This window comes from Gluconobacter cerinus, assembly GCF_025961355.1.
GTDB lineage: Bacteria > Pseudomonadota > Alphaproteobacteria > Acetobacterales > Acetobacteraceae > Gluconobacter > Gluconobacter cerinus.
Window position 1 is genome coordinate 2,475,625 of sequence record NZ_JAOQNM010000001.1, and the last position, 114,592, is coordinate 2,590,216.

Below are 114,592 nucleotides of genomic sequence, written 5' to 3' on the forward strand. Positions count from 1 at the left end.
CCTGTCTCTCGATTACCGTCTGGCACCGGAGCATCGCTTCCCGGCAGGTTTAAGAGACGCGCAGGCAGCCCTTAAGTGGCTTAAACTTGCGGCGCCGGATCTGCCGATTGCTGTGGCAGGGGATAGTGCTGGTGGAAATCTGTCCGCTGTTTTGGCGCAATGGAGTCGCTCACAGCCTGATCTGCGACTGGCTGCCCAGCTTCTTTATTACCCAGCCCTGAGCGGCCCGGTCATTCCTTTATCCCGGCATGATTACGCTGAGGGTTACATGCTGACGACAGACCTTCTGTATTGGTACTGTTCTCAGACGCTCTCATCGCCCGATCAACTGTTCGATCCGGAATTTTCGCCTGTTTTTGCGGATCATCTCAGTGATCTTCCTCAAGCGATGATCGTCACGGCCGGCTTTGACCCTTTGCGTGGAGAAGGTGAACTTTACACGCGATTGCTCAGGGAGGCCGGAGGAACCGTTAAATACCGGGTGTTTCCACGCATGATTCATGGCTTTCTGAACGGGTATGCCCTGTTCAGGGATGGGCGGACGGCATTGCGGGAAGGGGGCGTATTTTTACGCGAGGCTTTCAGGAAGGCCGGATCACGACCTTCCTGAGCGGGAAGCTTTAGAGCCGCAGTTCGTGGAACGTACCAGGCGTTCCTGCATCGGTTTGAATCGTGCGCTCACTGCGATCAACCTTCAGGCTGAACAGTTTGTCGGCCGACGGTTTATCTCCGGGGCAGCCATTACCGTGGCGTCCCAAGACATCAATGTCCGGATTATTCTCGGCAGCATTGCCATTCACAACGAACACGAGACAACGCTTGGGCATGTCCGTCAGTCCGTCGTTGGTCACGACAAGCCGCAGATGTTCCACAAGGGCTGTATTATCGAACCAGCTCAGCTTGTTGAACGTGAACTTGTCGTAGGAAAAATCCAAAAGTCCGGAACGAACGACCACGAACATCAGCAGAAACGCCGGCACCACAATCAGGAGCCGGCGCATCAGGTGCTGTTTGAGTGTACGGGGCGGACGCCGTGTGCCCCGTGTAAAACGGGGCTTCGCGTTCGCGGGGTCAGTCAAAAGCAATTACTCCATGTCTTCGTGCCACTTGTCGCCCTTGTCGGCGAGCAGCGCTGCAGATTTCTCCGGACCGTAAGACCCGGCGCTATAAGTCTGCATCGGCACCTTGTTCTCGCTCCAGGCCTTGAGCACAGGTTCGGCCCAGCGCCATGCCGCTTCAACTTCGTCACGGCGAATGAACAGAACCGGATTCCCACGCACCGCGTCAAGCAGAAGGCGCTCATACGAGTCCGGGAAAGGCAGGCCGCCTTCCATGCGGATTGTCGTGTCGAGATCCGCCGTACGCAGGGTATAGGCGTCCAGAGCCGGGTTCTTGACGTTCAGCTGTAGCTCGACACCCTCATTCGGCTGAATGCGAATAACCAGCCGGTTTCCCGGTGGCGTCGCACCAAACAAAGCTGTCGGCGCAGCACGGAAGCGAATAACGATCTCGCTAACCTTGCGGGCAGAGCGCTTGGCCGTCCGGATATAGAAAGGAACGCCTTTCCAGCGTGGCGTATCAACCCAGGCACGCACTGCGGCGTATGTTTCCGTGTTGCTCGGCTGTCCGAGCTCTTCCAGATAGCCCGGAACGCTCTGGCCACCGACAACGCCAGCAGTGTACTGCGCGCGGACGGTCTCAGAAGCGACAGTCTCATCCGTAATCGGACGGAGTGCGTTCAGCACGGCCAGCTTGGCATTACGGACGGTATCGGCTTCCAGGGAATCAGGCGCTTCCATCGCGACCAGACACAACACCTGCAGGAGATGATTCTGGATCATGTCCCGCATGGCGCCTGATGTGTCGTAGTAGGATGCGCGACCTTCAACCCCGACGGTTTCAGCAGCCGTGATCTGAACGCTCTCGATCTGCTCGGCAGACCAGACGGCGTTCATGATCGGATTGGCAAAGCGAAGAGCCAAAACGTTCTGGACCGTCTCTTTCCCGAGATAATGGTCAATACGATAGACCTGATTCTCGGGGAAATACTGGCCCACGCCGTCATTGATGGCTGTCGCAGTCGCCATATCCGTGCCGATCGGCTTTTCCAGCACGACGCGCGAATGCGGCGATACGAGATTGTGGCTGTGAAGATTTTCGCAAATTCTTCCGTACAGCTGAGGTGCCGTCGCGAAATAATAGACGCGGATCCGGTCAGCCGGGGCTTCGGAGAGAATGGAGGACAGGGCGCTCCATTCACTGTCGGCCTTCGTGCCATCAAGTGTGACGTAGTGTAAAAGCCCGAGAAAACGGTCTACGAGGACCGGAGATCGGACATCATCGGGGATGAAGCGTTCCAGCGCCTCTTTGGCGCGGGCAACATAGCCGTCCCGGTCGATATCCGTACGGGCGGTACCAATGATGCGGGCATCGTCTGGTATCTGTCCCATGCGGAGACGGTTATAAAGCGCAGGCAGAAGCTTGCGCATTGTGAGATCGCCGGTGGCGCCAAAGATAACATAGTCGAATGGTTCGACTTGCTGGACGTGTTCCATGGGTGCTCTCTGACCTCTCGAACCCGGATTGTCGGGGGAAAAGGGTTTAGGGTTCAGGCCTTTGCAGGCAGGGTCTAGTTCCGCTCTGGGGGGCTTTATGTCAAGGGAACGGGCATGCACGACATCGGGAGGAGGCATCACGGAAACGCGTGCGTTCCCTAAATGTGCACATAATTCCGTTGACCTCCCAAGCCTTGGCGCGATAAGCCGCGCGGCTGGTGTCGCATCTCTGCGATGCCCCGGACTTATGCCTGAAAAAGGAAAATGAACATGGACGCAGAAAGCAAAATCGAAGGCGCCGCAACGGGTGGCATTGCTGCTGACCGCCTGCGCTCCATCATTGAGCGGGTCGAGCGTCTGGAGGAAGAACGCAAGGCTTTGGCGGGTGACATCAAGGATATTTTCTCTGAAGCGAAGTCTGCCGGTTTTGACGTGAAGGTGATCAAGCAGATCATCAAGCTGCGCAAGCAGGAGCCTGCGGAAGTGGAGGAGCAGGAAACGCTTCTTGATATCTATCGCCGCGCTCTTGGCATGTAATCCGGCGTCTCCGGATCGAACCCGCATTGTCTGGCTCTCTTAATATCCGGACCGGAGCATGATGCCCGATATTTCATGGTTGCCCGCATGGGCATTGATGTCTCTGCTGATCATTGCCGGCCTGTTCGCGCTGGCTCTGGTCTGCATGCCGTTTGCCGTTTTCGGTGTTAAGCCACGGTTGCAGGAACTCGAGTTCCAGATTGGAGAACTGCGTGCAGAGCTTCAATCCCTGTCCCTGCGTCTGACGGCCCCGCCGTCAGACCGGATGGTTGCCGCCGGGCGCCCTGCTGATGAGGAAAGCCGGACTGCCGGTGTTCGTGCGCCTGTTCAGAAAACGCCCTCAGTTGAGCGCGTACCTTCGGAGCCAGCAGATTATTTTGAGCCCGCCGCTGTCGTGCGTGCTGAGGGACCGTCCTATGAGGACGGTCCGTTGGTGGCTGACCCTGATGCTCTGCGCAGAGTAGCCAAGAAGCCTGAGGCCTCTAAAAAAAGCTGGTCCCGAGCTCCTTGGGAGGGTGAGCAGACGCGACAGAGCGCTGCGCGGGAGCGGGAAGAGCTTGCCCCTCGGTCTGTATCTGCTCGAAGTGACGATGACGGGGCTTTTAGAGCCCGTGCGGAGCCGAAGCTCCGGTGGCCTCCAAGGGGCTAGACACAACTTTGTGCTGGAGTGGCTTTAGTGCTGATCCAGCACAAGGTCATCGCGATGAATCAGAACATCGCGACCACGATAGCCTAGAAGGTGCTCCATCTCCTCAGAGCGATGGCCGATAAGCTTCGTGCACTCTTTAGCTGTGTAGGACGCCAGGCCGCGACCCAGCACATCTCCCTGCTCATCTTTGATCAGCACCAGATCTCCGCGCTCAAAGTAGCCGTCAATCGCGGTAACGCCGGCAGGGAGGAGTGACGCGCCCACAATCAGGGCATTTCGCGCTCCAGCGTCAACTACAAGAGTTCCCTTGGGATGCAGGCTGCTTCCGATCCAACGTTTGCGAGCGGAGCCCGTATCTGTCTGGGGAAGGAACCAGGTGCACAAACCACCGTCCAGGAGCTTCTGAATGGGATTCTGTGCCTGTCCTGCTGCAATGACCATGGAGGCGCCTGCACGGTTGGCAATGCGGGCTGCCATAAGTTTCGTGCGCATTCCACCAGACGAATAGCCAGGTGGAGGCTCGCCCCCCATCGCCATGATGTCGTCCGTCACTTGCTCAATGACCGGAATATGACGCGCCGCTGGATCCGTGCGCGGGTCTGCCGTGTAAAGACCGTCAATGTCGGAAAGAAGGACAAGACAGTCCGCTTCAATCATCTGTGCCACACGGGCACCTAGGCGATCATTGTCACCAAAGCGGATTTCCGAGGTGGCAATGGCATCATTTTCATTGATGACGGGAATGCAGCCCAGGTCCAGCAGTGTCTGGAGTGTGGCGCGAGCATTCAGATGGCGCTCACGGCTTTCTGTATCGTCGGGCGTGAGAAGTAACTGCCCGGCGACAAGTCCATGCTGGGCGAGGGCATCACTCCAGCCCTGAGCAAGACCAATCTGCCCGACAGTAGCAAGCGCCTGCTTCTCGTCGAGGCGCAGGCGGCGGTTCATCAGACCCAGTTGATGTCTTGCAAGTGAAATTGCCCCTGAGGATACAACAACAACTTCTGTGCCCGCTTTCTTTAGGCTGGCGATGTCCTCACAGACACTGCGCAGCCAATCGGCCCGCAGCGCTGCCTGTGCGCCATCAACAAGAAGAGCGCTTCCAACCTTGATAACAATCCGGCGCGCCTGCGCCAGTTGAGGGGCAGGGGCCTTGGCGGTCATGCCAGCTTGCTTTCCTTTGCTGCATTGACACGATCCTGAAGGAGCCGGAGCAACTCGGGCAGGCCTTCGCCTGTCACGCCGGAGAGTGTCAGCACTTCTGCGCCAGATGCTTTTGCAAGAGCCCGTTTTTTGGCTGACTTCTGTTCGGCGGTCAGAGAATCGCACTTGTTGAGCACAATGATCTCAGGCTTGGCGGCCAGAACCGGATCATACGCTTCAAGTTCATTCCGGATCAGACGCCAGTGCTTTACGATCTGCGATTCTGTTCCATCAATCAGATGAAGCAGCGTCGCACAGCGCTCGACATGGCCCAAGAAGCGATCGCCGAGGCCTGCGCCTTCGCTTGCGCCTTCGATTAGTCCCGGAATATCCGCAATTACGAACTCTTCAGTCGTATTCAGGCGTACGACGCCAAGCTGCGGATGCAGAGTGGTAAACGGGTAGTCTGCAATCTTCGGTCGTGCGCGGGATGCAACGGAAAGAAGCGTAGATTTGCCTGCATTAGGGAGGCCAACCAGGCCAACATCCGCAATGAGTTTCAGGCGAAGCCAGACCCAGCGCTCTTCACCCGGCCAACCCTTGTCGGCACGGCGTGGCGCACGATTGGTGCTTGTCTTGTAATGGGCATTGCCTCTGCCACCATCACCGCCGCGGCACAGGAGGATCTCCTTGCCGTCTTCGTCCAGATCCGCAAGGAGTGTCTCGCGGTCTTCATCGAAGATCTGCGTGCCGACGGGCACATTGATGATAACGTTTTCCGCAGCTGCGCCAGTTCTATCGGAACCTGCGCCGTTGCCGCCTTTACGGGCCTTGAAATGCTGTGTGTATCGGAAGTCGATCAGCGTATTGAGGGCAGGGACGGCGCGGAAAAGAACATCGCCACCACGCCCGCCGTTACCACCGTCAGGGCCACCGAATTCGACGTACTTTTCCCGACGGAAGGCGATCACGCCGTCACCGCCATCGCCGGAACGTACATAGATCTTGGCCTGGTCGAGAAATTTCATCGTATTATCCGCAACATATGAAAAAGGCCGGCCCTTGGGAGGACCGGCCCTTCCGCTCGCGCTTGGGGCGCGGTGACTTACTCGGCGGCTTCCGGCAGCGCCACGGAAACGTGGACGCGGCCTTCGGCGCGACGCTGGAACTTCACATGTCCGTCCACAAGGGCGAACAGTGTGTGATCGCGACCAATGCCGACATTGCTGCCAGCCTTCATCTTGGTTCCACGCTGGCGGACAATGATGTTGCCTGCCAGAACGCTCTCGCCGCCGAACTTCTTGACGCCGAGACGGCGACCGGCGCTATCGCGCCCGTTACGACTGGAACCGCCTGCCTTTTTTTGTGCCATGGCTGTGTATCCTTCCTAGTGCGGCTTCAGGCCGCGTTGATCGCGTCGATGCGCAGCACGGTAACGTGCTGGCGGTGGCCATTCTTACGACGGCTGTTCTGACGGCGACGCTTCTTGAAGATGATGACCTTGGCCAGACGATCCTGTGCGACCACGGTGGCCGTCACGGTTGCGCCAGCAACCAGCGGCGCGCCAACGGTCACGCTGCCTTCGCTGCCGACCATCAGGACGTCGGAGAAGGTCACGGTGCTACCGGCTTCAGCCTCAAGCTTTTCAACCTTCAGGATGCTCTCAGGAGCAACACGGTACTGTTTTCCGCCTGTGCGGATGACTGCAAACATTCTGGAAACTCTCGCTGTTCCGATCTCTTGGCCGCTTTTGCCGGGGTATTCCCGGTCTGGCGCAGCCCAGTCGCTTCTTATCGTTGGTTCCTGACCGGCCACATGGGACGGCTAGAACAGGCGGGTCGATACAAGGAGACAGCTGTCCAGTCAATCAAAAACAGCAAATCGTGAGTAGGTCATCCTATCTTTAATTAGGGAAAGAGTGGCGGCTCCCTCTTGCATTATGCTGAAAAGCCAGTCATAAGCCGCGCCATCGATCAGGTCTGCTTCTGTGGACCGTACGGAGAGGTGCCAGAGTGGTCGATTGGGGCGGTCTCGAAAACCGTTGTGCCTTCGCGGGTACCGTGGGTTCGAATCCCACCCTCTCCGCCATGATTTCTAAGATATGTATATCTGACCTTAACCCTTACGAAGACTATCCTCTGTCTTGGAGCGTGGGTTGTGTCGCGGTATTGGGAATAAATCAGAGTAGATTGTAATCGCTCTGCAATCTTCGAAATTCCCAAGCTATGTGAGAAGCGTACTTCTCTTGTCGCCTAACGGGACTCTTGCACTTTCAGATGGCTGCGCTCGCCTCTAAATGGGCGGCTGGCATCTAAGAAGTCTGCGTTCGTTTGCATCGTATAAGCAATAACGACGAGGTAAGTGATTGCCCGCGTCATTTCCAGTCGCGTGACCAGATCTGTCTCATGCTCATCCAGAGCACGAAGTCGTCTTACGGCAGCATTGGCGACACGAGCGGCTTTATCATGGCGTCGGGTAGACTGTTCAACGTAATGGAGCACCAGTTGAATCGGGCGTCTTGCGCTGTCGGGAAGGTATTCGCGGTCCAAGAGGGTTCGTAGGCGAATAATGTTCAGGCCCAACGTAAGTGTGGCGAGCGTACCCAGAATACAGGCTTCGATGAGCGGAGCAGGGGTGGGGCCAGCATGGCGGATCAGACGTGCGAAACGATCTGTGTTGCGGCCGATCCAAATACTGATTTGTGGTGTCTGTGCGGGATCTGCGAGGCCGCGCAACTCAGCCAGCATAATTCTGCGGAGACGCAGCCGTTCATCAGAGCTGTTGAACGGCAACACTGTCCTGAAAACCAGAACGCTGATGCCGACAGCCATAACCACGGCCATATTGCCGTTATAAAATGCCACCTCGTTCATGACGTGATGGTTCTCCAACCCGAGCATGGCAGGAAGGAGAAGGCCGTAAGCTGCCGCGCCGCCAGCAGTGGAGGGGTTGCCTTTCGCCAGACCGCCAAGGAACATGGCCGGCCCCAGGAAAAGCGTCAGGGTTTCAAACGTTGTGACTTTGGGCATGAGGACAAAGACAAGTATCCAGGCCACAATGTAAGCGACCAGTGCTCCTTTCAGGAACTCCGTAGTCCCAAGGACTGGGTTTTCTTTGGTGGCAAACAGGCCACAGACCAGCGTTGTAATGGCGATAAAGCCCAGTCCGCTTGGCCACGCTGTGATCTCATAAATCAGGGCCGTAACAAGAACGGCGCATGCTCCGCGGAGGCCATTATGAATAGCTTCGCGTGTGTCACGGTGGGTCTGGCGTTGAAAATGAAAGTGATCGCCTGGAATGGAGTGTGTGCTGGCCTCGTATTCCTTGATGGCAAGTTCCAGATCCCCGAGTAATTCCCCAAGTGACATGAAGAGAACGCGTTCATCGAGGTGTGTCTCGGTGTCCTGCTCATTCAGGCGTAGATCGAACGGGTCTGTTCCCGGAATGGGTTCATTGCTGTTCTCCAGATCGGTAATCCTGTGAGGGGCAGCATACAGGCGGCAAACATCACGGAGATGCTGGAGTTCTGCCAAAAGATCCGGAACGGACTCAGTATTGGCAATACGCTTCGGGAAATCCTTAAGAAACGAGAGGATCTCATCAGCGGCCTGCGTGAAGGCAGGGTGGTCATGGTTCAGAAGTTGCAGGCGCATTGCCATACCGAACCCGCGAGAGAGCAGGGCTGATACGGAGGCCAGAGCGGCACGGGCATGGTCACCTTCGTGTCCATGTGGGCCCATTTCGACTTCTGCAAATTCAATCTGATCGTTAATGCTGAGGATGGTGCCAAATTGTCTGCGTGCGGCATTCAGGGCGCCGCGTTCCTCACCAAGAATACTCGTAAGCGTCTTCGTAACGAGAACCAGAGCAGATTCCAGCTTCTGGCGCAGTTGGATCCGGGCCTGCCGTTCCTGAGTGGTGGCAAAGATCAGACCCATGAAGGCTTCACACAGAACGCCAAGGGTAATGTAAGTGGTTCTGGAAACGGCAACGGTAAAGATATTGTCTGGATCGGAAGCCGCATCCATGCAGATGATCGAGCAGGTATATCCTGCAAGAACAAGAGCATAGGAGCGGAAGTTACTCACGAATGTTGCGAGCCCACTGCACACGCCAATCCAGACGGCGATCATGGGGAAGAAGAGCCAGGGTGCCTGAGGCGCAGCAGCCATCAACGCAATAGATGCGACCGCCCCGGTAATTGTTCCAATGATACGCCATTTGGCTTTGGACTGGCTTTCACCACGGGTTGCCTGTGCAACAGCCCAGACAGTCATTGCGGCCCATGCAGGACTGTCCAGCTCCATCCAGAAGGCAATTCCGATGGCGAGACAGGCTGCAAATGTATTTCGCAGAGCAAAAGTCAGGGTCGCTGCGGATGGCGCATAGATCCATGACAGGGGCAGCTTGACCCTGGGCCGCAGAGCGGCTGACGCACCTGCACCTGATGGGGAACTGTTCGGAGTCGGACGTCCTGTTGACGTAGTACTGCCACTCATTGTGCGGCTTTCTTACTCCTGAAGCCGTCAATTAGGCGAGAGCGGAAATGGCCATTCTCAGATCTGCAACAAATTTTGTGTATTCGCGTGTCCTGCTGTCCTCATCCGGAATTCTGAGCAGGTAAGAAGGATGGACGGTCACAATGCCAGTACTGCCATCGTCCAAAGTCATGTAACGGGAACGCTCCCGTGAAATAGTGATGGGTCGTCCAAGAACGGAACTTGCTCCAGTTACGCCGAGCAGAACTATAACCTTTGCCTGAAGGATACGCCGTTCAGCTGTGATCCACGGGGCGCAGGATTTTACGTCTGTCGCATCGGGTTTCTGGTGAATGCGTCTTGCACCGCGGCGGACAAATTTGAAATGTTTGACCGCGTTACTGATCCAGGCCTGTTCCCGATTGCCCCCGGCTTCCTGAAGTGCGCGCTCGAAGAGTTGTCCGGCTGGGCCAACAAACGGTCGTCCCTGAAGATCTTCCCGATCTCCTGGTTGCTCGCCGACAAAAAGGATCTGGGCCTGCGTCGTGCCTTCTCCGGAAACGGTGCGTGACGCGTGGTGACAAAGATCACAGAGTGAGCAATCGACGGCGAGGGACCGAAGGTTTGACAAAGAGGACGTCTTTTCAATCTCTTCCAGATCAGGTGTGACATGCACTGTGGCCGGGTTGGCCCAAAAGGCATTGTCGTGCCCGGCGGTCGCCGTTTTCTGTGCAAGATCAATCAGATCTGCCTCTGGTTGTCCTGCGTCACTAATGGGTGGTCCAACACGACACTTGTGGCCGTCCCAGCAAAGTGTCGTCTCGTCTGAAAGGAGAACCCAAGGAGAAACCCGAAGTCTAATAAGAGGGGATCTCTGACTGTCTATGAGTTGTAATTTTTGGCGTGTTCGAATGATCTGCCAGTCTGTTATCCGGTTCTCTGGGAACGCGCTCCTCAATTCAAGGATTTGCGCTCGAACGATGCTAGCAATCTGCTCAAATCGGGTGATGTCTGTCTCAAGTGGGCTTCCATGCTCCTGGATATGTTCCAGTGCGCGATAGAGAACATCAAATCTCTCCGGAATATCGGATGCAAACACGGACGAGATCAGGGCCGCAAATTTTCGGGGCAGACGCAACGGGGAGGGAGTGTCAGGTAAATCCCGATCTGTTTTCGCTGCGTAAAAAGCGGCAGGTGCTCTAATACTCCAAGTGATGGAAGACGCCGGGATTCGCTTGCTCAGGAAATTACGCGATTGTGTTCGCCATCCTAAAAAATCACTTGGTGAACAGAGTGTAGCGTCAACGGTTTGCATAAGGCTTCCCGGAAAGAAAATTAGCGAATTCCGAAACACGCTCTGAAGTGATTACTTCTTTTTTAAGGAACGTGTGGTCAATTTGGTATTAAAGTTGAGTGGCTATCTCGGTGGTATTGGGTATATATTCTGCAAACAGGCTCGGCAGAATGATTTCACGCTGTTGAGCATAGTAAAAATGCTATTTTGAATGGAAGGTAAGATATTATGTCGGAGAATACATCCCACCCGGATCTGTTGGAGCTTACAGCGCAGATCGTTGCTGCACAGGTTTCCAAGGGTAATGTGGATGCGGCGTCTCTCCCGGCATTGATCCGCCAGGTTTATGAAGCTCTTGCAAATGCTGGTGCTCCACAGGAAGAGCCGCAGCCAGAGCGTCCGCAGCCTGCTGTGCCGATCAAGCGTTCAGTATTCCCGGATTACATCGTCTGCCTTGAAGACGGTAAAAAGCTGAAGATGCTCAAGCGTCACCTTCAGAGCGCTTATAATATGTCCCCAGAGCAGTATCGTGAGCGTTGGGGTCTTCCGTCCGATTATCCGCTGGTTGCTCCGAACTATGCGCAGCGTCGCTCGGCTCTGGCTCGCGAAATCGGTCTGGGCCGCAAGATCAGCGCAACAGGCGAAAGCAAGAAAGAAACTGGCCGGACGCGTCAGTCCAAAAAGCAGGACTAATTCCCGGCTTTCTGGAATTGTCTTTCTAAAAAAGCACTATCTGTCATGTGGTCGGAGAATACTGTTTCATGAGTTTAGAGGCAGAGACGCTTCTCCGATCAATGGCTGACAGCAAGCGCCTCCTTCTCTGGAGAGGCGCTGCGGTTCTGTTTTTTCTTGCAGCGCTTATTATTGCTGTTGGTAAAAGCCACTCAACTGTTTCCAGTTTAGATGCGCGTCCGCACATTGCGCGTCTGGTTATTCACGGCGTGATCGGAAATGACGTTTCCCAGATCACGACGGCTCTTCGCAAAGCACAGAAGTCCTCTTCAGTAACCGGACTCCTGCTGGTTGTTGATAGCCCTGGCGGCGGTGTCACGGGTGGGGAGCGGCTGCACGATTCGATCGAAAAATTTGCCCAGGTAAAGCCTGTTGTTGTCACGATGGGGGATATGGGCGCGTCTGCCGCCTACATGCTCTCAGTTCCAGCACAGCATATCGTGGCATTGCCTTCCACATTGACAGGCTCGATCGGTGTAATCCTGCAGCGGCCCGATCTTTCTCCGCTGCTAGGGCGTGTCGGCATTGATGTTGCTGCTATTACGTCTGGCGCCATGAAAGATCAGACTGATCCCACAAGTCATCTGACGCCAGAAGGGCGCACGATGCTTCAGGGATTGGTCAATGATCTCTTCGATCAGTTCGTCGCCATGGTCGTTAAAGGGCGGCACATGCCTGAAGACAAGGTGCGAAGCCTTGCGGATGGTCGGGCCTATACGGGTCGTCAGGCTTTGAGCCTGGGACTGATCGACGAACTGGGAGACGAAGACACTGCTCGGCAATGGCTTAGGCAGCGCCTGAAAATTGGAGACGCACAGTACCCGGTGATGCCGTTGCTCTCTGTAACCAAGCGACACTGGTATGATTTTCCTCGCAAACGGGCCATGCTCGAAGGTGTGTTTGGATCAGGCTTTACGGAGATGCTGGAAGGGCGATTAACCCTCAGCAGCCTTGACGGGGCCGTTGCGATTCTGCAACCCTGACAAGCCAGTTTCATGGGCGGAGGCAGATAGGCTGCAGTCATGACCAAATCGGAACTTATTGCAGAGCTTTCCACGATTTATCCTCACCTTCTGACGCGGGATATCGAACGGATCGTTCACACCATTTTTGACGAAATCAGTGCAGCTTTGACGCGAGGCGATCGTGTTGAACTTCGCGGGTTCGGCGCATTCATTCCCAGGCGCCGAGATGCGCGGACAGGTAGGAATCCACGCACTGGAGACACTGTTTCTGTCGAAGAAAAAAGCGTTCCCTTCTTTAAAGTGGGGAAAGAGTTGCGTGAGCGTGTGAATCAAAGCGCGACCAAGTCAGCCACGGCAGAATGACAGGAGTTTCTGCTCCCTGTGTTCTGGATGCCGCTTTTTGAAGCAGAAAAGCGGAGCTGATGCTTTCAGGCACGCGTTGAGAAGCGTCGTGCGCTATTGTGGGGCAATGTGGAAAGCCCCTTCATTATCTGTCTGGATAATCCTGATTTTTATAGGGGCTCTGTGCTGTGCCGGGGCGTCCTCGGCAAAAGCTGCTTCAGGGTCTCCTCTGAAAAAAGCAGCTTCAGTAAAAATGCTACAGAATCAGAAAGTTCGGGCCACTGTCACGCCCTGCTATCATTCCCAGTTGGGGCTAATTGTTCTCAAGAGCAATGTAGAGAGCACTCATTCCAGGCATGGAAATGGCTTTGCGCCTGTCGGGGAAGCCGTCTTCCGGTCCAGTGCAGCTCAACATGTTTGCATCACGGGGCATGGCCGCCGCGGGTGAGCGCGACGGCATTCTATTGCTTTTATTCCTGGCCTTTGAGGCTGCTGATTTCCGAAAGCAGAAAATCTCGGAATACGGCGATTCTTTTGGAAGTTCGCAGTTCTTCCGGATACACGAAGTAAGCCTCAACCAACGGAACGGCCTGATTGGGAAGAACTCTGACTAGGTTGGGGTAGGACGCAGCCGTGTAGAGCGGCAAAGAACCAATACCTGTGCCTGAAGCAATCGCAGTCGCAACGGCAGCAATATTGTTGATGGCCAGCCTGCTTCCCCGATGGGCCAGACCTTCATGGCGAAGGAGATCCAGAAGCCAGTTTACATTCGGCAATGGCAGGTGGCGTCCTGCAAAGCCGATGATCTGATGTTCCGCTAATTCCTGCAGATTTGTCGGCGTGCCGTACCGATCCAGATAGTCTGGGCTGGCATAAATTGGCATCGGGAAATTGGCCAGATGGCGCTGTACAAGGTCTGGCTGTGTCGGCGGATGCAGGCGAATAGCCACGTCTGCTTCACGCATTCCCAGATCGAGGTCTGCATCTTCAAGAAGAAGCGTGACCTCAATATCCGGGTGCAGTTCCAGAAAGCGATGCAGCCTTGGAGAAAGCCAACAAAGGCCAAAACCGGTGGTTGTCGTGATTTTTATTTTGCCCGCCGCTCGTTCCTTGCTTTCGCTCAGGAATGCCTGTGTCAGGGCCAGCTTGGAGAAGACTTCACGCACGGTGCGATTCAGAACCTCACCCTGTTCAGTCAGGATGAGGCCTCGTGCATGCCGATGAAACAGCGGAACACGCAGAACCTCCTCCAGAGCTGAAATCTGCCGCGAAACGGCAGACTGGCTCAGGTTAAGTCTGTCACCTGCATGGGTGAAGGACCCGGCTTCGGCGACTGCGTGGAAAATACGCAGTTTGTCCCAATCCATGTGGTGGTCTCCCCGATCGCTGGCGCGTCGGTCCTCGTCCTTCTTGCCCATGTCACCTGGCGTTGTTTAAAGCGGTGTGTCGTTGAAGGGACGAAACTGTCTGAACCTGCGACGAGGGTCAAGTTTTTGTCATAGCAGGTATGCCAGAAATGTAGCGTTCGGCTTCCAGAGCGGCCATGCATCCTGTGCCCGCAGCCGTCACAGCCTGCCGATAAATGCGATCCTGAATGTCGCCTGCGGCAAAAACACCCTCTACCGAAGTGCGCGTTCCACCGGCTTCCGTGATGATATATCCATCTTCGTCACAAGCCACTTCATGGCGGAACGGCCCCGTATTCGGGCTATGGCCAATGGCGACGAACACGCCATCAACGGGCAGAGTTTCGCTTTCTCCCGTCTGAGTGTTCTTCAGACGAACGCCACACACAACTTCCGGCGTTCCCGCACCAAGAACTTCTTCGACAGCACGATTCCAGTGAACTTCGATTTTCGGATTCGCAAAAAGACGCTCCTGCAGAATGCGTTCAGCCCGGAAACCGTCCCGTCGATGAATCACGTGAACCTTGTCAGCGTGGTGAGTTAGATAGAGCGCCTCTTCCACGGCCGTGTTGCCGCCACCCACGACTGCAACCGTTTTACCGCGATAGAAAAAGCCATCGCAGGTTGCGCACGCCGAAACGCCGCCAGCCTGAAGGCGTTTTTCCGACTCGAGGCCAAGCCATTTGGCCTGGGCGCCCGTTGCGATCACGACTGTACGTGCAAGAAACTCGTCCCCTGAGTCGCCTTTCAGATGAAAGTATCCATCTGCAGCCGGACCGTTCTTCAGGTCTGCCTCGGTAATCAGGTCATAGATCAGGCGTGTGCCGACATGTTCAGCCTGTTCGCGCATCTGCTCCATCAGCCACGGGCCCTGAATGGGAGCCGCGAAGCCAGGGTAGTTTTCAACGTCAGTCGTGATGGTCAACTGGCCACCTGGCTGAAGACCAGTCACGAGAATCGGTTTCAGACTGGCGCGTGCGGCATAGATGGCGGCAGTGTAGCCAGCGGGGCCTGCGCCCACGACCAGAAGGTCCGTATGATGGATTTCAGGCATGATCGATCCTCGTCCGTGTTTTGACCCCTCATATAGAGCTTTCAGACGCATGTGCCATCTTTGCGGACGCTGCCACCTGCCATATACGTCAGATTCAAATGAACGCTTCTTTCTCTTCCATCCCCGTTGAACTGGATGCCATTGACCGGCAGATCATCGCCGAGCTTCAGGCAGACGGTCGTATGACCAATGTGGAGCTGGCCAAACGCGCCGGTATTTCCGCTCCCCCCTGTCTGAGGCGTGTCAGGCGTCTGGAAGAACTTGGCATCATCAAAGGGTATCATGCAGAAGTTGACGCAGCCCTGCTTGGCTGGTCGCTCAATTTTTATGCCCTCATCGGTCTCGATAGCCAGAAGGGAAGTGTTCTGGAGGCATTTGAGGCGCAGGTCGGTGCCTGGCCCGAAACACGCGAATGTCACATGATCCGTGGCGGAGGAGATTTCCTCGTTCGTCTTGTCGCTCGTGATGCTGCCCACCAGAACATTCTGACCCGCCGTCTGACAGACAGTGTCCACGTCGTGCGGGTGCAGACACTCCAGACCATTCATACCAGTCGTGATCTGGCTGGAGTTCCTATCTGATGGCAGAAGCATCCCCAACGGTTAGCGCTGGGATGCTTTTGCCTGCCCGGATCAGCATTATTGTTCCTTGCTATAATGAGGCAGAGAATGTTGTTCCACTTGTCGCGGCTCTGGACGCAGCTCTTGAAGGAGAACGTTGGGAAGTCATTTTTGTTGATGACAACTCCCCGGACGGAACTGCCGAGCGCGTTTCAAAAGTTGCGAACAATGATCCTCGTGTAAGGATCATCAAAAGGGTAGGACGTCGGGGTCTCTCATCCGCTGTTATTGAAGGTTTTTTGTCGTCCAGCGCACCGTATGTTGCGGTCATGGATGGGGACCTGCAGCACGACGAGACTGTTCTGCCCAAAATGCTGGCAGATCTTGATGCCGGCTCCGATATTGTTGTCGCCAGCCGCCATGTCGAAGGCGGAGACAACGCCGGGCTGGCAGGTTATTGGCGGCATCTCCTGTCAGACACCGGAATTCGCGCTGCTCAATCGGTTTTGCCGCACCGCCTGACTGATCCGATGAGCGGGTTCTTTGCCATGCGGCGAGAGCTTTTTCAGACTGTTCTTCCAAAACTTTCCGGAACTGGTTTCAAGATCCTGCTGGATTTGGCGATGTCTGCGCCAAAGTCCGTGAAGATCACGGAAGTACCCTTTGTTTTCCGTCCGCGCCTTGCGGGAGAAAGCAAGCTGGATGTCGTTGTTCTTCTCCAGTTCGCAATGATGATTCTGGATAAAGTCACGCATGGCTGGCTACCCTCCCGTTTTCTGGCGTTTGCGCTGGTCGGGCTTGTTGGCGTGGTCGTGAATGTTGCCGTGATGCAGATTGCCCGACTGGGAGGAATGGATTTCTCTCAGTCTCAACTGGTTGGAACGGCCGTTGCGATCCTGACGAATTTTCTGCTCAACAACCGTCTCACTTATCATGACCGCCGCCTGAAGGGCGCGAAGATGTGGGTGGGATTGATCATTTTCTTCGCAGTCTGTTCTCTCGGGGCGGCGGCTAATATCGGGGTGGCCCGTATGGTGCTGCACGATGTTGGCCATGGGCACTGGGACCGTGCGTCTGCCGCAGGGGCCGTGATCGGTGTCGTCTGGAATTACGCTGTGTCTTCCACTCTCATCTGGCGCTGACGTGACTGATAATTTCAAGAAGCAGGCCAGCCTGTTCTGGGCGCTTCTTGTTGCCCTGACTGTGACGCGCCTCGGATTGGCAGCATGTCTGCCGCTCACGCCTGACGAGGCTTACTATTGGGTGTGGTCCCACCATCTTCAGGGTGGCTATTTCGACCACCCTTTCATGGTAGCCCTCTGGATCAGAATTGGGACATGGCTGGCTGGTGACACGTCTCTGGGGGTGCGTCTGCTCGGGCCGCTTTCCGTTCTTCCTGGAAGCTGGGCCCTGTACCATGCGGCCAAGCTGTTGCTCCCGTCGCGCCCTTGGCCGTTATCGGGCTTTCAGGCCGTTCTTCTCCTGAATGCAACGTTGATGCTCGGACTTGGATCAGCGACCATGACACCGGATACACCGCTGGTATTTTTCGTTTCGGTGTCTCTTTTTGCACTCGGGAAGGCCGTTTCGTCGTCGGGGGGCAGAACAACCGGCTGGTGGCTGTTAACAGGTGTTTTGCTCGGTCTCGCTTTTGATTCAAAATATACTGCTGTTCTCATCGGTTTAGCCCTTGGGGGGGCAGTTCTCACGACCTCGAGGCTCAGGAAGCAAGCTGGTCCATGGCTGGCAATTCCGCTTTTGATCATCACGACGACCCCAGTTCTTCTCTGGAATGCATCCCATCATTGGGTCAGCCTGCTGAAACAGGGCGGACGAGCAGGCGACTGGCATCTGGCTCGTGCATCCCAGTTTCTGCTGGAGCTTCTCGGAGGTCAGATTGGTCTGGCGACACCCCTTGTTTTCGGGCTCTTTGCTCTGGGTGGCTGGGCGTGCATCAAACGGAACAGGCTTTTGGCATGGCTAAGCCTTCTGCCTCTCGCTGTGTTTGTCACGCATGCTCTGGGCGATCGGGTTCAGGCAAACTGGCCGGCCGTTGTTTATCCCATCCTAGCTCTGGCTGCGATAGAAGCAGGCCGGAGTGTTCGGTGGCCGGTCATCAGTGGAATAGCCTTGACCGTACTGGTTTATGGACAAGCCGTTTTCTCTCCGTTGCCGTTTCCCGCCGCTAAAGATCCGATCCAGCGACAGACGGCTGGATGGCCCGATTTCAGTCAAAAACTTGTCGCTCGTGCTCAGGAGACGGGAGCATCTGCTTTCATAGCTGAAGAGTATGGTCTCGCATCTCAACTCGCTTTGACACAGAACAGTCTTCCAGTTCTGGGATCAGATCCAAGGTGGAGCCTGTTTTCTTTTCCGCCTGCTGAGGTGCCGCTCGGTTTAAAAATTGAAGAGCTTCACCGCATTCCCGCAGTGCTGGATCAGGACACGCTGTGTCGCCAGAGCCATGGCCATAATGTGCGGTGTTACCGCGTTGACGTTGTGAAAATGCCGTCTGGTGTGCAGTTGCCAGGGCGGACTTAAAGCTCTCCTTAACCTTTGGTGGCCATACTGACCTCTCTCAGGAGGCAGCATGTCGAAAGCAAATGGCAAGGACGAGCGCAGGATCATCATCAAGCGTTTTGAAGTTGTAGAAGGTGGCCATCACGGCGGAAGCTGGAAGATTGCCTATGCGGACTTCGTGACGGCCATGATGGCGTTCTTTCTGGTCATGTGGCTCATCAATGCCACGACAGAAGAGCAACGTAAGGGCATCGCTAATTTCTTTAATCCGATAGCAGTTCAGCAGGACGCACCACCCAAACTGAGCGTCATGCCCGATCTCTCTCCCATCGCGTCCTCTGATCGCCCTATGGCGGTCAAGCCCGGTCAGGCCGCGGGGCCAAATCCAGATGACGGTCCATCAGGACAGAATCATCTTCTCCAAAAAGATGCGGAAAAGCACAGCGCACAGATTGTAGTTCTGCGCGATGGGCAGATCGAGCCAGGAGAGCCCGTATCCGGCCAAGGGACATTTCCCCACAAGCAGGCCTTCCAGAATGCTGCCGATCAGATCAGTAGAGCCCTGAATGCTCCGTCACAACTGGCAGACGTCCGAGATCAGGTTTCCATCCAGGTCGGTGATGACGGGTTGCATGTGGAGATTGCGGATTCTGAACATCAGCCAATGTTCGCGCTGGGCTCTGCCACGCCAATGCCGCGCGCTCTTCAACTCCTGAGGCTGGTTGCTCCCTATCTTGAAAAGCTTCCGGGACACCTCTCCATCGCCGGATACACGGATGCGGCGCCTTACAAAGCTGGTTTGCCATCCAACTGGAGCCTGTCCAGCAGCCGCGCGGTTGCGGCGAGGGACGTTCTTGTTCAGGCGGGCTTTCCAGACCGACGTCTGCAAACCGTCAGTGGCTATGCCGATAGAAACCTTTTTGATCATGCCAATCCGCTGAGTCCACGGAACAGACGCGTCGTTCTGATTCTGTCTCCCGATCAACCATAATCAAGTCGCCACTCAGGAAATATTGAATGTTTATTCTTATCGGCCTTGGTGTCGTTCTGGCCTGCGTGTTTGGCTCCTTCGTGGCATCAGGGGGCGCCATAGGCCCATTGCTTGCGTCCATGCCCTTTGAACTCCTAACAATCCTGGGGGCAGCAATCGGCACATTTGTTATGGCCAACTCAATTTCCGCTGTGAAACATCTTCCGGCCGGTTTGAAGAAAGCCATGAAAGGCTCGCAGTACGGTCGACAGGATTATCTTGAACTTCTGGGGCTGCTGTTCCACGTGACCAAGCTGGCGGCCAGCAAGGGGATGATGGCTATTGAGAGCCATATTGAAGATCCCCAAGGCAGTACGATCTTTGGGGCGTTTCCGAAGATTCGGGATAACGGGCAGGTCTGTTCCTTCATCTGCGATTACCTGCGGATGGCAGGCATGAATGCGACAGATCCGTTCCAGATGGACGACGTGATGGGACGGGAGCTTAAAAAGAATCTGCGGGAGGAGATGCATCTTCCTCATGCACTGCAATCCGTTTCCGATGCTCTTCCAGCTCTCGGAATTGTTGCTGCCGTTCTCGGTGTGATCAAGACTATGGCATCCATCAGCAAGCCTCCTATCGTGTTGGGCGAGATGATTGCTGGTGCGCTTGTCGGAACGTTCCTCGGTATTCTGCTGGCATATGGCATTGTTGCCCCGATTGCTGGTCGTCTCGGGGGCGTTGTGGAAGAAGAGGCGTCTTACCTTGATTTGGTTCGTTCCGTCATTGTCGCGCATCTGCAAGGGAATGCGCCTCAGGTCAGTGTAGAAATCGGCCGCAAAAGCATTCCCTGTGACCTCATGCCGACCTTTCAGGAGGTGGAAGAGGCTGTCAGTGCCGTTGCCGTGGGGTGAGGTTGTTTTCCCACGGGTGATCTTTACGATGCCGTCATCACTATGAATGACGGCCGAAAGGATCAGGCATGCGTCCCTCCGCACTGCGGGCTCTCTGTCTCTTACTTCCTCTTTTTCCTTTTGCGTCGGTACAGGCTGCTACGGCCACTCCCTCAAGGGCTCAGCTTGAGCAGGTCGATGGTGGACCACCTCTTCACTGGGTGAAGGCTGAAAATAAAAAAACGCAGAATGTTCTGGCTTCTGACCCCAGATACAAGCCGCTTTATGATCGGATCCTCTCGGCTCAGCAGTCACCGGATCGTCTCGCTGTTCCCACACAAATGGCGGGAGAGATCTGGAATTTCTGGCAGGACAAAGTCCATGCCCGCGGGGTCTGGAGAAGCACGTCCGAGGCTGATTTCAAAAGTGGACATCCGCTATGGAAGACGCGCTTTGACTTGGATGAGCTTTCTCGGTCGGAACATGCCAACTGGGTGATGGAAGGTCTGAACTGCCTGGAACCAGCAAACCGGATCTGCCTTCTGGGCCTGTCCAATGCGGGCGAAGACGCGCATGAGTTACGAGAATACGACACGACCACCAATCAGTTTGTGCAGAACGGTTTCCGGCTACCAAACGGGAAGCAGGCGGTCGCATGGCTCGATAAGGATACAGTCCTGGTCTCTCGGGACTGGGGCACGACGGATGCCGGTCTGACAACATCAGGGTATCCATATGTTGTCCGTGCTCTGAAGCGCGGGCAGAGCCTGTCTCAGGCTCAGGAAGTGTTCCGTGGAACCGGGCAGGACATGGAAGTTGTTCCCACTGTCCTGCGGGACGGGCAGGGGCATCAGGTCGTTCTGATCGATCGGCATAAGGATTTTTTCCATAGCGAAGTTGAGCGACTGGATCCCGTAACGCTCAAAACAGTCCAGCTGCCCATGCCGGAAAAATATGACGGTCTGAGCTATCAGGATGGCCAACTGGTCTTCCATCTGCTCCAGGACTGGTCCACGGCGAAGGGGACAATCCCTGCAGACAGCGTTGTCGCGGTAGATCCAGATCATCCTCAGGCCCCCGAAATCATTGTCACCCCGACCAAACGGCAGACCATCGGGGATGGAATGGATGGCGCTATTGCGGCGACGAAGGATGGTCTGATCGTTGTTATGTATGACAATGTTCAGCCGGTACTAATGCTCTATCGCCGGGGTTCGAACGGACATTGGTCTGGACGGAGCATTGAGCTGCCCAGGAACATGGCCGCTAGTATTGTCTCCTCTGATCCCCACAGCTCAGAAGCATACCTCCAACTCGAAGGCTTTATTCAGCCGCCGCAGATCTGGAGCGTCAACACAGCCACGCAGAACACCCAGCTTCTCTATAGCCAGCCCGAGCTGTTTGATTCGTCCAAGCTCACGGTTGAGCAGCTTTTTGCGTCCAGTAAAGACGGAACGCAGGTTCCATACTTTGTTGTGCATGCGAAAGACTGGACGAAGAATGGTGCGAACCCCACGCTCATGACCGCCTATGGTGGCTTTGGCCTCTCGTACCTGCCTGTCTATCATCCAGACCTTGGGATCACGTGGTTCGAGCGTGGTGGGGTCTACGTGATGGCAAACATCAGGGGTGGCGGAGAGTTCGGCCCAGCCTGGCATGAAGCTGCGCGTCATGCAGGACGCCAGTCTGCCTATGATGACTTTGCATCCGTGGCCCGGGACCTGTTTTCGAGAAACATTACATCGGCCAAGCGTCTGGGTATTCGTGGACGATCCAATGGCGGCTTGCTGATGGGGGTAGAATTCACGCAGCATCCGGAACTGTGGAACGCGACCATCATTGGTGTGCCGCTGCTCGATATGCTGAATTACGAGCACATGGCGGCAGGCGCGTCATGGGCGGCTGAATACGGAAGTGTGTCTACACCCGAAGGAAAAGCATTCTGGGATAAGACGTCGCCGCTTCAGGCTTTGACGCCTGATGTGCACTATCCAACACCATTCATTTTCACTTCGACCCGAGATGACCGTGTTGGTCCTGTGCATGCTCGCCTGTTCGCAGCGCGCCTTCAGGAACTCCATGTACCCTTCTTCTATTACGAAGATATGGAGGGAGGTCATGCCGGCACCGTCAATGCTGCCGAGGTGGCACATGAACGGGCCCTGGAAGCAGTCTATCTAAGCCGCAGGCTGATGGACCCACGCTAAGGGGAGGCTTGCCTCCTTGCCGTAACAGGTAAGGGGGCAAGTTCTGAAATCTTTGTGTGACGCCAAAAAAAAGCCGCGCCCCTAAGGGCTGCGGCTTTTCTCGTCCGTTCAGAAACGGGAAGGACTTTAGAAGCCTTCACGCTCCAGACGCTTGCGCTCCATCTTGCGGGCACGACGAACAGCTTCTGCTGCTTCGCGGGCGCGACGCTCAGAGGGCTTCTCGAAGTGGCGACGCAGCTTCATCTCACGAAACACGCCTTCGCGCTGCATCTTCTTCTTGAGCGCCTTTAGCGCCTGGTCAACATTGTTGTCACGAACGAGTACCTGCACGGTGCCGTCAACTCCTTCTGGGCCCGCCTTTAGCGTCACCCGTGATATGGCAATCCAATTGGGATGGAGCCCTTAACACACTCTTTTGGAGATGTGCAATTCATTCGATGGCGCTTGTGCTGATTTTTATCCATGCGCAATCTGCGGGCGATTTGTGCGTTAACGTTCTGCAACTGATAGAGGAAGCTCATGGCCCTGCTCAAGATTGCCCGTATGGGTCACCCTGTCCTGCACCAGATTGCAGAACCTGTTTCTGATCCAACATCCCCGGAAATCCGCCATTTGATTAAGGATATGCTGGACACGATGGTCGATGCAAATGGCGCCGGGCTGGCTGCGCCCCAGGTTCATCACCCCTTGCGACTTTTCGTCTATCGCGTGCCGGCAAATCGGGTTTCCGATCCTGAACAGGCTCTGTTGCCACGTGTTCTGATCAATCCGAAAATTACACCTCTTGGTGAAGAGATGATGGTTTGTGGCGAAGGATGCCTCTCGATTCCAGGTTTGCGAGGCGATGTCCTTCGCCATGCCAAGGTCCATTATCGGGGCGTCGATGAAAATGGAGAAGAGGTTGAAGGCGAGGCGGTCGGGTTCCACGCCAATGTCCTTCAACATGAGAACGATCATCTGGATGGCATTCTCTACCCGCAACGCATCGAAGATTTTAGCCGCTTCGGGTACGTTGAGGAAATAGTTCGGTGACAATGCGCCTTCCGGACGGACCACCTTCTGCGACCGCACATCTCTATCTTCGTGAAGAGCAGATTCGTCAGTCCTACGAAGCACTCATGCTCGCGTGGCGCAGTCTTAACTCAGAATGCGAGACACTTCTGCGGGAAAACGGCCTGGGTTCTGCGCACCATAGAATTCTTTTTCTGGTCGCAGCCCATCCCGGGATCACTCCCAGCGCTCTGCTTGCCAGCCTCGGGATCACAAAGCAGTCCCTGGGTCGGGCTTTGGGAGACCTGCGTGAGCGAAATTTTCTTGTGCAGGAAGAAGACCGACATGATCGGCGTAAGCGCCCGCTAAAGCTCACACCTGAAGGGGAGGCGATCGAGCGACAGCTTTTTCAGCTGATCCGTGATGTCATGACACGGGCCTACAGGGAGGCAGGAGTAACTGCGGTTGAGGGGTTCAAGCGCGTTCTTTCACCTCTCCAGATCACTCCGGGAGGAGGTTTTCGATGAGTGACGAGCATATTCTTGTTGTCGATGATGATTCCCGCCTGCTCAGGCTCTTGCAGCGGTACCTCGCTGAAAACGGCTATCGTGTCACTACGGCGCAAGATGCCCGTCAGGCTCGCGAAGTGCTGCAATTGATCCAGCCGGATGCCATTGTGCTGGATGTCACAATGCCAGGAGAAGACGGGGTTTCGTTAACGCGGGCACTCAGAGCGGAGGGGCTGTCGTTACCGATTCTTCTGCTTACGGCTCGGGGCGAGCCGGCGGATCGGATCGACGGACTGGAATCCGGGGCGGATGATTATCTGGGCAAGCCTTTCGAGCCTAGAGAACTGCTGCTTCGCCTTCGTGCACATCTAAGAAGAATTGTGCCCGCCGTTTCTGCAGTCTCCGAAATGCCCTCTCTTTTACGGCTGGGCGTGCTGGAGTTCGATGTGCCACGTGGCCTCCTGACCGGCCCGGACGGACCGGTCCATCTGACAGGAGGCGAGGCTGCCCTGCTGGGGGTGCTGACCAGTCGCCCAGGGATTGTTATGTCGCGCGAAGACATTGCCAAAGCGCTCGACATGGATGAAATCGGAGAACGTGCTGTGGATGTGCAGGTGACGCGTCTCAGGCGGCGCATTGAGGTCGATCCCAAGGAGCCACGTTTCCTCCATACGGTTCGTGGGAAGGGTTATGTTCTCAAACCCGGGATCTGAAGACCACTGGGGGCGGCTGGATCGTCCGCTAAGGCGGGTTCTTCCGCGCTCCCTTTTGGGGCGGTCCATGCTGATCGTCCTGACGCCGCTGCTCGTCACGCAGGCAATCGTCCTGATTTTATTTTACGGGACTTACCTGAATGTCGTCTCCCGGCGCCTGTCTGATGGCATCACAGGCGAGGTCTCGCTCGTCATGTCGATGCTGGAGCGGACGCCTGAGCAGGATCGACGCGAGGCTCTTCTGCGAGATGCCTCTGCACGAACCCAGCTAGAATTCGTTTTTCATCCGAATGCGACTTTAGGGCGCGAAGGGACGAATCATGTTCTCGGTCCCATCGACGATGATTTTGAGCGTGCTCTGCATCAGGGGCTGGGACGTCCCTTTTTTGTGGACTGGTCTGCCGTTCCGGAAACCGTCAGAGTCTCTATCGCTCTGCCTGATGGTGTGCTGGATGTCCTGACGCCTCATAAAAGGCTTAGCATTGGCCCGATCTGGATGTTCGTTGCCTGGGCGTTCAGCAGTTCTGCGCTTCTTTTTGTCATTGCCGCACTGTTCATGCGCAATCAGGTGCGCGCCATTCGCAGGCTCGCTCAGGCAGCTGAGCTTTTTGGATTAGGCCGCGACGAAGGGGCTATCCGCCCACAGGGTGCGCGTGAGGTGCGTCAGGCAGCCATCGCATTCAACCGCATGCAGGATCGCGTTAATCGGTTTGTCGCGCAAAGGACGGCGGTTCTGGCGGGGGTTTCCCATGATCTGCGCACCCCCTTAACGCGGCTGCGCCTCAGTATGGCCATGCTCCCGACAAAAGGACGCATTCAGGCTGAAGATCTTCAGCCCGATATTCAGGACATGGTGACGGATATCGAAGATATGGAGCGGCTGATTGGCAGCTATCTGTCTTTTGCGCGTGGAGAAGGATCGGAACGCCCTGTCCTGACAGATCTGCGATCCCTTATTGATGAGGTTGCTGTGGCTGCCAGACGTGCTGGCGGTCAAGTTCTAGGGGTCGAGGGACGGGAAGGTGTTGAAATACCAGTCCGGCCGGATGCGCTGAAGCGTGCGCTCACCAATTTGGCGGATAATGCCAGACGGCATGGGGGTGCCATGCGAATCTCTCTCTGGGAAGGAGAGAGGAGGATCGAGATTACAGTGGAAGATAATGGTCCCGGTATTCCCCCTGATCAGCGGGAGACAATTTTGCAGTCAACACGATCAGGGAGTAACGGCGGAAGCGGTCTGGGGCTGACGATTGTCCGCGATATCATTCATGCCCATGGGGGCACCATCAGGCTGCTTGAAAGCCCACTTGGCGGGCTGGGCGTTCTGCTCAGCCTGCCAAAATAAGTGGAAGATCAGGGCAGGGTATTACCTGCGCCACCATTGCCGGTGCCCTGATTGCCCAGCGGGCCCTGGCTGCCACCAAATGTGCTGCTCATGTTGCTCATTGGGTTGTAGCGGCCAACGTTACCCAACAGTTCCTGAATGACCGACGTCTTGGTGCCCGGCGTTGGGGTTGTAGCACCCACCATGCCGACGCGGATGGAATCCTTGCGGTTCAGGGTATCCATCTTCCGCAGTACGCCGGAGTTGTCGAAGTTCAGAACCACAACCTGCTGCTTGTCCACCGTTGGGAAGCCCAGCGGCGTTGGAGACGTGATCATGGACACATAGATCCATGTGTTGTCGTCAAAGGTTGCGTGTGCGGTTGGAGAGCCGAGGCTGTCGAGCACGTCAGACCGTGTGCTGGTGCCTGGTACCAGCTGGGCATAGTCGGTCTTCTCGATGAGCGAACCGCGCGGCTCGGGAATCGGGCTGAATACCGAGCATCCTCCCAGAAGGAGCGGAGCACAGGCCAAACCGGTGAAACCGAGGCGTTGCACAAGACGTGTTCTGCTTTTGGTCGTCAGAAAAGATGCGTTATTCATGGAACCGGAAACTATCCTGTGCAAGAGAACCGCTCAACCCTGCGGGTGCCTTAAACGATACCTGCCTGTCAACGATTTCCCCTATGTAACCGGGGATGGAGTGCTCAAATGTCTCATTCTCCCGAATTTTCACGTCGTATCCCCCTGAGTCGGGTAGGGGCAGGAACAGAAGAAACCGTGACGGCAACCCCGCAGGAGCGTGAAGCCCTGGCGCGGCGGTTTGGCATTCCGGCCGTGCATCATCTTGAGTGTCGCTTCGTTCTGACACCTGAAAGCAAGACCGAAATTCTTGCTCAGGGCCGTCTGAGCGCAAAGGTGACACAGGAATGCGTCATTACGGCAGAAAAATTTGACGATGTGCTCGCCGAAACCTTTGTTCTGCGCTTCATTCCGGAATCCCAGATGCCGGAAGATGAATTCGACATCGATTCCATTAATCTGGATGCCCCTGACGACGTTCCGCATGATGGCAGGGCGCTGGACATTGGCGAAGCCGCTGCCGAACAACTGGCCCTGATGCTGGACCCATATCCTCGTCTTCCGGGCGCCGGTCTGGAAAATGCTGTTGACGTGGCCCCTGCGGAAGGGGAAGAAGGTGACGATCAGTCCGAGGACCTGCCTGAGTCAGAGCGTCGCCCAAACCCATTTGCAGCGCTCGTGGGTCTGAAGAACGGGGATAAAAAAGAATAAAATCCCTCGCTTTAGCTTGCGGGTTTGCGTTTGCTCTGCTAGAGCCGCCCGCCTGAACTCGGCGTAAATACGAGACGACGAACAACGGGGCACCGGATGCCGCTGGGAGCGGAGCAAGGGTGCCGACACAGAAGCAGAAAGAGGCATAAAAGCCATGGCCGTCCCTAAAAGAAAGACCTCGCCGTCCCGTGCTGGCATGCGTCGCAGCCACCATGCCCTGCAGGCTGAAGCGCATGCGGAATGCGCGAACTGCGGCGAACTGAAGCGCCCGCACCACGTTTGCAGCCATTGCGGTCATTACGATGGTCGTGAAGTTGTTGCAGCAGGCAAGAGCCTGAAGACGGCCGTCCGCGCCTGATCTCTTCTGCGGATGCTCTGATGGAGTATCCGCATCTGCGATGCTGTCCGGGAAACTGTCTTAATGTCTAAAGCGCCTGTCACGCCTGTTCGTGACGCCGCGGCCCTAGGGCCTTATGCCCTTGCCGTCGACGCAATGGGGGGAGACAGGGCACCGGATATCGTCCTTGCCGGTCTCGAACTGGCGGCTGATCGTCATCCGACAGCCAGACTGCTCCTGATCGGAGATGAGGCGGTTCTTAAGCCGGCTCTGGCACGATATCCTAAAGCTGCCCGCATCTGTGACATTCGTCACACTCCAGCCAGCATTTCGATGGAAATGAAGCCGACCGCAGCACTGCGTGTTCGTGGCTCTTCCATGCGCCTGGCTATGGAGGCTGTATCTTCTGGTGAGGCCTGTGGTGTTGTGTCTGCTGGAAACAGCGGAGCGATGCTGGCCCTCGCCAAGATTATCGTCAAAGCGCTGCCTGGAATTTCCCGCCCTGCGATGGTTGCTGTCCAGCCTTCTGCGCGCGGTGACACGGTTATGCTGGATCTGGGCGCCAACATCGCGTGTGACGCCCGAAATCTGGTGGAATTCGCCGTCATGGGCGAGGCTTTTGCTCAGGCCGCGCTGGGTCTGCCAAAGCCAACAATCGGGCTCCTGAACGTTGGTTCTGAAGACCTCAAGGGTGACGAAAGGCTGCGTCAGGCCGCCGAGCGCCTTCGGGACAGCGCGCTGGCGGAACAGTTCCACGGCTTTGTTGAAGGTCATGACATTACCGCCGGGACGACGGATGTTGTCGTGACAGATGGTTTTACGGGGAATGTTGCTCTGAAAACAGGCGAGGGGGCTCTGAAGCTTGCTTTCGGTCTGTTGAAGCGCGTTTTCGAAACCAATCTGCTGACTCGAATCGGTTATCTGCTGGTTCGCCCCGGGCTGGAGCGAATGCGGGAATGGATTGATCCGCGGCGTTATAATGGCGCCGTTTTTGTTGGGTTGAATGGCGTTGTTGTGAAGTCTCATGGTGGCGCAGATGGCGAAGCTTTTGCCTCAGCCGTCGATATCGCAATGGATGCCGTAACCCATAACCTGAACGACAAGATCCGTGCCCGCCTGGATCAGCTCGGTATGCTTGGAGCTGATGTAGCTTCTGCTGCTGCCAGCACGGTCGCCCCAGAACCTGTGAGCTGAGAAACTTTATGTCCGGTCCCCTTCGTGCCCGCCTGACAGGCGTGGGTGGCTATCTGCCACGCACGATTGTCACGAATGACGATCTCGCTCAGAAGATCGAAACATCCGACGAGTGGATCCGGGCACGCACGGGCATCACGCAGCGTCACATCGTTTCAGGGGATGAGACGACGGCGTCCATGGCCGCTGCCGCGGCGCGTCAGGCTCTTGAGCAGGCCGGTGTAAACGCTGAAGACGTTGACGCCATCATTGTGGCAACCTCAACGCCAGATCAGGTTTTTCCCGCTGTGGCAACGCAGGTGCAGGCCCTGCTCGGGATCACCAAAGGGTTCGGCTTCGATATCAGCGCTGCGTGTTCAGGGTTCGTCTATGCGCTGGCCTCAGCAAATTCGTTCATTCAATCCGGGTTGGCCAAGAAGGTTCTCGTGATTGGAAGCGAGGTCTTTTCCCGGCTGCTGGATTGGAATGACCGCACAACCTGCGTTCTGTTCGGAGATGGCGCCGGTGCTGTGCTTCTGGAAGCCGGAGCTGAGGAAGGTGAGGGCGTTCTCTCGACCCATCTTCATTCTGACGGTCGATCAGGGGACATTCTGTACGTTGACGGGGCAGTAGGCTGCGCAGGCACAACTCAACATCTCAAAATGCTTGGGCGAGAAGTGTTTCGTCATGCGGTTGTTAAGCTTTCCCAGGCTGTTGATGAAGCACTGGAAGCCAATAACCTGACGGGTCAGGATATTCAGTGGCTTGTACCACATCAGGCCAATCTCCGTATTATTGACGGTATGGCCAAAAAGCTGGCTCTTCCCGCTGATCGTGTCGTGGTGACGGTGGACCGTCACGCTAACACGTCTGCGGCTTCCATCCCGTTGGCTCTGAATGAAGCCGTCAGAGACGGTCGTATCCAGAAGGGCGATCTTGTTCTGATGGAAGCGCTGGGTGGCGGTTTGACCTGGGGTTCTGCGCTCGTCCGCATGTGAGACGGCGCATCGTCTTTCAAGGTTAACGATTGATTCCTTTGACTGTTCTGAACGTCATGATACGCATGTGTCATGAGTACAGTCACGCGCGCGAATCTTGTCGAGCACATCTATAGCCGTGTTGGGCTGTCCCGGCACGATTCCTCCATGATTCTGGAAAGTGTGTTGGAGAAAATTTCCTCCACACTTGAAGCAGGTGAGTCCGTGAAGCTGAGCGGCTTCGGGACCTTCTCTGTTCGCCAGAAGGGAGAACGCATCGGGCGAAATCCCAAGACCGGGGTCGAGGTTCCAATCTTGCCTCGCGCTGTCTTGGTGTTTCGGTCTTCGCAGCTTCTGCGGGACCAGATGAATGGCGTGGAAAGCCATGCTGACGATGTGGACGACGCAGATGATTGATATCGCTTCGAACAATAGCGCTGATCTCTCCGACGATAATCTGGCTGATTCTGATGCTGGGAAAATCAAAAAAGGCCCAGACGCTTACAGAACCATCAGCGAGGTTGCGGAGGAGCTTCATATTCCGCAGCATCGACTGCGTTCATGGGAAACTCTCTATCCGGGTGTGAAGCCATTTCGTGGGGAGAGTGGGCGTCGTTATTACAGCCCTGAACACGTCGAGACGCTTCGTCTTATTTCCGATCTTCTCTACGTACAGGGCTATAAGGGCCAGGGCGTTCTGCGAGTTTTAAGAGAAGAAAAAGCTCGGAAATCTCTAGAAAATCGCACTGCTTCTCCTAAGGCAGAGGAGAATATTGCGAGTGTTCATGCAGCGCCCGCACCAGTTGAGGATCCAGTTTTAGGAGACGCTGCGGACGATATTATCTTTCCCGAAGCTCCGGCAGCACCAGAGATCTCTGGTGCTCCTGAACTGAGAGAAGAGAGTGTCGCCGTTAGTGAGACGTCAGTGCTTCACGACGAAGAAGACGCATCGCTTTCAGAGTATCGCGAAACTCTTGAACCTGAAGAAAAAGCGGATCAGGTGCTTGACGAGTGTCTGACGGGAAGAACATTCGCCGAAGCCGAAGCCGAAGCCGAAGCCGAAGCCGAAGCCGAAGCCGAAGCCGAAGCCGAAGCCGAAGCCGAAGCCGAAGCCGAAGCCGAAGCCGAAGCCGAAGCCGAAGCCGAAGCCGAAGCCGAAGCCGAAGCGCCTTTCTCAATTTATGACACAGAGGAAGTTCTGGTTCTTCAAGATGCGAATCAACACCTTGCTGCCTCCGTCAGGCATCTGGATGCAGAAAACGAATTTTTACGTTCTGAAATGAAGGAAATTCTGGAAGAACTTCAAATTTTGAGAAGTCTTCTTCCGGTATAGGGCAGATGCCCCATTGCGGTGATGAGTTTGCACTGCTAAACCACCGCCACCGCAGGACGAACGGGCAGTAGCGCAGCCTGGTAGCGCACCAGTCTGGGGGACTGGGGGTCGTGGGTTCGAATCCCGCCTGCCCGACCAGTCCTGCGGTAATTACCTTAAAAAAATGATGGTATTATAAAAGGCCTTTTCAGGCCTTTTTCTTGTCTGTGCGCTCTTCTGTCCAGAGCGTCCACAGCAGATGGAGTGCGGCCATAATTGCTGGTCCAAGGAACAGGCCAAGAAGGCCCCACGTTTCTGCTCCGCCCAGAATGCCTAGCAGGACCCAAAGAAATGGCATCTTGGTGCTGCCGCCAATTAGAACCGGGCGGACAAAATGGTCGGCTACAAAAATAACAACTGAGCCCAGAGCCATTACGACAATGGCGCCGATCATGCTGCTTTTAGCCAACAGCAAGAGAGCGACCAGTCCGACGGTTGGCCAGGCGAGGAACGGTATCATGGCAGCCACGGCCGTGAGCATGGCAAACAGTAAGGGTTGAGGAGCGCCTGTCAGCATATAGGCGGCTCCCATGATTGCCCCTTCTCCCAGGCCAACCAGCACAAGTCCTGCGAGTGTTCCGTGAACGGATGAGATCATCTGTTTGGCAAGGCTTTCGCCTTGTTCACCAAACAGCCGGTGTGAGCCCACAAGCCCCTTACGAATCACATAATCTCCATCCTTCAGCAGGAAGAAGAGCGTCAGTAGGGAGAACGCAAAAAGTGTGCCGCGGCGTGCGACCTGCGACCCAACCTGCTTTGTCATCTGCATGCCATGAGCGACATCAACTGAGTGGAGCAGATGGGACAGCCGTTGGGGGCTGGTCATATGGTTTTGCCACCACGTGGTTGCCTGCGTGGACACGAATGGAAGGCGCGGGACCCATTCAGGCATTGGAATGCCGTTATTCCGCACGTCTTCAATCCATTCCAGCGCGCTTCTGATTTCGTCGGCAAGTTTGACGCCAACGAGAGAAACCGGGACCAGAAAAATCAGGGCAACAACCAGGGTGAAGCTCATCGGCAGCCAGTCATTGCGGCCAAACCGACGCTCAGCGCGCTGGTAAAGCGGCCAAAGGGAAATGGCGAACACGCATCCCCATAACAAAGCCGGAAGAAAATTTTTCAGTGTGTAAAGACCGATAGCCACGAAAAAGAGGGCCAGAAACCCACGCGCCCGCCGCTGTATGGTTCCGGTGGAATCCGACGCTTCCACCGGAATGACTTCAGGGGAACGAGGAGGAAATTGATCGGTCATGGGGGTCCTGAAAATAGTGGCCGGAAATTATGGCTGATGCGCTATCCGTTCGCGCACTGGCGAAGTGTTTGCACCATGCCCGTAGGTTCTCAGTTGAACAGCGAGCATCCGGACTGGATGGTGAGGCCCACAGCCTGTTGGGAGAACTGTTGCCGGTAAGCGGCCTGAATTGCACGGAGATTGTGCTGAAGGTTCTTGTCGGGAGGTGTCACAACCCAGAGAATTCTGGACGGTTCCCTGCCAACCACATGGGTCACAGTATTCATCCATTGCCCATCAGCCTTGAAAACTGTCAGGCCGCTCGGGAAATAGGGGGTAATGTCGGATGTAACAAATGTCTGCCACTCATCATCCGTTATGGGCAGTCCGCCGGGACGCGTCTGCCCGAACATCATTTTGATCTGCAATGTATCCTGAGCACGCATTTCGCGGCAGAGGTCGGGCGTGACACTCACCGGGACGACGCAGCCTCCCAAAAGGGGAAGCGAAAGGAACAGGGCGGTTAGACCGAGGTTTTTCATGAGTGTGTTTGCGCCAGTGCATTTTTAAGGATGGTACATTCGCTGGGAGTAAACAGACCCCGCCGGATAAACAGATCGATCAGAACGAGATTGACGTTGAACTTGAAGTCATTGGTGTCCCGAACGAGAGAGAATGCATCCGCTAGCGGTATCAGATGAAAGCTCTCAACTTCACCATCTTCTGCTACCGGGACAAAATCTTCTGGCAGGATCAGGTCGTAGCAGTGAAGAACATCCCTTCTAAGCCCTTCAGGGCGGTCCATGGCGTAGTGCAGTCGGCTGACGGGCACTGCGCGGCGGGATAGCTCTTCCGGGATGCCAGCCTCTTCCTGAGCTTCCTTGATAACGGTCATCTCTGGGTCAAGCCCGGCACTCATGCCGCCAGCGACCAGATGATCCAGTTTTCCAGGATCAAGACGCTTGGACATACTCCGACGGGCGATCCATAGCATTGTGCCTGTGGAATGCTCCACGAGGCCATTCATATGGATGCCTTCTGCCGCTACTCCCAGAACAGGAATGGCACCCCGGTCAACACGCCCAATGACATGGCCTTGCGCGTTGCGAACGTCGAAGGGCTCATCATGCGAAGCATACACGCCCTGTCTGGCAAGAGTTTGGGAGAGGGGAAACAAGTCCTCTCCTGACGCAACGCCAAATTTTTCCTGTGTTTTTAATCCTAAAGATTCAAGCTGGAGGGACGTTTCCGAGGAAATCCATCCAATCTGCTCGTGAGCACAAAAAAACGGGAGCCGTCCGCCGGGAAGGCGTGCGCTATTGCAGGCCTCTATATGTCGGAGGAACGGATCAAGATTCGGGAATGGAGACTTTTCTAGCACAATCGAAAGTTTCGCATGCGCGCGAGCGATTGCAAAGCGGAGCCTCTCTTTCTCATAGTCTGGCATGTCAAAGAAACACGATTCGAAATCGGAAAGCCTGTCTCTCAAAGAACTCTGGAAAAAAATTCGTCCTGAAAACCCTGGCCGTACGGCGTTCTGGGTTGGGGTGGCGATGGTTCTGCTTCTTGTAGAAAGCGGGACGACTGTTGCGACCCCCTGGCTATTCAGTCGGATGGTGTCGGCGTTGTCAGAGCATCAGGCGCTGCTGGCAGTCCCGTTTTGGCTGATTGGCCAATACGCGATCATCCGTGTTGTTGCCGGCCTATCGACACCGCTCCGTGAAATGCTGATTGCTCCTATTGAAGCTGACCTGCAAAGACGTGTTGCGCTGGTAGGATTGGAGCATCTTCATGCCATGAGCGTCCGGTTTCACCTTGATCGGCAGACTGGAGCTCTCACGAGGACACTGGATCGTGGCTCGGATGCGATTGGCACACTGCTCAGTCTTGTCCTCTTCAACGTTCTGCCTAACACCATCGAACTGTTGATGACGCTTTTCGTCGTGTTTCGGATCTTTGACTGGCGATACGTCGTGGTGGCTGTCGGCGGGATCGGCGTTTATGCAGCTGTATCGTACGTTTTCACACGTATGCGAATGACAGCTCGGCGTGCACGGAACACAGCCAACAGTCAGGCACAATACCAACTCGTTGACAGTATGCTGAACTTCGAGACAGTCCGCAGTTTTGCCAACAGTCATCAGGAAATTCTCCGCTACGACCGGTCGCGCGTCGCTCTGAAGAACGCTGAAATTCGTTTGAAACGATTGGTCGGACTTTCCCAGATGGCGCGAAGCCTGCTGATTGCGGGGGCCACCGCGGTCATATTGTTGCTGGCTGCTCATGACATCGTGCAGCACAGGATTGGTGTCGCGCAGTTCGTTCTGATCGGTAGCTACCTTCGAGGGCTCTATAGTTCTGTAGGAGCGCTGAATTACGTCAGTGCGGGCTGGAGAAATGCCCGGGTAGATCTTGAAAACTACCTTGAACTCCTTGGTACGCACTCAGAAATCGTTGAGGCGAAAAATCCAGCACCCTTGCCCGTCAAGCTTGCGACAGGTGGTCCTGCTGCGATCAGGTTCGAGCATGTTTCCTTCAGTTATGATCCCTCCCGCGAAATCCTGCATGATATCAATCTGGATATTCCGGCGGGGACATCTCTGGCAATCGTTGGGCATACGGGCTCAGGAAAATCAACGATCGGGCGTCTGTTAACCCGCGCTTATGATCCGACATCGGGCTCGATCTTTATTGACGGGAAAAACCTGCGGGATGTGGCGCTGGAAGATCTGCAACGAGTGATTGGAACCGTCCCGCAGGACACAGTTCTGTTCAATGCAGGAATTGGCGAAAATATTGCCTATGGAGATCCCTCTGCTCCGGAAGTGGCTGTCGAACTTGCGGCCGCCCGTGCGCAAATTCATGACTTCATTAATGAGCTGCCAGAAAAATATGACACAGTCGTGGGAGAGCGTGGACTGAAGCTCTCGGGGGGCGAAAAACAGCGGGTCGCAATCGCGCGGGTGCTCCTTAAGGACCCGAGAATTCTTCTCTTGGATGAAGCAACAAGTGCCCTCGATACCTGGACGGAAGCTGCGATACAGCAGGAATTGCGCGCGCTTTCTCTGTCCCGAACAACGATGATCGTTGCGCACCGGCTATCTACCATTCAGGACGCTGATCAGATCGTCGTGCTGGATGCGGGAAGGGTGGTCGAACGTGGAACACACACGGAATTGCTGCAAAAAGACGGCTATTATGCAAGAATGTGGTCGGTTCAGGCGGGAGAAGCGGTCATGAGGGCTTGACGAAAGCCCTCTCGTTCGCGATAAGCCGCGCCTGATTTACGGAACGCGCCGGGCCTCCGCTGTCCTGCGTCATCCAGCATCGAGGAAAGTGCTACCATGTCTCGCCGTTGCCAGGTCACGGGCAAGGGCGTGCTGACGGGCAATAACGTCAGCCACGCCAATAACAAGTCCCGCCGTCGTTTTCTCCCGAATCTGCAGGAGACCACGATGATCTCCGATATTCTTGGTTCTTCAGTGCGCATGCGCCTGTCCACCAATGGTATCCGTACGATCGAGCACAATGGTGGGCTGGATTCGTTCCTGCTGGGAACGCCAAACCGCAAGCTTCCTGAAGAAGCTCAGGTCATCAAGCGTCGTATCCTGCGTGTTCAGGAGCGTAAGGCTGCACAGACAGCCTGAGAAATCTTTCCGGCTTCGGCTGGTTCATAAAGATTACTCTTGAAAACCATGGCGGTCTGGGTCATTCAGCCGCCACTGGGACAAATCAGGTTCGGCTTTAACGAGCCGCAGCGGAGGTGTTTCAGTCCAGACTGAAACACCTTTTATTGTTTTTTGGAGGTTCTCCGTGTCCGAAAGCGTTCAGGAAGCCAAATCGGCTCTCTCGAAGATCCGCAATATCGGTATTACCGCTCATATCGATGCTGGTAAGACCACCACGACCGAGCGCATCCTGTATTACACGGGTGTCTCCCATAAGATCGGTGAAGTGCACGACGGTAACACCACCACCGATTACATGGCGCAGGAACGTGAGCGCGGCATCACCATCACGTCCGCTGCCGTGACGTGTGAGTGGAACGACCACCGCATCAACATCATCGACACCCCGGGCCACATCGACTTCAACATCGAAGTGAACCGTTCGCTCCGTGTGCTCGATGGCGCGATCTTCGTGATTGAAGGTGTTGCTGGCGTGCAGCCGCAGTCCGAGACCAACTGGCGTCTTGCTGACCGCTACAACGTCCCGCGCGTCATTTTCATCAACAAGCTCGATCGTACGGGTGCAGACTTCTATTACGCTTTCAGCACGCTGAAAGAGAAGCTGGACATCGTTGCAGTTCCGCTGCAGCTGCCGATCGGCGCCGAAGAAAACTTTGTTGGTGTTGTCGATCTGGTCGAGATGCGTGCCATCGTGTGGGAAGGCGGCGAACTCGGCGCCAAGTTCCATTACGAAGAGATCCCGGCTGACCTGAAGGAAAAGGCTGAGGAAGCTCGCCAGACCCTGCTCGACACCGCTCTTGCCGTCGATAACGACGCAATGGAAGAGTACTTCGAAAAGGGCGACGTTGACGTTGCAACGCTGAAGAAGTGCATCAAGAAGGGTGCAATCTCCGGTGAGTTCCGTCCCGTCATGTGCGGTACGGCCTTCAAGAACAAGGGCGTTCAGCCTCTGCTCGATGCGGTCATCGACTATCTGCCGGCTCCGGACGAAGTTGAAGGCATCCGCATTGCTCCGCCGGAAGGCGAAGAGGTTGACGAAGACTTCCTGCCGATCGTTCCTGTCGATCCGGATGGCAAGTTCGCTGGCCTTGCGTTCAAGATCATTTCAGACAAGTACGGCACGCTGACCTTCGTTCGCGTCTATCGCGGCGTTCTGAACGCTGGCGACACGATCCTGAACACGACGAAGGGTCACAAGGAACGCGTTGGCCGCATGTTCCAGATGCATGCTGACAAGCGTCAGGAAGTGAAGTCCGTTGGTGCGGGTGACATTGCTGCGTTCGTTGGTCTGAAGGACACGGTCACGGGTGACACGCTGGCTGATGCCGCTGATCCGGTGGTTCTGGAACGTATGCAGTTCCCGGTTCCGGTTATCGACATCTCTGTTGAGCCGAAGACCAAGGACGGCGTCGAGAAGATGACGCTGGCACTGCAGAAGCTGACGGCTGAAGATCCGTCCCTGCACCTCAAGACCGATCAGGAAACGGGTCAGACCATCCTGTCCGGCATGGGTGAGCTTCATCTGGACATCATTGTTGACCGTCTGCGTCGTGAATACGGTGTTGATGCCAACATTGGCGCGCCTCAGGTGGCCTATCGTGAGACGATCACGAAGTCCCACATTGAGACGTACACCCACAAGAAGCAGTCGGGTGGTTCGGGTCAGTACGCTGAAGTCAAGATTGAGTTCGCTCCGTCTGACAAGCCGGACGAGATCGTGTTCACCAACAAGGTTGTCGGTGGTACGGTTCCGAAGGAATACATCCCGGCTGTCGAAAAGGGCATCCGCATGCAGAGCACCACGGGTGTTCTCGCCGGCTTCCCGACGGTGGACTTCCAGTTCACGCTGCTCGACGGTAAGTACCATGACGTTGACTCGTCGGCTCTGGCCTTCGAAATCGCCGCCAAGGCTGCTTTCCGTGAAGGTATGAAGAACGCCGGTCCGGTGATTCTTGAGCCGATCATGGACGTTGAAGTTACAACCCCGAACGATCACGTAGGTGACGTTGTTGGCGATCTTAACCGTCGCCGCGGCATCATCCAGAGCCAGGAAACGTCTGGTTCGACCGTGATGATCCGTTCCCAGGTGCCGCTGAAGGAAATGTTCGGCTACATTTCCCATCTGCGTTCTGCAACGAAGGGTCGTGCATCCTTCACCATGCAGTTCCACCACTACGAGGCTGTTCCTCGTAACGTGGCTGAAGAAATCATGGCGAAGTCCGCTTGATTTTTTCACCTCGGTGAGACATCTGACCCCGCCAGAGCAATCTGGTGGGGTTTTTTGTTGCTATATTCTATAAAAACACCCGATACCGCTGCCTGAAACGCAAGCGTCTGTTATCGCGGTTCTTTCTACGAATAATATTCCGCAAGCAGAGTGTTTTTCGTCTTGTTAGGTTTTCTTCTGAAAGTGTTAGCGCTCAGGAGCGCCGACTTTTACAGGCTTTCGATGGTGTCGCTCTTCATCTGGTGCAGGCTGTCCCAACGTGGGCGTCTAGACCAAATGCTCGCTTAAAATAGGCGCGCCAGCAATCAAGCCGCAGGGTGCATGCCAGCTTTCGATTACATGCCTCGCCAGAGCTTTTGTTCAGATAGGCTAGCCCGATGACCCATAAAAAAGGCGACGAAAGGTTGCCCCTCCGTCGCCTTTTCTGAAAACGCTAGAGATTAGTGCAGATTGTCTGTCCGGCGGATAAATGCTGCGACATTGTCATGAAGCTGCTGCAGGGCTGCCGGGTCTACGTAGACCATGTGTCCGGACGAATACTGAGCATATTCGATGTTCTTCTGAAGGCTGGTAGCCATCGGAAGATGCTTCATCTCGTAAATACCTTCGTAGTAAGGCGTTGCGAGATCGTAGTAGCCACCGTTCAGCATCACATGCAGGTTCGGGTTCGTCTTGATTGCCATGGCAAGGTCGCTCATGACGTTGGGAACGCCCTTGGGCTGGTAGCCGTGTCCTGGCTGGGTGTGTTTGTTGTCCCAGTTCCCTTCAGGATTGAAGAGGCGGTAGGTTTCGTCTGTGCCGTACTTCAGAGTGTTCCGCACATAGTCATTGAAGACCGAAACATAGGCAGAGCTAATAGCGCTGGACTGCGGATCGTAATCCGCTTCCTTTGTCATCGGATCAAGCGTCGGGCTGGAATACCGCGTATCGAGGCGACCTGTTGCCATTCCCGTTGCAGCCTGAAGCTGCTGTTCGAACTGGCCGCCGTTCACGCGGAGATCAGAGCGCAGAATATAGTCCACCGGCAGGCCAGTGTAGGTGTGGAGCTTCTCTGCGATGGCCTGACGCTCGCTTTCCGGCAGGTCTGCTCCCTGACGGAGCGCAACGGTATAATCCGTCACAGCAAAATGCTCGACTTCCTTCAGGAAGGCCTTCAGGTCCGGGTGCTGCTGTGGCAGGCAATGATGATACCACGCCGTCGCAGCATAGGTGGGTAGAGCGAGAACATACGGGTCATCAACGCCAGGATTAAACTGCGGCGCATCGGCGCTGTTGTCGTAATTCAGGATCTGGGAGAGCAGGATGACACCATTGAAATCGATGTTCTCTTCCTGCTCCAGATCATTGATGACGACTGCGGAGCGCATGGTGCCGTAGCTTTCGCCAAACAGGTATTTGGGCGAATTGTAGCGGTGGTACTTTGCAAGAAACTTCGAGATGAAGTGGGTGAATGCTTCTCCGTCACCATCGACACCAAGGAACTCCTTGGCTGCATCCTTGCCCGCAATACGCGAGAAGCCGGTTCCCGGCGCATCAACAAACACAACGTCAGACACGTCTAGTAGTGACTGGGGATTGTTGATGAGAGCGTAAGGTGCGGCGGGAAGATGCTGGTCACCGGGTGTGTTGACGCGACGTGGCCCGAACGTGCCCATATGAACCCAGACAGACGCCGACCCCGGGCCGCCGTTATATAGGAAGGTAATGGGACGTTTCGCTGATGGAACGCCATCCTTGAAGTAGGCGGTATAGAACATCGATGCGACAGGTGGGTTCTTGTCGCTGTCGTCTTTGCCGGCTTCAACCTTGATGCCGCGCTTGGTCAGAACCTCATTGGAATCATTGTATTCTGACCCGTGCACGAGAATGGTCCCGGCAACAGCCTGATAAGGAATGGTCGAGCCATCCACGACTACCGTGCCGCGTGTAACGCTGTCGGTATTAGGAGCAGGAGCATCCTTGGCGGGTTCAGCGGCAAGAGCGGGTGTTACCATCATGGCAACACCCAGGAAGAGAGCCTTGCGAAGCATTCAGAAGGGCCTTGTGTTAAGTGTTCTGCCCTTCTCTAAACGCATAGCTGACTTGCAGACAAGCTAGATGTTATAATGTTTCGTTCTTAACCGAATGCACGGTTCGTATGCATGATCGCCACGCCGATTTCTCGTAGCAGGTTGAACGAGCGTTCCAATGGCTGGAAAATTTCCCGGTGTTCCCGGGCAAAGCCACTTTCTTCACCTGCGTCGCCCGGCTCGCCAAAGTCCAGATTGGCCACGCTCGGGCCAGAGACCGGGAAGAGGTCATCCAGCAGATGCAGAGATCGCGGGATATCCAGACACAGGATCAGGTTGGTGATGGAATCACGTGTCAGGTTATTGCGCGGACCAAAATAGGGAATGCGCGTAGACAGAACCCACAGGCGATCAATCAGTGCAAAGCGGATGGCGTGCAGCAGCTTCTCGCGGGGCTCCATATGCGGTGCATCCGGCCATGCGGCGCGCAGGGCAATATGATCGGTCTGGATACGGCGGAACATTGCCGGTGCGCTCGTCCAGAACCGTAGAACCTCCAATCCATGAGAAATGGTCAGGAAATTCTGACGCTCTTCTTCGTCCTGCGCCTTGGAGGCCCGATCCAGCCAGGTCCCCGGATCAAGCTGACGTATTGTTGCGCGCAGGACTTCCAGATCGGAGTGAGCCAAGGCCTGCCGCGCAAAGTCCATGGCCTCGCGGAAACGTGGAGAGCTGGTGACAAACTGCTCGAATGTTTCCGGATGACGTTGAGCCGCACTTCCAAGTCCGTGCAGCACATTGGCCCACCAGCCAAGCTGCTGAAGGATGGCATTGTTCGGGATGGCGCGTAGCTGACTTGGATGCGTGATGCGCGTCACTGTAGCGGCGTCAGACTGACGTGCAGAGGGACGGGAGCCTGTCTTGTCGATCAGGGACGGCCCGAAAGCACTTAATAGTGCTGCATATCCCGGATCGTTGACCAGAGCGCCCATGTCCAGCGCAATGGTCGAAAAGAAGTCTGCTGCAAAGTCCGGGCGTTCATAGACTGGATCATTTACGCTCGTCGGAACGTGCGCCACATGCTCGGCCAATGTCGCAATCGTGGAGGCTGCAATGCTTCCCGTTCCGAACAGCGTATAGCCGTCACCACCCTGGAATGCGGTTTCTACACGGCAGCCGACACCTGCATTCTGGAATGCAATCCGCGTTCTTGCCGGAGAAAAATAGTCCAGACGCTGACGAAGACTGAAAGGATGGGCGCCGCGGCCGATACTTTCGCCATGGGTGTCGAACAGTGTGAGGGCAACGTCTTCGAGATCATGTTCTTTCAGCAGGTCCAGCGTCCGCATCCGCAGGCGCTCAACCAGATTCGTGGCAGCTAACTGCCCGACATATCGACCCGAGTCCGAATAACCGAACTGCAGGGATAGCCTGCCATTCGCGCGGAGGTAATCCCGCCAGTGTGGGGAGCGGAACGCTTCTTCAAGGATGGTCTCTCCGTTTTCGAGTGCGCTTTCTGTCTCGAAAAGAGGAGAAATTTCGATCTGATGATCCTGAATGCCGAACAGGCGGGCGAGCCACAGCGTGGCCAGCAGCGTGTATCCGCTTTCTGTCTCAGCAATAAGGAAACGGATGGGGGAGCCAGTGTCGATGTGCTTGAGAATCTGCGCCATCGTCATCATCAGGCGCGCGGCCGATGCCGGCTCGACGAGCAGAGAACCAAAATCGACATGGCGCGCCGTCAGGTCATCGAGGGCATCGTTGATCCGAGACAGCAGCACGCGACGGCGGGACGGAAGAGCCGGGTCATCCGTCAGGCCGAGGCGCGTTCTGGCAACGTTATAGATTTGAGCGGCATTCAGTCGCGTGTGGATATGCGCAATGCCAAGCCCGTGGCTCATGAACCCGGCCCGGAGTGTGCGCAAACGCAGGGCATCTGACGCTTCCAGTCCCGATGCGGCATCCCGGAAGAAGGGCTGGAGTTCTTTCGCGTCCAACAGTGCTTTTTCGCGGTGCGCGATCAGGGTCTGTGCAAAGTCGCGAATGTCTTCGGGGGTAGCACTTTTGCTTCTTGGACATGCGGCATGTTGTGTCCGGACCGCTTCCATGGCGCGGCGAACATGCATCGCCAGTGACGTATCCTGAAGGCGGAGTTCAGTCAGGCCCGACTCAAGACGCTCAAGCTGCGCAAGTTTGAGTTCCAGACGGATGCGAATTGTGTCCCACCAGCCAATGTCATTGCGCCCGTCTGTATCAAAACCGACCCAGCTTGCGAGAATGACGGGTGAGGGATCCACATGATCTGCCTCGTTCGCCCACCGGGATGTCATTTTTTCAATGAGAGATGTCGTGAGCTCATCAAGGGCATCGCGGCCACGCAAAACAGCAGCCAGAGCGAGGGACTGCTCATCGGCAAGTGTTGGCGGTGCCGACCGGCGATGTGTTGTCAGGCATGGCAGAGGCGCTTCCGGATTGGAGGCACGTTCGGCCATGAGCGCATAGACATGGTCAGCCAGAGCAAACGTTGGGTGAGCTGTAAACACAGCGGCAATTGCTGGTTTAGTCAGGGCTTCCGGTGACGGTGCCTGCTCGACCAGCTTGGCCGCAACCTGCTTGAGACGCTCTGTCGGGTCCGCATCTTCAAGACCGACATATTGGCGAAGATGAGCGGCACGCTGCGAAAAATATTCATCCCGCAATGTTCGAACTGTGTTTTCCAGCTCCTCGATTTTCTCACCTTTTCCGATGGACAGTTCATCACCAATGGAGGCAATCAGATCACTCAGGCCGTTGCGTTCCTGTGTCAGGCGCGTGGTCATGGCGTCGATGCGGTCGGAAAGGGATGTGTCGTGCCGGGAGGCGCAGTCAGACATCGGGAGCAGTCTCGCTTCTGCGGGAGGTAAATTGAAAACGGGCAAGTTATGTTCCATGCCCGGCCTGTAAGCGCAACCTTGTTGCGGACGCGACAGTGCGTCCGGATGATGCTATCGGAGGCTTCATGCATCCGGATATGAAGAAAGATGTCAGTCAGGCCATTCCGCAGAAGGGATCTTCGCCAACAAGATTGGCCGGAGGCCTTCTGATCGGCATGGGCGCGGTTGCAACAGGCACGACCTATCTAGCGGCCAGACATTTCCACGACGATAGCCTGGCGTTAGGCGTACTCCGGGCAGGCTCACGAGCAGGCGTTGTTGGAGGCTTGGCGGACTGGTTTGCAGTGACGGCCCTGTTCCGACATCCGATGGGGCTTCCTATTCCTCATACGGCTATCCTTCCCAGACAGAAGGTACGGCTGGGGCAGGCGTTGGGCCGGTTTGTGTCCGGCCAGTTCTTTACGGATGCCGACGTTCATCGGGCCCTCTCCAAGATTGATCTGCCAGGTTTGATCGCCGATGCTCTCAGCGAGCCATCTACGCGACAGACACTTGTCGCCACGCTGCGCGCCAGTATCCCCAGCCTGTTTGATCGCCTTGAGGACGGTCGGGCAAGTGCGGCTCTATCGCGCGCGCTGCCGGTCCTGCTCAATGGTGAGGAAATCGCGCCACTCGTCTCTCGCGCCATGAGGGCGATGGTGGACAGTGAAATGCATCAGGAAGTGCTCTCTTTCCTTCTGGCAAAGCTCAAGGCCACCGTCGCTGCCAAGGAGGGTGATCTGAGGCAGTTCGTCGAGGAGCGGGTGCGTGAGCAGGGGGGACGCTTCCTCGGCTGGGCCATTGGGGGATCGGTTGCCAATCGGGTTCTGACGGCTCTTCAGGCGGAAATTGAACGGATCGATCCGATGGACTCGGACATTCGGCATGGCTTCACGACGTGGGTGCGGGCTGAAATCGATCGGATGGAAACGGATCCGGATCGCCGACAGGATCTGACGCGAGCGATTGGCTCGGTTCTGACGCATTCCAGCCTGAAGGCCTGGAGCGGCGAACTCTGGGAGCGCGTCCGCCGGATGGCAGAAGAGGATTGCGCAAAAGAGGACGGTTGGAGTGCCTCCGTTCTGGATACGGCGATTACCGGTCTGGCAACGTCCATGCGTGAAAATGATCCGCTGAGAGGGCGCATCAATACGACCGTGGAGCGCATGGTCTCGAAGCTGCTTCCTGGCGTCAGAGACAAGCTCTCCGGGTTCATCGCCAACGTCATGGCAGGATGGGATGGCGATGACCTTGCGCGCCGTCTGGAAGCACGTGTAGGGCGGGATCTGGCCTATATTCGCGTCAACGGGACTGTCGTGGGGTTTTTGGCTGGAGCTGGCCTTGATCTGATCTCCCGCCTGTTTTTCGGTGTCTGAAGAGGTTATAACTCCGTTTAAGACATCACAAACTTCTTGACCTTTGTGACAGCATGGGTCATCTGGAACCTAATCAGGACTTCATAAGTCTTGAATGAATGTAATGTGAGTGTGCAAGCTATGCTGAGGCTCTCCAAACTAGCCGATTATGCCACCGTCCTCCTTGTCCACCTCGGGCAGCACGAGGGTCTGGCAACAGCCGCCGCGCTGGCAGGAGAGACCGGAGTACCCGAGCCAACCGTTGCAAAGCTGCTTAAGGGTTTGGCTTCGAGCGGACTCGTCATCTCTCATCGAGGGGCCCGTGGCGGTTATCGGCTGGCAGGTGCGCTGGAAGAAATTACGATCGCCACGGTTATCGCCGTTGTTGATGGTCCGATTTCGATTACAGCCTGCTGCGACGGTCGGGAGTGCGAACATAGCTCCCTGTGTGGCCTTTCGGGGCAATGGGACATGGTAAATGACGCCATTCTCCGAACGCTCAACAGTATTACGCTTGCGGATATGGACCGACATTCCGTTCTACATAGCGGGAAGGAGCCCAAGGAGCCTTCTCTCGACACTACCGGCGCCGGGCCAGTCCCCGTGGCTGATCCGGTCAACTGAGGACACCAAATCATGCCAGCTGTGACGGAGACCCGCGAGACAGTCGAAAAGCTCGCGAAGTCCAGTTACGAGTGGGGCTTCGAGACTGATATCGAAATGGATATCGCTCCCAAGGGCCTGAATGAAGATACGGTTCGCCTGATCTCGGAGCGTAAGAGAGAGCCTGAGTGGATGCTGGAATGGCGTCTCAAGGCTTTCCGCATGTGGCTGGAAATGAAAGAGCCCGAATGGGCCAAAGTCAGCCACCCTCCGATTGATTATCAGGATGCGCATTACTTCGCTCAGCCTAAGAAGAAGCCTGGCCCGAAAAGTCTGGATGAAGTCGATCCCGAGCTTCTCAAAACCTATGCCAAGCTAGGAATTCCGCTGCATGAGCAGGCGTTGCTGGCTGGTGTAGAAGGTGCTGAAGATCAGAAGCGTTTGCCTGTTGCCGTTGACGCTGTTTTTGACAGCGTGTCGGTTGCGACCACCTTCCGCAAGACGCTTGAAGAAGCAGGTGTCATCTTCTGCCCGATTTCGGATGCCATTCGCGAACATCCGGATCTCGTAAAGCAGTATCTTGGTTCGGTTGTACCAGCCGCTGACAATTTTTTTGCAGCATTGAATTCCGCTGTTTTTACGGACGGGTCGTTTGTGTTCGTTCCAAAGGGTGTGCGTTGCCCGATGGAACTCTCCACGTACTTCCGGATCAATGCCCGCAATACCGGCCAGTTTGAGCGGACCCTGATTATCGTCGAAGATGGCGCGAGCGTCTCTTATCTGGAGGGGTGTACGGCCCCCCAGAGAGATGAAAATCAGCTTCATGCGGCGGTTGTCGAGCTAATTGCGATGGATGATGCGTCCATCAAGTACTCTACGGTGCAGAACTGGTATCCGGGAGACGACGAAGGTCGCGGTGGCATTTATAACTTCGTGACGAAGCGCGGAGCCTGTCGCGGCGCACGGTCCAAGATTTCCTGGACACAGGTTGAAACCGGTTCCGCGATTACGTGGAAGTATCCATCCTGCGTTTTGGCAGGCGAGGGCTCGGTTGGCGAATTCTACTCCGTTGCTGTGACCAATAATCACCAGCAGGCCGATACAGGTACGAAAATGATCCATCTGGCGCCGAATACGCGCTCGACGATCATTGCCAAGACCATTTCGGCCGGCCGCTCTGACAGCACATATCGTGGTCTTGTTCGTATGCAGCCGAAGGCACGCAATGCGCGCAATTTCACGCAGTGCGACAGTCTGCTGATTGGTGATCAGTGTGGTGCACATACGGTTCCGTATATCGAGAGCCGCAACATGACCGCGCGTATCGAGCACGAAGCAACGACGTCTAAAATCTCCGAAGACCAGCTCTTCTACTGTCGCTCTCGTGGGCTTTCTGAAGAAGACGCAGTTGGTTTGATTGTTAACGGATTTTGCCGCGAGGTGCTCAAGGAGCTGCCAATGGAATTCGCGGTCGAGGCTCAGAAGCTACTCCAGGTCAGCCTCGAAGGAAGTGTGGGTTAAGACATGAATGATTTTCTCAAGATCCAGGGCCTCGAAGCACGCATTGATGCCGATGGGACGCCAAAGGAAATCCTGAAAGGGATCGACCTTGAAATTCCCAAGGGCGAAATTCATGCCATCATGGGTCCAAATGGCTCCGGCAAATCTACGCTCTCCTATGTCCTTTCCGGCCGCGATGACTATGAAGTAACGGGCGGAAGCGCGACCTTTAAAGGCCAGGATCTTCTGGCTCTGGACCCGGAAGAGCGTGCGGCTCTGGGCGTATTTCTCGCATTCCAGTCTCCCGTCGAGCTGCCGGGCGTCAATAACGCTAATTTCCTGCGGACAGCCGTAAATGCTGTGCGCCGTGCACGTGGTGAAGACGAACTGGACGCTGTTGCGTTCCTGAAGGCCGTCCGGGCTGAGACCAAGCGTCTGTCCATGTCTGACGAAATGCTCAAGCGTGCTGTTAATGTCGGCTTCTCCGGCGGTGAGAAGAAGCGCAATGAAGTGCTCCAGATGCGCTTGCTGCAGCCCTCTTTCGCTATTCTCGACGAGACAGACAGTGGTCTGGATATTGATGCCCTGCGTATCGTTGCTGATGGCGTGAATTCTCTTCGCGGGCCTGACTTCTCGGCACTTGTCATTACGCATCATCAGCGTCTGCTCGATTATATCGTTCCTGACCGCGTGCATGTCATGGCCAAGGGCAAGATCATCTTTAGTGGTGGTCCGGAAGTAGCGAAGACGCTTGAGAAGCAGGGCTACACCCAGTTCCTTGAGGCTGCAGCGTGAGTACAGGGACCGCAGTTCAGTCGTCCCCAGCCCTGAGCGCTTTCGTCGGGCGTGCAGCGGGACATGGCTCTGTTCTGGCTGAGCGCGGGATTCCCACGCGGCGTGTTGAGGCATGGCGATATACGCCACTGCGGGCCTTTACGGAAACGGTGTGGAACGAAGCGCCTGCTTTGTCGGATCACGACGTGCAGTCTCTGTTGGATGCACTTGCGTTACCAGAGGCGGAAAGCCGTGCGGTTTTCGCCAATGGGCAGGAAGCTGCATCTCAAACACGCCTTTCGGAAAATCTTGTTCGCTCGCAGGGTGAAGCTGTTGACCCGTTAGAGGATCGCTTTTCAGCTATTCTCAACGCAGCCCTGCGTCAGGATGGTTTGTCCATTCGCGTGCCTGCGGGCGTTGCTGCTGGAACGCTTGTCCTCGTTTCGCTCACCTCAGGGAACGCCATTTCCACACATCTGCGCCATCAGATTGTTCTGGAAGACGGTGCATCTCTGACGGTGTTCGATGTTAACGCAGGGGACGGTCGGTATGTGACCAACCCGCGGTTTGACATTGTGGTTGGGAAGGGTGCCCAGCTGAATCACGTCAAACTGCAGCGTGAGGGCGCAAACGCGGGGCATCTTGCTCTTGTTTATGCATCCGTGGACGCGAACGGAAACTACGACAGCTTTACCCTGAATCAGGGTGGTGAACTGGCGCGGCACGAAGTTGTTGCAACGCTGACCCAAGCCCATGCACAGGTTCATGTGAACGGAATTCAGATCGTGGATGGCACACGCCTGAACGACCTGACGTCCATGATTCATCATGCAGCGCCTGATTGTGGCTCGCGCCAAACGGTTAAGACTGTGCTTTCCGAGAGCGGACAGGGCGTGTTCCAGGGCAAGATTCTCGTCGATCGTGTTGCCCAGAAGACTGACGGCTATCAGATGAATCAGGCGCTTCTTCTGTCAGAGAAGGCGCAGATTAACAGTAAGCCTGAGCTGGAAATTTACGCGGATGACGTGAAGTGCAGCCATGGCGCGACTGTGGGCGCACTGGATGACGAGCAGCTTTTCTATCTGCGCTCTCGTGGTGTGCCAGAAGCGGAAGCGCGCGCTATTCTCGTTCAGGCCTTCCTTCTGGATGCACTTGATCTCGTAACAGACGAGACCCTGCGCGACGTACTGATCCGGAGCATCACAGCATGACGCCGGCCGTACGCGCGCAGTTTCCGATCCTGTCTGAGCAGGTGCATGGTCGTCCGCTCGTCTTTCTCGACAGCGCCGCTTCAGCCCAGAAGCCGGAATGCGTGATCGAAGCTATGCGCGATGCGGCGTATCATCAGTACGCCAACATTCATCGCGGCTTGCACTGGATGAGTGAGCGGACAACAGAAGCTTACGAACGTACGCGTGATGCTGTCGCAGGGCTCATTAATGCGCCAGACCGCCATGAGGTTGTCTTCACGCGAAACAGCACAGAGGCCATCAATCTGGTGGCGCATAGTCTTGGTTCTCTGATGAAGCCAGGGCAGGCGGTTCTGATCTCAGAACTGGAGCATCATGCCAATATTGTCCCATGGCTCATGTTGCGGGACCGGGTTGGTATCGAACTCCGTGTGGCCCCAATGGATGGGAGTGGTGACATCGATCTTGAGGCGTATGAAGCGCTTCTGGATGATGGCAATGTCGCTCTCGTATCCATTACGCATATGTCGAACGTGCTGGGGACCGTTACGCCTGCCAAAAAACTGGCAGAAATTGCCCATGCTCATGGCGCGCGCATTCTGTTTGATGGGTCGCAGTCTGTCGTACATCGGAAAATCGATGTGCAGGATATCGGAGCAGACTTTTTTACCTTCACTGGCCATAAGCTTTATGGGCCAACAGGTATCGGCGTACTTTGGGGTAAGCGGGAGCTTCTAGATGCCATGCCACCGTTCCTGGGTGGTGGCGAGATGATCCAGAATGTCTCTTTCGAGCGTGCAACCTGGGCGACTGTCCCTCACAAATTCGAAGCGGGAACCCCTGCCATTCTGGAAACGATTGGTCTGGGCGCGGCCGTTAAGTTCGTGGAGGGGATTGGCTACGATGCCATCTCTCGTCACGAAACAGCCTTGACCACATATGCCGAGCAGCGTCTGGGCGAGGTTGAGGGGCTTAAAGTTCTTGGGTCTCCGCAGGTTCGTGGTGGTGTTCTGTCCTTCGTGATGGACGGCGCTCATCCCCATGATCTGGCTACCTTGCTGGATCAGTTGGGAATTGCGATCCGTGCTGGTCAGCATTGTGCGGAGCCGCTTGTCCGTCGTCTCGGTGTGCATGCTACGGCACGCGCCAGTTTCGGTATTTACACGACACAGGATGAGATTGACGTCCTGATCACAGGCCTTGAACGGGCACGGAAGATGCTCACATGAGTGATGCCATGACCGAACAACACCCCATTGATGAGAGCACTCCCGTAACAGGTGAGGGCACTGGCCCGGACCAGGACGCTGTTATAGCGGCCATTGCGACCGTTTATGATCCGGAAATCCCGGTAAATATTTATGAGCTGGGCCTGATCTACGCGATTGACCTGCATGATGACGGCCGGGTCAACGTGGAAATGACCCTGACGGCTCCCAATTGTCCGAGTGCTCAGGAACTGCCGGAAATGGTGCGTGACGCCATTCTGAAAGTGCCAAATGTGACGAATGCCACTGTGGAAATCGTATGGGATCCGCCGTGGGACATGAGCCGCATGAGTGATGATGCGCGTCTTGCGCTTAATATGTTCTGATCTGAGGGGCAAAAGTCATGTCTGAAACCCTGACACGTCGACCACTTCCCGCTCTGATGTCTGTGTCTGATCGTGCAGCTGAGAGGTTGCGCGTTCTCTATGCCGGCGCTCATCAGGGGCAACTTTTACGCATTGGTGTTGGTACGCGAGGCTGCTCAGGCCTGTCTTACGAAATGACTTTTGTGGATGAGCCAGCCGTAACGGACGAGCGCGTAGAAGATCAAGGTGTGACCTTGCTTGTTGATCGCAAGGCCACACTTTTTCTGACGGGAACAGTCATGGACTACGAGATCAAGGATCTCGAAGCCGGATTTACCTTCAGGAATCCAAATGAGAAGGGACGTTGTGGTTGCGGCGAGAGTTTTCACGTTTGATCCGTTTAGGATCACGTGAAAATACCAGAACCGTTTCCACTTCTGTGGACCAGAGGAACTGGTCCACAATTGTCCAGTTCAGGACTGAATAACCTGCCTCTTTTAATGCGCGGCCATCTTTTTCCAACGCAGCAGGATTACAGCTCACATAGACGATGTCTTTAACGCCAGATTTGGCGAGTGGCATTGTCTGTGCACCAGCACCAGCATAAGGCGGATCAAGAACGACAGCTCGTGTTGACTTCAGATCCTGAGGCAGAAGAGGCTGACGCATAAGATCACGATGGAATCCGTCCACCCGTCGACCACCTGCTGCGGCCTTTAAGCAAGTTGCAGCAGCAAGATCGCCTTCATATGCCATTACGCGGCCTTTTTCCGACATGGGAAATGTCAGAGTACCGCAGCCTGCGAAAAGCTCGACTGTGATATCTTTTTTGTTGAGTGGCGGAAGCCCATCAACAACAGCCTGTACAATGGCGTTTTCCGCATCTTCAGTCGCCTGAAGAAAGGCAGCAGGAGGCGGAGTGATTTCCACGCTTCCAAATGCTTCCTTGACTGCCCGCGTCTGTGAGACCGTTTCAATAGAACGATCTTTCGGGTTTTGCCATGAAATCCGCGGCAGTCCGTGTTGCCTCCCGAAGGCGGCAAGTTTCGTGCGGTCAGCGGTAGTCAACTCAGCTGGCGTCGAAAGCGTCAGGTCTGGGCCACTATCCAGAAGATTGAGGACTAAGCCTCCGCGGCCGGTCAACGCACCCAGAGAAGACAGGACCTCACGAAGTGGCGTCAGCAAAGCAAAGAGGGTCGGGTGCAGGACATGACACTCCGTCATATCCACCGGATCGCCATTGCGTCGATGAAGCCCGAGGATAACGCCACCTGGAATACGCTGGATCGCGAGGTCCATGCGTCGGCGCGTGTATGATGGCGTTTGATAACGCTGCGGAACAGGAAGTTCTTCAAAGCCCGCTGCTGTCAGAGCTTCAGCGACTCGCGTTGTCTTCCAGTCCAGCAGCGCAGGTAATGACATCTGTTGAATCGCACAGCCACCGCATTCGCCAAAGAGAGTGCACGGAGGTGCAACTCTATCTGACGACGGAGCCGTAATTTCAATCAGTTCAGGGCGCGTACCAGAAAAACGGGCTAGCACTTCCTCTCCTGGCAACGTGCCAGGAATGAAAAGAACATGCCCGTCGTGATGAGCCACGCCGTCAGCCGCAGCGCCTAAACCTTCAATCCGGAGGGGAAAAGCTCCGGTCCCGGGGTTATTCATCACCGTAATGACGAGCATCGTGCTGAACGGGAAGGGTCAGGTCTGTTTCGGCTGCCACCGACAGTCTGTGTCGCCGAGGTACCAGCATAAAGGCGGGTGTATCGCCGCCAAAGCCTGTCTTCGGTGCATCGTTTTCAAAGGCAGGGGCAAGTTCAACGGACTGGCGATCATGAGCAGCAGGCTGTGCAACGGGTGTTGCAACAGGCTGTGGCGCGTTTGCCACCTGTGTCTCGTCACGATCCGTGCGATTGCGTTTGCGCCCTCCACGTCGGCGCTTGTTACGGCGCTGTCCTTCCGATTCGTCCTCAATGCTGGATTCTTCGGAAGTCTGCGATGGAAGTGCCTGCTTGGGTGTATGAATCAGGCGGCCGTTCTCGTCTTCCTGAGCCCAATCAACGGACTGTATTCCGGCGAATTCCAGAGGGGGAATAACCTTCCCTGTCAGGGTTTCAATCGCGTCCAGGAGGCGGCGGTCACGCGGTCCAGCAATACTGAAGGCATGACCATGCTTACCGGCACGACCAGTGCGTCCGATGCGATGCACATAGTCTTCCGCATTGAACGGCAGATCAAAATTGAAAACATGCGACAGACCGCCGATGTCAATTCCACGCCCTGCAACGTCAGAGCAGACCAGAATCTTCAGTTCGCCAGACTTGAAGCTATCAAGCGTCGAAAAGCGTAAGGACTGTGCCAGATCGCCATGCAGATGACCTGCGGCGAATCCATGCTTCGTCAGATAACGCTGGAGCATGTCGACGTCGCGCTTGCGGTTACAGAACACAATGGCGTTCTGAACATTCTGCGCCTGAAGCAGCTTACGCAGTGCCCGGCGCTTCTCATCTTCTTCGACGACAATCAGACCTTCTTCAATCGTGGTCGCGACAGAAGATGGACGGGAGACCGTGATCTGTACCGGATTTCTCAGGAATGCATCTGCAAGGCGACGAATTTCCGGCGCCATAGTGGCGGAGAAGAAAAGCGTCTGGCGATTTGCAGGCAACAGGCTGACGATTTTTTCAATGTCGGGAATGAATCCCATATCGAGCATACGGTCAGCTTCGTCGATAACGAGCGTGCTTGTCTGCGTCAGCAGCAGGCCGCCGCGTCCGAATAGATCGAGAAGACGTCCCGGAGTCGCAATCAATACGTCCACGCCACGGTTCAGAACTTCGCGTTGTTCGGCCATGCTTTCACCGCCGATCAACAGTGCATGGGTCAGGCGTAAGTGCTTGCCGTAAAGCTTGAAATTATCTGCAACCTGGAGGGCCAGCTCACGTGTCGGCTCAAGAATGAGCGAACGCGGCATTCTGGCCCGAGCGCGAGAACCAGACAGCTTCTCGATCATCGGAAGCGTGAAGGATGCTGTCTTGCCCGTTCCGGTTTGAGCAACACCCAGAACGTCGTGCCCCTTCAGAACTTCAGGGATAGCCTGAGCCTGGATAGGAGTCGGGTGCTCGTAACCGAGTTCCTGAATGGCTCGCATGATGGCGTCAGAAAGGCCCAGATCAGCAAAGCGCGGACGGTCTTCTGAGGCCTCAACAGCGACTACAACTTCAGCTTGGGCCGGCTCAGCTTTAATCTCAGCGACCACTTCCGGAATAGCTGGCGCAGTTACCGGAGCTTCAGCCTCGGGCCGAATCTTCCTAGGGCGTCCACGACGAGCTGGTGCTTTCGCTGGAGCCTCTGCTGCCTCTACCGGAGGAGCAACTTCAGAACGTGCTTCGGCTTCTGCTGGTTCAGGTGCGGACACCTCGGTTGCGACAGCAGCTTTGGGTTTGCGCCCGCGACGTGGCTTCGGTGTCTCTGCTGGCTCCACGACTTCAGGTGTAGCCTCAGCAGCAACGACTTTGGGTTTACGACCGCGCTTTTTGGGAGCAGGCGCTGCGATTTCTTCAACGGCAGCGTCACTTACAACCTTCGGCTTGCGACCGCGTCGCTTGGGCGCAGGAGTTTCGGTTGCTTGCGGGGCAACAGCTTCGACGGATTCAGTTGTTTCCGGAGTTGGCTTGCGTGCCTTGCGGCGAGGAGTGCTCACAATGTCGGTATCAACCGTCTCGCTCTTGGGGCGACGGCCACGACGTACTGGGGCAACTTCAGCAGTTTCTGGTGCGCTTTCCTCTTCGGAGATTGCAACTGCTTTCGTGCGCCGACGAGAAGGTGTTGCGGTCTTGGCAACGGCTTCTGTCTCAGTCTTTTGAGCTGCGGGACGACGACCGCGAGGCTTCTTTTCAGCTACGACCGGCTCAGGAGTAGCCGAATCGGCATCTTCCGTTTCAATCGGGGAATTTTTGATTGCCTTCGCACGGCTGCCTACGGGGCGTCCGCGTTTTGCAGGGGCAGAGGTACGGGGCTTGGAAGGACCGGAGGTCGTTTTCGCGCTCAAATGACTCTCGAGACTCTCGTTGACGGTACAGACCTGACGGAATGGACCGGAGTTGAGGGCGGGCACATGTCCCGCAACTTTAAAGTGGTGCGTTATCGGCTAAACGCTGGAATGGCAAGCGATACAGCCCATGAAGCGCCATATCGCTACCACAATCACATGCCGTGCGCCATGGCTGCAATCAGAATGTTCACAAGACCAAGGCCAGCCATAAGAATCATACGGTTTCTGAGAGTGTCAAAAATAGCAGGCTGAGGGCGCATGGCCCGACGGGCTCGCAGGAATGGTCCGCGAACTGTCGTTATGAAAACCACCGCCATGGCAATCCCGATCAACTGCATCGCATTGATCGTCCAGTTTACGGCAGCAAAGCCGCCTTCATGGAAAACAAGCGCCCAGCCGCTCACCAGGGAAAAAGGCACAACCTGCCAGAGGCCTTTGAAAAAGCGTGTGTAGTTCTGCAAAAGAACCGAAGAGCGTGGTCCGGGGTCGAGGAGGCCGACTGTGGAGCGGACAACCAGCGCGGAGTAGATTGATCCGCCGATCCAGTATGTCATGCACAGAAGATGGATTGCGAGCACTAGGCTCCAGAGAAGTGAACCCGTCATTGATCCTCGTCATGGTCAGGTGGGTGAAGGAAGAGCAGGGATATCCCTGATGTATCGGCTGGAGGTTACCCGAGGGGAATGTCCAAAGGCCATAGGGAACGCGGATGTCGCCTGTGCTTTGTGTAAGCATGCCCGCTCATCAGGAGAAAAAAAGAGTTATGCCTCCATACCCTCTTGCGCTGCTAACACCCGAGGAAAGCGACATGATGGATCATGCTGCTTCGGCTGTCGTTCCTGTCGCGCAACTCATGGAAAATGCGGGATGGGCCGTTGCTCGAGCCATTCGCAAGCGGTTTCAGAAATGTCGCGTGGCCGTTGTTTGCGGCCCGGGTAACAACGGAGGAGACGGTTACGTCGTGGCCCGTCTTCTGGCGCGATGGGGATGGTCGGTCCGAGTGGTGGCGATGGGTGCTCCCAAAGAGGGTGGGCCGGCATTTGTCGCTGCGTCAGGATGGGCTGGTCCTGTGCTGCCATTCGAGAAAGCATCTCTGGAAGGAATTGACCTGCTGGTTGATGCTGTTTTTGGGTCCGGATTGAAGCGTCCAGTCAGTGACGACGTAGCTGAAATGCTCGCAGCTGTTCCTCGGCGTGTGGCGATCGATATGCCGAGTGGCGTATCCGGAGAGACTGGAGAAGTGCTCGGTCAGGCACAGGGTTGCGCGTTGACGGTCACGTTTGTGAGGCCACGGCCAGGTCATTTTCTGGAGCCTGGGCGAGGATTGTGCGGGGAGTTGGTCTGCGCCGATATCGGTATGCCTGAGCAGGCATGGAGTGGCCTGACGCCAAAAATAAGTTTCAATTGGCCGGGGCTTTGGGAACTGCCGGTTTCCGGAGAGGGAGACTATAAATATCGACGCGGTGTTGTGAGTGTCTGTGGTGGTGCTGTTATGCCGGGCGCCACAAGGCTGGCAGCACGAGCCGCACGGCGGACAGGTGCCGGGCTTGTCCGCATCGCAGCCCGAAAAGCTGCCGAAGCCTATCGACTCGGCGACCCGGGACTAATCATTGATGACCAGCCTCTTGGTTCCCTGCTGGAAGATTTGCGACGGAAGGTTTGGATCTGCGGGCCCGGCCTGACCCCTGAAGAGGTCTCTGAGGTTCTTCCTGCGCTATTGGCCGCAAAAAAAACGGTTCTTGCGGATGCTGGTGCTTTGGCGTGGGGAGCGGAAGAACTTTCTCGTCTGAAAGGTGTGGCGGCTGTCACGCCGCATATCGGCGAATTCAAAAAGCTGTTTGGCCCTGTGACGGGGAGTCGAACTGAAGCCGCCTTGAATGCCGCGCGTGAGCTGAATGCCGTGATGGTCATGAAGGGGGCAGATACGATCATAGCTGCGCCAGATGGACGCATTGCAATCAACGCGCACGCCACATCGGCGCTTGCTACGGCAGGATCGGGCGACACGCTGACGGGGGTGATTGGGACTTTGATGGCTGCGGGAATGGAGACCTGGGAGGCGTGTTGCGCAGGTGTCTGGCTGCACGGTGAGGCGGGAATACAGGCAGCCCGTGATCACGGTGGGTGGCCCGTCGCAGAGGATCTGGATCTTCCCCTGGGAGAGGCGCGGAGCGTCGCGACAGAGCTTTCAAAGGCGGATTTAAGCAAAAACCCGGTGGCCGCCCTGTTGTGAAGTAGCGTTTCATGCGCTAAAGGCCGCGCTTCCAAGGTTCGGTAACACGAACCCCGGAGACGGGGCTGAGCGGGCGTGGTGGAATTGGTAGACACGCCAGATTTAGGTTCTGGTGGCGCAAGTCGTGGGGGTTCAAGTCCCTCCGCCCGTACCAACCCGGTTTCCTGAGAAGAGATTTTAACATACCCGACCGAGAGGATCGCCTGGCTCATGCAGGTTACGCCCACGCTCAACGAAGGACTTAAGCGCGCCTTCACTGTCGTTGTCCCGTCTGCCGACCTGCAGGCTCGTCGCGCAGCCCGACTCGCAGAAGTTGCGCGCACGATCAAGCTTCCGGGTTTCCGTCCGGGCAAGGTGCCGGCATCTCTCGTCAAGCAGCGTCACGGCGCAGCCGTGAATGCGGAACTGATGGAAGAAGTTGTTAACGACACGGTTGGCAAGCTTCTCCAGGAGCAGGACGTCCGTCCGGCTATGCAGCCGAAGGTAGAGCTGGTTTCTGCTCCGGACTCTGACGGCGATCTGGAGTTCAAGATCGAAGTCGAAGTTCTGCCGGAAATTGCAGTTCCTGACCTGTCTGGTCTGAAGCTGACACGTCTGACCTCCAAGGTTGACGAAGAAGTCGTGAACAAGGCTCTGGCTGACCTCGCCCGTCGCAGCCGCAAGTTTGACGCCATTGAAGAAGATCGCGCGGCCGTAAAGGGCGACGTGGTCTGCGTTGACTTCGTTGGCAAGCATGATGGCACGCCGTTTGACGGTGGCACGGCTGAAGACGTGAACGTCGAAATCGGTGGTGAAGGCTTCATCCCGGGTTTTGCCGAGCAGATGGAAGGCATGAAGGTCGGGGAAGAGCGCGTTATCAACGTGACGTTCCCGGAAGACTATCAGGCTGAAGAACTGGCCGGTAAGGCTGTGACGTTCGACATCAAGGCGAAGTCCCTTAAGAAGCCTGTTGATCCGGAAATCAACGATGATCTGGCCAAGGATATTGGTCTTGAGAGCATCGAGCAGATCCGTTCCCTGATCACGGAGCAGGCTGAAGGCGAGTACAAGCAGCTTTCCCGTCTGCGCATCAAGCGCGAGCTTCTGGACGCCCTGTCCGAGAAGACCGACTTTGAAGCCCCGCAGAGCATGGTTGACGCCGAGTTCGGTCAGATCTGGACCCGCGTCGAGCAGGATCGCGAAGCTGGTCGCATGGACGAGGAAGATGCAGGCAAGGACGAAGAGACCCTGCGTGCAGATTACCGTCGTATTGCAGAGCGTCGCGTAAAGCTGGGTCTGCTGCTGGCTGAAATCGGTCGTAAGCAGGAAATCCAGGTCTCCCGCGAGGAACTGCTGGGTGCGATGCAGCAGGAAGCTCAGCGTTACCCGGGTCAGGAAAAGATGGTTTTCGAGTTCTTCTCCAAGAACCCGCAGGCTGTTGAAGGGCTCCGTGGCCCAATCCTGGAAAACAAGGTTGTCGACTATCTGATCGAGCTGGCTGATGTCACCGAAAAGGAAGTCACACCTGAAGAACTCGCAGAAATCCCGCCTGCCGAGCTCTGAGAGTACTGACGTAAGAAGGACGGGCACTCTCAGGAGTGCCCGTTTTGCTGTCTGCTCCCTTTGACGGAACGCTCTCTCGGGTCCATGTTAGAGAGAACAGACAGCCCATCGGGCATTGAGGAACAGACAGTATGACCATTGGGGACCGCGATCCCGTCGAGGTGTTCAACAACTCTCTGGTGCCGATGGTGGTCGAACAGACTGCCCGCGGAGAGCGAGCTTTCGACATTTTTTCACGCCTCCTTCAGGAGCGTATCATCTTCCTGACCGGCCCGGTTTACGATCAGGTTTCATCCTTGATCAGCGCTCAGCTTCTGTATCTTGAGAGCGTCAATCCGACCAAGGAAATTTCGTTCTACATCAACAGTCCTGGCGGTGTCGTTTCCGCTGGTCTCGCGATTTATGACACGATGCAGTACATTCGTTGCCCGGTTAGCACTGTCTGCATTGGTCAGGCTGCGTCCATGGGGTCGCTGCTCTTGGCTGGTGGCGAGAAGGGGCATCGTTACTGCCTGCCAAATGCGCGCGTGATGGTACATCAGCCATCTGGTGGGGCACAGGGTCAGGCGTCCGATATTGAGATTCAGGCTCGTGAGATCCTGTTGATCCGTCAGCGCCTGAACGAAATCTATCGTGAGCATACAGGGCAGACGCTTGAAGAGATCGAGCGCAAGCTCGAGCGTGATAGCTATCTGTCTGCTGAAGAAGCGAAAGAATTCGGTCTGATTGACGCTGTTGTGCGACGTCACCCCAACGTGGCAGCCAGTCAGGATTGAGTTTGTTTGAAGTGACAGGGGAGCAGGTTGCTCCCCTTGGAAAGAAAAAGCGGCATACCGATATGCCGCTTTTCATGTCTTGGAGCCTAGGGCTTCGGGGTTGCCGAAGGCTGAGACCTCGGCCTAGAGTTTTAAGTGCTTCCGCATGTCTGCTGCCGAAAAGTGGTCGGTGCGTGCGTGAGGGGAAAGAGGAACAGCGATGAGCAACAAATCCGGCGATTCCAAAAACACCCTGTATTGCTCGTTCTGTGGGAAATCCCAGCACGAAGTGCGCAAGCTGATCGCTGGCCCGACAGTTTTCATCTGTGATGAATGCGTTGAGTTGTGCATGGACATCATTCGCGAGGAGCATAAAACGCATCTCGTGAAGTCCCGAGACGGTGTTCCGACGCCAAAAGAAATCTGCAAGGTTCTGGACGATTACGTCATTGGTCAGTTCGAGGCCAAGCGCGCGCTTTCTGTGGCCGTTCATAACCATTACAAGCGTCTGGCCCATGCTCAGAAGAGCAATGACATCGAGATCGCGAAGTCGAACATTCTTCTGATTGGCCCGACCGGAACAGGCAAGACGCTGCTGGCTCAGACGCTGGCTCGTATTCTCGATGTGCCGTTTACCATGGCTGATGCCACGACGCTGACCGAAGCCGGTTATGTGGGCGAGGACGTTGAGAACATCATTCTGAAGCTTCTTCAGGCATCAGACTATAACGTTGAGCGTGCGCAGCGTGGCATCGTCTACATCGATGAAATCGACAAGATTTCTCGTAAGTCCGATAACCCCTCAATCACGCGTGATGTGTCGGGCGAAGGTGTACAGCAGGCGCTGCTCAAGCTGATGGAAGGGACCGTTGCGTCCGTTCCGCCGCAGGGTGGCCGCAAGCATCCCCAGCAGGAGTTCCTGCAGGTAGATACGACGAACATGCTGTTCATCTGCGGTGGTGCATTCGCGGGCCTGGACAAAATCATTGCCGCTCGCGGCAAGGGCTCGGGCATTGGCTTTGGAGCAGATGTGCGCTCTGATGACGAGCGTCGTCTTGGAGCAATTCTCCAGACCGTGGAACCTGAGGATCTTCTCAAGTTTGGTTTGATTCCAGAGTTCATCGGTCGTCTGCCTGTTATCGCGGCTCTGAACGACCTGGATGAAGCTGCTCTGATCCAGATTCTGAGCAAGCCCAAAAATGCGCTGACCAAGCAGTATGCGCGTCTTTTTGAGATGGAAGGCGTCAAGCTGACATTTACGGAAGACGCACTTTCCGCCATCGCCAAGCGTGCTATCGAACGTAAGACAGGCGCACGTGGTCTTAGATCGATCATGGAGAATATTCTCCTTGGAACGATGTTCGATCTTCCCGGGCTGGACAGCGTTGAGGAAGTCGTCATCAATCGTGAAGTGGCGGAAAGCAAAGCCAACCCTGTTTATGTGTACGGGAAAGGCAAAAGCGAGCCGGCTGAGCAATCTGCCTGAGGATGTTGAAGGGGCCGTCTTGTCAGGCGGCCTTTTCGTTCCGACATTCTGGATAGATGCTGTCTGAATTCGTGCCTTTTCTGCATGAAGAGACATCACGGTGTTCGCGCTGCCAGGCAGGCGGAGGCCGTGGGATCGTCCCTATGGAGATCAAGTGAATGACTGACGATACCAAGCCTAAGACGCGCCGTCGCACAAAGAAGGTGGATGACGCCGCAGTTGTGGAAAAGAAGCCTGCCCGCAAGCCGCGTGCCAAAGCCGCGGCTGCCTCTCCTGTGGAGGCTGTGACTGAGGTAGCCCCGGCTCCTCGCCAGGATGTCATGGCTGTTCTGCCGCTGCGAAACATTGTTGTGTTTCCGCACATGATTGTTCCGCTTTTTGTCGGGCGGGAAAAGTCAGTTAAGGCGCTGGAAACTGTCACACGCGATAGCAAGCAAATCCTGCTTGTTGCGCAGAAAGATGTTTCGCAGGATGACCCGTCTGCTGACGACATCTACCGTTACGGCACGGTTTCCACCATCCTTCAGTTGCTGAAACTGCCGGACGGAACCGTTAAGGTTCTGGTCGAAGGAACCCGTCGTGTTCAGATCACACGTCTGTTTGATGTGGATGGTCACTTCGAAGCTGAAGTGAAAGAAATTGCGGAGGAGCCTTTGTCGGCTACTCCAGGCAGTGATCTGGAAGCTCTGGGCCGCTCAACGGTTTCCCAGTTCGAGCAGTATATCAAGCTCAACAAGAAGATTCCGCCTGAAGTCATGGTCTCGATCAACCAGATCGAGGACCTGTCAAAGCTCGCGGACACAATTGCCAGCCATCTGAATCTCAAGATTTCCGAAAAGCAGGAAATTCTCGAGATGGCCTCTGCTGAGCAGCGTCTGGAGCAGGTCTTTGCTCATATTGAGACAGAGATTGGTGTTCTGCAGGTTGAGAAGCGTATCCGGAACCGCGTGAAGCGGCAGATGGAAAAGACGCAGCGCGAATATTATCTCAACGAGCAGCTCAAGGCGATCCAGAAGGAGCTTGGGGAAGGCGAGGATGGCAAGGACGAACTTGCTGAGCTTGAAGAGAAGATCAACAAGACGCGCCTGAGCCGTGAAGCTAAGGAAAAGGCCCATGCCGAGCTGAAAAAGCTGCGTGGCATGAGCCCGATGTCTGCGGAAAGCACAGTCGTCCGGAATTATCTGGACTGGCTGCTGGGTATTCCGTGGAAAAAGCGTTCCAAGATCACCAAGGAGTTCACGCACGCTGAAGGTGTGCTTGAAGCCGAACATTACGGTCTGGAAAAGGTCAAGGAGCGTATCCTTGAGTATCTTGCCGTGCAGACGCGTTCTCAGAAGATCAAGGGACCGATCCTGTGTCTCGTAGGGCCGCCGGGTGTTGGTAAAACGTCTCTGGCACGATCAATCGCCAAGGCAACGGGACGTCAGTACGTTCGGATGTCTCTGGGTGGTGTGCGCGACGAATCGGAAATTCGCGGTCATCGCCGGACGTATATCGGGTCCATGCCTGGGAAAATTATCCAGGGCATGAAGAAAGCGAAAACGTCTAATCCGCTATTCCTGCTGGATGAGATTGACAAACTGGGCGCGGATTGGAGAGGCGATCCTTCGTCTGCACTTCTGGAGGTTCTGGATCCGGAGCAGAACTCAACGTTTGCCGATCACTATCTGGAAGTCGATTACGATCTTTCGGATGTCATGTTCGTGACGACGGCTAACAGCCTGAACATGCCGCAGCCACTGCTGGATCGTATGGAGATCATCAATCTCTCCGGGTACACGGAAGATGAGAAGGTCCAGATCGCGCGTCGTCATCTGCTGTCAAAGCAGGCTGAGGCCCACAATCTCAAGCCGGATGAATGGTCTGTTTCTGATGAGACTCTGATGGAGCTGATTCGCTCCTACACGCGTGAGGCTGGCGTCAGAAATCTCGAGCGCGAGATTGCCCGGTTGGCTCGTAAAGCCGTGAAGGAAATCATCACGACGGGTGTGACGCATGTTGAGATCACGCCGGATAACCTGGAAAAATACGCAGGTGTCCGCCGCTTCCGTCATGGTGAGACCGAGACGGAGGATATGGTCGGTGTCGTGACCGGACTTGCCTGGACCCAGGTCGGCGGTGAGATCTTGACGATTGAGAGCGTCATGGTGCCTGGAAAGGGGCAGGTGAAGCAGACTGGCAAGCTGGGGGAAGTGATGCAGGAGAGCATCTCGGCCGCCCTGTCTTACGTCCGATCACGAGCTCAGGACTTCGGCATCCGGCCACCTCTCTTCGAGAAGCGCGACATCCATGTGCATCTTCCAGAAGGGGCTACGCCGAAGGACGGTCCGTCCGCAGGTATTGCGCTTGCTACGTCTCTTGTCAGTATTCTGACGCAGATTCCCATCCGTAGAGATGTGGCGATGACGGGCGAAATTACGCTGCGTGGTCGTGTGCTGGAAATTGGTGGCTTGAAAGAAAAGCTGCTTGCAGCGCTTCGGGCAGGGATCAAAACTGTTCTTATCCCGAAGGATAATGAAAAGGATCTTGCCGAGGTTCCTGAGAATGTCCGCCATGCTCTCAAGATTATTCCAGTCAGTCACGTCGATGACGTGCTGAAAATTGCTCTCACGCGTATGCCTGAGGCGATTGAATGGGATGAAAATGTCGATCCTGTAGGCGGAATTCCGGCTGAGAAAGTGGCTCCAAGGGCACTTCCGCACTAACGGTTGGGTTCTTATACGATTCTAACAGTTGACGCGGCCAAAAAGCGCTTCATAGTGCGGCCGCAGATCGAACAAGCGCCTGAGCCGCAAGACTCTTCGGAGGTTGGCTCAGGTGCTCTTAACACCAGAAAGGCACATCATGGAGAAGCCCCTCAACAAGCAGGAACTGATCGCCGCCGTTGCTGACGCCGCCGATCTTCCGAAGGCCAAGGCCAGCGAAGTTGTCGATGCGGTGTTCAGCACGATCGAGAAGACGCTTGCCAAGAAGCAGGAAGTTCGTCTGGTTGGTTTCGGTAGCTTCGTGACCGCTACGCGTAAGGCCGCCAAGGGCCGTAACCCGCGTACGGGCGAAGAGATCGACATTCCGGCATCCACCTCTGTCCGTTTCAAGCCGGGCAAAGGTCTTAAGGACGCCGTAAGCGAATAATTTCGCTTTTTTGGTTCTGAGTGCCTTTACGGGTGCTCAGAACCGTGTATATAGGCCACGTGTTTTCAGAGGGCGATTAGCTCAGCGGTAGAGCGTCTCGTTTACACCGAGAGGGTCGGCAGTTCAATCCTGTCATCGCCCACCACATGAAGACTGTTTTTTGACTATGGCCTGGCGTTTCGAAGTTTATGAGACGTTGGGATCGACTTCCGATCTCTGCAAAGAGAAAGCCGAGGCTGGAGCCCCCGAGAGGCTCGCCGTTCAGGCACTTTTCCAAACATCAGGGCGTGGAACCCGGGGTCGCAGTTGGGTAGATCCCGGCGGTAATCTGGCAATTTCTCTGTTGTTCAAACCGCAAAATCCTGAAAAATTTTTGACTGCCTGCCCGTTTCTGACCGCTTTGGCGCTTTACGAAACAGCGCAGAGTTTCTGCCCTTCAAAAGCAGAATTTTTGCTGAAATGGCCAAATGATCTGCTCTTGAATGAACGCAAAATGGCGGGAGTTCTGATTGAGGTAGGTGGTATTGCGTCTAACAGATGGGTTGTTGTCGGTATTGGTGCAAACCTGGCGCAGGCGCCTGACGTCCCTGGTCGTCAGTTGGCAGCCCTTTCCGATGTCGCCCCTGCAGTCGATCCCATCAAGTTTGGCGAGGCACTGACAGCGGAGATGGACCGTTGGATTGCCGCGTGGAATGATCATGGTTTCGAAGTCATCCGTCGGGCATGGCTCGAAAGAGCGCATCCGGTTGGACGTCATCTTGCGGTTCAGCGTGGTGAAACTTATATAACAGGTTCATTTTCAGGGTTGGATGAACAGGGGCGACTGCTTCTCGCTCTCCCGGGTGGTGAAACCATACCGGTCGTAACAGGTGATATCCTGCTGGGTTAAAGGGACCGGATCGGAACGTGCTTCTCGTCATTGATGCTGGCAACACCAACGTTGTGTTTGCCGTCCACGACGGTCAGTCGTGGATCGGTCAGTGGCGCATGTCCACCAGCGACTCCCGTACAGCAGATGAATATGCCGTTTGGTTGCTGGGCCTTTTCGATCGTATCGGGCTGAAGCCTGCGTCTGTCACGCGCGCGATTATCGGAACTGTTGTTCCCGCAGCATTATATGATTTGCGTCGTTTTTGTCGCCAGTGGCTCGATGTGGAGCCCCTTGTGGCCAATGCGGGCCTAGATTGGGGTATTGAAGCGCTAGTCGATAACCCGGCAGAACTTGGTGCGGATCGTCGATTGAATGGTCTGGCAGCCCAGCACTTTTATGGTGGCCCGCTCATTGTTGTTGATTTTGGCACGGCAACAACGTTTGATGTCGTGAATGAATACGGTCAATACTGTGGTGGGGCGATTGCTCCGGGCGTCAATCTGTCCATTGATGCCTTGCACAGAGCGGCGGCTCGATTGCCACGGATGAGCATCGGGCGCCCTCTGAACGCAATTGGCCGAAGCACAAGCGTTGCCATGCGTTCCGGACTCTTCTGGGGCTATGTTGGCCTGGTTGAAGGGATCGTAGGAAGAATTTCCGAAGAAATGGGCGGACGCCCCAAGATTGTTGCAACAGGCGGTCTTGCGCCTCTGTTTTCAGAGGGCACCAACCTGTTTGACGTGATGGCCCCAGATCTGACCCTGGATGGCCTCCGTCTCCTGGCGGACCGCAATGCGCTCCTGCCGATCTCAAATTCCCCCGAAGGCATGTAGGCTTTCGGCAATGAATATCGCTCATGATGGTAACACACGTAAGGAATAACTATGACGGATACACCTGACGGTTTGTCCTTCCTGCCTTTGGGCGGGACGGGCGAGATCGGCATGAATTTCAATCTCTATCGCCTCACTAAAAACAGTAAGGAAACCTGGCTCGCCATCGATTGCGGCATTGGCTTCTCAGGTAACGACACGCCTGAAGCTGAAGTGCTGATGCCGGACCCGACGTTTATCGCGGATCGTGCAAAGGATCTGTGTGGGCTGGTCATTACACATGCCCATGAAGATCATCTGGGTGCAGTAGCCCATCTCTGGCCTTATCTGCGCTGCCCGGTTTATGCCACGCCGTTTGCTGCCGCAGTACTGCGTCGTAAGCTACACGAAGCGCATCTGGTTAATCAGGTAAAAATTCATGTGGTGATGCCGGGCTCGCGCTTCCATGTCGGCCCGTTTGATCTTCAGTTTGTGTCGGTGACGCACTCTGTCGCGGAAGCGCAGGCAGTTGCTCTGCGGACGCCCCATGGGCTGATCGTTCATACAGGCGACTGGAAGCTGGACGAAAATCCGCTTGTTGGCCCGGTCACTGATCTGGAAGAGTTCCGTCGTCTGGGTGACGAAGGCGTTCTGGCGATGGTGGGTGATAGCACCAACGTCATGAAGGAAGGTCGTTCAGAGTCCGAAGCGGACGTCCGCAAAGGACTGACGGATCTGATCACAAGCCTTCACGGGCGTGTGGCCGTAACGTGCTTTGCCAGCAACGTGGCGCGCGTTGAGAGCATTGCGAAGGCTGCCATGGCGGCTGGTCGTGCTGTCATGATCGTGGGCCGTTCCCTGCGTAATCTTGAAACTGCTGCCCGTGAGTGCGGTTACTTCAGCGATCTGCCTCCGTTCCTGACGGAGCAGGACGCACGCGACGTCCATGATGACAACCTTCTGATGATCATCACGGGAAGCCAGGGCGAGCCTCGTTCTGCCCTGTCCCGTATCGCGTCCGATACTCATCCGAACATTTCGCTGGGTGAGGGTGACACGGTCATCTACAGCTCCCGCGTTATTCCGGGGAATGAGCAGGCTGTCATGGCTGTGCAGGACAACCTGTCCCGTCGTGGTGTGACTGTTCTGACGGACAAAGACGCGAAGGTTCATACGTCCGGTCATGCAACGGGCGATGATATTCGCGTTCTGTATGGCATTGTCCGTCCGAAATACAGCATTCCGACGCATGGCGAATGGCGTCATCTGACGGCACACGCGGCTCTGGCTCATGAAATGGGTTCTGATCCGATCCTGCTGGAAGATGGCGACATCCTGAACCTGTCTCCAGGTGAAGTGAAGGTTGTCGATACGGCACCGACTGGTCGTTTGGCGCTGGATGGCGGTCGTCTTCTGCCCATGACGGGTGGTGTTCTGGCGGCACGCCGCAAGATGCTCTTCAACGGCATGGTTCTTGCGAGCTTCGCTGTTGATGACGAAGGCTATGTAATCGGTGAGCCAAAGATCAGCGCGCCAGGTCTTCTGGAATCGGAAGATCCGGAAAGCATTCGCATTCAGGAAGAATTCGCTGATTCTATTGACGAAATTCCTGATGAACTGCGAAAGGACGACACGGCATTCCGTGATGCGGCCAAGACGGCCCTGCGCCGTGCCCTGGGGCGCAAGCTCCAGAAGCGTCCGCTTGTCGATGTTCATCTGCTGCGCGTCTGAGAGAATAGAGTATGCGTCTGAGTAAAGCCTTTCAGCCGACGCTGAAGGAAGTTCCGGCGGAGGCGCAAATTGCGTCTCATCGCCTGATGCTACGTGCAGGTCTGGTTCGCCAGACCTCCTCGGGTATTTATGCCTGGCTGCCAGCGGGCCTGCGTGTTCTTCGGAACATCGAGCAGATCATCCGCGAAGAGCAGGATACGATTGGCGCACAGGAAGTCCTGATGCCGACACTGCAGTCTGCTGATCTGTGGCGTCGTTCAGGGCGTTATGACGCTTATGGTCCGGAGATGCTGCGCATTCAGGACCGTCATGGTCGTGAGTTGCTTTACGGACCGACGAACGAGGAAATGATCACGGATATCTTCGGATCGTCCGTGAGTTCCTATAAGCAGCTTCCCAAGGCGCTGTATCATATTCAGTGGAAGTTCCGTGATGAGGTGCGTCCCCGTTTCGGTGTGATGCGCGGTCGCGAGTTCCTCATGAAGGACGCTTATTCCTTCGATGCAGACTATCAGGGCGCGGTTAACAGCTATCGCCGCATGATGCTGTCTTATCTGAGGATCTTCCAGCGTCTCGGTGTTCGCGCTGTTCCTATGGTTGCTGATACGGGGCCGATCGGTGGTGATCTCAGCCATGAGTTCCTGGTTCTCGCACCAACTGGTGAAAGCGGCGTATTCTTTGACGCTGCCCTGGAAGAGCAGGATTGGCTGGGCCGTCCGGTTGATTGTGATAACGAGGAAGATCTCGCCGCATTCTTCTCTTCCGTGACGGATCACTATGCCGCAACGGATGAGAAGCACGACGAGGCTGCCTGGGCGGAAGTGCCGGATGACCGGAAGCGGGAAGGGCGTGGCATCGAAGTCGGCCACATCTTCTACTTCGGCACCAAGTATACGGAATCCATGGGTATCGAAGTCAGCGGTGCCGACGGGACGAAATTCTCGCCTCACATGGGGTCTTATGGCGTCGGTGTCTCCCGTCTGGTCGGTGCTATCATTGAGGCATCGCATGACGACGCAGGCATCATCTGGCCGGATTCTGTCGCGCCGTACAAAGCTGCGATCCTTAACCTTCGTCCGGGTGATGAAGCCTGTGATGCTATCTGCGAAGAGATCTACAGGGCTGATCCAGAGAACTTCATGTACGATGATCGCTCCGAGCGCGCGGGCGTGAAGTTTAACGATGCTGATCTGATGGGTCATCCTTGGCAGATCATCGTTGGTCCCCGGGGTGCCAAGGAAGGCAAGGTTGAACTGAAGCGCCGTGCCGACGGTGAGCGGTTCGAACTGCCGGTGGCTGAAGCGCTGGCCAAGATCGGAGTCGCCTGATGTTTGGCCGCTTCGAGCGTATGGTGGCGGGGCGCTATCTGCGTGCCCGCCGTGGCGAACGCTTCGCCTCGATCATTGCAGTTTTCTCATTGGTCGGAATTGCGCTCGGAGTGGCCACACTCATCATCGTGATGTCGGTGATGAACGGGTTCAAGGCTGATCTGATGGGGCGTATCCTGGGTCTTCACGGAGATCTCTCTGTGTATGGCTATGGTCGCCCCATTGAGGCCTATCAGAACGACGTTGAGGCTATCCGCTCTATTCCCGGGGTCAAATCCGTCACACCCATGGCGCAGGGAACTGTGCTAGTCGAAGCCGGACGGTATTCGACGGGTGCGGAAGTCCAGGGGATTGCACAACAGGATTTTCGTGACTGGCGCGCCTTAAGCAGTGGTATTATCGCCGGGTCGATTGATCGTTTCACGGGAGACGACGCCGTTGCCATTGGGACGACCATGGCGGATCGTGCGGGTCTGACGATCGGTTCTCCAATTACACTCCTTTCTCCGGACGGTCAGGCGACACCATTCGGCACGATGCCGCGCGTAAAAACGTATCATGTGGCTGCCATCTTCGATGCCAATTGGAACGATTATAATTCCAACATCGTTCTCGTGCCGCTTCCGGCTGCGCAAAAATTTCTGATGCTTGAAAATGCAGTGTCGCTCATTCAGGTTTCGGTAGACGATCCTATGAACGTCCAGCTTACGCGTCAGGCCGTTGTCCAGCGTCTGGATGATCCACGCCTACGCGTTATTGATTGGAAGAACAGCGCAAATGGCTTCCTGGAAGCTGTGACGGTTGAGCAGAACGTCATGTTCCTCATTCTGACGCTCATTATTCTGGTGGCTGCTTTCAACGTTATCTCGTCCTTGATCATGATGGTGAAGGACAAGACGCGGGATATCGCGGTTTTGCGGACGCTTGGTGCGAGCCGCGGCGCAGTCATGCGGATATTCCTCATGAATGGCGCTTTTGTCGGGATTGTCGGGACGGCTGCCGGTTCTGCCCTTGGTATTGCGTTTGCCCTGAATATCGAACGTATCCGGCAGTGGCTCCAGTCTCTTACCGGGACCAATCTGTTCAACCCGGAAGTTTACTTTCTCGAGCGTCTTCCGGCGAAGCTGGTCTGGTCGCAGGTTGGAGAAGTGATTGCCATGTCTCTGGTGCTTTCTCTTCTCGCAACGCTGTATCCATCCTGGAGAGCAGCGCGAACTGATCCAATTGAGGCGTTGCGTCATGAGTGAGGCACAGGTGCCAGCATTAAAGCTGGAGAATTTGACGCGTCGTTTTCGGTCAGGTGAAGAAACGCTCGAAATTCTATCGAATGCCGAGTTTACGCTTTACCCCGGTGAAATTGTCGCCCTTGTGGCGCCGAGCGGGACCGGAAAATCTACGCTCTTGCATCTTGCCGGGCTGTTGGAAGCTCCCACCGACGGTACAGTTTATATCGGTGGCAAGGCGGTAAGTGGACTGAGCGATAGCGTTCGCACTGCTGTGCGGCGTGATCAAATCGGGTTTGTGTATCAGTTTCATCATTTGTTGGGTGAGTTCACAGCACGCGAGAATGTCATGTTGCCCCAGTTGGTTGCGGGTGTGTCCGCAAAGGTGGCGAAGGCGCGTGCCGAAGATCTATTGGGACGTTTTGGATTGTCTCATCGCCTGAATTCTTTGCCCGGCCGCCTGTCTGGCGGTGAGCAGCAGCGGACTGCCATCGCGCGGGCATTAGCCAATAGACCAAAACTTCTCCTTGCGGATGAGCCAACCGGCAATCTGGATGTTGGGACGTCTGATCACGTTTTTGATGAGCTATTGCGTGCCGTTCGTGAGGAAGGCGTTGCAGCACTGATTGCAACGCATAATCAGGAACTTGCGGCCCGTATGGACCGGACGGTGACGTTACGGGATGGGAAGCTCGTACCGTTTTGAGTCGAGGTGACTGGCAAGAAGAGCGCTGTATCTGCTCGCCGGTCCTGATAGAATAGAGGCATGTCTCATGCCGATTTTGTTCATCTCCGTAATCACTCAGCCTACTCCCTGAGCCAGGGTGCCATTCGCATTCCAGATCTGGTTAGTCTGGCCGTGAAGAACGGTATGCCTGCCGTTGCATTGACGGACAGTGGCAACCTATTTGGTGCTCTGGAATTTTCTCTTTACTGCCGAAGCAGCGGTGTACAGCCGATTGTCGGCTGTCAGCTTTCCCTTCCATCGCGCAGTACCAAGCCCGGAGCTCCTTCTGAGCCGCTGGTAGTGCTGGCCCGGAACGAGACGGGGCTGGCCAATCTCCAGATTCTGTCCTCTGAGGGCTTTCTGAACGGCGATCCGGCTGATCCAACAATCGCTGTGGATGTATTGTGCCAGCATGCCGATGGGTTGTTCCTTCTGACTGGCGGCAATCGTGGACCGATCAATCGGTTGATTTACGACGAGCAGAAAGGTGAGGCAGAAGAACTGCTGCGTCGTCTGGCAGATGCTTTTCCGGGTAATATTGCGGTGGAGCTCAATCGCTTCGGCGCGGCGGGTGAACGCGAAATCGAAAGCGTTCTGATCCCACTCGCGGACAAGCTTGATATTCCCCTTGTGGCTACCAACGAGTGCTTCTTCCCGACGCCGCAGATGCACGAAGCGCATGATGCGCTCATCTGTATCGCGCAAGGGCGGACGATGGCCGAAGCGGATCGTTGGCATGTTTCCCCGCAGGCCTGGTTCAAGACGCCGGCCGAGATGCGTGAGATCTTCAAGGATCTGCCAGAAGCTTGTGACAATACGCTTATTATTGCGCAGAAATGTGCCATCGCTGCATGCACGCGAAAGCCACTTCTGCCGATTTGCCCGAAGGTTCGTGAGGGCTCAACGGAAGAAGAAACGCTTCGTGCCATGGCATGGGAAGGGCTGGAAAAGCGCCTTGAAGCGATCAGTGCGGACGAAGATAAAAGAAAAATCTATTCAGATCGTCTGCAAACTGAACTCGACATCATCGCGAAGATGGGCTTCCCCGGCTACTTCCTGATCGTTGCTGACTTTATTCAGTGGGCAAAAGCGCATGATATTCCCGTCGGGCCTGGGCGTGGATCGGGTGCAGGCTCACTGGTGGCGTATGCACTGACCATCACTGATATTGATCCGCTACCCTTCGGCTTGCTGTTCGAGCGCTTCCTGAACCCGGAACGTGTCTCGATGCCTGACTTCGATATCGACTTCTGTCAGGACCGGAGAGACGAAGTTATCCGTTATGTTCGTGAGGAATACGGTGGAAGCCGTGTCGCTCAGATCATTACCTTCGGTAAACTTCAGGCCAAAGCTGCCGTCCGTGACGTTGGGCGTGTACTTGGTTTGCCTTATGGCATGGTTAACCGGGTTGCAGAACTGATCCCGAATAATCCTGCCAAACCAGTGACGCTAGCGCAGGCGATCGATGGCGAACCGCGCCTGCAGGAGATGCGAGACAGCGATGAAGCTTTGAAACGGCTTCTGGAAATTGCTCTTCAGCTTGAAGGTCTCTATCGGCACGCCTCAACACACGCCGCAGGCGTCGTGATTGGTGACCGAGAACTGGTCGAGCTGGTGCCGCTTTATCGAGACCCGAAGAGCGACATGCTGGTCACCCAGTACAACATGAAGTTTGTTGAGCAGGCCGGACTGGTCAAGTTCGACTTCCTTGGTCTGACGACATTAACAATTCTGAAGCGTGGTCTGGATTTCCTTAAAGAACAAGGAATTATCGTCGATCTCTCACGTATCCCATTAGACGATAAAAAGACTTTCGAAATGCTCGCCAAGGGAGACACGGCTGGTGTCTTCCAGTTTGAAGGCGCGGGCATGCGCGACATGCTCAAACAGATGGCCGCCAGTCGTCTGGAAGATCTGATTGCCGGTGTGTCGTTGTATCGACCGGGGCCGATGGCCAACATTCCGGACTATTGTCGGCGTAAACATGGCGAGGCATGGGAGCCGCCTCACGAAGAAATTCGGGATATTCTGGAAGAGACCTATGGGATCATGGTCTACCAGGAACAGGTTATGCAGATCGCTCAGAAGATGGCGGGCTACAGCCTTGGTGGTGCTGACCTTCTAAGACGCGCCATGGGCAAGAAAATTGCCTCTGAAATGGAGAAGCAACGCGAGATATTCACTGACGGCGCTACGGCCCGAGGAATTCCAAAAGATAAAGCCGTGGAAGTCTTTGATCTTATGGCTCGTTTTGCCGACTACGGCTTTAACAAGTCACATGCCGCTGCCTATGCTCTGGTTTCATATCAAACGGCCTGGATGAAGGCGAACCATCCAGTCGCATTCCTTGCCGGCTGCATGTCTCTGGCACGGGAAAAGACGGATAAACTCGCTGCGCTTTGTCAGGAAGCAAAGCGTATGAACATCTCGGTGCTTCCCGTTGATATCAATCGCTCAATGGCAGATTTTTCCATTGAGACACTGGAGGACGGGCGTCAGGGCATTCGTTATGCGCTTTCAGCCATCAAGCGCGTTGGGACTGCCGCCATGGAGGCGGTGGTCGCAGTTCGCGGAGACCGTCCTTTCAAGGATCTGACAGATTTTGCAGAGCGATGTGACCCTAAAAGCATCAACAAAATCCAGATAGAAAATCTCGCAAAATCAGGAGCTTTTGATAGTCTTCTTAAAGACCGTCACACCGTATTCGCGAGTGCGGACATCCTCATCCGGCGGGCGCAGGCGAGAGCGCAGGAACAGCAGGTTGGTCAGACGGGTCTGTTTGGCGGGAGCGGACAGGAGCGGGAAATTCTCCGTCTGAATGAGGGGCGCCCTTGGCCGGACTTCGAACGTCTCTCGCTGGAAGCGTCTGCTATTGGTTTCCATATGAGCGCTCATCCTCTGGACGCATACCGTACGGTTCTCAGGCGCCTGGGTGTCACACCGTCGAACGCATTAGAAAATGCTGCAAAAACAGGGAGTACCCGCGTCAAGATCGCTGGATGCGTCGTGGATAAGAAAGAGCGTCCTACCCGAACTGGCAAGAAGATGGCGTGGGTCAATCTCTCGGATAGTGGCGGTGGCTGTGAAGTCACGCTCTTCGCTGAGACATTGATGTCCTGCCGGGATCTTCTAGTCGCAGGGCAAGCTATTCTTGTGCAGGCTGAACTCAAACTGGACGGGGACGCTTTGCGGATTACGGCCCAGAGCGTCATGGATCTGGAGGTCGCAGCTGCGGCTGAGCAGTCTGAAATGCGGGTGTGGCTCCGCCAGTCAGCCGCTTTGCCCAGTCTTTCCGAAATGCTTGAAGAAATGCTTGGCGGACATGGGCGTGTCGTACTGCTTCCTTCTCTGGAAGAGACGCAGGACGTGGAAATCCTTCTGCCCGGGACATATCGCGTGACGCCTCGGTTGGCTGAGCGGATGCGCACCATCCGTGGCGTAGAGAAGGCTGAACAGCGATAAACCAGAGAAAATTCTTGCAATAAGGGCGCGTATCAGCCATATCGCGCTCGTCCGTTTTCTTCCCTTCAAGGAGGTTGGCGGACAATCCGCACGCATGACCATGAGGTTTTCTGGTGTTCCGTAAGGGGCGTCGTCATGCGGAGGTCTAACCAGATGCTAGGAATTTGAATCATGGCAATGCCAGAATTCACCATGCGCCAGCTCCTTGAAGCCGGCGTTCACTTCGGTCACCACACCCGCCGTTGGAACCCTGCAATGGCGCCGTACCTGTTTGGTATTCGCAATCAGGTCCACATCATCGATCTGCAGCAGACCGTTCCCCTGCTGGACCGCGCCCTGAAGCTGGTCCGCGAGACGGTTGCAAACGGTGGTCGCGTTCTTTTCGTTGGAACGAAGCGCGCTGCTGCTGAGCATGTTGCTGAAGCTGCCCAGCGTTGCGGCCAGTACTACGTGAACCACCGCTGGCTCGGCGGCATGCTGACGAACTGGAAGACCATCACGGGTTCCATCAAGCGTCTGCGCCAGATCGACGACATGCTGTCCGGTGACACGGCTGGTCTGACGAAAAAGGAAGTTCTCGACATCACGCGTGACCGTGAGAAGCTCGAGCGCTCCCTCGGCGGTATCAAGGAAATGGGCGGCCTGCCTGACCTGATTTTCGTGATCGACACGAACAAGGAAAAGCTGGCTGTTGAAGAAGCCAACAAGCTCGGCATTCCAGTGATCGGCATTCTGGACAGCAACTCCAACCCGGCCGGTGTCACGTACCCGATCCCGGGCAACGACGACGCTATCCGCGCCATCACCCTGTACTGTGACCTGATTTCTGGCGCAGTTCTGGATGGCATTTCTGCTGAGCTGGCTGCTTCCGGCCACGATATCGGCGCTGAAGAAGAGCTTCCGGCTGAGACCGCAGTTCTTGAAGCTGCCGTCGCCGAAGGTGAGCAGGCTCCAGCCGCTAACTGAGACAGCGTGCCGTGTTCTCTCTGATGGCACGGCAACTGAAAAACATGCATGCGGTCGGGCGTTTACGCTCGGCCGCATGATCTTTTCGAGGGATAAGAGAACATGGCAGAGATCACCGCAGCCCTGGTTCGCGAGCTACGCGAAAGCACCGGCGCAGGCATGATGGATTGCAAGAAGGCTCTGACTGAAGCCTCTGGCGACATGGAAGCCGCCATCGACTGGCTGCGCACGAAGGGCCTGTCCCAGGCTGCCAAGAAGTCTGGCCGTACCACGGCAGAAGGCCTGGTTGGCGTTGTTTCCGGCCCGAACCGCGCCGCTATGGTCGAAGTCAATGCCGAGACGGACTTTGTTGGCCGTAACGAAGCATTCCAGGCTTTCGTTGAGCAGGTTGCTCAGGTTGCTCTGGAAGTTGGTGATGACCTGGAAACCATCAAGGCTTCCAAGGTTCCGTCTGGCCGTACGGTTGCTGACGAACTGACGCACCTGATCGCCACGATCGGTGAAAACATGTCCATCCGTCGTGCCAAGGTTCTGTCCGTAGAGACCGGCGTTGTCGCAAGCTACGTGCACAGTGCACTGCGTCCGGGCATTGGCAAGATTGGTGTTCTGGCTGCTCTTGAAGCACCGTCCGAGAGCGAAGCTATTCTGACGCTTGGCCGCCAGATTGGTATGCACGTTGCTGCAACCCGTCCTGCCGCTCTGGATGTTGCAAGCGTTGATCCGGAATCTCTGGAGCGTGAGCGCGCTGTTCTGATCGAGCAGGCTCGTGAGTCCGGCAAGCCGGAAGCCATCATCGAAAAGATGGTCGAAGGTCGTGTCCGCAAGTTCTACGAAGAAGTTGTTCTTCTTGAGCAGGTCTGGGTGCTGGACGGCGAAAGCCGCGTGTCCAAGGTCGTTGAGAAGGCTGGCGCGAAGCTGATTGGTTTCGAGCGCTTCCAGCTTGGCGAAGGCATCGAAAAGGAAGAAAACGACTTCGCTGCTGAAGTGGCTGCTGCTGCTGGCACGAAGTAACATCTTTCTTTTTCCGGCTGATGGGCTTGCCTGTTCAGTTGGATACGAGAGACTGGAAACTCCCGCATGGTTATCGTGCGGGAGTTTTTCTGTTTTCAGGGGCTGTGGGGCTGTTTTGCAATGATGGAATGGGAAGCCGCTGCGCTTGTTCTCTCCGTTCGACCCTACGGCGAAGGCAGTGCACTTGTTCATCTGTTGAGCGAAGAGCACGGTGTTTCGCATGGAATGGTCCGTGGGGGTGGTTCACGGAAACAGGCCCCGCTTTGGCAAACCGGTAATCTTGTCATGGCCAGATGGCGCGCCCGGTTGTCTGATCAGCTTGGAGGTGTGACTGCCGAGCCGGTGCAAAGTGTGGGAGCCAGATTGCTGGACTTGCCGTTGCAACTGGCGATGGTCAGTAGTGCATGTGCCCTCGCTGACGGGGCGCTCCCACAAGGTGAGCCTCATCCTGAGCTTTTCATGCGCTTGATCCGTCTACTTACATTGATTGCTGTTGCTCCCGAGCCGCCTCCCATGGCGGCCTATATTCGCTGGGAACGTGAACTGCTCGGTGGCCTTGGGTACGGTCTGGATCTTTCGACCTGTGCAGTTACGGAGACGACTGAAGATCTGGATTTTGTCTCTCCACGATCTGGCCGGGCTGTAAGCGTTGCGGGAGCAGGAGAATGGCGGGACCGTCTATTGCCGCTTCCGGCCTTCCTCCGACATGACGAAGAAGAAGGCCTGCCTGACGAATGGTTGCAGGGAATGACCCTGACAGGTCATTTTCTGGCACGGTGGGTCTTTGGCGTCCGGCATCAACCATTGCCTGCAGCCCGCGAAAGGCTTTTTGAACGTGTCCGTAAATTGACGGAGCCAAACGAGTTGCAGAGTGATGCGGTCAGTATTGTACCTGAACCGGACCTGGACGAAGGCCACTGACGGCATCCGGGTCCGCGCGCCAGTTCCAGACGGACCAGTCCCATCCCGGATGCTGATTAATTTCTGCGGTCATACGTTGTTCTTCATTCGCAGAGACATGGTGGCCGGACTGGTAAGCGTGGTAAGCTGACATATTGCCCATATAGACGCACCCGCAGGCTGTCGGATCCGCATAGAGCAGGACCGGAATATTGCCTTGCATGCGGTACGTCATGGTGTTGGCAGGAAGCAGGTTCATCATTTGCCAGCGGGCTGTTGTATCGGCCGGATGGGCGACAAAGCCGCTGCGAGCCAGTGTATCCTCTTCATGGAGGATGGGCCGGTAGGGTGAACAGGCCGAAAGAAGAACGAGGGCGACGCTGGACAGAAGCGGCCGCCAGTGTCTAATTCCTGCGGAGAAAAGGGGAAGTGCATGGGCGTTGATCTGGCGGGTCATATTGAGGATACCAAGCTCGCGGAGGCTCTGAGCGAGCGATATATTGCGTATGCGATGTCGACGATCATGTCGCGGTCCCTTCCGGATGTACGTGATGGTCTCAAGCCGGTGCATCGGCGCCTCCTCTATGCGATGCAGCAGCTACGCCTTGATCCCACATCAGGGTTTAAAAAGTGTGCACGTGTCGTCGGTGACGTGATCGGTAAGTTTCACCCGCATGGTGATGCGTCCGTTTACGAAGCGCTGGTGCGTCTGGCGCAGGATTTTGCCGTTCGGTATCCGCTGGTTGAAGGGCAGGGCAATTTCGGCTCCATCGATGGCGATGGCGCAGCCGCCATGCGATACACGGAAAGCCGACTGACAGAGATTGCCCAGACGCTGCTGGATGGCATCAACGATGATGCTGTCGACTTCCGGCCTACTTACGACAACGAAGATCACGAACCGATTGTCCTGCCTGGGACGTTCCCGAACCTTCTGGCCAATGGCTCCGCGGGTATTGCGGTGGGCATGGCGACAAGCATTCCGCCTCACAATGCTGGTGAAATCTGCCGAGCTGCAAAGCTTCTGATTGAGAAGCCTGAAGCAACAGTTGCGGAACTCGTCGATTACATTCCAGGCCCTGACTTCCCGACCGGTGGCATTCTGGTGGAAGATCGGGATTCGATTATCCGGTCTTACGAAACCGGCCGAGGCAGTTTCCGGACAAGGGCGCGCTGGGAAGTTGAGCAGGGACGTTTTGGTACGTGGTGCATCGTCGTCACTGAAATTCCCTATCAGGTGCAGAAATCCCGTCTGATCGAACAGATCGCCGAGTTGATGGAGCAGCGTAAGCTGCCCTTGCTCGGGGATGTCCGGGATGAAAGCACCATGGAAATTCGTCTGGTGCTGGAGCCCAAGACCAAGGGATGTGATCCTGAAGTCCTGATGGAGACGATGTTTCGGAACACGGCACTTGAGAGCCGGTTCAGTCTGAACATGAACGTTCTGGGCGGGGATCGTGTACCGGGTGTTCTGTCGATCAAGCAGGTCATTCAGGCTTGGCTGGCACATGTGCATGAAGTGCTGGTTCGACGTTCCAACCATCGCCTTGCGGCGGTCCTGCGTCGACTGGAAATTCTTGACGGCTTTCTGGCGGTTTATCTGAATCTTGATGAGGTTATCCGCATCATTAGAGAAGAAGATGAGCCCAAGGTCTGCCTTATGAAGACCTTCACATTGACGGATATTCAGGCGGAAGCCGTGCTGAATATGCGTCTGCGCTCTTTACGGCGCCTGGAAGAGATGGAAATCCGTAAAGAACGTGATGCGCTGGCGGATGAGCGGAAATCTCTTGAAACCCTTCTGGGATCTGAAAAGCGGCGCTGGACACGGATCGGCAAAGATCTGGACGCCACGATCAAGAAGTTCGGCAGTGGCCCACTAGGGGATCGCCGGACAACAATTGCTGAACCGCCCAAAGCCATCGATATTTCAGCGGCTCTGGAGGTTGATCGTGAGCCTCTGACAATCCTGCTGTCCAGCGAAGGCTGGATACGGGCCATGAAAGGTCACGGATTGGACCCGGAAGGCCATCGCTTCAAGGAAGGCGATTCACCAGGACTGATGGCGGAGTGTCAGAGCACAGACCGGGTCTGTCTGATCGCCAGCGGCGGAAAGGCCTTCACACTCAAGGCTGCGGATCTACCCCGCGGGCGTGGTTTCGGTCAGCCAGTGCGGACGCTGATGGATATCGCACAGGAAGAACGCATCGTAGCGATGTTCCCCGTGACGGAAGATGGCAGACGCCTGATCGCGTCCGAAAGCGGGCGTGGCATGATTGTCTCTGAGGCCGGCATCGTTGCTGAGAAGCGTACAGGCAAGCAGGTGTTTAACGTCAAGGATGGGGAAAGCGTTTTTGCCTGTATTCCGGCAGTTGGAACGCATGTTTTGGCGGTAGGGCATAACAAGCGCGTTCTTATTTTCCCAATGGAGCAGGTTCCTGAGATGACGCGTGGGTCAGGCGTCTCTCTGCAGAAGCTGGGAGATAGCACATTGCGGGATCTTCGAGCGTTTACGCTTGAAGAGGGCCTTCTGTGGCAGCCCGGGCAGCGTGTACGACCTGCTGCTGATCTGGCTCCGCTTGAAGGACGGCGCGGTGCAGTTGGGCGTGCTGCCCCGCAATGGATCCTGCGCAAACCAAGCTGATGTCAGACCGGCGCGGCCAACGTTTCCCAGTGACCGCCCTGGAAGATCTCAGCCGGACGGAAGGTGGCCTTATAAGCCATTTTCCGGCTGCCGGGGACGTAATAGCCCAGATAGAGGTGAAGGCTTCCGCGCCGCTTGGTCAGATTGATCAGCGTCAGGATTGAATAGGTTCCCCAAGAGGCCGTCGGGCTGGATGTATCGTAGAACGTATAAACTGCGGACAGGCCGTCAGACATAATATCCACGAGGCTGACGCAGACGAGTTGGCCTTCAGGGGTTCGAAATTCCACGACAACCGTTTCCACCGGCGTGTTGGAAATCAGTTCGACGTAATCCTGCCAGGACATGTGGGCCATGTCGCCGTCCGTGTGCCGGCTTTCCTGATAGGCGTGGAACAGGGCAAACTGCTCCTGTGTTGGCACCGGCGGTATGATGACAGCATTGGTATTTTCGTGATGCTTCCAGACGCGCTTCTGGGCACGCGAAGGCGTAAAGAGTCCTACAGGAAGGCGCAGGGGCTTGCAGGCCCGGCAGTCGATGCAAACAGGTGCGTAAGCGATTGTATGGCTGCGCCGGAAGCCAGCCTGGGACAGACGGTCATGCAATGCCGAAGCATTCGGACCGGAAAGATCAGTCAGAACCTTGCGCTCCATGCGGTCAGGCAGGTACGGGCATGGTGCTGGCTCGGTTGTATAGAAGAGCTGTGGGCGGTGTTGCACAGGGCCGCTCCTCCAATGGAAAACCAGATGGGTTCTTCAGCCTAACCCAGACAGGACGCTGGCGCATCCATCATCTTTGCGGGAAGAGTATAGCCTCGGCCTGATTGGGAGTTTTATGAGGCACTGGACCATTCTGGATTGTGTTCTGACGTTTTTTCGCTGGGCGCTTCCCATCTGCGTGACGCTCCATGCGCTGCGGCATAAACGGAATACGTCTGCCTGTGCCGGGTGGATTGGCGTGTGTTGGGTCGGGCCGTTTGTTGGGACCGCGCTTTATCTGATGTTCGGCATCAACCGGGTGCATCGCCGGGCCCGGAAGATGATCGATCATCATTCCTGGGAAGGACGGGAGCTGCTCGCCAAATACCGGCAGGTGATGGACGGCCATCTGGCGCCATTGGCGAAGATGCTCGGACGACTGACAGAACGGCCGCTGATGGGGGGGAACTCCGTCAAGGTGTTGCATGATGGGGATAACGCCTATCCCGTCATGATCGAAGCCATCAATCAGGCGCAGACGTCGATCGTGCTGTGCTCTTACATTTTCCGGGCCGACAGGATTGGAGAAATGTTTGCGGAAGCTCTGGTGGAAGCACACAGACGGGGCGTCGAAGTTCGTGTTCTGGTCGATGGAATCGGGAGTGGATATTTCCGGTGTGCGATTGAACGCCGTCTGCGACGGGACGGCGTGAAGTGTTCGCGGTTCATGCATTCTGTGTGGCCGTGGCGCATGCCGTTCATCAACCTCCGCAATCACCGTAAAATTCTGGTGGTGGATGGTCGTCTCGGTTTCATGGGTGGCCTGAATATCGGCGAGGAGAACATGCTTCGTCTCCGCACCAAACTGCCGGTTGCGGACACGCATTTCCAGTTGCGTGGGCCAATTGTGCACCAGCTTTCCGTAGCTTTCGCCTGGGATTGGTCTTTTACAACCGGGGAAGAGCTTCGTGGGGAGCCGTATCTGCCTGAGCCGGTTCCGGTTGGTGATGTACCCATGCGGATTGTTACGTCTGGGCCGGATGCGGATCTGGAGAAGATTGAGTACGGAATGCTTCAGGCCATCACGTTGGCAAAGACGCATGTCCGCCTCATGACGCCATATTTTCTGCCAGATGATCGATTTTCAGCCGCATTGAATCTGGCCGCCCTACGAGGCGTGGTGATTGACGTTGTCGTGCCCAGGAGCAGCAACCATGCCATCATTGATTATGCACGAGATGCCAATCTGAGGCCGTTTCTGGATGCCGGGTGCCGCGTATGGATGGCCGACCCGCCCTTCAACCATTCCAAGCTCATGGTTGTGGACGATGAGTGGAGCTTTGTTGGCAGCACTAATCTGGACGTACGGTCTCTGCGGTTGAATTTCGAAATCAATCTGGAGATTTACGATACAGGCGTCGCGCGGGACCTGTCTGCGTTCATGGATAGTCACCGGAAAAACCGCCTGACCCATCACGATATTGATCGGACGCCTTATCTGATCCAGATTCGCAATGCGGCGCTCCGGCTTTTTCTTCCTTACCTGTAACCGTCAGGGATTGAGGCGCAGCGTCACCGAGATGGGCCGGTGATCAGAGCCAAAGCGCGGCAGGGCCTTCGCCTCAAGGCGGTTAACTCCACGCACGAGGCATCGGTCCAGCCGCAAGGGAAGGCGGTCCAGCATGCGGTGTGTCTTTTCACGAGGGCCAACATCGTGAAAGCCGGGCAGGAGCACTGGGCCAACAAGATTGAAGTCCCCCATAATAACGGCACGCCGATGCATGTTGGCTGTCAGACTGCGTAATTGCCTGCGGTTCAGGATCTGACCGTGCGACAGATGGACGTTGGCGAGAGAAAAATTTCCAAAATCGAGAATCTGCGCAGTACGCTTGACCATCAGGCCCCGCGGCAGATGACAGAAAGATGGAGGCTGCGTGAAGGGCAGGCGGCTCCAGCAGGCGGTACCATGTGGCCGACCGGGCAGAGGGATGCGATCATAATATCCTCCCAGAATTTCCGGTAGGACATCAACGGGCTCCTGAGCTTCCTGCATCAGGACGACGTCCGGGTTTTCCGAGCGAATGACTGTCAGGATGTCTTCCAGTGATGCGCCGTCCCAGCGCAGAAGGTTCCAGCTTAGAACGCGGAACGGCGCGCCAGACATAAGGGATGCCGTCACTTGGGAGACTCCGAAATATAGAGGGGGCCTGATTGTGGCCTGTGCGGGCCAGCAGCGAACTCACTTGTCAGGGTGTAGCCGATGGCCAGAAGAACAGGGCCCAGAAAAATCCCCAGTCCGCCAAAGGCTACCACGCCGCCAAGAACTCCCAGAACGGTCAGGAGATAAGGGAGTTGTGCCCCTCGTGAAATGAAAATCGGGCGGATCAGGTGGTCTGCGCCTGAAATGACGATGACGCCATAAGCCGCCAGAAAAAGGCCATGTCCGACATGATGGGTCATGGCCAGCCAGATGGCGGCGGGAATCCAGATTAACGGTGCTCCGATGGGAAAGACAGCCACGAAAGCTGCGATACCCGCCAGGAGAACGGGCGATGGGACACCTGCGATCATAAGGCCAATCCCGGTCAGGACGCCTTGAATGATGGCCGTGCCGAGCACGCCGTACACAGTGCCACGAATGGTCCGACCAATGACATTGATGAGCCGTGGTGTAGCGCGTGGGCCAGCAATGCGAGCGATGAGGGCCGTAATGGTCATGCCAAGGGCGTCGCCGTTCAACCAGAGGAAGAATGCGACGAACAGCGCCATGACCAGCTCAACGAGACCGCTGGCCAGTTTCACAAGAACGGCAAGCGTGAAATGAGCGATCTGCCCGAAGTAAGGACGCAGCATCTCCGTGGCAGCACCCACGTCATGCGTCAGATGATACCAACCTTCGACCAAGTGTGGGCCAGCCATAGGGATGCGCCCCATCCAGGCGGGGGGTGGACCAGCTGAGGCGGCTTTGAGAAGCAGCGTGTCCAGGCTGGCGATGGTTGCTGGAATATCGCTGATTCCGGCAGAGGTTAGAACGGATAGAGGCACGATAATAGTCACGGCGCTAAGCATCATCATGGTGAGTGCAGCGAGAGCCGGACGAATATGGCGTCGTAGCCACCGATAGATGGGCCAACTCGCAAAAGTCAGGATTGCCGCCCAAAGGATGGCCGAAAGAAATGGCCAGAGGATGATTCCACATCCATAGGCAATTCCGACAAGGACGAAGCCAAGAATGATCCGTTCGGTCTTCATGCAATGGTTTTCCGGACGGTCAGGGGCTTCAAGGCTGGGACCTGCATGTTCATGACTGGACACTGTGCCACGCTCTGGCGTTCTGCGCATCCCTCGACCTATGGTGTAACCATGACGAACTCACCCCTTATCACCGCAAAAGACCTCCTTTCTGTTGGGACGGCATATGTTCCGCTCGACGCCAGTGTTCTTCTGCCGGGTCAGAAGGGCGATCTGGACGTAGCTTTTCTTGAGCGTCGCCTGCCAAATGCGCGCCGATTCGACATTGATGTTTTTGCCGATCCAGACAGTCCGCTCCCACATACGGTGCCGGGTGCCGCCCGGTTCGCTCGTCTCATGGGTGAACTGGGGCTGAGTGAAGAGACACCTCTTGTCTTCTATGACGGCAAAGGAAGTGTCGGGGCCTGCCGAGCGTGGTGGTTGGCTCGTCTTTTCGGGCATCAGAATGTGAAGGTTCTGGATGGCGGACTGGCAGCCTGGGAAAACGCGGACGGCGCATTGGAACATGGTGCTCCCACGCCGGCACAGCCAGTGTCCTACAGGACGCGTCCACAATACCGGTTACTTGCTGGAAGCGCTGACATTCTGAACGCTGACGCGCATACTGTCGTACTGGATGCGCGGAGCCATGCCCGTTTCACGGCGTCCGTGCCAGAACCTCGCCCTGGTGTCCGAGGAGGGCATATGCCGGGAGCTCTCAGCCTCGACTGGACGCAGCTTGTGGATGAGGCCGGTCATTTTCTGCCCGTTGAGTCTCTGCAAGATCTGTTTGCTCCGGTCGCTGGGCGGCAGGTGATTACCAGTTGCGGGTCGGGTTTGACGGCGGCAACGCTCCTGGCTGGTCTGGTAATCGCTGGGCTGCCAGATGGCGCGTTATATGATGGGTCATGGGCTGAATGGGGCAGCGATCCACAGGCACCAATCGTGACGGGAGAAGAATAAGACATGAGCGACCTTGAAACGAAGGTGAGTGCTGGCTGGAACCGTCTGGCGTCAACGCTGGTGCAGGGTGGCCGGGCCGACGTCAGGGAGAGCGGCACGCTTGTGAACCTTCCTGTCACACGGGGCTCGACAGTTCTTTTTCCAAGCCTTGAAGCCATGAACCGGATGGATGGTCGAAGCCATTCGCATAAGGCCGTGTATGGCGCCATGGGTACGCCTGTTCAGCATGAGCTGGAAAAGCTTCTGTCGCTCATTGAGGGGGGAACGCATACGCAGGTCGTCAACTCTGGCCTGAGTGCCTGCACGACGCCGCTTCTGGCGTTTCTGGGGCAGGGCGATCATCTTCTGCTTCCCGATTCGGTTTATGGTCCGACGCGTCGTTTCGCAGATACGATGCTCAAGCGGATGGGCATCAGCACAACCTATTATGCTCCCATGGCGACACGCGCAGAGATTGAGGCGCTAATCCGAGCCGAGACCCGGATTATTCTGGCGGAGAGCCCGGGAAGCCATACATTCGAGGTGCAGGATGTACCGATGCTGGCGGATGTCGCTCATCAGGCGGACGCATTGCTGTTTCTGGACAATACCTGGGGCATCGGCGTGTTTCAGCCGTTTGAACATGGCGTGGACGTGTCCATTCAGGCTCTGACGAAATATCCCGGTGGCCACTCGGACGTCATTATCGGGTCCATTACGGTTAATGATGAGACACACTGGAAAACCCTGCGGGATGCGTCCATCCAGTTAGGTCAGTGCGCAAGCCCGGATGACTGCTGGCTCACCTTGCGTGGCCTACGAACCATGGGAGTGCGCCTCACGCATCAGTCGCGTTCGGCTCTTGAGATTGCACAGTGGCTAAAGACGCGCCCCGAAGTTGCCCGGGTTCTGCACCCCGCTCTGCAAGACTGCTCCGGGCATGAATTCTGGAAGCGCGATTTTACGGGGGCTTGCGGTCTGTTTGGTGTTGAATTGCAACCAGATATCAGTGTCGAAGCTGCGGAACGCATGATTGATGGTCTGAGCATGTTTGGGATCGGCGCCTCATGGGGCGGTTACGAGAGTCTTGTTCTGCCGACCACAGGCCATGTCCGACGTGTGACTGAAGCTGGGGCTCCGAAGGCCGCGACGTTCCGTCTGCATATCGGTCTTGAGAGTGTAGATGATCTCAAGGCGGATCTGGCGCGGGGCCTGGACGGTTTGCGGCGGGTCGATCAGTAATGCCACGCAAGGAATGGGTGATCTGGTGGGTCATGGTCTGCGGGTATGTCTTGATGACTGCGACCCTGCTTTATGGCGTCTGGCTATTTGGAACAGCTTTTTTCCTTAGGATTAATTTCTGGATCACGCTGTTCATCATGGCCGCCATGATCCCATCTTTTCTGGATCTGAAGCGCCGCAAGAACGGGTCAACGCCGCCGAAACCCTAGCGCTTCTGCCACATGGTGACGCTGGATCTGCTGCGTTCCTTCCAGATCAGCAATTGTTCGGGAGACGCGCATCAGCCGTGTCAGGCCGCGATTTGAAAGGCGCAATTTTTCGGCAGCCTGTTCAGCCAGGGACCTCGCATCATCGTCCATGACAAACAGGTCTGGCGAGGCCTGGGCATTGCACACGTTCTGACGGGTAATCTGTCGATCGCGTGCTTTTTCAACGCGGGCTCGGACGGTTGCACTGTCTGCACCCCGGGGAGCACGACTGATCTCGATGGGCGAGAGCGGGTCAATTTGCACGCAGAGATCCATGCGATCCATCATCGGACCTGAGATCTTTGCGCTGTAATCTTCTCCGCATCGAGGGGCTTTGCGGCAACTCCGTTCCGGGTCTCCCAGATATCCGCAACGGCAGGGATTCATGGCCGCGATAAACTGAAAACGGGCTGGGTAGGTTGTGTGCTGGGCAGCGCGGGCGATCGAAATTGAGCCCGTCTCGATAGGTTGTCGGAGTGCTTCCAGACATGACCGTGAGAATTCGGGCAATTCATCCAGGAAAAGCACACCATTATGGGCAAGGCTGACTTCGCCGGGTCGTGCTTTGGCTCCGCCACCGACCATCGCGGGCAAACTGGCGCTGTGATGAGGCGCACGATAGGGCGGCCGGATTGTCAGGCGACCGCCTTTCAAGAGCCCTGACACACTGTGGATCCGGCTTGTTTCCAGCATTTCCTCAGTCGTCAGATCCGGCAAGATACCGGGCAATCTGCACGCAAGCATGGATTTTCCAGCACCTGGTGGTCCGCTCATGAGGACGGAATGTCCGCCAGCGGCGGCAATTTCAAGTGCTCGACGCCCAAGAGCCATGCCCTTTACGTCAGCGAGGTCAGGGCCATAATCCGGGGTGTATCCTTCTGCCGCGGGAACGGGCGTTAAAACCTGTTCGCCACGGAAATGAGACACAACGCCGAGCAAGGTGTCTGGAGCCAGAATGTCTTGGTCTGGATTGCCCCAGCGAGCCTCTGTTCCCTGCAGCGCCGGGCAAATTAACCCTAGAGAATGTGCTGCTGCTCCAAGGGCTGCGGATAAAACACCGTTAACCGGGTTGATCCGTCCATCCAGCGAAAGCTCACCGACGGCCGCATAGGCAGAGACAGCCTCGAACGGCAAAATGCCCATGGCGACCAAAAGCCCGAGCGCGATGGGAAGGTCAAAATGTGCACCTTCCTTGGCGAGGTCTGCGGGGACGAGATTGACCAGAATACGTTTTGGAGGAAGGGCCAGGCCCATGGCTGTCAGGGCAGCACGGACACGCTCGCGTGCTTCGCCGACTGATTTGTCCGCCATGCCGACCAGCAGAAACGCTGGAAGCCCTGTCGAGACCTGAACTTCAACCGTAACCGGAACAGCTTCGATGCCAGAAAAGGCAAAGCTTTGGATACGGGCGAGGGTAGGAGTGTTCTGGCCAGATGTCGTCATGGAACGAGATCTTAGCCAGAACATATTACTGGATGGTTAACGCTGGTAAATCAGGCGCGCACGAAGCGTTCCATCAAGGGCACGCAGGCCATCCAGAAGGTGCTGGTCCATATCGGGGCCCGTCGATTCAGCCTCGACGACAACGTAACCGACTTCACCGTCCGTCTGCAGATACTGTGCCGTCACATTGCAGTTCTCGGCTGCAAACAGTTCGTTGATCTGGCGCATGATGCCGGGACGGTTGGCATGAACGTGCATGAAGCGCGTGCCACGTGGCCGCTCCGGAAGCTGTACGCTCGGAAAATTCACGGCACCAATAGTGGAACCAACATCGGAGTAATCCACAAGCTTGCGGGCGACTTCAACGCCAATCCGCTCCTGTGCTTCCATGGTAGAGCCGCCGATATGCGGGGTGAGAATAACGTTCTCCAGCCCCTGAAGCGGTGAAACGAAGCGCTCTCCGGCAACTTTGGGCTCCACTGGGAACACATCCACGCCAGCACCCATGAGATGGCCGTCCTTGAGGGCTGCAGCCAGAGCTTCAAGGTCAACGACACTGCCGCGGGCGTTATTGAGAAGAATCGAGTTGGGCTTCATGGCCCGGATCTCGGCTTCTCCGATCAGGAGGTCTGTGTCCGGTGTCTGGGGAACGTGCAGCGTGACGATATCGGACTTGGCAAGAAGGTCCTTGAGCGTCGCGACTGCAACGGCGTTTCCGTGCGGGAGGCGGGGCATGATGTCGTAATACAGGACGCGCATGCCAAAGGCTTCGGCCAGAACGGAAAGCTGTGAACCGATGGAACCGTAACCGACGATACCGAGCGTCTTACCACGGACTTCCCACGCATTAATGGCGGATTTGTCCCAGCCACCCTGGTGGCACTGTTCAGAACGGGATGGAATGCGGCGCATCAGCATGACCACTTCACCCATCACCAGTTCGGCGACGGAGCGCGTGTTGCTGTAAGGCGCGTTGAAGACCGGAATACCGGCCATGCGGGCGGCGGTCAGATCGACCTGATTTGTCCCGATGCAGAAGCAGCCGATGGCCATCAGTCGATCAGCGGATTCAATAACTTCGCGCGTCAACTGCGTCCGGCTGCGAATACCCACCATGTGCACGCCTTGCAGTGCTTCCTTGAGGGCATCGCCTTCAAGAGCGCCTTTCAGACGCGTGACCTCTGCATAACCCTGCACATTAAAATGCTCGACAGCACTCTCATGGATGCCTTCAAGCAGGAGGATGCGGATCTTGTTCTTGGGGAGAGAGAAGTGCGTTTCCATATTTCCATCCCGGTCCTGAACCGGAAGGCTCCGGCTCTCATTCCAACCTGTCCCGGCCCATGATCACCGGGGCGTCATGCCTAGCCCATCGTTCCCGGATGGGAAAGGTGGTTCACGATGTCTGTGAGCAGGGCAGGGTTGCCGCACGCCAGAACGGTTCCATCACTTTCGAGCGTAAGAGGCTTGCCCTGCCAGTCCGTGATGCTGCCGCCTGCGCCTTCAATGACCGGAACTAGTGCACCCCAGTCCCATGGGTTCATGGTGCATTCGGCGATTACATCGATCTGGCCAAGCGCCAGTAGTCCGTAGGCGTAACAGTCGCCGCCCCATGATGTCCGCCGGACCTGCTTCTGGAGGCTGGCAAAGCGTGGTGCGTGATCGGGCGTCATGATTTCCGGGGATGTGCAGGACAGTTCAGCCTGCCCAAGAACCGGGCATATGCGTGTGCCAATCTGACCGGGTAGTCGGGTGGACACAAAGCGTGTTCGCTGCCCGGCAAGGCCTATCCACCGTTCGCCCGTCAATGGTTGATCAATCAACCCCAGAACAGGTCGTCCTTTATGGAAAAGCGAAATAAGGGTTCCGAAGGTTGGGCGGCCGGTCAGGAATGCGCGTGTTCCGTCGATCGGGTCCAGCACCCAGAGCCAGTCTCCTTCGTGACCGCTCATTCCGCTTTCTTCGCCCAGGATAGCGTGCTCTGGTAGAGCATCTTCCAGAATGGAGCGCATGACTTTTTCAGCCGCACGATCTGCAACAGTGACCGGGCTGTCATCGGATTTGGCATCAGCCTGTAGTGAGGTGCGGAAATGGGGAATGACCGTCTCGCGGGCAGCGTCTGCACAGGCTTCGGCGACGACAAGTGCCTTTTCCAGAACTGTTTCGCTCATATTTTCTTTCAATTCCTGCCAGAAAGCCGTGTGTGAGATTGACGCCCGATCAGGCGGGCGGCATCAGAAGGGCCATGCGTCCGATCATCGTCATTCCCTCCAGACTTGCCTCGACCCGCCTCCCACGCAAGCCCCTTGCGGATATTGGTGGCCTTCCCATGATTGTCCGCGTTGCGAAACGGGCTTTGGAAGCAAAGATCGGGCCAGTGGTTGTTGCTGCGGGCGATCAGGACATTCTGGATGCCGTCAGTGAGTTAGAGGGCGTGCAAGGTGTCTTGACCGACTCGTCTCTGGCCAGCGGTTCGGATCGTGTGCATGCAGCCATCCAGAAGCTTGATCCGTCTGGGGCTTATGACGTGGTGATCAATCTGCAGGGAGACCTGCCTTTGATTGATCCGGCCAGTCTGACTGCCGTGCTCGAGCCGCTGGAAAATCCATCCTGTGATATCGGGACGCTTGCTGCTCCCGTTCAATCAGACTGGGAAAGAGATGCCGAACAGGTGGTCAAGATCGCCTGTGATTTTGGCGACGCCGCGGTGACGCGCGCACTTTATTTTTCACGTATGCCCATTCCATGGGGCGCGGGGCAGCATTGGCATCATGTTGGCGTGTATGCCTGGCGTCGAAAAGCGTTGGAGCGTTTTGTCAGTCTGCCACCGTCGGCTCTGGAGCGGCGTGAAAGTCTGGAGCAGCTGCGCGCGCTGGAGGCCGGAATGAGCATCGGGTGTGCCCGGATAGAACATGCTCCTCAAGGTGTTGATACGCCTGAGGATCTGGAACGAGTGAGAGGACTGGTCTGATGCCGGTAATTGCTTTTCAGGGGCAGCCTGGCGCCTATTCGGACCTCGCATGCCGACAGGCTCGTCCGGGTTGGACGACTCTTCCCTGCGCAAGCTTCGCAGCTGCGATTGAAGCTGTGCATGATGGTCGGGCAGATGAAGCGCTTTTGGCCTGTGAAAATTCGCTCGCCGGGCGTGTGCCTGACATTCATTCTTTGCTGCCGGATGCAGGGCTGCACATCGTTGGAGAGCACTTTCAGCGTGTGGAGCACTGCCTTCTGGCTGTGCCGGGCACCGAAATCTCTGACATCCGGCGTCTTCACACGCATCCAGTTGCACTCGGGCAGGTCCGTAAGCTTATTCATGAGCTGGATCTGGAAGTCGTACCGGAGTTCGATACAGCTGGTGCTGCCGAAATGGTCGCGAAATGGGGCCGGAAGGAAGACGCTGCCATCGCCTCGTCACTCGCAGGAGAGCTGAACGGTCTCGTTATCTTACGGAGTAACGTTGAAGACGCGGCGCACAACACGACGCGCTTTTATCGCGTGGCGCCTGTGCCAAGTTTTCCCGATTCTCAACGTAATGACACGTTGACGACGCTGCTCATGAAAGTCGGCAACAAACCCGGGGCGCTTTACGCGGCATTGGGTGGATTCTCACGTCATGGTATTAATATGACGAGAATTGAAAGTTACATGCTCAACGGCTCATTCGCGGCCACGCAGTTCCTGATGGATGTTGAAGGACATCCAGAGCAGCCTGCATTGGCGGCCGCTTTGAAAGAGCTGGAGCATGTCAGCGATAATTTGAAGATTCTGGGTGCATACCCACGCAGTCTTGCTCGTTCCAGCGCATGACGCTGACGGATCTAGAGAGCAGGATGGTGCGCATGATGAGCAGAGGCAAGGCAATGGTGGAGACGGGCATGTATCAAGGGTCGCTGACGGCTCTGATCACTCCGATGGGTACGGATGGGCGTATCGATTTCGAGGTGGCGACAAAGCTTATTGAGCGCCAGATTGAAGCGGGGACCAGCGGGCTCGTACCGGCAGGGACAACCGGCGAAAGCCCGACGCTGTCGCACGAGGAGCATGGCCAGATCATTGCCCACTGCGTCGAGACATCGAACGGTCGTGTTCCGGTCATGGCTGGAGCCGGCTCAAACAGCACATCTGAAGCTGTGCAGATGGCTCGACATGCTCATTCTGTGGGGGCGAGCAGCCTGTTGGTTGTGGTTCCGTATTATAACAAGCCCACCCAGGAAGGCCTGTATCGCCATTTCATGACGATCGCCGATGCGACGCCACTTCCGATTCACGTATACTGCATTCCGGGTCGGTCTGTGGTGGATCTCACGCCGGAGACACTGGGACGGCTCGCTCAGCATCCCAATATTGCTGGCGTGAAGGATGCTACGGCCAATCTGGCTCGTCCCATCGCTGTGCGACGCAACGTGAAGAAGCCATTCAACCAGCTTTCTGGTGACGATAACACAGTTGTGTCGTTTCTTGCGGCAGGTGGTGATGGCTGCATTGGCGTGACGTCAAATGTCGTTCCTGCGTTATGCGCGGAAATGCACAGCGCCTGGCAGGAAGGGCGAATCGAAGACGCAATCGAAATTCAGGATCGTCTCTCTCCGCTGCATGATGCCATGTTCATGGAAAGCAACCCGGGACCGGTGAAGTACGCTATGTCTCGGCTGGGTCTTTGCAATGCGACCCTGCGCCTTCCACTCGTGGAGCCTCAGGAGGCAACGCGGAAGGCTATCGATGCTGCTTTACGATCTCTCGATCTATTGGACTGATATTTTTAATGGCCGGAAAAAAAGAGAAGAGCGGCATGATCTCTCACGGGATCGTCGCTCAGAACCGTAAAGGCCGGTTCGATTACACGATTCTGGAAACTGTAGAGGCTGGAATTGTTCTAAAGGGGCCGGAGGTCAAAAGCCTCCGCTTGGGACGTTCAACCATCACCGAAGCCTACGCGGCCGAGCGTGATGGAGAAATCTGGCTCTTTAATTCCTACATTCCGGAATACCAGGGGGGCGTTCTTTCCCGCTTTGAGCCAAGGGCCCCTCGCAAACTGCTGCTGCATCGCAAACAGGTTGCGCATTATCTGTCTGCTGTGACGCGTGCCGGTGCATCGCTTGTGCCTCTGGATATTCATTTTAACGCCCGCGGAGTCGCGAAAGTGACGATTGGTTTGGGGCAGGGGCGCAAGAAAGAAGATAAGCGACATGCAATCGCTGAGCGCGACTGGCAACGTGATAAGGCTCGCTTGATCCGGAACAAGGGCAAGGAATACTGAGTTCTCGCGACGTCGCCTTGTTTGGCTATGGGACGTAATTTTTAGCAGTCATTAAAAAAGCCGCTGTGGAAAAATCCACAGCGGCTTTTTTTTAAAGCTCAGCGAGATGCCGAAGCTACCAATCAATCAACGTTGATTGCAGCAGCTTCCGGACCCTTCTGACCCTGAACAACCTTGACGTTGATCGCCTGGCCTTCGTCGAGGGTCGGGAGCTGTGAACGCTCGAGAGCGGAAGCGTGGACGAAGATGTCCTTGCCGCCGGAGTCAGGCGTGATGAAGCCGAAGCCCTTGGTGGCGTTGTACCACTTCACGGTGCCGCGGATGTCCTGTGCGTCGGACAGGTCAGGAGCCGGACGGCCCGGACGTGCTGACGGGCCACCAAAGCGTGGCTGCGGAGCTGCACCGAACTGGGCGCGCGGGCGGGGAGCTTCAGCCGTGCTTTCGTCAACGGAAATGACTTCAGCAACCTGGCGACCCTTCGGACCCTGGCCAATGCGAACAACCACGGTTGCACCCGGGTTGACGCTGCTTACGCCAGCGTTGCCAAGAGCGTTGGCGTGCAGGAAGACATCGCCCGAGCCGTCAGCCAGTTCAACGAAACCGAAACCCTTTTCGGTGTTGAACCACTTAACGCGGGAGCTGATTTCTGGGCCGGAAGCGGTAACGAAGCTGCTGCCAGCGCCACGACGAGGTGCGCCGAAGCCACCACCACCGCCGCCACCGAAGCCGCCGCGATCGCCGCCGCCGAAGCCGCCACGATCGCCGCCGCCGAAGCCGCCACGGTCACCATAGGATGGCTGGGACGAATAGTCCCCGTCAAACCCGCCGCGGCGAGGTGAGTTAAAGCTGCGGTCGGTTCTGTTGTTTCTCAACGGTCTAATCCCGAGACTGGGGTGCCACGGAGGGCTTCTATCCCCTGCCATGACGTATTTCAAAAAGGTGAGAAAAGCCTCAGGCCTTCCTCTGAGGGAATCACTAGCATGGTTTTTTCCCGCACTGCCACAACGAAAGTGCGAGAAGTGCCCAACTCGCGCGGATTTTAAGATTGTCTCAGTCCGTCAAGGTGCTCCGAAGGCTTTGCTTTGACGCTCAGTAATGACATAAAGACACAAATTGATAACGTCATTACCCTGATCGTACGCGAGATGCAGAGGTGCCCATGCAGACCCGACTGACTCTTTCCTTCGGGGCTATTGCCCTGCTTGCACTGGCATCCTCGTCCGCATTGGCGACTCCTCTTCAGGATCCACACGGTACCTGGACCATTCAGGGCGAGAACGATGCTGTCTCGACCCTGAAGGGAACGTCTGATCAGTATTATACGTCTGGTCTGCGCATTAACTGGACTTCGGGGACCGATAACCTTCCAGAACCGATTGCGAATCTGAATCATTTCCTGATGGGAAATGGCATGCAGCGTATCAGCATCGGTTTGCAGCAGCTGATCTACACCCCGCGCCAGACCCAGATGGCCCAGCCGCCACTGGGAGACCGTCCTTACGCAGGTCTGATGCTCGGCACCGTTAACCTTATTAATGATACGGACCTGTCCCGTACCGTCATGGGTATTCAGTTTGGTGTCATGGGTCCTGCAGGTCTTGGGCGTCAGGTGCAGAACGGATTCCATAACCTGATCAGCGACACGCCGAACAAGGGGTGGGTGCACCAGCTAGCGAATCAGCCGATCATGCAGATTCAGGCCGGTCGCATCTGGCGTTTGCCAGTCGTGAATGTTTACGGCATCGGCATGGACGTTTTGCCTGCTGTTTCAGGGGCAGCTGGCGATTACCGAACATACGCTGACGCGGCAGCCACCTTCCGGGTTGGACAAGGTCTGGACAGCGATTTCGGTAACTCGACGATTGGGCCGGGACTGGATGGTACAGATGCGTTCCGTGGAACGCGTCCTGTTGCCTGGTACTTTTATGGTGGTGTAGAGGGGCAGGCCGTTGGGTACGACGCCACGCTTCAGGGTAATACCGTGCGTCCCGACTCGCCTCACGTCGAAAAAGTATGGGATGTCGGCGAAATTCATGCCGGCGTGGCCGTGATGTGGCACGGTGTGCGCCTCTCTTACAGCCAGAACTGGCAGACGGCTCAGTTCAAGTCGCAGAAAGCGGGCCTGTTTAACTATGGGTCGCTCAAGCTCTCTGTTAAATTCTAAAGCGTAATTCTTAGCTGGATCTTCGGATCAAGAAAAAAGCCCGACCGCAAAAGCGGGGCGGGCTTTTTTCTTAAGCGGACTGTGACGCAGGCTTGGCCTGATCTCGAACCGGAGAGCCAAGAAGATATCCCTGGACCTCTTCGCACCCGTAAGCATCCAGGAAGGCCATCTGGGACTCGGTCTCTACGCCTTTGGCGCATGTCGTGATGTTCAAGGCGCGTGCCAAGGCAAGAATCGCGCACATCACTTCATTTGCGCGGTTGTTTTCGCCAAGGCTATTGATGAATCTGCGATCAAGCTTGATCTGATCCAGCGGATAGAAGCGAAGACGCTCAAGGGACGAAAAGCCAGAGCCAAAATCATCGAGTGCCAGCCTGACGCCAAGCGCGCGGACGCGGGACAATTCACGGAATGTGATGTCTTCCGGCCCGAAGAAGCGTGGCTCCGACATTTCAATTTGCAGGCGTTCAGGTGCGAGGCCGCTTTCCTGAAGGATTTCCTTGACGAGTTTCGAGAGGCGCTCACTCACGAGCCAGACTGGCGAAATATTGACGCAGACCCTGTGGGGGACGTCCCAGCTCGCCGCAGCCATGCAGGCTGTTTTAAGGCTCCAGCTATCGAGCATTTCAACCAGGCCGGCTTCTTCTGCGCAGCGAATAAAGAGGGCCGGCGGGACTTCGCCGTAGCCTGGTCTATTCCATCTTAGCAGGGCCTCATGAGCCACGATTTGCTGTGATGCGGTGTCAACAACCGGCATCCAGTTCAAAAAGAGTCCGTTCTGTTCCACGGCAACGGCAAGATCCTGCTCCAGGCTGGAAGACAGGATATGCATCCGTGTTGTTTCTTCGTCCGCGCGTCTCTCGTGACCGCCACCCAGGCGTTGGGCTTCCATAAGCGCAGCTTTGGCGCTGGTGAGAAGGTCATCAACCGTGTGGCCATCTTCCGGGAACATGCTCCAGCCGATGGACAGGGAGAATGGAAGAGAAGAGCTGGCAAGGGCAACAGGGGCTTCAGAAATCCGAAGAATGGATGTCATCAAGGATCGTGTCGTAACCTGCGTGTAGCCTGGTGGCGTCAAGACAAGGAAGTTGCCACCCCCCATACCGCCAAGGAATGCGCCCTGAGGTAGGAGCTTTTCGATCCTCCGGACAATCTCTTCCAGAATGATGTCGGCGACATCCCAGCCGTAGCGCTCATTAATGAAAGACAGATGGTCCAGGTTGAAGCGAATTAAGCCGAATTTTGCTCGTTTCGTCAGGCCCGCAGTCTGCTCAATGTACCACTGAACAGATTCCATGCTCTGCATGCGGTTCGGCAGGACTGAACCGCTATTGTAAATCGGGTTCCGGGTCAGGTCTGCGAGATCTGCAAGTGCATCCAAAGTCTGCTGGCTTGAAAGGTCAGTTGTCTCACACGCAGCAAAAAGGAAGAGAGATGTGGAAGTGCGCTTCTGTCGGGGCAGGCTTCCGACATTGATCCCGGCAAAAGATCGCCCTGCTATTCTGAATATCTTAGGCGAAGTGCTTTCTGAAAGTTCTTCGCACGGCAATTCACCCAGCGCATCGGCTAAAAATACACCAACGGAGGCAATTTCAAGCGGCGCAGAGTCCTTTGACAGGGCCACTATTCCCGCTGACGAAGCGCCAGTGAGCTGGCGTGCCAGTCTCAAGAGAGGCAGGTAACTGGCGGACGACGTCCCTTTCAGGAAAGAAGCTGCGTGCTGATCGTCACCAGTGGAGAACATACTGTAAACCCGATTATGGATAAGTCGTAAAACCGTCAAAGAACGATAAAGTTCCTTCTCGGAAGGCAGATTAACAATTCTTTCTTAAAGGTCCTTTAACCAGAAATCAAAAGCCTGTCGGGTTCGGAGCGGTCAAAGAGCGTTAGCATAATTCTCAATCCGGCCCCGCGCGGGCCTTCCAGCGACGGATTGCGCGTAAGTTCTCGCTCGCTGTCCTGTTGCATTGCCGCCAAAAGCAGCGAAATTCTTGCGCCTTGAGCTAATCGGAAGCCGGGCAGTCCAGACTGACGGTCTCCAGCAAGGTCGCCGCCGCCGCGGATTCGGTAATCCTCGTCAGCAATCATGAATCCATCGTTAGTGTCTCGCAAAAGCGTTAACCGCCTGACGGCTGTTGGTGTGGCCATGCCATCATGGAGCAGCAGGCAGAAGGACTTTTTCGAACCGCGCCCGACGCGGCCTCGTAACTGATGAAGCTGAGCGAGCCCAAAGCGTTCTGCCTGCTCGATCACCATGACCGAAGCATTCGGTATATCCACGCCGACCTCAATAACGGTTGTGGCAACGAGGATACGTGTTTCACCCTGCCGGAATGCTTCAAGTGCGGCTTGCCGGATGGCTATGTCCTGTTTGCCGTGCGCTAATCCAACGATGTTGGGAAATCGCTCTCCAAGCATCGCCCACCGCTCTTCGGCCGCTGCGGCAGACTGTGTTTCGCTGTTTTCAATGAGAGGACAGACCCAGAAGACCTGCACCCCATCCGCTACTGCGCGGGATATGGCGGCCAGAATGTCTGGCATGGCATCCATATTATGCAGGGTCGTGCGAATGGGCTGCCTGCCTGCAGGTTTGGAATCCAGCCGACTTACGCTCATTTCTCCCCATTCCATGAGCTGAAGTGTCCGGGGAATGGGAGTGGCGGTCATGACCAGAATGTCTGTGGCCTGTCCCTTGGCGCTTAGATTCATCCGTTGCTTCACGCCAAAACGGTGCTGCTCGTCAATGACGGCCAGTCCAAGGTCCGCAAATGTCACGCCTTCCTGAAACAGGGCGTGAGTCCCGACGATGATGCGCGCAGTTCCATCGGCAATGGCTGCCAGTGTCTCGCGGCGTGCTGCGCCTTTGATCGTCCCGCTCAGATAAACGCATTGCGTGGGACAAAGTCGAGACACTGTCTCGAAGTGTTGGCGTGCCAGAATTTCTGTTGGCGCCATGAGGGCAGCCTGGGCACCGGATTCCACGGCTTGAAGCATGGCATTCATCGCGACAAATGTTTTGCCGGCGCCTACGTCTCCTTGCAGAAGACGCATCATGGGAGCGGTGGCCGCCATGTCCTGACGGATTTCAATGATAGCTGAAGACTGGGCCGCCGTTGGCTTATGACCAAAACGACGATTGAGCTCTGCCTGGAGTGCGCCCGTGCCCGGCATGCTGCGGCCTATCCGGCTGCGTGCTTTAAGGCGAGCCAGTCCAAAACAGAGCTGGTCAGCAAGAAGTTCATCCGCAGCAAGACGGGAAAGTGCGCGCTCTCGCACTGGCGCCCATTCGACATGAGCAGGAATACTCTCCGGGGCCTGCAGGATATGCAGCGCCTGTGTAAAAGCTGGCCAGCGGCGCTTTTGGACAAGGGCGTGGTCCTGCCATTCGGGAAAATCGGGCAGAAGCGTCAGGGCCGCGCGCATGGCTTTGCGCACTGTGTAGGGAAACAGGCCCGCCGTCAGGGGCCAGACGGGTTCAAGTCTGGGAAAGCTGTCACGCTTTTCCCATGTTGTGACGTGATCCGGCTGGGGCATCGTCAACTCATCCTGGAACCGGCTGGTCTTGCCTGAGACAAGAAGTTCTGCCCCGACCGTTGGGGCAGGCATGTTTTTCTGCTGGAAAAAAACCAGATCCAGCCTTCCCGTGTCGTCTTCTGTGCGAATGATGGAGGGTTGGCCGGGGCGTGCAGCCATGCGGATTGAGAGGACACGGACACGCGTTGTCAGGATTTCTCCGGGTGCGAGATTGTGTCCTGCGGCAACTGTGCGCAGAATACGACGGTCAACAATTCGCTCGGGAAGGGTGAACAGCAGGTCCAGGACGCGCCGTCCTCCTGCGATCTTTTCCAGCAGACTTGCATGTCTTGGCCCGATTCCGGGCAGGGACGTCAGTGGTGCGAAGAGTGGAGCAAGAAAATCTGGAGAGGGCTGTTCGGACTGCATTGCAACGGGCGCTCCCCGGGGCTTTTCTTGGTATGGCAGGGTCTGGAACGGCAGGTATAGGGCAAGAGCAGGATGGAACAAAACGAAACCATGAGCCGTGAAATGCCCCTCACATCCTTTGGTCCGACCGTCTGGGGTGTCCCGGACGGGAGTGTGGCGCTGCTGCTTCGCCAGCGGCTGGCAGAGCATGAAGGGCCGTTGCTGCATGTTGCGCGGGACGACGCTGCTGTTGCGGCTCTGATGGACATGCTGTCCTATCTGATGCCGGAAGTTGAGGTTCTGCGCCTGCCTGCGTGGGACTGCCTGCCTTACGACCGTGTCTCTCCCAACGCTGCACTGGTTGCTGAGCGTGTTGGAACATTGTGCCGCCTGCTGGAGCCGACGAAAGCCCGCCGGATCGTTCTGACGACCGTGCACAGTCTGTTGCAGCGCGTTCCGCCACGATCGGCTTTCAAAGGCCAGTCAATCAGTGTGGCTACGGGTGAAATGCTGGATCAGTCTCTCCTGATCGAAGTTCTCGTCGCCAATGGCTACACGCGGACTGATACAGTCATGGAAGCGGGTGAGTTCGCGGCGAGGGGCGGCATTTTCGATCTTTTCCCAGCCGGTGCACCAGACCCGATCCGCCTCGACCTTTTCGGCGATGAAGTCGAAAATATCCGTGCCTTTGATATCGCTACGCAGCGCTCGACAGAAAAGCTTGCGCGTTTCGAGTTACGACCTGTCTCGGAATTCTCTCTCAGTCCAGAGAGTATCAGTCTTTTCCGCACGGGATGGCGCGATACGTTTGGGCCATCAGCCGCATCTGACACGCTTTATGAGAACGTCTCTGACGGGCGGCGTTATCCGGGTCTGGAGCACTATCTGCCGCTCTTCCATGATGGTGATGGCCACCAGATGGAAACGCTGTTGGATTATCTGCCAGACGTTGCAATCAGTTTCGACAGCCATGCACCGGAGATTCTGAAAGCCCGTCTGGACATGATCGCCGATCACTATGAGGCGCGTCGTGTTCCTGTTCGTGATGGCGAGATGCCGTATCGGGCGCTTCCACCGCATCGTCTCTATCTGGACCAGCATGGCTGGAATGCCATGCTCTCCAGGGCGCCATCTGTTTTGCTGAACGCATTTGGCAAGCCGGATCTGGGAGAAGGCGTAGAAGCCGGAAGCCGTCCCGGACCGCTTTTTGCCCGGGCCAAGGACGGGTCTCGCGAGGGTGTTTTTGAAGCGTTTGGCAAGCAGGTTGAAGAGTGGGCGCAGTCTGGGCGCCGCACGTATGTTACGGCCTGGAGCCGTGGCTCGCGGGAGCGGATTGCCCATCTGCTTCAGGAACATGGCGTTGGCGTTGAAAGTTATGACGACTGGCCGTCCGCAGCAGGCATGTCCCGCGGGACAGTTGGTCTGCTCGTTCTCGGGCTGGAGCGTGGGTTCGTTTCGGATCGTCTGTGTTTTGTGTCTGAACAGGACCTTCTGGGAGAGCGTATTTCTCGGCCGCCCCGTCGCAAGAAGCGTGGTGAACAGTTCATTTCTCAGGTGGGCGAGATTTCCGAAGGGGACCTCGTTGTTCATCAGGAATACGGGATTGGACGGTATGTCGGGCTTGAGACCATCCGCGAAGGGCTGGTTGCGCATGACTATCTTTCCATTCTGTATGATGGAGAGCAGCGTCTTCTTCTGCCGGTAGAAAACATCGAACTCCTGAGCCGGTTCGGATCGGAGCAGGCCAGCGTCCAGCTCGACAAGCTCGGTGGTACGGCCTGGCAGGCTCGTAAGGCCAAGATGAAATCGCGCATCCGCATCATGGCGGGTGAACTGATTCGGACGGCAGCTGCGCGTGCATTGCGTGAAGCTCCGACGCTCGCGCCGGCAGAGGGACTGTGGGACGAATTCTGTGCCCGTTTCCCATTCGTGGAAACGGAAGATCAGTCCCGTGCCATTGCTGATGTTCTGGAGGATATGAGCTCCGGTCGCCCGATGGACCGTCTGGTGTGTGGCGACGTCGGCTTTGGAAAAACCGAAGTTGCCTTGCGTGCAGCCTTTGTTGCCGCGCTTTCAGGAATGCAGGTGGCTGTTGTTGTTCCGACAACGCTTCTGGCTCGTCAGCATTACCGTGGCTTTGTGGCGCGATTCGAAGGTCTGCCAGTTCGGATCGGGCAGCTGTCACGCATGGTGACCCCCAAGGAAGCGACAAAAGTTCGCGAAGAGATGGCGGATGGCCGTCTGGATATTGTGATCGGGACGCATGCCCTTCTGGCCAAGACGGTCTCTTTCGAACGTCTAGGCCTGCTGATCATTGATGAAGAGCAGCATTTCGGCGTCTCTCACAAGGAAAAGCTCAAGGCCCTGCGGGAAGACGTGCACGTCCTGACACTGTCAGCCACGCCGCTGCCCCGTACGCTCCAGTTGTCCCTGTCCGGTGTGCGGGAAATGAGCCTGATTGCGACGCCGCCGACGGATCGTCTGGCAGTTCGCACGTTTATCACGCCGTTTGACAGCGTTATGATCCGCGAAGCGATTCAGCGTGAGCGTTTCCGCGGTGGGCAGGTGTTCTGCGTGTTGCCGCGACTGGCTGATCTGGACCGGATGGCAGAGCGCCTGGCCGAGATTGTTCCGGATGCGAAGGTCATTCAGGCCCATGGCCGTTTGACGCCGACCGAACTGGAACGCGTCATGACCGAATTTGCCGACGGCAAATATGACATCCTGCTCTCCACCAATATCGTGGAGAGTGGCCTCGATATGCCCAGCGTGAATACGATTATCATTCATCGGGCAGATATGTTTGGCCTGGGGCAGCTTTATCAGCTGCGCGGGCGTGTGGGGCGAGGCAAGCAGCGTGGCTATGCCTATCTGACCTGGCCGCAGACGAACCCATTGTCGGCCGCTTCTGAAAAACGTCTGGAAATCATGCAGACGCTCGACTCGCTCGGCGCAGGCTTCACATTGGCATCGCACGATCTGGATCTTCGGGGTGCCGGAAATCTGCTGGGGGATGAGCAGTCCGGGCATATCAAGGAAGTCGGGATCGAGCTGTATCAGCAGATGCTGGAAGATGCCGTTCTGGATCTACGTCGCGAACGTGGTCGGAAGGCGGAGGAAGAAGACAGCTGGACGCCGAATATTATCCTCGGATTGCCTGTGCTGATTCCAGACACTTATGTGCCTGATCTGCCGGTTCGGCTGGGGCTATATCGGCGTATCGCATCCTTGACCGGAGAAGCGGAAGTTGAGGCCATGCGCGCTGAACTCGTGGACCGGTTCGGATCCTTGCCGCCAGAGGTGGGGAATCTTCTGGACGTCGTGCTCATCAAGCGTCTTTGCCGTGAGGCTGGTGTGGAGCGTCTGGAAGCCGGGCCGAAGGGTATGGTGCTTCAGTTCCGCAAGAACCGGTTCCAGAACCCCGCCGGGCTGATCGATTGGGCGACTCGTAAAAAGGATTCGGGCGTGAAAATCCGCCCCGATCAGAAGCTGGCCATTATTCGCGAAATGACGAACGCCACCCGCATTGGCTTTGCGAAGAAAGTAACGACCGTTCTGTGCAAACTCGTGCGGAAACTGGAAGACGCCGACTAAGCGTTTTCCAGCTTCCGCAGTGGCACTCAGGGAACGGCGATAGGGAGTGGAATACGGTTGACCGTCGCTACGCCGCCCTGAAGGGCAATATCCCACGTGGTGGTGTCGCCGCTCTGGCGTCCCATCAGGCGGGCAATGGTAAGGGCGGTGACCACTTTGGTTGGGGCTGTCTGGCGAATGGCCTCGATCAACTGTGCAACATTGGTGATGCTGACATGGGTGTCTGCGGTCGATGTTGCGGCTGAAGAGCCGATCTGAATGGTTCCTGTGCCATCAACAGTGCTGCTTCCGGAAATGGCATGCAGGGCGTTGATCGTGATCTGCTGTGAGGAGCCGGAGAGGCCGCTTACGGACAGATCGGCGGACAGGGACGACGGAATGAGTGGCTGTTTCGAGTCGTGAATGCCTGTTCCATTGACCTTGATGCGGAGTTCAGGGCTGGTCTGGACTGCGTTGATCGTCGCGTGCTGGATGGTCATTGTGTGACCAGGGCGGGACAGTTTTACGCTGCTCCATGAGGCTTCTGGCGTTCCTTCATGGATGTTGTGGACTGTAATGGTGGCATCCTGCCCCTGACAGGCCGGGCTAATACCGCCACGGAAAGCGCTCAGTGCTGCATAAGCGGCCGTTGCATTGAACTGTTCCAGTTTGGCTTCCGTGACTGCGCCTTTGGGGTCTTTCAGGGTGATAGGCCCGATATCGAGGCCGATGCCGGTTCCTGTCAGGGTGGCGTGCAGGCCTGATGCTGAAAAGCCGTGGGCGGCAGTCTGGGGGCCGTTCAGGGAATAGGTGAAGCAGGATGCAGGAATGTTCGGCAGCGTGTCTGCGAGAGCAGGTGACGCGAAGGAAGGCAGAGCCGTCGCTAATGCTGTTACGAGAAGGGTTTTAAAAGACATCATGCCCTCAATGCTGTGGTGTCTGATCTCTCAGACAGAAAGACTGTTAAGACTCTCTTAGGATTATGGAGAGACAATGGTTCCCCATAATCCTTCCTTGCGGGTGAGTGTGCATGTCTTCGTCCATTTCCGCCATGCCAGCGGTGCCGCAATACCTGTCCATCGTGAAAGACGAACAGGCCTCCGTGAACCGATGGGAAAAGACCAGTTCATCTTCGCAGCAGGCATTGACGGCGTTCAAAGCGGAGGCCTCTTCCATCACGACGCCTGATCAGCTTCTGAAGAACTACAAGGCGCTGAAAGTCGTTCTTGGCGCCTATAACATGTCTTCCAATATTGATCAGACGGCCGTTCTTAAGCAGCTCATGACGCAGGACCCTACGTCTTCCAAGTCGTTGGCACAGAGAAGCGGGAATGCGTCCTGGAAAGCGTTTGCGACCGCGTTTTCAGACTGGTCGACGTCTCCCCTCTCGTCAGAAGACACTTTGTCTAAAATCGCCCAGAATTACCTGACGAACGGGTATGAAAGCAGCGTTCAGGACGAGACGCCAGGCCTTGGGGATGCTCTTTATTTCACCCGAACCGTCACGTCTGCCACGAAGCTTTCCAGCATCATGGCAGACCCGAAACTGTTGAAGGTGGCGGAAAAAGTGTGTGGGTTCGATACAACCCAGTTTGGCGCACTGGATTACGACCAGCAGGTTCGACTGCTGGGGAACAAGCTGGATCTTTCACGTCTCAGCACGTCCCAAGGCGTGCAGCGGTTTGCTGAACAATATCTGGCGCTTCTGCAAATCAGTCCTGAAGCATCTACGACGCCTGCCAGTATGCTCACACTTTATGGAAGTGGAGGGACATCGGACGGTATTTTGTCCCTTTTTACAGGAAGCAGTAGCAGTTCCTCGTCATCGCTGTATTCCGCACTTCTCTGAGCCGGTTGCGTGACATCCTGAGAGGAGGCCTGTATCGCGGCTAAGGAAACGTGGCAGTGAAAAGGATCTCTTCATGGCGGGACTGGACCCTGAAGACTGGAGCGGCATTCGTGCCATGGGACATCAGATGCTGGATGCTCTGTTTGATCGTATGGAACATGTCGGGGAAGGTCCGGTCTGGCGCCCTATGCCGCAGGCAGCCAGGGATGAGCTGAGAACAGGCTTTCCTGCCGAAGGGACCTCTCTGGAAGAGCTGCACGAGCGTTTCACTGAGCTCGTTGTTCCCTATGGCAATGGTAATACTCATCCGGGTTTCATGGGCTGGGTGCATGGCGCCGGAACACCCGTCGGGATGCTGGCAGAAATGCTGGCGGCCGGCATGAACGCCAATTGTGGTGGCCGCAGCCATGCCGCAAATGAAGTCGAGCGTGAAGTTATTCGCTGGGCTCTTTCCATGGTGGGTATGCCGGAAGATGGGTCGGGTTGTCTCGTGACGGGCTCGTCCATGGCCAACTTCATCAGCATTATTACGGCCAGTCGGGCGCGTGATCCGTCGTTGCGACGGCATGGCGTTGGGCAGAGCAAAATGGTTGGATATGCCGCGACAACAGCCCACGGGTGTCTACCTCGTGCCTTTGATCTTGCTGGTTTCGGAAGTGAGGCTTTGCGCCGTGTTCCGGTGACGGGTGATCATAGGATGGATCTTGCGGCCCTGCGCCAGATGATCGCCGAGGACCGACAGAGCGGGTTGGTGCCCTTCATGGTAGCCGGAACGGCCGGAACGGTGGATTGCGGCGCTATTGATGATCTTCAGGGGATCGAGGCTATCGCACGGGAGAACGGCCTCTGGTTTCATGTGGATGCAGCCTTCGGGGCGCTGGCCTGTTTGTCGTCACGTTTCAAAGCGCAGCTTTCCGGCATTGAAAAGGCTGACAGTCTGGCATTTGATTTTCATAAATGGGCACAAGTTCCCTACGATGCGGGCTGTGTTCTGGTGAGGAATCGTGAACTTCATGCGGCCGCGTTTGCTCAGTCGCTCGACTATCTCACGCGTGAAGCCAGAGGGCTTGCGAGTGGCGCGCCATGGTTCTGTGATTTCGGGCCAGATCTTTCCCGCGGGTTTCGGGCGCTCAAAGTCTGGATGACGCTGGGCCATTATGGCTCACAGCGTATGGGGCAGATGGTGGAAGAATGTTGTGACGTTGCACAGCATCTTGCGCGCCGCGTGCAGGCTACGCCCGGGCTCGTTCTGCTCGCACCAGTGACGCTGAATATTGTCTGCTTCGGAATAGAGGGCCTGTCAGATCAGGATGTTTCGGAGCTGGTGCAGGATTTGCATGAAAGCGGTGTAGCGGCCCCATCCACAACGCGGATCAACGGTCGGTTGGCGGTGAGGGCGGCGATCGTTAATCACCGCACCACCACCGCCGATACCGACCGTATGCTGGATGCCGTTATCGCACTCGCCGCTGACCGGCGGGGGTAAACAGCTCACTCAACTGAGCCATCATGGTGCCGCCGAGGTCTTCGGCGGAACTGATGGTTACGCTGTGTCGATAGTACCGCGTGACGTCATGGCCGATACCAATAGCCAGAAGTTCCGTGTTCCGATCGCTTTCGATCCGCTTGATGACCTCACGCAGATGGTTTTCAAGATAGTTATGCGGATTGGCAGAGAACGTACTGTCATCCACAGGCGCACCATCTGAAATCACCATGAGAATATGACGGTGTTCCGGACGCCGTTTCAGGCGCTTCCAAGCCCAGAGCAGCGATTCGCCATCAATGTTCTCTTTAAGGAGACCATCACGCAGCATGAGGCCAAGGTTCTTCCGGGCCCGGCGCCAGGGTGTATCTGCATCTTTGTAGATGATGTGACGCAGGTCGTTCAGGCGTCCTGGCTCGGGTGGGCGCCCATTTTTCACCCACTGCTCCCGGCTCTGACCACCTTTCCATTGGCGCGTCGTGAAGCCCAGAACTTCGACTTTCACGCCACAGCGCTCCAACGTGCGGGCGAGAATGTCGCCGCAGATGGCGGCCGTTCCAATTGGGCGGCCACGCATTGAGCCTGAATTGTCGATCAGGAGTGTGACGACCGTGTCGCGAAACTCCATTTCGCACTCATACTTGTACGAGAGCGGCATGGTTGGGTTTGTGACGACGCGGGAGAGGCGCCCGGCATCGATGATGCCCTCTTCCTGCTCGAACTCCCAGCGGCGTTGTTGCTGAGCCATGAGCCGTCGTTGCAGACGATGCGCAAGACGGGAAATCAGGCCCTGAAGTTGAACAAGCTGCTGGTCGAGCTGTTGGCGTAGCCGGTCTAGTTCGTCCGGGTCACAGAGGTCAGCAGCTCCGACTTCTTCATCGAACCTTGTGGTGTAAGCTTTATAGGTTGAGCCGCCGCCGATGGCCGTGCCTTCACCTGACTGATCAGACGGCCCCGCAGCTTCTTCCGAACCTGTTTCAGGGGAATCAAGCGCGTCGGAAGACGTTTCTGTTTCGCCTGTTATCCCGCTTTCACCGCTTTCTGGCTGATAGCCATCTTCCTCATCAGGATCATCGCCTGCAGGTGTCTGCTGATCTTCCTGCGGAACCGCGGCTTCATCTTCGGAAGGCTGTTCGTCTTCAGATAAATCGTCTGAAGGGGCCTGTTGTTCGATTTCCTCTGGTAGTTCTGTGAGTTGGCAGGCGCCGAGCAGATGTGTGATCGCGCGTGCGAAGGCTTTCTGGTCAGATTGCGTGACGGCCATTTCCGCCAGTGCGTTTTTGGCTGACGGAGAGAGGGACGCGCGCCAGGCTTCCAGCGCCGGGCCGGCCTGCGAAGGGGTATGCTCTCCTGACATGGCCTCCCGAGCTAGCAGGCTCAGAGCCATGGCGGCTGGCATTTCGTCCTTGGTCGCCATGCGGTTACAGCCCGCCTCGGCGCACTGCTGGATGACACGCTGGTCAAGATTGGCACGAACGCCGGCCATATGGCGGGAGCCATAAACTTCACAGCGCGCCTGTTCGAGGACGTTGAACGCCTCCTGAGCTTGTGGCTCTGGAAACTGCGCATTCAGGCCACTCTTGTGGTAGCGCAGCTTCAGCGCCGCAGCATCGGCTGCTCCGCGAATTTTCTGAATTTCGCGATCGTGCATGCTGCGGGACAGGTAGGGCAGTTGCACGGCATCAGGTGCCGGCGGAGCGGGCAGCCTGTTGCCAACAACCGCACCCTGGAAATCCACGCTCTGTTCAGGCGTGCCGCCCATGGCGCGAAGGGTTGCGATTGTGGCGCGGCGGAAACCTTCCTGACGGTTTTCGTCAGGAGGGGAGTTCTTGGGCGCGGACAAGGTTTTTTACTCCACCGGGGAGGTGTTGAAACAGCGCTGATAGTATTCCGCAACAATACCGCGCTCGGCTTCGTCACACTTGTTCAGGAACGTGAGGCGGAACGCGAATGCGACATCGTTGAAAATGTTGAAGTTCTCAGCCCAGGCAATGACAGTTCGTGGGGACATGACTGTGGAGATGTCTCCGGCCATAAAGCCCGAGCGCGTCAGATTGGCCAGAGCGACCATACGCTCGACCATCTTCGTCTTGTCCTTGTCTTCCGCACCGATTTTCAGCTTGGAGGTGACAATCGCAACTTCCTGTTCAAGCGGCAGATAGTTCAGGGTCGCGACGATGTTCCAGCGATCCATCTGGCCCTGATTGATCTGCTGCGTGCCATGATACAGGCCTGTCGTGTCACCAAGGCCAACGGTATTTGCGGTCGCAAAAAGTCGGAAGGCCGGGTTGGGACGGATCACGCGGTTTTGGTCCAGAAGGGTAAGGTGACCCTCTGCTTCGAGAACGCGCTGGATCACGAACATCACGTCCGGACGGCCTGCGTCATATTCATCGAAAATCAGCGCACAGGGATGTTGCAGGCACCAAGGCAGCAAACCTTCACGGAATTCCGTTACCTGCTTGCCGTCGCGAAGGACGATGGCGTCCTTGCCGATGAGATCAATGCGGGACACATGGCTGTCGAGGTTGATACGGACGCAAGGCCAGTTCAGGCGAGCAGCAATCTGCTCAATGTGGGAGGACTTTCCCGTTCCATGGAAGCCCTGAACCATCACGCGGCGGTTATAGGCAAAACCCGCAAGAATGGCGCGCGTCGTGTCTTCATCGAACTTGTAGGATGGATCGATGTCAGGGACGTGCTCTGTCCGGACGGAATAGGCTGGGATCTGAAGATCGGTCTTGATGCCAAAGACTTCACGCGAAGACACCGTGAGGTCGGGCGCACCAAGAACACTGGTTGGGACCGCAGAACTTTCGGCGGTGGTGACGGTTTCCGGGGCGTCGATCGTCGCGAAATCACTCATGAGACTGGCGGACTTTCATTGAATTCAGGAATGTTCTGAAAAGATGGGCCTTTAGGCTCTATTCTTCCAGAGAGAAAATCATGAAACGAACTCTGACTCGCGACTGAAATGCGTTTTCAGCACGGCATACGCGGATCCGATGGCCTTGAAACGCTCTTCAGCCTGCTTGTCGCCAATATTCGCATCAGGGTGGTGACGGCGGGCAAGGGCACGATATCGGCTTTTGACGTCATCCAACGACACGGGCCATGTCAGGTCCAACGTTGCGAGAGGCAGTCGAAGCGGTTCTGGTGGGCCGTCGGCTGTGGCGCGCTGACGTGCACTGTCTTTGGCGCGCTGGGCTCGGTCGCGGCGGCTGGCGCCGAGAATATCCAGAGGGTCGAGAACATCTTCTTCGTTGAATTCGGCTTTCTGTGCCGCACCAGTCCCAAGTTTCCACGAAGGGCGCTGCCAGGACGTGTCAGCTCTGAGCTGGGCTTCGATCTGGGCGGGTGTCATGCCGCGATAGAAGTCCCATCGCGCGTTATAGTCGCGAACGTGTTGAAGGCAGAACCAGAAGTAGGACCGCAGGGCATCGCGCCCGCGGGGAGCACGGTAGCCGGCAGGCTCCGCACAGCCTGGATGATCGCAGGTCTGGTCTGGTGCCTCTGGATCGGGGTCAAAAGCCCGATGTCTGGTAGATTTACGCTGCATGGTGTCTGATATGGGCAATGTGAGCCGTTTGATGCAAGCGGACAAACCAAGTCGGATTTAATTGACCATGACGCAGCCCCTCACCAGGCGGGACCGAATTGCTGAAATTCTTCACCGGGAACTGGCGCCGAGCGTTCTTGAAATTCAGGATGACAGTGCCCGGCATGCCCATCATGCAGGAGCAAAAGCTCTGGGGAGTACGGGAGAAACGCATTTCAATGTGGCGATCACCAGCGCGAAATTTGACGGACTAAACCGGATTGCCCGGCACCGTCTTGTGAACGGATTGCTCGCCGGGGAGTTTGAAACAGGACTACATGCCCTGTCTCTTGTTCTGCACGGAGAAACCACTCCATGAAGCGTGCACTTCTGGCTCTTCTGTTTCTGTCTGGCTGCGCCACAAGTGGGTACGGACATCTCCCTGCAGACCAGCAGGCGGATGTGCACAGAATTGAAACCTACATGAACGGCGTGACCGGGATGCAGGCGTCGTTCAATCAGACTGGCCCCGATAATGGGGTGAGCGCTGGACGATTCGTCTATATGCCCGGTCATCTGCGACTGGATTACGTGACGCCGCATACGATGGAACTGGTTGCGGGGGATGGTCATCTGGTTCTGGATGACATGGATAGCGGGGCAGTTACCCACCTGTCCTTGAAGCGAAACCCTTTGGGGCTCCTTCTTCATTACCCGATTCGGTTTGACCGTGGGATTCAGGTGACTGACGTGCGGCGCGGGCAGGGATCTCTTCAGGTTTCAGTTGCTGAGGCGGACAACCCTTCCCAAGGGCTGTTGACGCTCCAATTCTCCGATACGGCCGGGAAACTGCTACTCATTGGTCTGCAGGGTGTGGATGCCCGGCAGAATCATTTCAGCGTATCTCTAGGGAATGTAGTGGAGGGGGTAACAGTAACCCCTACCGTCTTTACTCCTCCCGGGGGGTAGATCCGAAATGCGCTGGCCAGGAGGCGGCCAGCGCACGATCCAGTTCTTCCATGGAAAGAGCCGGGTTGAAGCGCCTGAGGCTGGTGACGCCAAATTCCCGGATTCCGCAGGGGACGATGCCGTCAAAGTCATCCAGGGCCGGATCAAGATTGATCGAGACACCGTGCCAGCTGACCCAGCGGCTGACCCGGATACCAAGCGCTGCGATCTTGGCTTCCTCGCCGGTGAGAGGATCAAAAGTCCAGACGCCGATACGTCCTTCTCTCGTAAAGGCCGTTACGCCGAGGCGGCTGAGAGTTTCAATGATCCAGGTTTCAAGTCCTTTCACAAAGGCACGAAGATCTCTGGGAGGTATTGTACCATTGGGCTGGCTGAGATTCAGAAGAACATAAGCAAGTCTCTGTCCCGGGCCATGATACGTCCACTGGCCGCCTCGGCCTGCTTCATACGTCGGGTAGTGATGTGGGTTATAAAGATCCTGCTGCTTCGCAGACGTTCCGGCCGTAAAGACGGGGGGGTGCTCTACGAGCCAGACGACGGGATCAGCTGTTCCTTCGTGAATCTGGCGCGAGCGGGTGGCCATGAAGTCCAGTGCATCAGGATACGGTGTTAGCCCGGCAGATTTTTTCCACAAAATTTCTTCACAAATATCGTTTCTGGTCATTGCTCTCGTTTCAGGCATCAGCTATATCGCCCCTCACCGGACGGTCTTGCACTACACAAGACGGTTTGTCACGGGGCGGCCGTGGCGGAATGGTAGACGCGCAAGCTTGAGGTGCTTGTGGGGGCAACCCCGTGGAAGTTCGAGTCTTCTCGGCCGCACCATCACTCTTCGGAGCTGATGGAAAAAATCTCGAAAAAATCACAATTATAAAAAACACCCTGAATGCCAGTGTTAAGGCATCCAGTGTGGTGTTTTATTCTGTGCCATTTTATTGCCAGACTGTTCATCCATCGTTATGCCTGACTATGTTTTCATTTGAACGCTGTGAGCTTTGTGCTCGGCAATCGAATGATATCTTGGCTGATGTGTGAGGTTTCGTGATCAAGCCCTTAAAGAAAGCAGTTCTTCCCGTTGCTGGACTAGGAACACGCTTCCTTCCGGCCACCAAGGCTATGCCGAAGGAAATGCTTCCTGTCGTCGACAAGCCTCTGATTCAGTATGCTATCGACGAAGCTCGTGAAGCTGGCATCGAAGAATTCTGTCTTGTCACGGGGCGCGGCAAAGACAGCCTGATTGATTATTTCGATATTGCTTACGAGCTTGAGGCAACGCTGAGGGAGCGTGGCAAAAAAAGTGCGCTTGAAGCACTTCAGCCAAGTAGCGTGCAGGCAGGATCTCTTGTTGCTGTGCGACAGCAGGAGCCCCTAGGCCTGGGTCATGCAATCTGGTGCGCTCGTTCCTTTATTGGGGACGACCCGTTTGCTATTCTGCTTCCAGACGACATTGTAAAAAGTGGTCGTAGCTGCGTTGCTCAGCTTGTGGATGCTTACAACCAGACCGGTGGCAATGTTGTCGCGGTAACGGAAGTGCCGCGTGAGCATACAAATCGGTATGGTATCCTCGACGTGGGCGCCGATGACGGCAAGCTTGTTGAGGTCAAAGGACTGGTTGAAAAGCCGAATCCTGAGGACGCTCCTTCAAACCTGTCCATTATCGGACGCTATGTGCTGACGGCTGACGTGATGGAACATCTCGCCAAGCTGGAACGTGGTGCTGGCAATGAAGTGCAGCTTACGGACGCCATGGCCAAGATGATCGGGCATGTTCCGTTCCACGGGCTGCGTTACGAAGGCACGCGTTTTGATTGTGGTGACAAGGCTGGCTTCCTGGAAGCACAGATTGCTTTCTCCATTGATCGCCCTGACCTCGGCGATGCGGTTAAAGCCTTCCTCAAGAAATATGTCGACGTCGTCTGACATCTTGGGAAACAGCATTATCTGCTGATGCTGTTGAGTCTGATTTAAATAAGTAAGGGAGGGTGTTGTCGTTTTAATTACGGCAATACCCTCCCTTTTTCTATTTTAAGCCTGAACGCGAATTCGTCTTCGTGTTTTTGTAAAAACGCTGGGCAGTGATGCAAATCTCATGGCATGAAGAGTGTCATGTCCATGCCATTTCAGTCTTTTCTAGAGCCGGGTCAGATTGTGCAGCATCCCGATTTTCCTGAGTGGGGATGGGGGCAGGTGCAATCGGCAATTGGTGAGCGTGTTACGGTTAATTTTCAGAATGAGGGGAAAATTCTGATTGATGCGTCCCGTGTGGAACTGAAACTGGTTCAAGGCTGATTCCGGCCTTTGGCTCATTCTCTATTCTCGAAGCTTGGCCGCAGTGCTCTGGACGTTCTCCTTCCTCCAGTGTGCGGAGTGTGCGGAGCAGACGTCATGACGAACGGCGCGTTCTGTTCTGACTGCTTTGCCGAGGCAAAGAGAATTATTTTTCCATGCTGTGAAAAATGTGGCGTTTCTCTGCCTGGTGAAGCTTTTGGAGGGACGCAGAAAACCTGTGTATCCTGTCAACTGCGCCCACCGGCCTGGCGATCTGCCTGTGCTGCCTTTGAATATGATGATTGGTCCCGGCGCCTTATCCTGCCCATGAAATATGCTGACCGAACTGAGAACGCGCATATTCTTGTGCAGGAAATGTCTCGGGCAGGTTCTGTCTTGCTGGATCAGGCGACCGTTTTAATCCCCGTACCGATGCATCGAACCAAACTGTGGCGGCGGCGATACAATCAGGCCGCTCTATTGGCGCATGGTTTGTCTCGAAGAAAGGGGATTACGCTGCTTGCTGACGGACTGACGCGTCGGCAGGCCACCAGACCTTTGGCCCGTTTGTCCGCCAAAGAGCGTCAAATGGAAATTGCCGATACGATTATTGTCCGCGCCGGGCGGGAAAAACGCATTGAAGGGCAGGCCGTTCTTCTGGTGGACGACGTGCTCACGACCGGTGCCACGGCTTCTGTTTGCACTGGTGCTCTTTTGAAGGCCGGGGCATTGTCAGTGGATATTCTTGTTGCAGCGCGGACCTGCAAAGGCGATGAACAGGACGTTCCGTATCCCGAGGAGTAAGAACTTTATGTCAGAAATTGAAATCTTTACCCAACCGGGATGCCCTTACTGTGTTCACGCTGTCGATCTTCTAAGATCAAAAGGTGTGGCTTTTAAGGAGATCAACGCGCCACACGGAACCCGAGAGCGTGAAGAATCCATGAGCCGTTCAGGTCGCAGGACTGTCCCTCAGGTATTTGTGAATGGGCAATCTCTGGGGGGCTGTGACGACATTATGGCTTTGGATCGGGCCGGACGGCTTGATTCTCTGCTTGGCGGTGCCTGAATGCGCTGGGGACGGCTTTTCGCGGGTGCATTACTCTGCCTGACGCCCTTCATGGGATACGCTGAAGCGCCGGCAGTCTCTCAGGCAGCAACTACGCCGTCAGAGCTAGGCCTTTGGCTATCCGCGGGTAAAGACGGTGTTTTCTCGATCGAGCACTGCGGCAATGCCTTGTGCGGCAAGCTCGTCGGAATGGACTATGACGGGGAGATGCCCAAGGACGTTTGGGGCCGGGCAGAATGCCATCTTTGGATTTTGACAGATTTTGTCGCAGCAGAAGACCAGAAATGGCGGGGTCACATCCTTGATCCTCGGAGCGGACGTATCTATCAGGCGTACATCTGGCTCTCCGAGCCAAATGTACTAAAGCTGCGTGGCTTTGTTCTTGGAATGCCTCTGTTGGGTCAGACCGAGACCTGGACGCGATATACCGGAGGCTCATTCGGGCCACAGTGTAAGATGCCTCCGCAGCCTCACTGAGAAACTACAATGGCAGGTCATATCTCTCTGATATGGTTTGCCAGGAACATGCAGGCCAATCTCAGGTCTCTGCTTCTGCCGAACTGAAAGGACCGTGGAACCACTATGTCCCACACTGTTTCCCGCCGCGATTTTGCGCTCGGGCTGGCTGCTGGTGCGGTTGGCGCCAGCGTGGCAGGCACGTCTTATGCTGCTGATGAACCAAAAATTGTCCCTGTTCCTCCGCCGTTGCCCAAGCTGGTTTCCAAAACAGTATGTTTTGTCGGGGGTTACACCAAGCATGCCCCTGCAGGTGGTGCTGGAAATGGGCAGGGCATTGCCGTGTTCGAGATGGATCGGGATTCAGGCGTTCTGACGCCAATCACGACCTACACGGACATTGCCAGTCCTTCGTTTATCACGCTCTCCGCAGATAACCATTTCCTGTATGCGCTGAGTGAGATCGACGATTACAACAAGGCCGGAGACGGATCTGTCACGGCTTTTGCTGTCGACCAAAAGACGGGTTCCCTGCGAAAGCTGAACAGTGTCAGCTCCGGTGGTGCTGTGCCAGCGCATCTGAGTGTTCATCATTCAGGTCGTTATGTTCTGGTCGCGAATTATGTGGGTGGCTGTGTTGCAGTCCTGCCGATCCGAAGCGATGGATCGCTGGGTGAAGCAACCGATGTGGTGCATAATACGGGGCCGCGTCAGCCAGAGCGCGCAACGGATAATCCGCAAGGCAACTTTGCGGTTTCTGACCATTCCGGGTCTCATCCGCACATGATTCGTTCCGATCCGAGCGGTCGCTTCGTGATCGCGGATGATGCGGGTTTGGATCGAGTTTATGTCTGGACGCTGAATCTGGCGACTGGGAAGCTCATTTCGGCAAAAACACCGTATTATGATATGGAGCCGGGGTCTGCGCCGCGTCACTTCGAGTTCAATCACTCGGGGCGCATTATGTACAATCTGTGTGAGCAGAACTCGAAGATTGTCGTGTCCAGCTTTGATCCGCTGACGGGTACAATCACGAATATCCAGACGGTCAGCACCGTTACACCTCATTTCCGAGGGTCAACGCTGGCTGCGGAAATCCTGATTTCTGCCAGTGGAAAGTACGTATATGCGTCTAACCGCTTGGGAGATTCACTCGCGGTATTCGCGATTGCCGCGGATGGAACGCTGTCCTTGCAGGACGAAGTCTGGATGCATGCCGATTACGGCCGCGCCATGATGTTCGATCCGTCTGGAACGTTCCTGTTCTGCGCTAACCAGCGCTCGGATGCGGTGACGTCCTTCAAGG

Annotated in this window: 106 protein-coding genes, 5 tRNA genes and 1 pseudogene (2 of these 112 running past the window's edge); 77 read left to right on the plus strand and 35 right to left on the minus strand. The window is 56.1% G+C overall.

The annotated features are described in order from the left end of the window. Positions 1-610, plus strand: partial view of an alpha/beta hydrolase gene (locus tag M2305_RS11550; protein WP_264649433.1) — the 3' portion only. The gene continues 383 nt to the left of window position 1, outside the view; only the last 610 of its 993 coding nucleotides appear in the window; its start codon lies off the left edge, out of view; the stop codon is at positions 608-610. Positions 611-620: 10 nt separating this feature from the next. Here the strand turns inward: M2305_RS11550 and M2305_RS11555 are convergent, their stop codons facing one another. Together M2305_RS11555 and zwf are read right to left on the minus strand one after the other, a co-directional pair. Further along, the gene (locus M2305_RS11555) at positions 621-1,079 is read right to left on the minus strand and encodes a hypothetical protein (protein ID WP_046902046.1); all 459 of its coding nucleotides are present in this window, start codon (positions 1,077-1,079) and stop codon (positions 621-623) included. 6 nt (positions 1,080-1,085) lie between these two features. Then, positions 1,086-2,555: a glucose-6-phosphate dehydrogenase gene (zwf, locus tag M2305_RS11560; protein WP_046901381.1), complete on the minus strand. Its 1,470-nt coding sequence runs from the start codon at positions 2,553-2,555 to the stop codon at positions 1,086-1,088. 270 nt (positions 2,556-2,825) lie between these two features. Between zwf and M2305_RS11565 the strand changes: the two genes are divergently transcribed. Both M2305_RS11565 and M2305_RS11570 read left to right on the plus strand, forming a co-directional pair. After that, the gene (locus M2305_RS11565; protein WP_007283547.1) at positions 2,826-3,092 is read left to right on the plus strand and encodes a DUF2312 domain-containing protein; all 267 of its coding nucleotides are present in this window, start codon (positions 2,826-2,828) and stop codon (positions 3,090-3,092) included. A gap of 58 nt (positions 3,093-3,150) precedes the next feature. Further along, positions 3,151-3,741, plus strand: a complete 591-nt coding sequence (locus M2305_RS11570) for a hypothetical protein (protein WP_264649434.1) — start codon at positions 3,151-3,153, stop codon at positions 3,739-3,741. Between the two features lie 24 nt (positions 3,742-3,765). Here M2305_RS11570 and proB read toward each other — a convergent pair whose 3' ends face one another. The 4 genes from proB to rplU all read right to left on the minus strand — a co-directional run bounded on the left by proB (position 3,766) and on the right by rplU (position 6,594). Then, the gene (proB, locus tag M2305_RS11575) at positions 3,766-4,902 is read right to left on the minus strand and encodes a glutamate 5-kinase (protein WP_264649435.1); all 1,137 of its coding nucleotides are present in this window, start codon (positions 4,900-4,902) and stop codon (positions 3,766-3,768) included. After that, positions 4,899-5,909, minus strand: coding sequence for a GTPase ObgE (obgE, locus tag M2305_RS11580; protein WP_064273106.1), 1,011 nt, complete (start codon positions 5,907-5,909; stop codon positions 4,899-4,901). Before obgE ends, proB begins: the two co-directional genes overlap by 4 nt. Positions 5,910-5,986: 77 nt before the next feature. Then, complete coding sequence (rpmA, locus tag M2305_RS11585) at positions 5,987-6,253, minus strand: 50S ribosomal protein L27 (RefSeq protein WP_046901385.1); 267 nt, start codon at positions 6,251-6,253, stop codon at positions 5,987-5,989. Positions 6,254-6,279: 26 nt separating this feature from the next. Further along, entirely contained in the window at positions 6,280-6,594 is a 315-nt protein-coding gene (gene rplU, locus M2305_RS11590; RefSeq protein WP_046901386.1) for a 50S ribosomal protein L21, read from the minus strand. Positions 6,595-6,879: 285 nt separating this feature from the next. Here rplU and M2305_RS11595 point away from each other — a divergent pair. Then, positions 6,880-6,969 (plus strand) — tRNA-Ser (locus tag M2305_RS11595). Between the two features lie 164 nt (positions 6,970-7,133). Here the strand turns inward: M2305_RS11595 and M2305_RS11600 are convergent. After that, on the minus strand, positions 7,134-9,380 hold the full coding sequence (locus M2305_RS11600; RefSeq protein WP_046901387.1) for an FUSC family protein: 2,247 nt from the start codon (positions 9,378-9,380) through the stop codon (positions 7,134-7,136). A gap of 31 nt (positions 9,381-9,411) precedes the next feature. Then, positions 9,412-10,497 (minus strand): UdgX family uracil-DNA binding protein, encoded by a 1,086-nt coding sequence (locus M2305_RS11605; RefSeq protein WP_264649436.1) that lies wholly within the window; start codon positions 10,495-10,497, stop codon positions 9,412-9,414. Positions 10,498-10,881: 384 nt separating this feature from the next. On the opposite strand from M2305_RS11605, the gene M2305_RS11610 reads away from it, so the two are divergent. The 4 genes from M2305_RS11610 (at position 10,882) to M2305_RS11625 (ending at position 13,140) form a co-directional block, all read left to right on the plus strand. After that, positions 10,882-11,346, plus strand: a complete 465-nt coding sequence (locus M2305_RS11610) for a MucR family transcriptional regulator (RefSeq protein WP_086634139.1) — start codon at positions 10,882-10,884, stop codon at positions 11,344-11,346. Positions 11,347-11,414: 68 nt separating this feature from the next. Further along, positions 11,415-12,368 (plus strand): signal peptide peptidase SppA, encoded by a 954-nt coding sequence (sppA, locus tag M2305_RS11615; RefSeq protein WP_264649437.1) that lies wholly within the window; start codon positions 11,415-11,417, stop codon positions 12,366-12,368. A 39-nt stretch (positions 12,369-12,407) separates the two neighbouring features. Continuing rightward, positions 12,408-12,713 carry an integration host factor subunit beta gene (locus tag M2305_RS11620; RefSeq protein WP_046901391.1) on the plus strand — a complete coding sequence of 102 codons (306 nt, stop codon included), beginning with the start codon at positions 12,408-12,410 and terminating at the stop codon, positions 12,711-12,713. Between the two features lie 232 nt (positions 12,714-12,945). Continuing rightward, positions 12,946-13,140, plus strand: a complete 195-nt coding sequence (locus M2305_RS11625) for a hypothetical protein (protein WP_086634137.1) — start codon at positions 12,946-12,948, stop codon at positions 13,138-13,140. Positions 13,141-13,162: 22 nt separating this feature from the next. On the opposite strand, the gene M2305_RS11630 is transcribed toward M2305_RS11625, so the two are convergent. Both M2305_RS11630 and trxB read right to left on the minus strand, forming a co-directional pair. After that, entirely contained in the window at positions 13,163-14,059 is an 897-nt protein-coding gene (locus tag M2305_RS11630; protein ID WP_046901392.1) for a LysR family transcriptional regulator, read from the minus strand. Between the two features lie 118 nt (positions 14,060-14,177). Beyond that, the gene (trxB, locus tag M2305_RS11635) at positions 14,178-15,152 is read right to left on the minus strand and encodes a thioredoxin-disulfide reductase (protein WP_099212196.1); all 975 of its coding nucleotides are present in this window, start codon (positions 15,150-15,152) and stop codon (positions 14,178-14,180) included. A gap of 98 nt (positions 15,153-15,250) precedes the next feature. Between trxB and M2305_RS11640 the strand changes: the two genes are divergently transcribed. From M2305_RS11640 to M2305_RS11665, 6 genes are all read left to right on the plus strand, one after another. Continuing rightward, on the plus strand, positions 15,251-15,733 hold the full coding sequence (locus M2305_RS11640; protein ID WP_046902047.1) for an Lrp/AsnC family transcriptional regulator: 483 nt from the start codon (positions 15,251-15,253) through the stop codon (positions 15,731-15,733). Next, positions 15,733-16,854, plus strand: a complete 1,122-nt coding sequence (locus M2305_RS11645; RefSeq protein WP_264649438.1) for a glycosyltransferase family 2 protein — start codon at positions 15,733-15,735, stop codon at positions 16,852-16,854. The genes M2305_RS11640 and M2305_RS11645 overlap by 1 nt, the downstream gene beginning before the upstream one ends. A 1-nt stretch (position 16,855) precedes the next feature. Then, entirely contained in the window at positions 16,856-18,253 is a 1,398-nt protein-coding gene (locus M2305_RS11650) for an ArnT family glycosyltransferase (protein ID WP_264649439.1), read from the plus strand. Between the two features lie 49 nt (positions 18,254-18,302). Next, positions 18,303-19,223, plus strand: coding sequence for a flagellar motor protein MotB (locus tag M2305_RS11655; RefSeq protein WP_264649440.1), 921 nt, complete (start codon positions 18,303-18,305; stop codon positions 19,221-19,223). A 26-nt stretch (positions 19,224-19,249) separates the two neighbouring features. Next, complete coding sequence (gene motA / locus M2305_RS11660) at positions 19,250-20,116, plus strand: flagellar motor stator protein MotA (protein WP_046901396.1); 867 nt, start codon at positions 19,250-19,252, stop codon at positions 20,114-20,116. A 68-nt stretch (positions 20,117-20,184) separates the two neighbouring features. Further along, entirely contained in the window at positions 20,185-22,302 is a 2,118-nt protein-coding gene (locus tag M2305_RS11665; RefSeq protein ID WP_264649441.1) for a prolyl oligopeptidase family serine peptidase, read from the plus strand. Positions 22,303-22,428: 126 nt separating this feature from the next. On the opposite strand, the gene rpsU is transcribed toward M2305_RS11665, so the two are convergent. Then, entirely contained in the window at positions 22,429-22,632 is a 204-nt protein-coding gene (rpsU, locus tag M2305_RS11670) for a 30S ribosomal protein S21 (RefSeq protein ID WP_007283570.1), read from the minus strand. A gap of 189 nt (positions 22,633-22,821) precedes the next feature. Here rpsU and def point away from each other — a divergent pair, with 189 nt between their 5' ends. The 4 genes from def to M2305_RS11690 are packed head-to-tail and all read left to right on the plus strand — an operon-like array spanning position 22,822 to position 25,859. Then, a complete protein-coding gene (gene def / locus M2305_RS11675) occupies positions 22,822-23,334 on the plus strand; it encodes a peptide deformylase (protein ID WP_211509720.1) in 513 nt (170 codons plus the stop codon). 2 nt (positions 23,335-23,336) lie between these two features. Further along, a complete protein-coding gene (locus tag M2305_RS11680; RefSeq protein ID WP_264649965.1) occupies positions 23,337-23,819 on the plus strand; it encodes a MarR family winged helix-turn-helix transcriptional regulator in 483 nt (160 codons plus the stop codon). Further along, the gene (locus M2305_RS11685) at positions 23,816-24,514 is read left to right on the plus strand and encodes a response regulator (RefSeq protein WP_264649442.1); all 699 of its coding nucleotides are present in this window, start codon (positions 23,816-23,818) and stop codon (positions 24,512-24,514) included. The genes M2305_RS11680 and M2305_RS11685 overlap by 4 nt, the downstream gene beginning before the upstream one ends. Next, positions 24,492-25,859 (plus strand): ATP-binding protein, encoded by a 1,368-nt coding sequence (locus M2305_RS11690; RefSeq protein WP_211500678.1) that lies wholly within the window; start codon positions 24,492-24,494, stop codon positions 25,857-25,859. The genes M2305_RS11685 and M2305_RS11690 overlap by 23 nt, the downstream gene beginning before the upstream one ends. Before the next feature lie 8 nt (positions 25,860-25,867). On the opposite strand, the gene M2305_RS11695 is transcribed toward M2305_RS11690, so the two are convergent. Further along, positions 25,868-26,440 carry an outer membrane protein assembly factor BamE gene (locus M2305_RS11695; RefSeq protein WP_086634131.1) on the minus strand — a complete coding sequence of 191 codons (573 nt, stop codon included), beginning with the start codon at positions 26,438-26,440 and terminating at the stop codon, positions 25,868-25,870. A 108-nt stretch (positions 26,441-26,548) separates the two neighbouring features. Here M2305_RS11695 and M2305_RS11700 point away from each other — a divergent pair, with 108 nt between their 5' ends. The 7 genes from M2305_RS11700 to M2305_RS11730 all read left to right on the plus strand — a co-directional run bounded on the left by M2305_RS11700 (position 26,549) and on the right by M2305_RS11730 (position 31,088). Continuing rightward, complete coding sequence (locus M2305_RS11700; protein WP_046901403.1) at positions 26,549-27,130, plus strand: YceD family protein; 582 nt, start codon at positions 26,549-26,551, stop codon at positions 27,128-27,130. A 154-nt stretch (positions 27,131-27,284) separates the two neighbouring features. Continuing rightward, positions 27,285-27,488 carry a 50S ribosomal protein L32 gene (gene rpmF / locus M2305_RS11705; protein WP_046901404.1) on the plus strand — a complete coding sequence of 68 codons (204 nt, stop codon included), beginning with the start codon at positions 27,285-27,287 and terminating at the stop codon, positions 27,486-27,488. A gap of 63 nt (positions 27,489-27,551) precedes the next feature. Further along, positions 27,552-28,661, plus strand: coding sequence for a phosphate acyltransferase PlsX (gene plsX / locus M2305_RS11710; RefSeq protein WP_086634129.1), 1,110 nt, complete (start codon positions 27,552-27,554; stop codon positions 28,659-28,661). An 8-nt stretch (positions 28,662-28,669) separates the two neighbouring features. Continuing rightward, positions 28,670-29,638, plus strand: coding sequence for a beta-ketoacyl-ACP synthase III (locus tag M2305_RS11715; RefSeq protein WP_264649443.1), 969 nt, complete (start codon positions 28,670-28,672; stop codon positions 29,636-29,638). A 72-nt stretch (positions 29,639-29,710) separates the two neighbouring features. After that, positions 29,711-30,034 (plus strand): integration host factor subunit alpha, encoded by a 324-nt coding sequence (locus M2305_RS11720; protein ID WP_064273136.1) that lies wholly within the window; start codon positions 29,711-29,713, stop codon positions 30,032-30,034. Further along, complete coding sequence (locus M2305_RS11725; RefSeq protein WP_264649444.1) at positions 29,988-30,950, plus strand: MerR family transcriptional regulator; 963 nt, start codon at positions 29,988-29,990, stop codon at positions 30,948-30,950. Before M2305_RS11720 ends, M2305_RS11725 begins: the two co-directional genes overlap by 47 nt. Before the next feature lie 61 nt (positions 30,951-31,011). Further along, positions 31,012-31,088 (plus strand) — tRNA-Pro (locus M2305_RS11730). 49 nt (positions 31,089-31,137) lie between these two features. Here M2305_RS11730 and M2305_RS11735 read toward each other — a convergent pair. The 3 genes from M2305_RS11735 to M2305_RS11745 all read right to left on the minus strand — a co-directional run bounded on the left by M2305_RS11735 (position 31,138) and on the right by M2305_RS11745 (position 33,400). Beyond that, positions 31,138-32,244, minus strand: coding sequence for an AI-2E family transporter (locus M2305_RS11735; RefSeq protein ID WP_099212210.1), 1,107 nt, complete (start codon positions 32,242-32,244; stop codon positions 31,138-31,140). Positions 32,245-32,333: 89 nt separating this feature from the next. Continuing rightward, positions 32,334-32,765, minus strand: coding sequence for a DUF3574 domain-containing protein (locus M2305_RS11740; RefSeq protein WP_264649445.1), 432 nt, complete (start codon positions 32,763-32,765; stop codon positions 32,334-32,336). Beyond that, positions 32,762-33,400, minus strand: a complete 639-nt coding sequence (locus M2305_RS11745) for an NUDIX hydrolase (protein WP_264649446.1) — start codon at positions 33,398-33,400, stop codon at positions 32,762-32,764. Before M2305_RS11745 ends, M2305_RS11740 begins: the two co-directional genes overlap by 4 nt. Before the next feature lie 268 nt (positions 33,401-33,668). Here M2305_RS11745 and M2305_RS11750 point away from each other — a divergent pair, with 268 nt between their 5' ends. From M2305_RS11750 to fusA, 3 genes are all read left to right on the plus strand, one after another. Next, positions 33,669-35,471: an ABCB family ABC transporter ATP-binding protein/permease gene (locus M2305_RS11750; RefSeq protein WP_264649447.1), complete on the plus strand. Its 1,803-nt coding sequence runs from the start codon at positions 33,669-33,671 to the stop codon at positions 35,469-35,471. A 96-nt stretch (positions 35,472-35,567) separates the two neighbouring features. After that, positions 35,568-35,870, plus strand: a complete 303-nt coding sequence (rpmB, locus tag M2305_RS11755) for a 50S ribosomal protein L28 (protein ID WP_007282133.1) — start codon at positions 35,568-35,570, stop codon at positions 35,868-35,870. Positions 35,871-36,036: 166 nt separating this feature from the next. Further along, entirely contained in the window at positions 36,037-38,139 is a 2,103-nt protein-coding gene (fusA, locus tag M2305_RS11760; protein ID WP_099212218.1) for an elongation factor G, read from the plus strand. Positions 38,140-38,579: 440 nt separating this feature from the next. On the opposite strand, the gene M2305_RS11765 is transcribed toward fusA, so the two are convergent. Together M2305_RS11765 and M2305_RS11770 are read right to left on the minus strand one after the other, a co-directional pair. Beyond that, positions 38,580-40,169: a S10 family peptidase gene (locus tag M2305_RS11765; protein ID WP_264649448.1), complete on the minus strand. Its 1,590-nt coding sequence runs from the start codon at positions 40,167-40,169 to the stop codon at positions 38,580-38,582. Between the two features lie 86 nt (positions 40,170-40,255). After that, positions 40,256-43,021, minus strand: coding sequence for a phosphoenolpyruvate carboxylase (locus tag M2305_RS11770; protein ID WP_264649449.1), 2,766 nt, complete (start codon positions 43,019-43,021; stop codon positions 40,256-40,258). A 95-nt stretch (positions 43,022-43,116) separates the two neighbouring features. Between M2305_RS11770 and M2305_RS11775 the strand changes: the two genes are divergently transcribed. The 8 genes from M2305_RS11775 (at position 43,117) to M2305_RS11810 (ending at position 50,450) form a co-directional block, all read left to right on the plus strand. Next, positions 43,117-44,436 (plus strand): DUF445 domain-containing protein, encoded by a 1,320-nt coding sequence (locus M2305_RS11775; RefSeq protein ID WP_264649450.1) that lies wholly within the window; start codon positions 43,117-43,119, stop codon positions 44,434-44,436. Between the two features lie 120 nt (positions 44,437-44,556). Continuing rightward, a complete protein-coding gene (locus tag M2305_RS11780) occupies positions 44,557-45,039 on the plus strand; it encodes an SUF system Fe-S cluster assembly regulator (protein ID WP_046902051.1) in 483 nt (160 codons plus the stop codon). A 12-nt stretch (positions 45,040-45,051) separates the two neighbouring features. Further along, a complete protein-coding gene (sufB, locus tag M2305_RS11785) occupies positions 45,052-46,539 on the plus strand; it encodes a Fe-S cluster assembly protein SufB (protein WP_046901415.1) in 1,488 nt (495 codons plus the stop codon). A gap of 3 nt (positions 46,540-46,542) precedes the next feature. Then, positions 46,543-47,313 (plus strand): Fe-S cluster assembly ATPase SufC, encoded by a 771-nt coding sequence (gene sufC, locus M2305_RS11790; RefSeq protein WP_046901416.1) that lies wholly within the window; start codon positions 46,543-46,545, stop codon positions 47,311-47,313. Then, entirely contained in the window at positions 47,310-48,503 is a 1,194-nt protein-coding gene (sufD, locus tag M2305_RS11795) for a Fe-S cluster assembly protein SufD (protein WP_264649451.1), read from the plus strand. Before sufC ends, sufD begins: the two co-directional genes overlap by 4 nt. Then, positions 48,500-49,711, plus strand: a complete 1,212-nt coding sequence (locus M2305_RS11800) for an aminotransferase class V-fold PLP-dependent enzyme (RefSeq protein ID WP_211500685.1) — start codon at positions 48,500-48,502, stop codon at positions 49,709-49,711. The genes sufD and M2305_RS11800 overlap by 4 nt, the downstream gene beginning before the upstream one ends. Further along, the gene (locus tag M2305_RS11805) at positions 49,708-50,076 is read left to right on the plus strand and encodes an SUF system Fe-S cluster assembly protein (protein WP_064273147.1); all 369 of its coding nucleotides are present in this window, start codon (positions 49,708-49,710) and stop codon (positions 50,074-50,076) included. Before M2305_RS11800 ends, M2305_RS11805 begins: the two co-directional genes overlap by 4 nt. Before the next feature lie 17 nt (positions 50,077-50,093). After that, positions 50,094-50,450 carry a HesB/IscA family protein gene (locus tag M2305_RS11810; RefSeq protein WP_046901420.1) on the plus strand — a complete coding sequence of 119 codons (357 nt, stop codon included), beginning with the start codon at positions 50,094-50,096 and terminating at the stop codon, positions 50,448-50,450. Here the strand turns inward: M2305_RS11810 and M2305_RS11815 are convergent. The 3 genes from M2305_RS11815 to M2305_RS11825 form a co-directional block, all read right to left on the minus strand. Then, positions 50,395-51,738 (minus strand): class I SAM-dependent RNA methyltransferase, encoded by a 1,344-nt coding sequence (locus tag M2305_RS11815; RefSeq protein ID WP_264649452.1) that lies wholly within the window; start codon positions 51,736-51,738, stop codon positions 50,395-50,397. The two genes, M2305_RS11810 and M2305_RS11815, sit on opposite strands and share 56 nt — an antisense overlap. Further along, on the minus strand, positions 51,713-53,758 hold the full coding sequence (locus M2305_RS11820; protein WP_408871493.1) for a DEAD/DEAH box helicase: 2,046 nt from the start codon (positions 53,756-53,758) through the stop codon (positions 51,713-51,715). The genes M2305_RS11815 and M2305_RS11820 overlap by 26 nt, the downstream gene beginning before the upstream one ends. Before the next feature lie 503 nt (positions 53,759-54,261). Continuing rightward, positions 54,262-54,714, minus strand: coding sequence for a hypothetical protein (locus tag M2305_RS11825; RefSeq protein ID WP_099212234.1), 453 nt, complete (start codon positions 54,712-54,714; stop codon positions 54,262-54,264). 158 nt (positions 54,715-54,872) lie between these two features. On the opposite strand from M2305_RS11825, the gene M2305_RS11830 reads away from it, so the two are divergent. From M2305_RS11830 to recO, 18 genes are all read left to right on the plus strand, one after another. Continuing rightward, entirely contained in the window at positions 54,873-56,342 is a 1,470-nt protein-coding gene (locus tag M2305_RS11830; RefSeq protein ID WP_264649454.1) for an NAD(P)H-hydrate dehydratase, read from the plus strand. 69 nt (positions 56,343-56,411) lie between these two features. Further along, positions 56,412-56,496, plus strand: a tRNA-Leu gene (locus M2305_RS11835). A 56-nt stretch (positions 56,497-56,552) separates the two neighbouring features. After that, a complete protein-coding gene (gene tig, locus M2305_RS11840; RefSeq protein ID WP_264649455.1) occupies positions 56,553-57,884 on the plus strand; it encodes a trigger factor in 1,332 nt (443 codons plus the stop codon). A 131-nt stretch (positions 57,885-58,015) separates the two neighbouring features. Continuing rightward, the gene (locus M2305_RS11845) at positions 58,016-58,660 is read left to right on the plus strand and encodes an ATP-dependent Clp protease proteolytic subunit (protein ID WP_046901425.1); all 645 of its coding nucleotides are present in this window, start codon (positions 58,016-58,018) and stop codon (positions 58,658-58,660) included. Between the two features lie 199 nt (positions 58,661-58,859). Then, complete coding sequence (gene clpX, locus M2305_RS11850; protein WP_046901426.1) at positions 58,860-60,125, plus strand: ATP-dependent Clp protease ATP-binding subunit ClpX; 1,266 nt, start codon at positions 58,860-58,862, stop codon at positions 60,123-60,125. Between the two features lie 158 nt (positions 60,126-60,283). Then, a complete protein-coding gene (gene lon, locus M2305_RS11855; protein WP_264649456.1) occupies positions 60,284-62,830 on the plus strand; it encodes an endopeptidase La in 2,547 nt (848 codons plus the stop codon). A 139-nt stretch (positions 62,831-62,969) separates the two neighbouring features. Beyond that, positions 62,970-63,257: an HU family DNA-binding protein gene (locus M2305_RS11860; RefSeq protein ID WP_007282110.1), complete on the plus strand. Its 288-nt coding sequence runs from the start codon at positions 62,970-62,972 to the stop codon at positions 63,255-63,257. A gap of 70 nt (positions 63,258-63,327) precedes the next feature. Then, positions 63,328-63,402: transfer RNA gene (locus tag M2305_RS11865), tRNA-Val, on the plus strand. 21 nt (positions 63,403-63,423) lie between these two features. Continuing rightward, positions 63,424-64,146: a biotin--[acetyl-CoA-carboxylase] ligase gene (locus tag M2305_RS11870; protein WP_264649457.1), complete on the plus strand. Its 723-nt coding sequence runs from the start codon at positions 63,424-63,426 to the stop codon at positions 64,144-64,146. A gap of 17 nt (positions 64,147-64,163) precedes the next feature. Next, positions 64,164-64,961 carry a type III pantothenate kinase gene (locus M2305_RS11875; RefSeq protein WP_264649458.1) on the plus strand — a complete coding sequence of 266 codons (798 nt, stop codon included), beginning with the start codon at positions 64,164-64,166 and terminating at the stop codon, positions 64,959-64,961. 51 nt (positions 64,962-65,012) lie between these two features. Next, positions 65,013-66,671 (plus strand): ribonuclease J, encoded by a 1,659-nt coding sequence (locus tag M2305_RS11880; protein ID WP_203547465.1) that lies wholly within the window; start codon positions 65,013-65,015, stop codon positions 66,669-66,671. A gap of 11 nt (positions 66,672-66,682) precedes the next feature. Beyond that, positions 66,683-67,999, plus strand: a complete 1,317-nt coding sequence (gene proS, locus M2305_RS11885; protein WP_264649459.1) for a proline--tRNA ligase — start codon at positions 66,683-66,685, stop codon at positions 67,997-67,999. Next, positions 67,999-69,246, plus strand: a complete 1,248-nt coding sequence (locus M2305_RS11890) for a lipoprotein-releasing ABC transporter permease subunit (protein ID WP_264649460.1) — start codon at positions 67,999-68,001, stop codon at positions 69,244-69,246. The genes proS and M2305_RS11890 overlap by 1 nt, the downstream gene beginning before the upstream one ends. Next, positions 69,239-69,928, plus strand: coding sequence for an ABC transporter ATP-binding protein (locus M2305_RS11895; protein WP_264649461.1), 690 nt, complete (start codon positions 69,239-69,241; stop codon positions 69,926-69,928). The genes M2305_RS11890 and M2305_RS11895 overlap by 8 nt, the downstream gene beginning before the upstream one ends. A 60-nt stretch (positions 69,929-69,988) precedes the next feature. Beyond that, complete coding sequence (dnaE, locus tag M2305_RS11900; protein WP_264649462.1) at positions 69,989-73,411, plus strand: DNA polymerase III subunit alpha; 3,423 nt, start codon at positions 69,989-69,991, stop codon at positions 73,409-73,411. Positions 73,412-73,582: 171 nt separating this feature from the next. Continuing rightward, positions 73,583-74,377, plus strand: a complete 795-nt coding sequence (gene rpsB / locus M2305_RS11905; RefSeq protein ID WP_046901435.1) for a 30S ribosomal protein S2 — start codon at positions 73,583-73,585, stop codon at positions 74,375-74,377. A gap of 102 nt (positions 74,378-74,479) precedes the next feature. Further along, positions 74,480-75,388 carry a translation elongation factor Ts gene (gene tsf / locus M2305_RS11910; protein ID WP_046901436.1) on the plus strand — a complete coding sequence of 303 codons (909 nt, stop codon included), beginning with the start codon at positions 74,480-74,482 and terminating at the stop codon, positions 75,386-75,388. Positions 75,389-75,511: 123 nt separating this feature from the next. Continuing rightward, the gene (recO, locus tag M2305_RS11915; RefSeq protein WP_264649966.1) at positions 75,512-76,309 is read left to right on the plus strand and encodes a DNA repair protein RecO; all 798 of its coding nucleotides are present in this window, start codon (positions 75,512-75,514) and stop codon (positions 76,307-76,309) included. On the opposite strand, the gene M2305_RS11920 is transcribed toward recO, so the two are convergent. Then, on the minus strand, positions 76,269-76,745 hold the full coding sequence (locus M2305_RS11920) for a hypothetical protein (RefSeq protein WP_264649463.1): 477 nt from the start codon (positions 76,743-76,745) through the stop codon (positions 76,269-76,271). The genes recO and M2305_RS11920 overlap by 41 nt on opposite strands. Here M2305_RS11920 and parC point away from each other — a divergent pair. Continuing rightward, a complete protein-coding gene (gene parC, locus M2305_RS11925; RefSeq protein WP_211496928.1) occupies positions 76,722-78,932 on the plus strand; it encodes a DNA topoisomerase IV subunit A in 2,211 nt (736 codons plus the stop codon). The two genes, M2305_RS11920 and parC, sit on opposite strands and share 24 nt — an antisense overlap. A 2-nt stretch (positions 78,933-78,934) precedes the next feature. Here parC and M2305_RS11930 read toward each other — a convergent pair whose 3' ends face one another. Then, on the minus strand, positions 78,935-79,651 hold the full coding sequence (locus tag M2305_RS11930) for an arginyltransferase (RefSeq protein WP_099212259.1): 717 nt from the start codon (positions 79,649-79,651) through the stop codon (positions 78,935-78,937). Between the two features lie 115 nt (positions 79,652-79,766). On the opposite strand from M2305_RS11930, the gene cls reads away from it, so the two are divergent. Continuing rightward, on the plus strand, positions 79,767-81,179 hold the full coding sequence (gene cls / locus M2305_RS11935; RefSeq protein WP_099212261.1) for a cardiolipin synthase: 1,413 nt from the start codon (positions 79,767-79,769) through the stop codon (positions 81,177-81,179). A 3-nt stretch (positions 81,180-81,182) separates the two neighbouring features. Here cls and M2305_RS11940 read toward each other — a convergent pair whose 3' ends face one another. Both M2305_RS11940 and M2305_RS11945 read right to left on the minus strand, forming a co-directional pair. Then, the gene (locus M2305_RS11940) at positions 81,183-81,809 is read right to left on the minus strand and encodes an endonuclease/exonuclease/phosphatase family protein (protein WP_046901441.1); all 627 of its coding nucleotides are present in this window, start codon (positions 81,807-81,809) and stop codon (positions 81,183-81,185) included. Then, entirely contained in the window at positions 81,806-82,882 is a 1,077-nt protein-coding gene (locus tag M2305_RS11945) for an AI-2E family transporter (protein WP_046901442.1), read from the minus strand. The genes M2305_RS11940 and M2305_RS11945 overlap by 4 nt, the downstream gene beginning before the upstream one ends. Positions 82,883-82,993: 111 nt before the next feature. Here M2305_RS11945 and M2305_RS11950 point away from each other — a divergent pair, with 111 nt between their 5' ends. The 3 genes from M2305_RS11950 to M2305_RS11960 are packed head-to-tail and all read left to right on the plus strand — an operon-like array spanning position 82,994 to position 85,254. Beyond that, positions 82,994-83,824: a sulfurtransferase gene (locus M2305_RS11950; protein WP_264649967.1), complete on the plus strand. Its 831-nt coding sequence runs from the start codon at positions 82,994-82,996 to the stop codon at positions 83,822-83,824. A gap of 3 nt (positions 83,825-83,827) precedes the next feature. Next, positions 83,828-85,045 carry a cystathionine beta-lyase gene (metC, locus tag M2305_RS11955; RefSeq protein WP_264649464.1) on the plus strand — a complete coding sequence of 406 codons (1,218 nt, stop codon included), beginning with the start codon at positions 83,828-83,830 and terminating at the stop codon, positions 85,043-85,045. Next, positions 85,045-85,254: a hypothetical protein gene (locus tag M2305_RS11960; RefSeq protein ID WP_211498152.1), complete on the plus strand. Its 210-nt coding sequence runs from the start codon at positions 85,045-85,047 to the stop codon at positions 85,252-85,254. Before metC ends, M2305_RS11960 begins: the two co-directional genes overlap by 1 nt. Here the strand turns inward: M2305_RS11960 and M2305_RS11965 are convergent. From M2305_RS11965 to M2305_RS11975, 3 genes are all read right to left on the minus strand, one after another. Further along, complete coding sequence (locus tag M2305_RS11965) at positions 85,234-86,736, minus strand: YifB family Mg chelatase-like AAA ATPase (RefSeq protein ID WP_264649465.1); 1,503 nt, start codon at positions 86,734-86,736, stop codon at positions 85,234-85,236. The two genes, M2305_RS11960 and M2305_RS11965, sit on opposite strands and share 21 nt — an antisense overlap. A gap of 36 nt (positions 86,737-86,772) precedes the next feature. Continuing rightward, on the minus strand, positions 86,773-88,020 hold the full coding sequence (gene serA, locus M2305_RS11970) for a phosphoglycerate dehydrogenase (RefSeq protein WP_046901444.1): 1,248 nt from the start codon (positions 88,018-88,020) through the stop codon (positions 86,773-86,775). Between the two features lie 80 nt (positions 88,021-88,100). Next, positions 88,101-88,907 (minus strand): inositol monophosphatase family protein, encoded by an 807-nt coding sequence (locus M2305_RS11975; RefSeq protein WP_211496924.1) that lies wholly within the window; start codon positions 88,905-88,907, stop codon positions 88,101-88,103. A 74-nt stretch (positions 88,908-88,981) separates the two neighbouring features. Here M2305_RS11975 and M2305_RS11980 point away from each other — a divergent pair, with 74 nt between their 5' ends. Genes M2305_RS11980 through smpB form a run of 4 tightly spaced genes read left to right on the plus strand, consistent with a single transcriptional unit; the run spans position 88,982 to position 91,993 of the window. Then, a complete protein-coding gene (locus M2305_RS11980) occupies positions 88,982-89,707 on the plus strand; it encodes a 3-deoxy-manno-octulosonate cytidylyltransferase (protein WP_264649968.1) in 726 nt (241 codons plus the stop codon). After that, entirely contained in the window at positions 89,707-90,543 is an 837-nt protein-coding gene (locus tag M2305_RS11985) for a prephenate dehydratase (RefSeq protein ID WP_211503884.1), read from the plus strand. The genes M2305_RS11980 and M2305_RS11985 overlap by 1 nt, the downstream gene beginning before the upstream one ends. Next, positions 90,540-91,490, plus strand: coding sequence for a 4-hydroxy-tetrahydrodipicolinate synthase (gene dapA / locus M2305_RS11990; RefSeq protein ID WP_046901448.1), 951 nt, complete (start codon positions 90,540-90,542; stop codon positions 91,488-91,490). Before M2305_RS11985 ends, dapA begins: the two co-directional genes overlap by 4 nt. Positions 91,491-91,498: 8 nt before the next feature. Further along, complete coding sequence (gene smpB, locus M2305_RS11995) at positions 91,499-91,993, plus strand: SsrA-binding protein SmpB (RefSeq protein ID WP_046901449.1); 495 nt, start codon at positions 91,499-91,501, stop codon at positions 91,991-91,993. A gap of 122 nt (positions 91,994-92,115) precedes the next feature. Here smpB and M2305_RS16240 read toward each other — a convergent pair whose 3' ends face one another. After that, a complete protein-coding gene (locus M2305_RS16240) occupies positions 92,116-92,865 on the minus strand; it encodes a cold-shock protein (protein WP_211496921.1) in 750 nt (249 codons plus the stop codon). 287 nt (positions 92,866-93,152) lie between these two features. Here M2305_RS16240 and M2305_RS12010 point away from each other — a divergent pair, with 287 nt between their 5' ends. Beyond that, positions 93,153-94,157 (plus strand): lipid A deacylase LpxR family protein, encoded by a 1,005-nt coding sequence (locus M2305_RS12010; RefSeq protein ID WP_099212284.1) that lies wholly within the window; start codon positions 93,153-93,155, stop codon positions 94,155-94,157. Positions 94,158-94,227: 70 nt separating this feature from the next. Here M2305_RS12010 and M2305_RS12015 read toward each other — a convergent pair whose 3' ends face one another. Next, positions 94,228-95,901, minus strand: coding sequence for a putative bifunctional diguanylate cyclase/phosphodiesterase (locus tag M2305_RS12015; protein WP_264649466.1), 1,674 nt, complete (start codon positions 95,899-95,901; stop codon positions 94,228-94,230). A 95-nt stretch (positions 95,902-95,996) separates the two neighbouring features. After that, the gene (gene recG / locus M2305_RS12020) at positions 95,997-98,099 is read right to left on the minus strand and encodes an ATP-dependent DNA helicase RecG (protein WP_264649467.1); all 2,103 of its coding nucleotides are present in this window, start codon (positions 98,097-98,099) and stop codon (positions 95,997-95,999) included. Between the two features lie 72 nt (positions 98,100-98,171). Here recG and mfd point away from each other — a divergent pair, with 72 nt between their 5' ends. Beyond that, positions 98,172-101,672, plus strand: a complete 3,501-nt coding sequence (gene mfd, locus M2305_RS12025) for a transcription-repair coupling factor (protein ID WP_099212290.1) — start codon at positions 98,172-98,174, stop codon at positions 101,670-101,672. 26 nt (positions 101,673-101,698) lie between these two features. Here the strand turns inward: mfd and M2305_RS12030 are convergent, their stop codons facing one another. Continuing rightward, entirely contained in the window at positions 101,699-102,571 is an 873-nt protein-coding gene (locus tag M2305_RS12030; RefSeq protein WP_211508390.1) for a DUF2125 domain-containing protein, read from the minus strand. Positions 102,572-102,681: 110 nt separating this feature from the next. On the opposite strand from M2305_RS12030, the gene M2305_RS12035 reads away from it, so the two are divergent. Both M2305_RS12035 and M2305_RS12040 read left to right on the plus strand, forming a co-directional pair. Next, positions 102,682-103,500, plus strand: a complete 819-nt coding sequence (locus tag M2305_RS12035; protein WP_264649468.1) for a DUF1217 domain-containing protein — start codon at positions 102,682-102,684, stop codon at positions 103,498-103,500. Between the two features lie 73 nt (positions 103,501-103,573). Next, positions 103,574-104,986, plus strand: a complete 1,413-nt coding sequence (locus M2305_RS12040; RefSeq protein WP_264649469.1) for a pyridoxal phosphate-dependent decarboxylase family protein — start codon at positions 103,574-103,576, stop codon at positions 104,984-104,986. Here the strand turns inward: M2305_RS12040 and M2305_RS12045 are convergent. From M2305_RS12045 to M2305_RS12055, 3 genes are all read right to left on the minus strand, one after another. Beyond that, positions 104,955-106,829 carry a cobaltochelatase CobT-related protein gene (locus M2305_RS12045; protein ID WP_211502736.1) on the minus strand — a complete coding sequence of 625 codons (1,875 nt, stop codon included), beginning with the start codon at positions 106,827-106,829 and terminating at the stop codon, positions 104,955-104,957. The two genes, M2305_RS12040 and M2305_RS12045, sit on opposite strands and share 32 nt — an antisense overlap. 6 nt (positions 106,830-106,835) lie before the next feature. Continuing rightward, on the minus strand, positions 106,836-107,852 hold the full coding sequence (gene cobS / locus M2305_RS12050) for a cobaltochelatase subunit CobS (protein WP_211502735.1): 1,017 nt from the start codon (positions 107,850-107,852) through the stop codon (positions 106,836-106,838). A gap of 78 nt (positions 107,853-107,930) precedes the next feature. Then, positions 107,931-108,545: a J domain-containing protein gene (locus M2305_RS12055; RefSeq protein WP_211500707.1), complete on the minus strand. Its 615-nt coding sequence runs from the start codon at positions 108,543-108,545 to the stop codon at positions 107,931-107,933. Between the two features lie 67 nt (positions 108,546-108,612). On the opposite strand from M2305_RS12055, the gene M2305_RS12060 reads away from it, so the two are divergent. Next, entirely contained in the window at positions 108,613-108,903 is a 291-nt protein-coding gene (locus M2305_RS12060) for a BolA family protein (RefSeq protein WP_099212308.1), read from the plus strand. Further along, on the plus strand, positions 108,900-109,493 hold the full coding sequence (locus tag M2305_RS12065) for a LolA family protein (RefSeq protein ID WP_064273175.1): 594 nt from the start codon (positions 108,900-108,902) through the stop codon (positions 109,491-109,493). The genes M2305_RS12060 and M2305_RS12065 overlap by 4 nt, the downstream gene beginning before the upstream one ends. Here M2305_RS12065 and lipB read toward each other — a convergent pair. After that, complete coding sequence (lipB, locus tag M2305_RS12070; protein WP_264649470.1) at positions 109,474-110,157, minus strand: lipoyl(octanoyl) transferase LipB; 684 nt, start codon at positions 110,155-110,157, stop codon at positions 109,474-109,476. The two genes, M2305_RS12065 and lipB, sit on opposite strands and share 20 nt — an antisense overlap. Before the next feature lie 75 nt (positions 110,158-110,232). Between lipB and M2305_RS12075 the strand changes: the two genes are divergently transcribed. The 8 genes and pseudogenes from M2305_RS12075 to M2305_RS12110 form a co-directional block, all read left to right on the plus strand. Then, positions 110,233-110,318 (plus strand) — tRNA-Leu (locus M2305_RS12075). 216 nt (positions 110,319-110,534) lie between these two features. Next, positions 110,535-111,413: a UTP--glucose-1-phosphate uridylyltransferase GalU gene (galU, locus tag M2305_RS12080; RefSeq protein WP_211498136.1), complete on the plus strand. Its 879-nt coding sequence runs from the start codon at positions 110,535-110,537 to the stop codon at positions 111,411-111,413. Positions 111,414-111,599: 186 nt separating this feature from the next. Then, a complete protein-coding gene (locus M2305_RS12085) occupies positions 111,600-111,782 on the plus strand; it encodes a DUF3553 domain-containing protein (RefSeq protein WP_211496909.1) in 183 nt (60 codons plus the stop codon). A gap of 9 nt (positions 111,783-111,791) precedes the next feature. Further along, positions 111,792-112,001, plus strand: a pseudogene (locus M2305_RS12090) (double zinc ribbon domain-containing protein); the annotation flags it as partial. A gap of 87 nt (positions 112,002-112,088) precedes the next feature. Then, complete coding sequence (locus M2305_RS12095) at positions 112,089-112,565, plus strand: ComF family protein (protein WP_264649988.1); 477 nt, start codon at positions 112,089-112,091, stop codon at positions 112,563-112,565. A 7-nt stretch (positions 112,566-112,572) separates the two neighbouring features. After that, a complete protein-coding gene (gene grxC, locus M2305_RS12100) occupies positions 112,573-112,830 on the plus strand; it encodes a glutaredoxin 3 (RefSeq protein WP_099212323.1) in 258 nt (85 codons plus the stop codon). Continuing rightward, complete coding sequence (locus M2305_RS12105; RefSeq protein ID WP_046901467.1) at positions 112,831-113,307, plus strand: DUF2147 domain-containing protein; 477 nt, start codon at positions 112,831-112,833, stop codon at positions 113,305-113,307. It begins immediately after the preceding gene. 105 nt (positions 113,308-113,412) lie between these two features. Next, on the plus strand, positions 113,413-114,592 hold the 5' portion of the coding sequence (locus M2305_RS12110) for a lactonase family protein (RefSeq protein ID WP_064273179.1). The gene runs 92 nt beyond the window's last position; 1,180 of the gene's 1,272 nt are visible here — the first part of the coding sequence; its start codon is at positions 113,413-113,415; its stop codon lies beyond the right edge, outside the window.

Bases quoted from the DNA above. Each gene is read 5' to 3' on its own strand.
- zwf (WP_046901381.1), bottom strand. From the start codon at position 2,555: ATGGAACACGTCCAGCAAGTCGAACCATTCGACTATGTTATCTTTGGC.
- M2305_RS11565 (WP_007283547.1), top strand. From the start codon at position 2,826: ATGGACGCAGAAAGCAAAATCGAAGGCGCCGCAACGGGTGGCATTGCT.
- M2305_RS11570 (WP_264649434.1), top strand. From the start codon at position 3,151: ATGATGCCCGATATTTCATGGTTGCCCGCATGGGCATTGATGTCTCTG.
- proB (WP_264649435.1), bottom strand. From the start codon at position 4,902: ATGACCGCCAAGGCCCCTGCCCCTCAACTGGCGCAGGCGCGCCGGATT.
- obgE (WP_064273106.1), bottom strand. From the start codon at position 5,909: ATGAAATTTCTCGACCAGGCCAAGATCTATGTACGTTCCGGCGATGGC.
- rpmA (WP_046901385.1), bottom strand. From the start codon at position 6,253: ATGGCACAAAAAAAGGCAGGCGGTTCCAGTCGTAACGGGCGCGATAGC.
- rplU (WP_046901386.1), bottom strand. From the start codon at position 6,594: ATGTTTGCAGTCATCCGCACAGGCGGAAAACAGTACCGTGTTGCTCCT.
- M2305_RS11600 (WP_046901387.1), bottom strand. From the start codon at position 9,380: ATGAGTGGCAGTACTACGTCAACAGGACGTCCGACTCCGAACAGTTCC.
- M2305_RS11610 (WP_086634139.1), top strand. From the start codon at position 10,882: ATGTCGGAGAATACATCCCACCCGGATCTGTTGGAGCTTACAGCGCAG.
- sppA (WP_264649437.1), top strand. From the start codon at position 11,415: ATGAGTTTAGAGGCAGAGACGCTTCTCCGATCAATGGCTGACAGCAAG.
- M2305_RS11620 (WP_046901391.1), top strand. From the start codon at position 12,408: ATGACCAAATCGGAACTTATTGCAGAGCTTTCCACGATTTATCCTCAC.
- M2305_RS11625 (WP_086634137.1), top strand. From the start codon at position 12,946: ATGCTACAGAATCAGAAAGTTCGGGCCACTGTCACGCCCTGCTATCAT.
- M2305_RS11630 (WP_046901392.1), bottom strand. From the start codon at position 14,059: ATGGATTGGGACAAACTGCGTATTTTCCACGCAGTCGCCGAAGCCGGG.
- trxB (WP_099212196.1), bottom strand. From the start codon at position 15,152: ATGCCTGAAATCCATCATACGGACCTTCTGGTCGTGGGCGCAGGCCCC.
- M2305_RS11640 (WP_046902047.1), top strand. From the start codon at position 15,251: ATGAACGCTTCTTTCTCTTCCATCCCCGTTGAACTGGATGCCATTGAC.
- M2305_RS11645 (WP_264649438.1), top strand. From the start codon at position 15,733: ATGGCAGAAGCATCCCCAACGGTTAGCGCTGGGATGCTTTTGCCTGCC.
- M2305_RS11655 (WP_264649440.1), top strand. From the start codon at position 18,303: ATGTCGAAAGCAAATGGCAAGGACGAGCGCAGGATCATCATCAAGCGT.
- motA (WP_046901396.1), top strand. From the start codon at position 19,250: ATGTTTATTCTTATCGGCCTTGGTGTCGTTCTGGCCTGCGTGTTTGGC.
- M2305_RS11665 (WP_264649441.1), top strand. From the start codon at position 20,185: ATGCGTCCCTCCGCACTGCGGGCTCTCTGTCTCTTACTTCCTCTTTTT.
- def (WP_211509720.1), top strand. From the start codon at position 22,822: ATGGCCCTGCTCAAGATTGCCCGTATGGGTCACCCTGTCCTGCACCAG.
- M2305_RS11680 (WP_264649965.1), top strand. From the start codon at position 23,337: ATGCGCCTTCCGGACGGACCACCTTCTGCGACCGCACATCTCTATCTT.
- M2305_RS11685 (WP_264649442.1), top strand. From the start codon at position 23,816: ATGAGTGACGAGCATATTCTTGTTGTCGATGATGATTCCCGCCTGCTC.
- M2305_RS11690 (WP_211500678.1), top strand. From the start codon at position 24,492: ATGTTCTCAAACCCGGGATCTGAAGACCACTGGGGGCGGCTGGATCGT.
- M2305_RS11695 (WP_086634131.1), bottom strand. From the start codon at position 26,440: ATGAATAACGCATCTTTTCTGACGACCAAAAGCAGAACACGTCTTGTG.
- M2305_RS11700 (WP_046901403.1), top strand. From the start codon at position 26,549: ATGTCTCATTCTCCCGAATTTTCACGTCGTATCCCCCTGAGTCGGGTA.
- rpmF (WP_046901404.1), top strand. From the start codon at position 27,285: ATGGCCGTCCCTAAAAGAAAGACCTCGCCGTCCCGTGCTGGCATGCGT.
- plsX (WP_086634129.1), top strand. From the start codon at position 27,552: ATGTCTAAAGCGCCTGTCACGCCTGTTCGTGACGCCGCGGCCCTAGGG.
- M2305_RS11715 (WP_264649443.1), top strand. From the start codon at position 28,670: ATGTCCGGTCCCCTTCGTGCCCGCCTGACAGGCGTGGGTGGCTATCTG.
- M2305_RS11720 (WP_064273136.1), top strand. From the start codon at position 29,711: ATGAGTACAGTCACGCGCGCGAATCTTGTCGAGCACATCTATAGCCGT.
- M2305_RS11725 (WP_264649444.1), top strand. From the start codon at position 29,988: ATGGCGTGGAAAGCCATGCTGACGATGTGGACGACGCAGATGATTGAT.
- M2305_RS11735 (WP_099212210.1), bottom strand. From the start codon at position 32,244: ATGACCGATCAATTTCCTCCTCGTTCCCCTGAAGTCATTCCGGTGGAA.
- M2305_RS11740 (WP_264649445.1), bottom strand. From the start codon at position 32,765: ATGAAAAACCTCGGTCTAACCGCCCTGTTCCTTTCGCTTCCCCTTTTG.
- M2305_RS11750 (WP_264649447.1), top strand. From the start codon at position 33,669: ATGTCAAAGAAACACGATTCGAAATCGGAAAGCCTGTCTCTCAAAGAA.
- rpmB (WP_007282133.1), top strand. From the start codon at position 35,568: ATGTCTCGCCGTTGCCAGGTCACGGGCAAGGGCGTGCTGACGGGCAAT.
- M2305_RS11765 (WP_264649448.1), bottom strand. From the start codon at position 40,169: ATGCTTCGCAAGGCTCTCTTCCTGGGTGTTGCCATGATGGTAACACCC.
- M2305_RS11770 (WP_264649449.1), bottom strand. From the start codon at position 43,021: ATGTCTGACTGCGCCTCCCGGCACGACACATCCCTTTCCGACCGCATC.
- M2305_RS11780 (WP_046902051.1), top strand. From the start codon at position 44,557: ATGCTGAGGCTCTCCAAACTAGCCGATTATGCCACCGTCCTCCTTGTC.
- sufB (WP_046901415.1), top strand. From the start codon at position 45,052: ATGCCAGCTGTGACGGAGACCCGCGAGACAGTCGAAAAGCTCGCGAAG.
- sufC (WP_046901416.1), top strand. From the start codon at position 46,543: ATGAATGATTTTCTCAAGATCCAGGGCCTCGAAGCACGCATTGATGCC.
- M2305_RS11800 (WP_211500685.1), top strand. From the start codon at position 48,500: ATGACGCCGGCCGTACGCGCGCAGTTTCCGATCCTGTCTGAGCAGGTG.
- M2305_RS11805 (WP_064273147.1), top strand. From the start codon at position 49,708: ATGAGTGATGCCATGACCGAACAACACCCCATTGATGAGAGCACTCCC.
- M2305_RS11810 (WP_046901420.1), top strand. From the start codon at position 50,094: ATGTCTGAAACCCTGACACGTCGACCACTTCCCGCTCTGATGTCTGTG.
- M2305_RS11815 (WP_264649452.1), bottom strand. From the start codon at position 51,738: ATGCTCGTCATTACGGTGATGAATAACCCCGGGACCGGAGCTTTTCCC.
- M2305_RS11825 (WP_099212234.1), bottom strand. From the start codon at position 54,714: ATGACGGGTTCACTTCTCTGGAGCCTAGTGCTCGCAATCCATCTTCTG.
- M2305_RS11830 (WP_264649454.1), top strand. From the start codon at position 54,873: ATGCCTCCATACCCTCTTGCGCTGCTAACACCCGAGGAAAGCGACATG.
- tig (WP_264649455.1), top strand. From the start codon at position 56,553: ATGCAGGTTACGCCCACGCTCAACGAAGGACTTAAGCGCGCCTTCACT.
- M2305_RS11845 (WP_046901425.1), top strand. From the start codon at position 58,016: ATGACCATTGGGGACCGCGATCCCGTCGAGGTGTTCAACAACTCTCTG.
- clpX (WP_046901426.1), top strand. From the start codon at position 58,860: ATGAGCAACAAATCCGGCGATTCCAAAAACACCCTGTATTGCTCGTTC.
- lon (WP_264649456.1), top strand. From the start codon at position 60,284: ATGACTGACGATACCAAGCCTAAGACGCGCCGTCGCACAAAGAAGGTG.
- M2305_RS11860 (WP_007282110.1), top strand. From the start codon at position 62,970: ATGGAGAAGCCCCTCAACAAGCAGGAACTGATCGCCGCCGTTGCTGAC.
- M2305_RS11870 (WP_264649457.1), top strand. From the start codon at position 63,424: ATGGCCTGGCGTTTCGAAGTTTATGAGACGTTGGGATCGACTTCCGAT.
- M2305_RS11880 (WP_203547465.1), top strand. From the start codon at position 65,013: ATGACGGATACACCTGACGGTTTGTCCTTCCTGCCTTTGGGCGGGACG.
- proS (WP_264649459.1), top strand. From the start codon at position 66,683: ATGCGTCTGAGTAAAGCCTTTCAGCCGACGCTGAAGGAAGTTCCGGCG.
- M2305_RS11890 (WP_264649460.1), top strand. From the start codon at position 67,999: ATGTTTGGCCGCTTCGAGCGTATGGTGGCGGGGCGCTATCTGCGTGCC.
- M2305_RS11895 (WP_264649461.1), top strand. From the start codon at position 69,239: ATGAGTGAGGCACAGGTGCCAGCATTAAAGCTGGAGAATTTGACGCGT.
- dnaE (WP_264649462.1), top strand. From the start codon at position 69,989: ATGTCTCATGCCGATTTTGTTCATCTCCGTAATCACTCAGCCTACTCC.
- rpsB (WP_046901435.1), top strand. From the start codon at position 73,583: ATGGCAATGCCAGAATTCACCATGCGCCAGCTCCTTGAAGCCGGCGTT.
- tsf (WP_046901436.1), top strand. From the start codon at position 74,480: ATGGCAGAGATCACCGCAGCCCTGGTTCGCGAGCTACGCGAAAGCACC.
- recO (WP_264649966.1), top strand. From the start codon at position 75,512: ATGGAATGGGAAGCCGCTGCGCTTGTTCTCTCCGTTCGACCCTACGGC.
- parC (WP_211496928.1), top strand. From the start codon at position 76,722: ATGGGCGTTGATCTGGCGGGTCATATTGAGGATACCAAGCTCGCGGAG.
- M2305_RS11920 (WP_264649463.1), bottom strand. From the start codon at position 76,745: ATGACCCGCCAGATCAACGCCCATGCACTTCCCCTTTTCTCCGCAGGA.
- cls (WP_099212261.1), top strand. From the start codon at position 79,767: ATGAGGCACTGGACCATTCTGGATTGTGTTCTGACGTTTTTTCGCTGG.
- M2305_RS11945 (WP_046901442.1), bottom strand. From the start codon at position 82,882: ATGAAGACCGAACGGATCATTCTTGGCTTCGTCCTTGTCGGAATTGCC.
- M2305_RS11950 (WP_264649967.1), top strand. From the start codon at position 82,994: ATGACGAACTCACCCCTTATCACCGCAAAAGACCTCCTTTCTGTTGGG.
- metC (WP_264649464.1), top strand. From the start codon at position 83,828: ATGAGCGACCTTGAAACGAAGGTGAGTGCTGGCTGGAACCGTCTGGCG.
- M2305_RS11960 (WP_211498152.1), top strand. From the start codon at position 85,045: ATGCCACGCAAGGAATGGGTGATCTGGTGGGTCATGGTCTGCGGGTAT.
- M2305_RS11965 (WP_264649465.1), bottom strand. From the start codon at position 86,736: ATGACGACATCTGGCCAGAACACTCCTACCCTCGCCCGTATCCAAAGC.
- serA (WP_046901444.1), bottom strand. From the start codon at position 88,020: ATGGAAACGCACTTCTCTCTCCCCAAGAACAAGATCCGCATCCTCCTG.
- M2305_RS11975 (WP_211496924.1), bottom strand. From the start codon at position 88,907: ATGAGCGAAACAGTTCTGGAAAAGGCACTTGTCGTCGCCGAAGCCTGT.
- M2305_RS11980 (WP_264649968.1), top strand. From the start codon at position 88,982: ATGCGTCCGATCATCGTCATTCCCTCCAGACTTGCCTCGACCCGCCTC.
- M2305_RS11985 (WP_211503884.1), top strand. From the start codon at position 89,707: ATGCCGGTAATTGCTTTTCAGGGGCAGCCTGGCGCCTATTCGGACCTC.
- dapA (WP_046901448.1), top strand. From the start codon at position 90,540: ATGACGCTGACGGATCTAGAGAGCAGGATGGTGCGCATGATGAGCAGA.
- smpB (WP_046901449.1), top strand. From the start codon at position 91,499: ATGGCCGGAAAAAAAGAGAAGAGCGGCATGATCTCTCACGGGATCGTC.
- M2305_RS12010 (WP_099212284.1), top strand. From the start codon at position 93,153: ATGCAGACCCGACTGACTCTTTCCTTCGGGGCTATTGCCCTGCTTGCA.
- M2305_RS12015 (WP_264649466.1), bottom strand. From the start codon at position 95,901: ATGTTCTCCACTGGTGACGATCAGCACGCAGCTTCTTTCCTGAAAGGG.
- recG (WP_264649467.1), bottom strand. From the start codon at position 98,099: ATGCAGTCCGAACAGCCCTCTCCAGATTTTCTTGCTCCACTCTTCGCA.
- mfd (WP_099212290.1), top strand. From the start codon at position 98,172: ATGGAACAAAACGAAACCATGAGCCGTGAAATGCCCCTCACATCCTTT.
- M2305_RS12030 (WP_211508390.1), bottom strand. From the start codon at position 102,571: ATGATGTCTTTTAAAACCCTTCTCGTAACAGCATTAGCGACGGCTCTG.
- M2305_RS12035 (WP_264649468.1), top strand. From the start codon at position 102,682: ATGTCTTCGTCCATTTCCGCCATGCCAGCGGTGCCGCAATACCTGTCC.
- M2305_RS12040 (WP_264649469.1), top strand. From the start codon at position 103,574: ATGGCGGGACTGGACCCTGAAGACTGGAGCGGCATTCGTGCCATGGGA.
- cobS (WP_211502735.1), bottom strand. From the start codon at position 107,852: ATGAGTGATTTCGCGACGATCGACGCCCCGGAAACCGTCACCACCGCC.
- M2305_RS12055 (WP_211500707.1), bottom strand. From the start codon at position 108,545: ATGCAGCGTAAATCTACCAGACATCGGGCTTTTGACCCCGATCCAGAG.
- M2305_RS12060 (WP_099212308.1), top strand. From the start codon at position 108,613: ATGACGCAGCCCCTCACCAGGCGGGACCGAATTGCTGAAATTCTTCAC.
- M2305_RS12065 (WP_064273175.1), top strand. From the start codon at position 108,900: ATGAAGCGTGCACTTCTGGCTCTTCTGTTTCTGTCTGGCTGCGCCACA.
- lipB (WP_264649470.1), bottom strand. From the start codon at position 110,157: ATGACCAGAAACGATATTTGTGAAGAAATTTTGTGGAAAAAATCTGCC.
- M2305_RS12085 (WP_211496909.1), top strand. From the start codon at position 111,600: ATGTCCATGCCATTTCAGTCTTTTCTAGAGCCGGGTCAGATTGTGCAG.
- M2305_RS12095 (WP_264649988.1), top strand. From the start codon at position 112,089: ATGAAATATGCTGACCGAACTGAGAACGCGCATATTCTTGTGCAGGAA.
- grxC (WP_099212323.1), top strand. From the start codon at position 112,573: ATGTCAGAAATTGAAATCTTTACCCAACCGGGATGCCCTTACTGTGTT.
- M2305_RS12105 (WP_046901467.1), top strand. From the start codon at position 112,831: ATGCGCTGGGGACGGCTTTTCGCGGGTGCATTACTCTGCCTGACGCCC.